104 protein-coding genes (2 of these 104 cut by a window edge) are annotated in these 115,343 nt (G+C 62.1%); 54 read left to right on the top strand and 50 right to left on the bottom strand.

The window, feature by feature from the left end; translation table 11 throughout:
* The 5 genes from nuoK to egtB form a co-directional block, all read left to right on the top strand.
* Nucleotides 1–204, top strand: the 3' portion of a protein-coding gene (gene nuoK, locus RVY79_RS01570; protein WP_040242694.1) for an NADH-quinone oxidoreductase subunit NuoK. Its footprint begins 102 nt before the window's first position; only the last 204 of its 306 coding nucleotides appear in the window; its start codon lies beyond the left edge, outside the window; it ends in the stop codon at nt 202–204.
* Complete coding sequence (locus tag RVY79_RS01565) at nt 204–2,090, top strand: NADH-quinone oxidoreductase subunit L (RefSeq protein WP_317462269.1); 1,887 nt, start codon at nt 204–206, stop codon at nt 2,088–2,090. The genes nuoK and RVY79_RS01565 overlap by 1 nt, the downstream gene beginning before the upstream one ends.
* Nucleotides 2,087–3,574, top strand: coding sequence for an NADH-quinone oxidoreductase subunit M (locus RVY79_RS01560; protein WP_317462268.1), 1,488 nt, complete (start codon nt 2,087–2,089; stop codon nt 3,572–3,574). Before RVY79_RS01565 ends, RVY79_RS01560 begins: the two co-directional genes overlap by 4 nt.
* Entirely contained in the window at nt 3,574–4,983 is a 1,410-nt protein-coding gene (locus RVY79_RS01555; protein ID WP_317462267.1) for an NADH-quinone oxidoreductase subunit N, read from the top strand. Before RVY79_RS01560 ends, RVY79_RS01555 begins: the two co-directional genes overlap by 1 nt.
* A gap of 63 nt (nt 4,984–5,046) precedes the next feature.
* Entirely contained in the window at nt 5,047–6,366 is a 1,320-nt protein-coding gene (gene egtB, locus RVY79_RS01550) for an ergothioneine biosynthesis protein EgtB (RefSeq protein ID WP_317462266.1), read from the top strand.
* A gap of 86 nt (nt 6,367–6,452) precedes the next feature.
* On the opposite strand, the gene argC is transcribed toward egtB, so the two are convergent.
* Complete coding sequence (gene argC / locus RVY79_RS01545) at nt 6,453–7,400, bottom strand: N-acetyl-gamma-glutamyl-phosphate reductase (RefSeq protein WP_317462265.1); 948 nt, start codon at nt 7,398–7,400, stop codon at nt 6,453–6,455.
* 200 nt (nt 7,401–7,600) lie between these two features.
* Here argC and RVY79_RS01540 point away from each other — a divergent pair, with 200 nt between their 5' ends.
* On the top strand, nt 7,601–8,281 hold the full coding sequence (locus tag RVY79_RS01540) for a haloacid dehalogenase type II (RefSeq protein WP_317462264.1): 681 nt from the start codon (nt 7,601–7,603) through the stop codon (nt 8,279–8,281).
* Between the two features lie 16 nt (nt 8,282–8,297).
* Here RVY79_RS01540 and RVY79_RS01535 read toward each other — a convergent pair whose 3' ends face one another.
* Nucleotides 8,298–10,439 (bottom strand): FAD-dependent oxidoreductase, encoded by a 2,142-nt coding sequence (locus RVY79_RS01535; RefSeq protein ID WP_317462263.1) that lies wholly within the window; start codon nt 10,437–10,439, stop codon nt 8,298–8,300.
* A 250-nt stretch (nt 10,440–10,689) separates the two neighbouring features.
* Nucleotides 10,690–11,247: a carboxymuconolactone decarboxylase family protein gene (locus RVY79_RS01530; RefSeq protein ID WP_163647949.1), complete on the bottom strand. Its 558-nt coding sequence runs from the start codon at nt 11,245–11,247 to the stop codon at nt 10,690–10,692.
* Between the two features lie 179 nt (nt 11,248–11,426).
* On the opposite strand from RVY79_RS01530, the gene RVY79_RS01525 reads away from it, so the two are divergent.
* The 3 genes from RVY79_RS01525 (at nt 11,427) to RVY79_RS01515 (ending at nt 13,058) form a co-directional block, all read left to right on the top strand.
* Complete coding sequence (locus RVY79_RS01525) at nt 11,427–12,116, top strand: haloacid dehalogenase type II (protein ID WP_317462262.1); 690 nt, start codon at nt 11,427–11,429, stop codon at nt 12,114–12,116.
* A 113-nt stretch (nt 12,117–12,229) separates the two neighbouring features.
* Nucleotides 12,230–12,673, top strand: coding sequence for a DUF6789 family protein (locus RVY79_RS01520; RefSeq protein ID WP_317462261.1), 444 nt, complete (start codon nt 12,230–12,232; stop codon nt 12,671–12,673).
* 82 nt (nt 12,674–12,755) lie between these two features.
* The gene (locus tag RVY79_RS01515) at nt 12,756–13,058 is read left to right on the top strand and encodes an EthD family reductase (RefSeq protein WP_317462260.1); all 303 of its coding nucleotides are present in this window, start codon (nt 12,756–12,758) and stop codon (nt 13,056–13,058) included.
* Here RVY79_RS01515 and RVY79_RS01510 read toward each other — a convergent pair.
* The 10 genes from RVY79_RS01510 to merR all read right to left on the bottom strand — a co-directional run bounded on the left by RVY79_RS01510 (nt 13,048) and on the right by merR (nt 19,449).
* Complete coding sequence (locus RVY79_RS01510; protein ID WP_317462259.1) at nt 13,048–13,959, bottom strand: AraC family transcriptional regulator; 912 nt, start codon at nt 13,957–13,959, stop codon at nt 13,048–13,050. The two genes, RVY79_RS01515 and RVY79_RS01510, sit on opposite strands and share 11 nt — an antisense overlap.
* Complete coding sequence (locus RVY79_RS01505) at nt 13,956–14,174, bottom strand: zf-HC2 domain-containing protein (protein WP_317462258.1); 219 nt, start codon at nt 14,172–14,174, stop codon at nt 13,956–13,958. Before RVY79_RS01505 ends, RVY79_RS01510 begins: the two co-directional genes overlap by 4 nt.
* Entirely contained in the window at nt 14,171–14,779 is a 609-nt protein-coding gene (locus RVY79_RS01500; RefSeq protein ID WP_317462257.1) for a sigma-70 family RNA polymerase sigma factor, read from the bottom strand. Before RVY79_RS01500 ends, RVY79_RS01505 begins: the two co-directional genes overlap by 4 nt.
* A gap of 77 nt (nt 14,780–14,856) precedes the next feature.
* Nucleotides 14,857–15,489 (bottom strand): TIGR04282 family arsenosugar biosynthesis glycosyltransferase, encoded by a 633-nt coding sequence (locus RVY79_RS01495; protein WP_317462256.1) that lies wholly within the window; start codon nt 15,487–15,489, stop codon nt 14,857–14,859.
* Nucleotides 15,479–16,183, bottom strand: a complete 705-nt coding sequence (locus tag RVY79_RS01490) for a TIGR04283 family arsenosugar biosynthesis glycosyltransferase (protein WP_317462255.1) — start codon at nt 16,181–16,183, stop codon at nt 15,479–15,481. Before RVY79_RS01490 ends, RVY79_RS01495 begins: the two co-directional genes overlap by 11 nt.
* Before the next feature lie 8 nt (nt 16,184–16,191).
* The gene (locus RVY79_RS01485; RefSeq protein ID WP_317462254.1) at nt 16,192–16,539 is read right to left on the bottom strand and encodes a glutaredoxin family protein; all 348 of its coding nucleotides are present in this window, start codon (nt 16,537–16,539) and stop codon (nt 16,192–16,194) included.
* An 18-nt stretch (nt 16,540–16,557) separates the two neighbouring features.
* Entirely contained in the window at nt 16,558–17,214 is a 657-nt protein-coding gene (locus RVY79_RS01480; RefSeq protein WP_317462253.1) for a DUF3047 domain-containing protein, read from the bottom strand.
* A gap of 298 nt (nt 17,215–17,512) precedes the next feature.
* A complete protein-coding gene (locus tag RVY79_RS01475) occupies nt 17,513–17,788 on the bottom strand; it encodes a hypothetical protein (protein WP_317462252.1) in 276 nt (91 codons plus the stop codon).
* Between the two features lie 158 nt (nt 17,789–17,946).
* Complete coding sequence (locus RVY79_RS01470; RefSeq protein ID WP_163647962.1) at nt 17,947–18,750, bottom strand: YiiX/YebB-like N1pC/P60 family cysteine hydrolase; 804 nt, start codon at nt 18,748–18,750, stop codon at nt 17,947–17,949.
* A 270-nt stretch (nt 18,751–19,020) separates the two neighbouring features.
* Nucleotides 19,021–19,449 carry an Hg(II)-responsive transcriptional regulator gene (merR, locus tag RVY79_RS01465; RefSeq protein ID WP_317462251.1) on the bottom strand — a complete coding sequence of 143 codons (429 nt, stop codon included), beginning with the start codon at nt 19,447–19,449 and terminating at the stop codon, nt 19,021–19,023.
* Between the two features lie 73 nt (nt 19,450–19,522).
* Between merR and merT the strand changes: the two genes are divergently transcribed.
* The 10 genes from merT to RVY79_RS01415 all read left to right on the top strand — a co-directional run bounded on the left by merT (nt 19,523) and on the right by RVY79_RS01415 (nt 28,139).
* Nucleotides 19,523–19,873, top strand: a complete 351-nt coding sequence (merT, locus tag RVY79_RS01460; RefSeq protein ID WP_317462250.1) for a mercuric ion transporter MerT — start codon at nt 19,523–19,525, stop codon at nt 19,871–19,873.
* A 13-nt stretch (nt 19,874–19,886) separates the two neighbouring features.
* Complete coding sequence (gene merP, locus RVY79_RS01455; RefSeq protein ID WP_317462249.1) at nt 19,887–20,183, top strand: mercury resistance system periplasmic binding protein MerP; 297 nt, start codon at nt 19,887–19,889, stop codon at nt 20,181–20,183.
* 2 nt (nt 20,184–20,185) lie between these two features.
* The gene (gene merF, locus RVY79_RS01450; RefSeq protein ID WP_317462248.1) at nt 20,186–20,443 is read left to right on the top strand and encodes a mercury resistance system transport protein MerF; all 258 of its coding nucleotides are present in this window, start codon (nt 20,186–20,188) and stop codon (nt 20,441–20,443) included.
* Nucleotides 20,436–21,845, top strand: a complete 1,410-nt coding sequence (merA, locus tag RVY79_RS01445) for a mercury(II) reductase (protein WP_163647965.1) — start codon at nt 20,436–20,438, stop codon at nt 21,843–21,845. The genes merF and merA overlap by 8 nt, the downstream gene beginning before the upstream one ends.
* A 78-nt stretch (nt 21,846–21,923) precedes the next feature.
* Complete coding sequence (locus RVY79_RS01440; protein ID WP_205596203.1) at nt 21,924–22,598, top strand: MerR family DNA-binding protein; 675 nt, start codon at nt 21,924–21,926, stop codon at nt 22,596–22,598.
* A gap of 3 nt (nt 22,599–22,601) precedes the next feature.
* Nucleotides 22,602–23,252, top strand: coding sequence for a cytochrome c biogenesis protein CcdA (locus tag RVY79_RS01435; RefSeq protein WP_163647966.1), 651 nt, complete (start codon nt 22,602–22,604; stop codon nt 23,250–23,252).
* Nucleotides 23,253–23,392: 140 nt separating this feature from the next.
* Nucleotides 23,393–25,819, top strand: coding sequence for a heavy metal translocating P-type ATPase (locus tag RVY79_RS01430; protein ID WP_163647967.1), 2,427 nt, complete (start codon nt 23,393–23,395; stop codon nt 25,817–25,819).
* 35 nt (nt 25,820–25,854) lie between these two features.
* Nucleotides 25,855–26,094 carry a hypothetical protein gene (locus RVY79_RS01425; protein WP_276207467.1) on the top strand — a complete coding sequence of 80 codons (240 nt, stop codon included), beginning with the start codon at nt 25,855–25,857 and terminating at the stop codon, nt 26,092–26,094.
* A gap of 182 nt (nt 26,095–26,276) precedes the next feature.
* Nucleotides 26,277–26,975, top strand: coding sequence for a TVP38/TMEM64 family protein (locus RVY79_RS01420; RefSeq protein WP_163647968.1), 699 nt, complete (start codon nt 26,277–26,279; stop codon nt 26,973–26,975).
* A 129-nt stretch (nt 26,976–27,104) separates the two neighbouring features.
* On the top strand, nt 27,105–28,139 hold the full coding sequence (locus tag RVY79_RS01415; RefSeq protein WP_240464660.1) for a L,D-transpeptidase family protein: 1,035 nt from the start codon (nt 27,105–27,107) through the stop codon (nt 28,137–28,139).
* 88 nt (nt 28,140–28,227) lie between these two features.
* Here RVY79_RS01415 and RVY79_RS01410 read toward each other — a convergent pair whose 3' ends face one another.
* The 3 genes from RVY79_RS01410 to RVY79_RS01400 are packed head-to-tail and all read right to left on the bottom strand — an operon-like array spanning nt 28,228 to nt 31,797.
* Nucleotides 28,228–28,866 carry an ATP-binding cassette domain-containing protein gene (locus RVY79_RS01410; protein ID WP_163647970.1) on the bottom strand — a complete coding sequence of 213 codons (639 nt, stop codon included), beginning with the start codon at nt 28,864–28,866 and terminating at the stop codon, nt 28,228–28,230.
* Between the two features lie 16 nt (nt 28,867–28,882).
* A complete protein-coding gene (locus tag RVY79_RS01405; RefSeq protein ID WP_163647971.1) occupies nt 28,883–30,595 on the bottom strand; it encodes an ABC transporter permease in 1,713 nt (570 codons plus the stop codon).
* Nucleotides 30,592–31,797, bottom strand: coding sequence for an ABC transporter substrate-binding protein (locus RVY79_RS01400; RefSeq protein ID WP_317462247.1), 1,206 nt, complete (start codon nt 31,795–31,797; stop codon nt 30,592–30,594). Before RVY79_RS01400 ends, RVY79_RS01405 begins: the two co-directional genes overlap by 4 nt.
* 197 nt (nt 31,798–31,994) lie before the next feature.
* Here RVY79_RS01400 and RVY79_RS01395 point away from each other — a divergent pair, with 197 nt between their 5' ends.
* The 6 genes from RVY79_RS01395 to RVY79_RS01370 all read left to right on the top strand — a co-directional run bounded on the left by RVY79_RS01395 (nt 31,995) and on the right by RVY79_RS01370 (nt 36,608).
* Complete coding sequence (locus tag RVY79_RS01395) at nt 31,995–34,316, top strand: hypothetical protein (RefSeq protein WP_317462246.1); 2,322 nt, start codon at nt 31,995–31,997, stop codon at nt 34,314–34,316.
* Between the two features lie 59 nt (nt 34,317–34,375).
* Nucleotides 34,376–34,804 (top strand): DoxX family protein, encoded by a 429-nt coding sequence (locus tag RVY79_RS01390; protein WP_317462245.1) that lies wholly within the window; start codon nt 34,376–34,378, stop codon nt 34,802–34,804.
* A 44-nt stretch (nt 34,805–34,848) separates the two neighbouring features.
* Nucleotides 34,849–35,136, top strand: a complete 288-nt coding sequence (locus RVY79_RS01385) for a hypothetical protein (RefSeq protein WP_317462244.1) — start codon at nt 34,849–34,851, stop codon at nt 35,134–35,136.
* Between the two features lie 70 nt (nt 35,137–35,206).
* Nucleotides 35,207–35,452 (top strand): hypothetical protein, encoded by a 246-nt coding sequence (locus tag RVY79_RS01380; protein WP_317462243.1) that lies wholly within the window; start codon nt 35,207–35,209, stop codon nt 35,450–35,452.
* A gap of 71 nt (nt 35,453–35,523) precedes the next feature.
* A complete protein-coding gene (locus RVY79_RS01375) occupies nt 35,524–36,078 on the top strand; it encodes a DinB family protein (protein ID WP_317462242.1) in 555 nt (184 codons plus the stop codon).
* Nucleotides 36,075–36,608: a DUF302 domain-containing protein gene (locus RVY79_RS01370; protein ID WP_317462241.1), complete on the top strand. Its 534-nt coding sequence runs from the start codon at nt 36,075–36,077 to the stop codon at nt 36,606–36,608. Before RVY79_RS01375 ends, RVY79_RS01370 begins: the two co-directional genes overlap by 4 nt.
* Before the next feature lie 19 nt (nt 36,609–36,627).
* Here the strand turns inward: RVY79_RS01370 and RVY79_RS01365 are convergent, their stop codons facing one another.
* Nucleotides 36,628–37,725, bottom strand: coding sequence for an aminoglycoside phosphotransferase family protein (locus RVY79_RS01365; protein WP_317462240.1), 1,098 nt, complete (start codon nt 37,723–37,725; stop codon nt 36,628–36,630).
* 254 nt (nt 37,726–37,979) lie between these two features.
* Here RVY79_RS01365 and RVY79_RS01360 point away from each other — a divergent pair, with 254 nt between their 5' ends.
* The gene (locus tag RVY79_RS01360) at nt 37,980–39,761 is read left to right on the top strand and encodes a DUF748 domain-containing protein (protein WP_317462239.1); all 1,782 of its coding nucleotides are present in this window, start codon (nt 37,980–37,982) and stop codon (nt 39,759–39,761) included.
* Nucleotides 39,762–39,765: 4 nt separating this feature from the next.
* Here RVY79_RS01360 and RVY79_RS01355 read toward each other — a convergent pair whose 3' ends face one another.
* The 15 genes from RVY79_RS01355 to RVY79_RS01285 all read right to left on the bottom strand — a co-directional run bounded on the left by RVY79_RS01355 (nt 39,766) and on the right by RVY79_RS01285 (nt 55,650).
* Complete coding sequence (locus RVY79_RS01355) at nt 39,766–40,539, bottom strand: zinc-dependent peptidase (protein ID WP_317462238.1); 774 nt, start codon at nt 40,537–40,539, stop codon at nt 39,766–39,768.
* Between the two features lie 39 nt (nt 40,540–40,578).
* Complete coding sequence (locus RVY79_RS01350) at nt 40,579–42,150, bottom strand: carbon-nitrogen hydrolase family protein (protein WP_317462237.1); 1,572 nt, start codon at nt 42,148–42,150, stop codon at nt 40,579–40,581.
* Between the two features lie 159 nt (nt 42,151–42,309).
* Nucleotides 42,310–43,749 carry a Na+/H+ antiporter NhaC gene (nhaC, locus tag RVY79_RS01345; protein WP_317462236.1) on the bottom strand — a complete coding sequence of 480 codons (1,440 nt, stop codon included), beginning with the start codon at nt 43,747–43,749 and terminating at the stop codon, nt 42,310–42,312.
* A 43-nt stretch (nt 43,750–43,792) separates the two neighbouring features.
* Nucleotides 43,793–45,115 (bottom strand): FAD-dependent oxidoreductase, encoded by a 1,323-nt coding sequence (locus RVY79_RS01340; protein WP_317462235.1) that lies wholly within the window; start codon nt 45,113–45,115, stop codon nt 43,793–43,795.
* A gap of 297 nt (nt 45,116–45,412) precedes the next feature.
* Nucleotides 45,413–46,084 carry a GntR family transcriptional regulator gene (locus tag RVY79_RS01335; protein WP_246920070.1) on the bottom strand — a complete coding sequence of 224 codons (672 nt, stop codon included), beginning with the start codon at nt 46,082–46,084 and terminating at the stop codon, nt 45,413–45,415.
* A gap of 221 nt (nt 46,085–46,305) precedes the next feature.
* On the bottom strand, nt 46,306–47,253 hold the full coding sequence (locus RVY79_RS01330) for a dihydrodipicolinate synthase family protein (RefSeq protein ID WP_317462234.1): 948 nt from the start codon (nt 47,251–47,253) through the stop codon (nt 46,306–46,308).
* A 94-nt stretch (nt 47,254–47,347) separates the two neighbouring features.
* Nucleotides 47,348–48,283 carry a 4-hydroxyproline epimerase gene (locus RVY79_RS01325; RefSeq protein WP_317462233.1) on the bottom strand — a complete coding sequence of 312 codons (936 nt, stop codon included), beginning with the start codon at nt 48,281–48,283 and terminating at the stop codon, nt 47,348–47,350.
* Between the two features lie 330 nt (nt 48,284–48,613).
* Complete coding sequence (locus RVY79_RS01320) at nt 48,614–48,880, bottom strand: DksA/TraR family C4-type zinc finger protein (protein ID WP_040242674.1); 267 nt, start codon at nt 48,878–48,880, stop codon at nt 48,614–48,616.
* 165 nt (nt 48,881–49,045) lie between these two features.
* On the bottom strand, nt 49,046–49,666 hold the full coding sequence (locus RVY79_RS01315) for a flavin reductase family protein (RefSeq protein WP_097022236.1): 621 nt from the start codon (nt 49,664–49,666) through the stop codon (nt 49,046–49,048).
* 110 nt (nt 49,667–49,776) lie between these two features.
* The gene (locus RVY79_RS01310) at nt 49,777–50,589 is read right to left on the bottom strand and encodes an ABC transporter ATP-binding protein (protein ID WP_245846350.1); all 813 of its coding nucleotides are present in this window, start codon (nt 50,587–50,589) and stop codon (nt 49,777–49,779) included.
* Nucleotides 50,590–50,645: 56 nt separating this feature from the next.
* Entirely contained in the window at nt 50,646–51,728 is a 1,083-nt protein-coding gene (locus tag RVY79_RS01305) for a FecCD family ABC transporter permease (RefSeq protein WP_261506651.1), read from the bottom strand.
* A gap of 49 nt (nt 51,729–51,777) precedes the next feature.
* Nucleotides 51,778–52,818 carry an iron ABC transporter permease gene (locus RVY79_RS01300; RefSeq protein WP_317462232.1) on the bottom strand — a complete coding sequence of 347 codons (1,041 nt, stop codon included), beginning with the start codon at nt 52,816–52,818 and terminating at the stop codon, nt 51,778–51,780.
* A 44-nt stretch (nt 52,819–52,862) separates the two neighbouring features.
* A complete protein-coding gene (locus RVY79_RS01295) occupies nt 52,863–53,780 on the bottom strand; it encodes an iron-siderophore ABC transporter substrate-binding protein (RefSeq protein WP_317462231.1) in 918 nt (305 codons plus the stop codon).
* A gap of 383 nt (nt 53,781–54,163) precedes the next feature.
* Nucleotides 54,164–54,847: a glutathione S-transferase family protein gene (locus RVY79_RS01290; RefSeq protein WP_261506654.1), complete on the bottom strand. Its 684-nt coding sequence runs from the start codon at nt 54,845–54,847 to the stop codon at nt 54,164–54,166.
* A gap of 92 nt (nt 54,848–54,939) precedes the next feature.
* Nucleotides 54,940–55,650: a dienelactone hydrolase family protein gene (locus tag RVY79_RS01285; RefSeq protein WP_246920094.1), complete on the bottom strand. Its 711-nt coding sequence runs from the start codon at nt 55,648–55,650 to the stop codon at nt 54,940–54,942.
* Nucleotides 55,651–55,876: 226 nt separating this feature from the next.
* Here RVY79_RS01285 and RVY79_RS01280 point away from each other — a divergent pair, with 226 nt between their 5' ends.
* Together RVY79_RS01280 and RVY79_RS01275 are read left to right on the top strand one after the other, a co-directional pair.
* Nucleotides 55,877–57,667, top strand: coding sequence for an assimilatory sulfite reductase (NADPH) flavoprotein subunit (locus RVY79_RS01280; RefSeq protein ID WP_317462230.1), 1,791 nt, complete (start codon nt 55,877–55,879; stop codon nt 57,665–57,667).
* A 10-nt stretch (nt 57,668–57,677) separates the two neighbouring features.
* Nucleotides 57,678–59,408, top strand: a complete 1,731-nt coding sequence (locus tag RVY79_RS01275) for an NADPH-dependent assimilatory sulfite reductase hemoprotein subunit (protein WP_317462229.1) — start codon at nt 57,678–57,680, stop codon at nt 59,406–59,408.
* 82 nt (nt 59,409–59,490) lie between these two features.
* On the opposite strand, the gene RVY79_RS01270 is transcribed toward RVY79_RS01275, so the two are convergent.
* The 9 genes from RVY79_RS01270 to RVY79_RS01230 all read right to left on the bottom strand — a co-directional run bounded on the left by RVY79_RS01270 (nt 59,491) and on the right by RVY79_RS01230 (nt 72,106).
* On the bottom strand, nt 59,491–60,426 hold the full coding sequence (locus RVY79_RS01270; protein ID WP_317462228.1) for a diiron oxygenase: 936 nt from the start codon (nt 60,424–60,426) through the stop codon (nt 59,491–59,493).
* Nucleotides 60,427–60,451: 25 nt separating this feature from the next.
* Complete coding sequence (locus RVY79_RS01265; RefSeq protein ID WP_246920104.1) at nt 60,452–61,072, bottom strand: anthranilate synthase component II; 621 nt, start codon at nt 61,070–61,072, stop codon at nt 60,452–60,454.
* Complete coding sequence (gene pabB, locus RVY79_RS01260; protein WP_317462227.1) at nt 61,056–62,945, bottom strand: aminodeoxychorismate synthase component I; 1,890 nt, start codon at nt 62,943–62,945, stop codon at nt 61,056–61,058. Before pabB ends, RVY79_RS01265 begins: the two co-directional genes overlap by 17 nt.
* Before the next feature lie 321 nt (nt 62,946–63,266).
* On the bottom strand, nt 63,267–65,618 hold the full coding sequence (locus RVY79_RS01255) for an FdhF/YdeP family oxidoreductase (RefSeq protein ID WP_317462226.1): 2,352 nt from the start codon (nt 65,616–65,618) through the stop codon (nt 63,267–63,269).
* Between the two features lie 181 nt (nt 65,619–65,799).
* Complete coding sequence (locus RVY79_RS01250; protein WP_317462225.1) at nt 65,800–66,201, bottom strand: GlcG/HbpS family heme-binding protein; 402 nt, start codon at nt 66,199–66,201, stop codon at nt 65,800–65,802.
* 59 nt (nt 66,202–66,260) lie between these two features.
* A complete protein-coding gene (glcF, locus tag RVY79_RS01245) occupies nt 66,261–67,529 on the bottom strand; it encodes a glycolate oxidase subunit GlcF (RefSeq protein WP_317462224.1) in 1,269 nt (422 codons plus the stop codon).
* A 2-nt stretch (nt 67,530–67,531) separates the two neighbouring features.
* Nucleotides 67,532–68,656 (bottom strand): glycolate oxidase subunit GlcE, encoded by a 1,125-nt coding sequence (gene glcE / locus RVY79_RS01240; protein WP_317462223.1) that lies wholly within the window; start codon nt 68,654–68,656, stop codon nt 67,532–67,534.
* Nucleotides 68,657–68,681: 25 nt separating this feature from the next.
* Complete coding sequence (gene glcD / locus RVY79_RS01235) at nt 68,682–70,181, bottom strand: glycolate oxidase subunit GlcD (RefSeq protein WP_317462222.1); 1,500 nt, start codon at nt 70,179–70,181, stop codon at nt 68,682–68,684.
* Nucleotides 70,182–70,411: 230 nt separating this feature from the next.
* On the bottom strand, nt 70,412–72,106 hold the full coding sequence (locus RVY79_RS01230) for an L-lactate permease (protein WP_317462221.1): 1,695 nt from the start codon (nt 72,104–72,106) through the stop codon (nt 70,412–70,414).
* 389 nt (nt 72,107–72,495) lie between these two features.
* On the opposite strand from RVY79_RS01230, the gene RVY79_RS01225 reads away from it, so the two are divergent.
* A complete protein-coding gene (locus tag RVY79_RS01225; RefSeq protein WP_317462220.1) occupies nt 72,496–73,206 on the top strand; it encodes a glutathione S-transferase N-terminal domain-containing protein in 711 nt (236 codons plus the stop codon).
* A 53-nt stretch (nt 73,207–73,259) separates the two neighbouring features.
* Nucleotides 73,260–74,018, top strand: a complete 759-nt coding sequence (locus tag RVY79_RS01220; RefSeq protein ID WP_317462219.1) for an SDR family NAD(P)-dependent oxidoreductase — start codon at nt 73,260–73,262, stop codon at nt 74,016–74,018.
* A 1-nt stretch (nt 74,019) separates the two neighbouring features.
* Here RVY79_RS01220 and RVY79_RS01215 read toward each other — a convergent pair whose 3' ends face one another.
* The 5 genes from RVY79_RS01215 to RVY79_RS01195 form a co-directional block, all read right to left on the bottom strand.
* Nucleotides 74,020–74,439 carry a GNAT family acetyltransferase gene (locus RVY79_RS01215; RefSeq protein WP_317462218.1) on the bottom strand — a complete coding sequence of 140 codons (420 nt, stop codon included), beginning with the start codon at nt 74,437–74,439 and terminating at the stop codon, nt 74,020–74,022.
* Between the two features lie 27 nt (nt 74,440–74,466).
* Nucleotides 74,467–76,515: an FUSC family protein gene (locus tag RVY79_RS01210; protein WP_317462217.1), complete on the bottom strand. Its 2,049-nt coding sequence runs from the start codon at nt 76,513–76,515 to the stop codon at nt 74,467–74,469.
* 7 nt (nt 76,516–76,522) lie between these two features.
* Entirely contained in the window at nt 76,523–77,392 is an 870-nt protein-coding gene (locus RVY79_RS01205) for an HlyD family secretion protein (RefSeq protein WP_317462216.1), read from the bottom strand.
* Entirely contained in the window at nt 77,393–77,611 is a 219-nt protein-coding gene (locus RVY79_RS01200) for a DUF1656 domain-containing protein (RefSeq protein ID WP_317462215.1), read from the bottom strand.
* 174 nt (nt 77,612–77,785) lie between these two features.
* Nucleotides 77,786–78,724, bottom strand: a complete 939-nt coding sequence (locus RVY79_RS01195; RefSeq protein ID WP_317462214.1) for a LysR family transcriptional regulator — start codon at nt 78,722–78,724, stop codon at nt 77,786–77,788.
* A gap of 248 nt (nt 78,725–78,972) precedes the next feature.
* Here RVY79_RS01195 and RVY79_RS01190 point away from each other — a divergent pair, with 248 nt between their 5' ends.
* The 4 genes from RVY79_RS01190 (at nt 78,973) to modC (ending at nt 83,710) form a co-directional block, all read left to right on the top strand.
* The gene (locus RVY79_RS01190) at nt 78,973–80,952 is read left to right on the top strand and encodes a ligand-gated channel protein (RefSeq protein ID WP_317462213.1); all 1,980 of its coding nucleotides are present in this window, start codon (nt 78,973–78,975) and stop codon (nt 80,950–80,952) included.
* Between the two features lie 175 nt (nt 80,953–81,127).
* On the top strand, nt 81,128–81,925 hold the full coding sequence (gene modA / locus RVY79_RS01185) for a molybdate ABC transporter substrate-binding protein (RefSeq protein WP_317462212.1): 798 nt from the start codon (nt 81,128–81,130) through the stop codon (nt 81,923–81,925).
* Nucleotides 81,925–82,620: a molybdate ABC transporter permease subunit gene (gene modB, locus RVY79_RS01180; protein ID WP_317462211.1), complete on the top strand. Its 696-nt coding sequence runs from the start codon at nt 81,925–81,927 to the stop codon at nt 82,618–82,620. Before modA ends, modB begins: the two co-directional genes overlap by 1 nt.
* On the top strand, nt 82,613–83,710 hold the full coding sequence (gene modC / locus RVY79_RS01175; RefSeq protein ID WP_317462210.1) for a molybdenum ABC transporter ATP-binding protein: 1,098 nt from the start codon (nt 82,613–82,615) through the stop codon (nt 83,708–83,710). Before modB ends, modC begins: the two co-directional genes overlap by 8 nt.
* A gap of 6 nt (nt 83,711–83,716) precedes the next feature.
* Here modC and RVY79_RS01170 read toward each other — a convergent pair whose 3' ends face one another.
* Complete coding sequence (locus RVY79_RS01170; RefSeq protein ID WP_317462209.1) at nt 83,717–84,580, bottom strand: DMT family transporter; 864 nt, start codon at nt 84,578–84,580, stop codon at nt 83,717–83,719.
* Between the two features lie 71 nt (nt 84,581–84,651).
* Here RVY79_RS01170 and RVY79_RS01165 point away from each other — a divergent pair, with 71 nt between their 5' ends.
* The 10 genes from RVY79_RS01165 (at nt 84,652) to ilvD (ending at nt 99,669) form a co-directional block, all read left to right on the top strand.
* Nucleotides 84,652–85,137 (top strand): DUF192 domain-containing protein, encoded by a 486-nt coding sequence (locus tag RVY79_RS01165; protein ID WP_317462208.1) that lies wholly within the window; start codon nt 84,652–84,654, stop codon nt 85,135–85,137.
* Between the two features lie 50 nt (nt 85,138–85,187).
* Nucleotides 85,188–85,991: a sulfite exporter TauE/SafE family protein gene (locus RVY79_RS01160; RefSeq protein ID WP_317462207.1), complete on the top strand. Its 804-nt coding sequence runs from the start codon at nt 85,188–85,190 to the stop codon at nt 85,989–85,991.
* A 251-nt stretch (nt 85,992–86,242) separates the two neighbouring features.
* Entirely contained in the window at nt 86,243–87,220 is a 978-nt protein-coding gene (locus tag RVY79_RS01155) for a TAXI family TRAP transporter solute-binding subunit (RefSeq protein WP_317462206.1), read from the top strand.
* Between the two features lie 160 nt (nt 87,221–87,380).
* Nucleotides 87,381–89,978 (top strand): TRAP transporter permease, encoded by a 2,598-nt coding sequence (locus RVY79_RS01150; protein WP_317462205.1) that lies wholly within the window; start codon nt 87,381–87,383, stop codon nt 89,976–89,978.
* A gap of 202 nt (nt 89,979–90,180) precedes the next feature.
* Nucleotides 90,181–90,972: an MOSC domain-containing protein gene (locus tag RVY79_RS01145; RefSeq protein ID WP_317462204.1), complete on the top strand. Its 792-nt coding sequence runs from the start codon at nt 90,181–90,183 to the stop codon at nt 90,970–90,972.
* 122 nt (nt 90,973–91,094) lie between these two features.
* Nucleotides 91,095–91,634 (top strand): oxidoreductase, encoded by a 540-nt coding sequence (locus tag RVY79_RS01140; RefSeq protein ID WP_317462203.1) that lies wholly within the window; start codon nt 91,095–91,097, stop codon nt 91,632–91,634.
* 2 nt (nt 91,635–91,636) lie between these two features.
* Nucleotides 91,637–93,844: an ATP-binding protein gene (locus RVY79_RS01135; RefSeq protein ID WP_317462202.1), complete on the top strand. Its 2,208-nt coding sequence runs from the start codon at nt 91,637–91,639 to the stop codon at nt 93,842–93,844.
* 40 nt (nt 93,845–93,884) lie between these two features.
* On the top strand, nt 93,885–95,111 hold the full coding sequence (locus RVY79_RS01130) for a DUF945 family protein (RefSeq protein ID WP_317462201.1): 1,227 nt from the start codon (nt 93,885–93,887) through the stop codon (nt 95,109–95,111).
* A gap of 91 nt (nt 95,112–95,202) precedes the next feature.
* Nucleotides 95,203–97,659 carry an endopeptidase La gene (lon, locus tag RVY79_RS01125; protein WP_317462200.1) on the top strand — a complete coding sequence of 819 codons (2,457 nt, stop codon included), beginning with the start codon at nt 95,203–95,205 and terminating at the stop codon, nt 97,657–97,659.
* Between the two features lie 297 nt (nt 97,660–97,956).
* Nucleotides 97,957–99,669, top strand: a complete 1,713-nt coding sequence (ilvD, locus tag RVY79_RS01120; RefSeq protein WP_317462199.1) for a dihydroxy-acid dehydratase — start codon at nt 97,957–97,959, stop codon at nt 99,667–99,669.
* Between the two features lie 63 nt (nt 99,670–99,732).
* On the opposite strand, the gene RVY79_RS01115 is transcribed toward ilvD, so the two are convergent.
* Complete coding sequence (locus RVY79_RS01115) at nt 99,733–101,676, bottom strand: aconitate hydratase (RefSeq protein ID WP_317462198.1); 1,944 nt, start codon at nt 101,674–101,676, stop codon at nt 99,733–99,735.
* A 436-nt stretch (nt 101,677–102,112) separates the two neighbouring features.
* Here RVY79_RS01115 and RVY79_RS01110 point away from each other — a divergent pair, with 436 nt between their 5' ends.
* Nucleotides 102,113–103,165 (top strand): oxidoreductase, encoded by a 1,053-nt coding sequence (locus RVY79_RS01110; protein WP_317462197.1) that lies wholly within the window; start codon nt 102,113–102,115, stop codon nt 103,163–103,165.
* 10 nt (nt 103,166–103,175) lie between these two features.
* Here RVY79_RS01110 and nudE read toward each other — a convergent pair whose 3' ends face one another.
* Nucleotides 103,176–103,808, bottom strand: coding sequence for an ADP compounds hydrolase NudE (gene nudE, locus RVY79_RS01105; RefSeq protein WP_317462196.1), 633 nt, complete (start codon nt 103,806–103,808; stop codon nt 103,176–103,178).
* A gap of 81 nt (nt 103,809–103,889) precedes the next feature.
* Here nudE and yrfG point away from each other — a divergent pair, with 81 nt between their 5' ends.
* The 9 genes from yrfG to rsd all read left to right on the top strand — a co-directional run bounded on the left by yrfG (nt 103,890) and on the right by rsd (nt 113,787).
* Nucleotides 103,890–104,564, top strand: a complete 675-nt coding sequence (yrfG, locus tag RVY79_RS01100; protein ID WP_317462195.1) for a GMP/IMP nucleotidase — start codon at nt 103,890–103,892, stop codon at nt 104,562–104,564.
* 102 nt (nt 104,565–104,666) lie between these two features.
* On the top strand, nt 104,667–105,059 hold the full coding sequence (locus RVY79_RS01095; RefSeq protein WP_317462194.1) for an RNA-binding S4 domain-containing protein: 393 nt from the start codon (nt 104,667–104,669) through the stop codon (nt 105,057–105,059).
* A gap of 49 nt (nt 105,060–105,108) precedes the next feature.
* Nucleotides 105,109–105,984 carry an Hsp33 family molecular chaperone HslO gene (gene hslO / locus RVY79_RS01090; RefSeq protein ID WP_317462193.1) on the top strand — a complete coding sequence of 292 codons (876 nt, stop codon included), beginning with the start codon at nt 105,109–105,111 and terminating at the stop codon, nt 105,982–105,984.
* 195 nt (nt 105,985–106,179) lie between these two features.
* Entirely contained in the window at nt 106,180–107,763 is a 1,584-nt protein-coding gene (locus RVY79_RS01085; RefSeq protein WP_317462192.1) for a phosphoenolpyruvate carboxykinase, read from the top strand.
* An 87-nt stretch (nt 107,764–107,850) separates the two neighbouring features.
* Nucleotides 107,851–108,348, top strand: a complete 498-nt coding sequence (msrB, locus tag RVY79_RS01080) for a peptide-methionine (R)-S-oxide reductase MsrB (RefSeq protein ID WP_317462191.1) — start codon at nt 107,851–107,853, stop codon at nt 108,346–108,348.
* 79 nt (nt 108,349–108,427) lie between these two features.
* Nucleotides 108,428–110,755, top strand: a complete 2,328-nt coding sequence (locus RVY79_RS01075; protein ID WP_317462190.1) for a Tex family protein — start codon at nt 108,428–108,430, stop codon at nt 110,753–110,755.
* Nucleotides 110,756–111,006: 251 nt separating this feature from the next.
* A complete protein-coding gene (gene gshA, locus RVY79_RS01070; RefSeq protein ID WP_317462653.1) occupies nt 111,007–112,569 on the top strand; it encodes a glutamate--cysteine ligase in 1,563 nt (520 codons plus the stop codon).
* 110 nt (nt 112,570–112,679) lie between these two features.
* The gene (locus tag RVY79_RS01065; RefSeq protein ID WP_317462189.1) at nt 112,680–113,198 is read left to right on the top strand and encodes a disulfide bond formation protein B; all 519 of its coding nucleotides are present in this window, start codon (nt 112,680–112,682) and stop codon (nt 113,196–113,198) included.
* Nucleotides 113,199–113,277: 79 nt separating this feature from the next.
* Complete coding sequence (gene rsd, locus RVY79_RS01060; protein WP_317462188.1) at nt 113,278–113,787, top strand: sigma D regulator; 510 nt, start codon at nt 113,278–113,280, stop codon at nt 113,785–113,787.
* Nucleotides 113,788–113,833: 46 nt separating this feature from the next.
* Here rsd and RVY79_RS01055 read toward each other — a convergent pair whose 3' ends face one another.
* A protein-coding gene (locus tag RVY79_RS01055; protein ID WP_317462187.1) for an alkaline phosphatase family protein crosses the window boundary here: on the bottom strand, nt 113,834–115,343 show its 3' portion. The gene runs 419 nt beyond the window's last position; the window shows 1,510 of its 1,929 coding nt (coding positions 420–1,929); its start codon lies beyond the right edge, outside the window — the gene reads right to left on this strand; its stop codon occupies nt 113,834–113,836.

The raw sequence follows: 115,343 nt of genomic DNA, 5'->3' as shown, positions 1-115,343 counted from the left end.
GAGCTGATCCTCAACGGTGTCATGCTGGCGGCGGTGGCGTTCTGGGCCTTCAGCGGGGCCGGGGCGCCGGAAGGGCAACTGCTGACGATCATCGTCATGGCCGTGATGGCCATCGAGATGGCGATGGGATTTGCCCTGGTGGTCGCGGTCTTCCGCGGTAAGCAAGCCGACATGACCGAAGCGCTGACCGGGCTGAAGCACTGATGCTGTGGTTCGTTCCTCTCTTGCCCTTGCTGGCCGCCCCCGTCATCTACGGGTTCGGCAAGTGTCGGCTAGGCGACGACAGGGGCCGTGCCGCGCTGGCGCTGGCAGGGGTGGCGATCATGGTCGCTACCTTGTTGCTCGCGAGCGGCGCGGTCACGGCGGACTGGGGCGGCACCTATCGCTGGAGTTCCCGAATCGTCCTGTCGATCGGGATGACGCCCGCGAGCGCCGTGTTCGCCATCATCGTGCCACTGATCGCCACGCCGATCATCGTCTACAGCGCCTACCATGAAGCATCGTCTGTCAGTACCGGGGGGACGGCGCGCCCGCCTGTCGGATTGGTGGCGCTGCTGACGGCGTTCGTCGGGGCGATGGAGCTGCTCGTTCTGGCCGAAGATTTCGTCACCTTGCTGATCGCCTGGGAGCTGGTGGGGGCATGTTCGTGGGCGCTGATCGCCCATGAATGGCAGAAGACCGGCAACCTGCGGGATGCCGCCTGGGCATTCCTGGTCACCCGCTTCGGGGATCTGGGGTTGTATATCGCCGCGGCGGCGGTGTTTGCCGGCACGGGGTCGTTTGCCTTTGCAGACCTGGCCCAACTCGATGGGTGGCTGCTGGACGTGTTCGTTGCCGGCGCCGTACTGGCCGCCGCCGCGAAATCCGCCCAGGTGCCGTTCTCTCCCTGGCTGTTTGCCGCCATGTCCGGGCCGACACCGGTGTCGGCATTGCTCCATGCGGCGACCATGGTCGCGGCGGGGATCTACCTGGTGATTCGGCTGCATGCGGAGTTGTCCGCTGTCGCCTGGTTCGGACCGCTTGCTATCACGCTGGGGCTGGCCACTGCCCTGGCAGGGGGCGTCGTGGCCTGTCTTCAGGGCCATGCCAAGAAGCTATTGGCCGCCTCGACGTCGGCCCAGTATGGCCTGATGTGGCTGGCGGCAGGGGCGGGCTTTCCCGGTGTCGCTCTGGTGCACTTCGTCACGCATGCGTTCACGAAAGCGGCTTTGTTTCTGGCGGCCGGCATCGCCGAACGCCATGTCGGCAGCTACTCGCTGAATGCGATGCGCCTGGGCCGACTGCTGCCGGGCGTCGCGGCAGCCGCCATGGTGGCCAGCCTGGCGCTGGCGGGCGTTGTTCCGCTGAGTGCGGCGTGGAGCAAGGAGAAGATCATCACGGCCGCCGGCCATCAGGCGTCCTGGCTGGCCGTGATCGCCGCCGTGGCGGGAGGGCTCAGTGCGCTGTACGCCACGCGTTTTCAACTGCTGGCGTTCGGACGAGGGCGGCATGACCGCATGAGCGAGGCTGTCTCCCGGCCCGGCCACTCCCGGGCGGAGGCCGTCGCGTTCTACCTGCTGGCGGCAGGCACATTGGCGCTGTCGTTACTCTGGTGGCCCGGTGTCGGAAATGGCCTCGCTGATTTGCTGTCTGTGCACTTTCCCAAGACCAAGCTGTGGGAACTAATCGTATCGCTACTGTTGGTGGCGCTGGGCGTGGGCCTCGGCATCTGGGCGGTGCGTCGTGAGGTGTCGAGTCAGCAGAGCGAAACGCGTACCGCTATGGCGGACTGGCTTGGCCTGCCGGCGCTGTCAGCACGTGGCGCGAATGCTGTGATGATGTTCAGCTATGGCCTGGCACGCTTCGACGATCGCGCCGTGGATGCCGGGATCCGTGGCAGTGCCCGCTTCGGTGCGTGGCTGGCCAGGCTGGGAGAGCGGCGTGGCGAAGGCGTGTTCGATGGCGCCACGAGCCAGCTCGCGAAGGGTGTCGACTGGGCGGGGCAAGTGGCACGCCGGGCGCACACCGGGCAGATGCATCATTACTACACCGGTATCGCGGCAGGACTCGCCGCTATCCTGATCATCCTGAGCATAGGAGCGCTCCTTTGATTTTGACTGCAGCCTTGGGGCTTCCCATGCTGGGGGCCCTCGCACTCGCCGTTTCAAGCCGTTGGACCGAGACCACGGCTCGCCGGTGTGCCATCGCGGTTTCGGTGTTGCCGGTGCTGTTGCTGATCTGGGCGTGGCGACAGTTCGATCCGCAAGGCGCGCTATTCCAGTTCGTCGAGGAAGTGCCCTGGGTACCCAGCCTGGGCATGGGCTACAGGCTGGGCGTGGATGGCATTGCCCTGGCTGTCGCGACGATGAGTGCCCTGGTCTTCTCGGCCAGCATCGCCTATCCCGTGGACACGAAGCATCAGCCTCGCCAGTACTACGCCTGGATGCTCTTTCTGCAGTCCGTGTCGCTGGGTGTCTTCCTGGCGCTGGACCTGCTGCTCTTCTATGTCTTTTTCGACCTGAGCCTGGTGGGGATGTTCTTCCTGATCGGCCGCTGGGGACATGGTCAGGCTCAGCTCGCCGCGTTCAAGTTCTTTCTGTACACCTTCTGCGGCTCGCTGTTGCTGCTGCTGGCGATCATCGGGCTCTATCTGTCGGTCGAGCCGCATACCTTCGACATGCGCGTGCTCATCGAGCAGCAACCGCTGGCGGGTGCGGGCATGACGGCCGCACTGGTGTTTCTCGCCCTCATGCTCGGCTTCGCCATCAAGACCCCGATGGTGCCCGTGCATACCTGGCTGCCCCAGGCGCATGTCGATGCCCCGGGGCCGGTCTCGGCGATTCTCGCCGGGGTGCTGCTCAAGATGGGCACCTACGGGATCATCCGCATTCCGTTCGCCATGATGGCGGAGACGTTCTCTCGTCATGCCCTGGTCATTGCGCTGTTCGCGGTCGCATCGATTCTCTACGGGGCCTTCGTGGCGCTCGGCCAGCGCAACCTGAAGCGGCGCATCGCCTACACGTCGATCAATCACATGGGCTACACGGTGCTGGGGATCGCGGTGGCCGGCGCCCTGATCCAGGACACCGAATATGCCCGCGAGCTGGCCCTGGTGGGGGCCACGGTGGAAATGGTGGCGCACGGCCTGATTACCGGGGTGCTGTTCCTCATCTGCGGCTCGTTCTGGCAGCGTACCGAGGAGTATGACCTGGACAGCTACGGTGGTCTGCTTCGTCAGGCCCCGTGGCTGACCGCCTTCGCCGTGCTCGCCTCCTTTGCCAGCCTGGGCCTGCCCGGCCTGGCCGGTTTCGTGGCGGAGTTCCATATCTTTGCCGGCACCTTCGGTGTCTATCCATGGCTCGCCGTCATCGGTGTGCTGGGCATCCTGGTGACGGCGGCGCTGTTTCTGCAGATGCTTCAGAAGGTGTTCTTCGGGGCGATGCCGGAACGCTGGGCGCAGTTCGAGGATCTGCGTCCCATCGAGTGGGGCGTGCTCGCGGTGTTGTCGGCAGGCTTCGTGATCATCGGCGTGGCGCCGGCGTTTCTGCTGACCCTGGTCGAGGCCTCGGCGACGCTGCTGGTAGGAGGCCGCTGATGCCTATCGGTGACGTACTGCCGGAAATCAGCCTGACGCTGGGCGCCGTGGCGATCGTGCTGTTCGCCAGCTTCGTCCGTCAGCAGCAGCATCACTGGGCAGCCGTGCTGGCCCTGCTCGCGATCGGTCTCGGTGCGGGGCTGACCATCGTGCAATGGGGCGGGGCACCGCGGCTGACGTTTTCCGGTGTCTGGGCCCTGGATGGCGTGGCGCTCGCCAGCAAGTTGGTCGTGCTGGTTGCCGGTGCGCTGGTCGTCGCGATGTCGCCTGAATGGATGCGGACCGATCGCCGCCATGGCGAGTACTACGCGCTGGTGCTGTTCGCTCTGCTGGGCGTCATCATGATGGCATCGGCCAACGATACCATGGAGTTGGTGTTGGGCGTGCTGCTGTCTTCGGTGGCGAGTTACCCGCTGGCCGCCTATCACCGTGGCTGGGCGCCCGCGCTGGAAGCCGGCATGAAGTATTTCCTGATCGGCGCCTTGACCAATACGTTGTTGACGATCGGAGTGGTGGTGCTGTTCGGCCTGACCGGCAGTACCGGGTATCCGGACATCGCCCAGGCGCTTGCCACTGACAGCGACCGCCTGGCGCTGACCATCGCCACGGCCTGCGTCGTGCTGGGCCTGACCTTCAAGCTGGCGGCGTTTCCGGCTCACGCCTGGATGCCGGACGTGGCGCAGGGCTCACCGGTACCGGCGGCGGCCTTTCTGACCGTCATCCCCAAGGTCGGCGCCGCGGTGGCGCTGGCCCGTTTCGTCTCTCTGCTGCCGCCGGATGTCGCCTGGCGGGCGATCGTGGCCTCGATCTCCGTCGCCACCATGACGCTGGGTAACGTGGCGGCGTTGCGACAGACGGACGTGCGCCGCCTGCTGGGCTGGTCATCGGTTTCCCAGTCCGGGTATGCCCTGATGGCCATCGTGGTGCTGGGCGTCAGCGATCAGGCCCTGCCGGCACTCGTGTTCTTTCTGGCGAGCTATGCCATTGCCAACCTGGCCGCTTTCGCCGTGGTCACGCACCTGCGGGGACGGACCGCACTGGACGATTATCGGGGGCTGGCCCGGCACGCACCGATCGCGGCCACGATACTGATCGTGTCGCTGTTATCCCTGGTGGGTATCCCGCCGCTGGTCGGCTTCTTCGGGAAGCTGATGCTGTTTCGCGTCACCATCGAGGGCGGATACGCCTGGTTGGCGCTCGTGGCGGTGATCAACACCGTCGTCTCGCTGTTCTATTACCTGCGCATCGTCGCGCCGATGATGTTCGGCAGTGGCCAGTCCGCCGTGCATGTGCTGTCGGGCCAGTGGGCGCGCTCCGCGATGGCCGTGGCGGGCGTGCTGCTGATCGTCGGAGGGCTCGGCGCGGAAGCGCTCTCGTTATTCACAGGTTCGATACGCTTGGCCCCGTAGGCCCCGGCGGACCTGGGCTGCCGGATCCACGTCAATGGAATGATACCGAGGAAGGAGTCGCCCATGTCACCTGCTCAAGGTTCGACGATCGAAACGCCAGACAACCTGCATACCAAGGAATGGCTGCGCGCGTACCAGCGGGTTCGTGCCGCGACCGAGGCCATCTGCGCGCCTCTGCACAAGGAAGACTACATGGTGCAGAGCATGCCGGACGTCAGCCCGCCGAAATGGCACATCGCCCATGTCAGCTGGTTCTTCGAAGCCTTCATCCTGAAACCGTTTCATTCCGCCTACCAGCCCCTCGATCCCGCGTACGATCATCTCTTCAATTCCTATTACGTGACCCACGGCACGCCGTTCCCCCGGCCCGAGCGCGGCATGATCTCGCGGCCGACCGTGGACGATGTCTATCGCTATCGCGCTCACGTCGACCGGGCCATGGAAGCGCTGCTCAGCGATCCACCGCAGGAACATCTCCAAGAGATTCTCCGGCGTCTCGAGCTGGGCCTGCCGCACGAACAGCAGCATCAGGAGCTGCTGCTGATGGATATCAAGCACATCCTGGCCCAGAACCCCTTGTGCCCGGTCTACCGGGACGACCTGGCGTCGCTCCCTGAGCATGACGTCGCTGCGCTCGGCTGGCATGCCTACCCGGCCGGCGTTCGCTGCATCGGCCATGACGGCACCGAGGAGGGGTTCGCCTACGACAACGAGATGGGGCGCCACCGCCAGTTCGTCGAGGCTTTCCAGATCGCCGAGCGCCCGGTGACCAATGGCGAGTTTCTCGAATTCATGCGGGCGGGCGGATACGTCAAGCCCGATCACTGGCTGTCGGACGGCTGGGCCACGGTCAAGGCCGAAGGCTGGCAGGCGCCGCTCTACTGGGTCGAGCGTGACGGTGTCTGGCACCACTACACTCTGGGTGGCCTGGTACCGGTCGACATGCATGCGCCGGTTTGCCATGTCAGCTTCTATGAAGCCGATGCCTATGCGCAGTGGGTCGGTGCCCGCCTACCCACCGAGGCCGAGTGGGAGACGGTGGCCCATGATGCCGCCATTCAGGGCAACGTCGGGCAGGGGAACTTCGTCGAGCAGGACCATCTGCAGCCGGTCGCCGCCGCCGGGGCCACCGGCGCGCCGGGACAGATGCTCGGCGATGTCTGGGAGTGGACGGGCAGCGCCTATCTCCCTTATCCGGGGTTTCGCAAGTTGCCGGGCAGCCTGGGGGAGTACAACGGCAAGTTCATGTCCGGCCAGATGGTGTTGCGCGGCGGCTGTTGTGCGACGCCGGCCGATCACATCCGCGTCACTTATCGCAACTTCTTCCCGCCTCATGCCCGCTGGGCATTTTCCGGCTTCCGTCTTGCCAAGGAGAGCCTCTGATTCACGTCGTGACCCCGGCCACACCGTTCGCTAACGGCAAGCGGCTCCCATTGAGGCATGATCGGTCATGGGGTGAGCTCCGGCGCTCACGCCGAGAGGCCGCTGGCCTCGTCCACGCCGAGATGCAGGTTCATGCTCTGTACGGCGGCACCGGCGGCTCCCTTGCCTAGATTGTCCAGCCGAGCGACGAGTGAAACCTGCTCATGGTTGCCGAACACGAACAGGTCGACTCGGTTGGTGTCGTTGCAGCCCTGCACCTCGAAGAAGCCGCCATCGAGATTGGTTGGGTCCTCGAGGGGCATGACACGGACGAAGGTCTCGCCCGCGTAGTGATCGGCGTAAGCCTTGCGCAGCGCCTCCGCCGTGGTGCCGGGGCTAAGTTGGTCGACATGCAGGGGAATCGTCACCGAAAGCCCCTTGAGGAAGGGGCCGACGATCGGCTGGAAAACCGGGATGCGCTCGAGCCCGCCGTGCACGCGCATCTCCGGCAGGTGCTTGTGGGTCAGCCCCATGGCGTAGGGACGAGGGGCGGCCAGGCGACCGTCGTGCTCGGCCTCGTACTCGGCGATCAGCTTCTTGCCGCCGCCGCTATAACCGGTGATCGAATGCGCTGCCAGTGGTGTGTTTGCGGGCAGTAGGCCGGCGTCGACCAGTGGCCGTGTGAGCATGATGAAGGCGCTGGCATGGCAGCCTGGATTGGCGATGCGCTTGCTGGCGCGAATGGCGTCACGCTGGTCCGGCACCAGCTCGGGTAGGCCGTAGGTCCACTCGGCATCGGTGCGAAAAGCCGTGCTGGCATCGATCAGGCAAGTGTCGGGATTGTCGAGTAGCGCGGCTGCCTCGCGAGAAGCGGCATCGGGCAGGCACAGAAAGGCTACATCGGCGGCATTGAGCAGGCGTGCGCGTTCAGTGGCATCCTTGCGCTTGTCGCTGTCGATGCGCAGCAGTTCGATATCCTCGCGTGCCTCGAGATAGTCCAGCAGTCGCAGTCCAGTGGTGCCTTCCTGACCGTCTACGTATACCTTGAATGCCATGGGAAATTCGTCGCCTCATTGACCGGGTTCGTGCATGCCGGCAGCGCCTGCCAGCGTATCGCCTTCCATTGTGCGGGGCTGCAGCCGCGCTGTCATGTTTCCGAGCGTCAATCCGCTTGTCGTGATCCGTAAAAACGACCAGTCTGAGAGGGCTTGGGACTTCGCAACACCCACTGAGACAAGCATGATAAGGACGAAAAATGAACAAGTGTGTATTGGCTTTCGATGTCTACGGCACCTTGATCGATACCCACGGTGTGGTGGAAGCATTGAGCAAGGAACTTGGCGATGCTGAAAAGGCATTGGCTTTCTCGCAGCGTTGGCGAGACAAGCAACTTGAGTTTGCCTTCCGTCGCTCGCTGATGGGCGCCTATGCGAGCTTCGCTGATTGCACGCGCGATGCGTTGGAATTCACCGACCGCGCTATGGGCAGCCAACTTTCGGAGGTCGCCAAGGATCGGCTGATGGCCCTTTACGGGCGGCTGCCGGCGTTTTCCGATGTCGCCGAAGGGCTGGCACGCTTGAGCGATGCCGGCATGCGCTGCGTGGCATTTTCCAACGGTACCCAGGAAGCGGTGACGGGATTACTCGCCCAGGCGGGGATCCGCGAGCGGTTCGACGCCATCGTCAGTGTCGACGACATCAAGCGTTTCAAGCCCGATCCCGCCGTGTACGCCTATCTGCGTCAATGCACCGAGTCGAGCGCCGCCAATACCTGGCTGATTTCCAGCAATCCCTTTGACATCATCGGGGCCAAGTATGCTGGCTTGCATGCGGCCTGGGTGCGTCGCAGCGCTGAGGCACCCTTCGACCCTTGGGGCGACGAGCCGGACATGACGGTGAGCGATCTCGATGAGCTGGCCGAGCGTCTGGTGAGATGAGCGCGGCGAGATATGCTCAGCCGCCACGCCGCCATCGGAAATAACGTGCCAGCCAGCCGAGCAGGCGCTCGGGCTTGTGGGCGTTCTTCCACACGCCGGCGGTGCCTTTGACGGCTTCCGAAAGGGTCGGGTAGGGGTGAATCGTGCCGAGCAACTTGTTGAGCCCGATGTTGTGTTTCATGGCCAACGTCACCTCCGCCAGCCATTCGCCGGCGTTTTCACCGACCAGGGTGGCGCCGAGGATGCGATCCTTGCCGGGGACGGTGAGAATCTTGACGAAACCAGCGGTGGCGCGCTCGGCGATCGCCCGGTCGCTCTCGGCCATGTCATAGCGGGTGACTTCATAAGCGATGCCCTGGGCCTTGGCCTCGCGCTCGTTGAGTCCCACGCGTGCCACTTCGGGTTGCAAGTATGTCACCGCAGGCATGATGCGGTAGTCGACCTTGAAGTGCTTGAACTCGCCGAACAAGGCGTTGACGGCGACGTGCCAGGCTTGGTGTGCGGCGGCGTGGGTCAACTGGTAAGGGCCGGCGACGTCGCCGCAGGCCCAGATATTGGGCAGTTTGGTCTGTAGCTGCTCGTTGACCTCCAGGGTCCCGTTGTCGCGGGTGGCGATTCCCAGCGCTTCCAGTCCGAGCCCTTCGACGTTGGCCTGACGACCGACGCTGACCAGCAGGCGGTCGAAGGGGATGCGCGTCTGACGACCGTCGGCCGCCTCGACGAGGAGCTGGCTCTCGCCATTCTCGACCGTCACCGACAGCGCCCGGGTGCCGGTCATGACCTCGAGGCCTTCCTCGGCGAGCAGGCCGGCGACGAGTTCGCCGACGTCGTCATCCTCGCGCCCCAGCAGCTGCTCGGCGCCCTCGACCAGCGTGACCTGGCTACCCAGGCGGGCGAAGCTCTGGCCGAGCTCGCAGCCGATTGCGCCACCGCCCAGCACCACCAGGCGGCGCGGCTGCTCGGTCAGCGTCCACAGGTTCTCGGAAGTCAGTACGTCAACCTGCTCGATGCCCGGAATCGGCGGCACCTTGGGCGTGGCCCCGGTGGCGATGACGATATGCCGAGCCGTCAGCGGCTGGCCGTCGACATCCACCGTCCACGGTGACAGCAGTCGCGCCGTGCCGCGTTTCACCTCGACGCCCAGTCCGGTATAGCGTTCCTCGCTGTCATGGGGTGCCACTTCCTCGATGACACGCCGCACATGGCCCATGACCTCGCCGAAGTCGATACGCGGCGCCCCTGCGTGCACACCCAGCTGCTCGGCGTCACGCACGTTCTGGGCGGCCCGCGCGGCGCGAATCAGCGCCTTGGAGGGCACGCAGCCGGTATTGAGACAGTCGCCCCCCATGGCGTCGCGTTCGACGAGCGCGACCTTGGCCCGCACCGCACTGGCGATGTAGCTGGTCACGAGTCCCGCCGAGCCGCCGCCGATCACCAGGATGTCGACATCGAAGTGCCGCGGCTTGGTATACCCCCGATAGCGCTTGCGGCGTTGCAGCCCGTCGACGACCCAACGTGCGATCAGCGGGAAGACGCCCAGCAGGGCGAAGGAGAACAGCAGCGACGGCGACACGACGCCACCCAGCGATTGCAGCTCGCCGAGTTGCTGGCCGGCGTTCACGTAGACCAGCGTGCCCGGAATCATGCCGATCTGGCTGGCGACATAGAACACCGAGGTACGCAGTCGGGTCAGACCCATCACCAGATTGATGACGAAAAACGGGAAAACCGGCACCAGTCGCAGGCTGAATAGATACAGCGCGCCATCACGCTCGATACCTTTATTGATCGTGTCCAGATATCGAGAAAAGCGACGCTCCACGGTTTCCCTGAACAGCGTACGGGAGACTAGAAACGCCAGAGTGGCGCCGATCGTGCTGGCGAAGGAGATGATCAAGAACCCCCAGCCCAGGCCGAACAGGGCACCACCCAGGAGCGTCAGAAACGCGGCGCCGGGCAGCGAGAGCGCGGCGATCAGCACGTAGACGAGAAAGAAGCCACCGGCGACCAGCCAGGGAGACTCGGCGAACCATTGATCGAACCGACCTTGTAGCGACTTGATGGACTCGAGCGTCAGGTAATCGTCGAAGCCCCCCGCGAAGAAGGCAATGATTGCCACCAGGACTACGCCCAGAATTACCACGCGATAATGTTTCAATCCATCCCCCTTGTTTCTACGGTGATCGGCAGGTATCGACGTTACCGGTGACACGATACCCGCGCGCCGGCTCGCCAGCTCCATGCAGTGGCCCAGCGTGGCGACGCGTTCAGGGATTGAGTCGTGCCCGCCCCCTGATCCTTACACGTGGTTGCCATTATCGCCATGAAAAAGGCGATATACCGGTTCCGGTATATCGCCCGCTTTTTCTTACACAACCGCTAACATCGTGCGTTCACGTTCACATCCCTCAGGTACGCGGATCCTGCCATTCCAGCGACTTCAACTCGTCGTTAAGCGGTGTGCCGGCGATATGATTGGTGTAGTTGGACAGCGTCTTGAGACTGACGGCGAGGACCAGTTCGAGTACCTGCTGTTTTTCGAATCCGGCCTCCAGAAACGCCTTCACCTCGGCGTCCTCGGCCCAGCCCCGTGCCTCGACGAGATGCTTGGCGAAGCGCGACACGGCGTTGAGTTTCGGGTCATCGGGGTTTTGCAGGTCGCGCAGCTTCTCGATGTCGCTCTCCGGCACCTTGGCGGCTTTTGCGCCGCCGGTATGGGCGGCCACGCAGAAACTGCAACCGTTGACGGAACTGATGGCGAGTAGCGCAACCTGCTGCTGAGCCGCCGTCAGACTGGTCCGTGAGTAGATGCCATCCAGTGTCTGATAGGCCTCCAGAAGTGCCGGAGCCTCCGCCATCTTGGCGAACAGGTTGGGCAAAAACCCCATCTGTTTTTGCGTGCTTTCCAGGCGATCCTTGGCTTCTTGGGGTGCACTGTCGACCGTATGCAGTGTGAAGTCCGTCATGTAGCTCATCCTCGTGATGATGTATGTCAGCCACTAGGGTAGTCCCCCTCGGGCACAAAGAATGCTACGCCACGTCTCCAATTCATGTCGCAGCGTACATCATCAAGCCGAAATCGCTGCGAATCACGGCCATGCATGCTTGAGTGATGGGGTCCTTTACCTGACAGCGGAAAATACACATGATCCTGGTATTCGATATCAATGAGACGCTGCTCGATACCGCAGCATTGACGCCGCTTTTCGAGAAGATATTTGGCAATGCGGCCGTGCGCGGCGAGTGGTTCCTGACCCTGGAAGAGGCATGGATGACGACCACCCTTGCCGGTCGCTACCTTCCCTTCGGGCTGCTCGCGAAAAGTGCCTTGCGACAAACCGGTTTGCGTCATGGTGTCGACATTAGCGACGACCATCAGCGTCAGCTCCTCGACATACTGATCACCTTGCCGCCACATCCCGATGCGGCGCCTGCCCTCACCAAGCTTCGCGCTGCAGGCTATCAATTGACCGCTCTGACTAACGGCACCCTCGACGCCGTGCAGTGTCAGTTGGAAAACGCCGGATTGCGAGACCTTTTCGACGTCGTGCTAAGTGTCGATTCCGTAGAGACCTACAAGCCAAGCCCAAGCGCATACCAATATGTTGCCGATCACTGGCAAGTATCACCGCGTGAGCTGGTCATGATCGCGGCTCATGGCTGGGACCTTATCGGCGCCGCCAGCGCGGGATATAGGACCGGGTTCATCGCTCGCCCCGGAAAAGTGATCGACACACAACTCTTCGAACCGGACTGGCAAGCTGACTCACTCATAGCACTGGGCCGGCAACTCATAGCAGAGGTTTCACCAACCCCCGGGCATAACGGCTTGTAAGGTTTAGAGCCAGGTTTCGACTAACCAGACGAGACGACATGAATAGGCTGAAACTCGCCTTTCAATGCTCCAATTCGTTGAGAAACTTTAGCAACCCGGGTAAGGAGCTTACCATGAACCGTTTCACAAGCGGCATGATAGCTGGCTTTGTCGCCACTATCGTCCTGTCGCTCATCATGCTGATCAAGGCCAGCATGGGAATCATGCCCCAGCTGAATGTCATCCAGATGCTGGCGCAGATGCTGCATGCCAGAATGGGGCTGCCCCCCTCCCCCTTAGTGGGTTGGCTGATGCACTTCATCATCGGCACGGTGCTCTGGGGGCTGCTATTTTCCTTGCTCGTCGACTCCCTGCCGGGCATGAAACCAATTGCCAAAGGCATGCTGTTCAGTACAGGAGCCTGGCTTGTAATGATGGTGATTGCCATGCCTATGGCAGGCGCCGGCTTCTTTGGCATGAACATAGGCCCGATGGCGCCGGTCATGACGCTGATCTTGCACTGGATCTGGGGCACCGTACTTGGCGCAACATTCAAGAAACTAGCCCGACCTTCATAACAGGCATAAGGGCAGCGGGCGCCTCACGTGGCGTCCGTCGCCCCCTTAAACTCTTCCATTACTTAACTATCTGGAGACGACAATGATCGACGTCATGGTAGCGTATCCCAACCAGAATGATCTTATCTTCGATGATCAGTACTACCTGGAAAAACATGTTTCTCTTGTCGAGGAAAAACTAGGCGAACACGGCCTGCGTTATGCGAGGATTCATCGCGGTACCGATGCCGCGTCTCCCTACCACTTAATTGCTCATCTGGGATTCGATTCGGCGGAGGCCTTCGAGTCGGCTTTTGATGCCGTTGGCCAAACACTCATGGACGATGTTCCCCACTTCACCAATGTGGAACCGGTGTTGCAGGTCAGCGAGGTGGTCACTCCGTAGCGTGCGTTTTGAGACGTGAGGGCGGCACGCCCCTGATCCGCTTGTAGGCCTTGCGAAAGGTGGATTCCGAGCGATAGCCGCTGGCCAGCATGGCCCCTACGATGCTCTCGCCGTTGGTGAGGGCCTGGTCCGCCAATATCATGCGCAGTCGTCCTTGATAGCGCACCACGGTCATCCCCACGACGCGATGGAAACGTTCACTGAAACTCGAACGGGAAAGCCCCACGGCACGGGCCAGTTCTTGCAGCGTCCAGTCGCGTCGCGGGTCTTCATGCAACAGCTTGAGTGCCCGGCTAACCGGTGTGTCCAGAAACGCCATCAAATGACGCTGATCGAGCAGCCGCGTCTCCAGACAGTGGCGCAGCATCAAGATCAACAGGGCATTGGCCAAGGCATTCGTCACTGGGGCGTGTCCGGGCGCATCACCGTTGGACAGCTCTTCGGCAAAGGCCTCGACCGCATGCTGAAACACCCGCCCACGCGCCTTCCGGGGAATACGCACGATACGCGGCAACGCACCGAACCAGGCCGGAGGAACATCGTGCACGAAGCGAAAATGTCCACAGATCAACCCCACGCCGGGTCGCGAACTGCGTAGCGGTACTACCTGCATCGGCGTGTCGGTAGACACGCCCTTGGGTGTCAGTTGGTGCGGCGCATCACCAGGGAAAAACGCCAGATCGTCAGCCTGCAAATGCTCTTCGCCCCCGTCATGCCAGGTAAGACGACACTGCCCCTCGGTCACCAGATGAAAGCTCGGGGCGACGGCATGTTCATGCGACAGCAGCCAATCACCGCATTGCTTGGCGACATGGTAAAAATCGCTCCCCATGAAGATGGGTTTCAAGAGTGCGGTCAGGGGATCCCGGGCAACGTCTTCTCGTGTTTCGTGGTGTGTCATCGAGAATCGCCACCCAGATCGAATGGCAGGGCCGTGGTCTGATGTTCCAAGACGCGTCCTGCATCGTGAATCAATTGAAACTGCTTATTGCATTGTTTGCAGGCCCCACACATGGCCAGGTGAAATTTCAGCGTCATTTTTTCCTGAATGCCCAAAGGCACATCCAGACGCTTCGACATGAGGCACGTGGCCTCCCGGCACATCAGCATTTTCATGAGTCGGCCTCCGTCAGCCAGCCTTTTTCCAGACACGCGCGCAACAACAGGCGACCGCGATGCAGGATGACCCAGCAGTTGTTTTCCTTGATACCGGCCTCCTCGCAGATCTGGCGAGTGGAAAGCCCCATGAGTTCGCGCATGGTGAAGATTCGGGCGATATTCTCGGGCAACGCGATCATGCAACTATCGAATACCTGCCAGAACCGCTCGCTGGCAAGCGTGCTCTCGGGATCGCCCCAGGAGCTGGGGCGCGCCAACTCCTGCCATCTCCCCGTTGCCTGAAACTGATTTTCCACGGCCGCCTCGACGCCGTCATCTTCCCAGGGCTGCCATCTTCCGCGACGCTTCTGGGCACGCAGGGCGTCGAGAATCTTGTTTTTCAGAATGCCGAAGACCCAGGTCTCGTAGCCGGACTTGCCTGCAAAGTGTGCATCCTTCTCGACGGCGGTGATCAAGGCTTCCTGCACGACATCGTCTGCCTCGGAGGCATCACGCAATTGCATACGCGCGAAGGCAAGTAGTCGCGGCCTTACCGCCGCCAGGCGACGTTGACGCGCATCGAGAGATTCCGCGTCATGTGCTGAGTCGGGGCTTGCTGACATGGTGTTTCTTCCCAATCGATGACCATCGCTCAGCATGGCAACAAAACACGCCGGTCTCCACTCGATAAGACCAGTATTCATGTCGCGGCGTCCAACATTTGCCAGCGCTCGAGATCACGCGGGGTGTCGAGGTCCCATACCGTACCGGGGCAGGCCACGCGAAGGCCCAGCTCCCGTGCCCGGGCGAGAGCCTGCGCCGCCACCTCGCTGCCACCCCAGGCCATGTCCGTGAACAGCTCTGCGGGGAGCCGATGGCCCCCGATCAATGCATAACCGCCGTCCTCGGCGGGCAGCATCACCAGATCGTGGGCGTCCAGCGCCCGCGCACAGCGCGCCAATAGCACCGGCGTCAGCACGGGACAGTCGCTGCCGATCAGCAGCGCCGGGCCGCGCTGGGTGGACAAGGCGGTGTGCATCCGCTGCCCGAGATCGCCCGACGGCTGGGCACGCAGCGCGATGCCGTGTCGCGCCGCCAGCGCTTCAAGCAACGGATGACTCGGCGCCAGCCCCGCCCACAGCTGTACCCGTGCGGCAGGAAAGGTCTGGCAAGCCGCCTCGAGCGTGCGCTCGAGCAGCGCGACATGCACATCGCGCGCCTGCTCGGCATCGAGTGCCGGCATCAGCCGGGTCTTGACCTTGCCGGGGATCGGCGCCTTGGCGAACACCAGCAGCGTCACCTCGGCGCTGGAGATCATCGCGTCAGCGGACATCGGTGTACTCCCCCGCCAGGGCCCAGGGCGATACACCGCACCAGTAGCGCAGGCGCAGCCACCACATCGTGACGATGGTGCGTAACGGGACCTGCTGCTGCCAGCGCCGCGCGGACGTGGTCACCCGCGGGGCGAGGCAAGCCGGCGCGGACAGGCGACGCAGGCGCCGGCTGATTTCGATGTCTTCCATCAGCGGCTGGTCGGGGAAACCGCCGACGATCCCGAACGCTTCGCGTGTCATGAAGATCGCCTGGTCGCCCGTGGTGATGCCGGTGAGGCGCGAGCGCCGGTTCATGCTCCAGCCCACCAACCCCGCCAGCGCGAATCCGCGCTCGATCTCGACGTCGAAGCGCCCCCAGCACGCCGGGCCCTTCAGTGCCCAGTCGATCAGCAGATCGGCGCGACGCGGCAGGCGCGTATCGGCATGCACGAAGACCAGGCAGTCGCCACGACTCTCCCGACCGCCGTGATTCATCTGCCGGGCCCGGCCGCGTTCACTGACCAAGACCCGATTCGCCAGAGGACGCGCCAGGGCGACGGTGTCGTCGTCGCTACCGCCGTCGACGACCACGATTTCGACACCGCAGACCCATAACGGCAACAAGGCGGTCAGGCAGGCCTGGATCGTCTCGGCTTCATTCAACACCGGCACGACCACGCTCAACCATGGCGTTGCCGGGCTTTCTTGTGCCATGACCTCGCTCATGCGGACGGTGACACGGCAAATCGATTCTTCAAATGCTCGACGATATCGCTGGACTCATAAAGCCAGGTCGTCGTCCCGCCTTCGTCGATCCGCAGGCACGGTACGGTCTGTTTGCCACCGCCGGCCACCAATTGCGCTCTGGCAGCGGGATCCTTGTGGATGTCATGCATCGTGATATCGACACGCAACTTGGTCAGGGCACGCCTGACCTTCCAGCAGAACGGGCATCCCTCGAAATGGTAGAGGGCCAGCTTGCGTGCTTCGCGATCGGCCTCTTCCTGGGCTTGTGGAGACCGCTCAGGCATGTCTTTATCCCCCAACAACCGCCGTATCATTGTCAGCATGCTGCTCTCTCCTCTGGTTCACCCTGGGCAATTCGGGGGCGTCGGCGAGTCGGAGAAGCCGACGCCGTAATACCAGGCGGTGGCGTCGCCGCCCGTGTTGTCGCCATCGCTCATCAGCGCCACGCCGTCGATCTCGCTCACGTCCTCGCCGAACAGCGCCTGGTAATCGGCGCTCACATCGCGCACTTCCGCCCGCCATTCACCGACCGGTGACTGCTCGCCCTGAAGGGCCAGCAGCATCGCCCGGTCGGTGAAGGCATTCGGCCAGCGTGCTCCGACGGCCTGATTGGAAGACCATACGTAGTTCACCGATTGCACCTGCCACGGCAGCAGGCCCGTCTTGCGCGCCACGTAGAGCCGGGCGGGATAGTCGTCGCCGGCCTGGGTGCGCTCGTCGAGCCCCGCATAACGAGCATCCACCTTCCAGCACCAGTGCAGATAAGGGGTCTCGCTCAGATCGACCTCGCGCTCCAGGTACTTGGCGGAAGCCTGGCCCCGCGCGTTCGCCTCGAGCACCTCGGCGCCATTGTCGCGGACCACCGTGTAACGCGTCTCGCCTTCGAAGGAGCGCGTCTCCCAGGCGGCCATTTCCTGGGCGGAAAACGCGATGTCGGCGGCCCAGGTGTTCTGCGCACCGATGAGCAGGCCCCAGGCCACCATCAGCTTCCCTGTCATGTTTATCCTCATCTCAGGCCATCCTCCCTGTTGCAAGAATTCGTCCACGCTACACGACCTGTCGGATATAGGCTTGGAAGGCGGCGATAGAAGGCACCGCACAACCTCATGAACACACCCTTTGTCGGACATCGACGTGAACCCTTACAGGAGCCCTGCATCCGCCACCTCAGACCTTCCGAGGGCCTTGGGCAGGGCGGATGACTACGCGGTTATAAAAAAAGAGAGTGGCGGACTCCACTCTCTAAAATGCAATGAGCAATGAATGTTTCATATCAACTCGCTGCACATTGCAGCCTTACTTATCGACAGCATGAACTCTGCTTTCAACGTTGCGACGCAGGCCATCGTGATTGCCCATGTCGACTTTCTTTAGGCCTTCATGCTGACTGTGGCCATTGACTTCCGTCACCATTTTTGGACTAGAAGTGCCACCCCCTTCACGACCTATGTTCAAGGGCGCTTGATTTTGTGATTGGAACCGCTCTACTGCCACACTGTCCATGGCGAGTGACGGAAACGAGGCCAGTGAGATGGCCGCGATAGCGATGGACTTTGATAGTAAGGATCTCATGGCAATGCCCTCCTGATGAGGTGTCTTTGTGGTCTCATCTATTTGTCGCCATACGACGTGATTACTTACTCTCTTTTTATTACCATCTAGCTATTTTTGACTATCACATCGGGATATCCCCAAGAATTTTTCAATGGCCTTGGGAGGTATTAACAACCTCATTGGAGGCTTTCAGAGTTTCGAGGAGACGATGTTTTCACTGCCCCCATGGAGTCCCATGGCAGGTTGCGATAGTCGAAGCTATTGAACATGTTGGGTTTTATGATGGCGAAGTAGGGAGAGACATCGAAGTCCCGTGGTGCGAACAGGCTATGGTGACGAATGTGCCATTGCTCTCGGACGCAGCCGACACAATCGCGGGAAAGGCCCGGCAGCAATTCGATCACCGGCAAAATCGGAAAGCGCACGGATTGGAAAGCTTCCGCGATCAACGAGGAACAAATCGCGCGAGTAGGATCGCCGCTGCCGAGCGCCAGCATGCGTCGCCGCCATGCGGTGGGCACCGGCGGGGTGGGAAGCAGGTAACGGACGAGATCGAAGATATTCTTGAGGTCATAGCGGTTGCCGATACGTGCGCAAACGTGATCCACCACCCGCGTGGCGTCTTCTTCGGTCAGACCTATGGGCCGGCATAGACGCAACTGCAAGCCTGCGAAGCTATCGAGCCCCACGACGTGAACACCATTTTCGACATCTGCTTCGACGAACGCAGGCTGATCGAAGCCTCCTCCCGTCAACGGCAGGCGGCCGATGTATATCGCGGCATGCGACCAGGTCGATTGCGTCAGATACTTGATCGCCGTGCTGATACGACGATCGCCGTCCACCAATAAGATATCGGCGGGCTTTAGCAGCTCGCCCAACACCGTGACATCAGCCGGCGGCTGAGAATAATGCCTATGTATAGGTTGATTGAGGTAAGCCGCCAACAAGCGTCCCAATCCATATAGCAGGCTGTTCATCGACTCACCTCCGGCGGGCGACGCGGCATAGCAAGCATAAAAATCTCATCCGGAGCAGACTGAGACTACGGCCACCTTAAATTGCGTCGCGAAAAATACCGATAACTATCGCGGCGATTGTGGGTGTAGACAATGTTGTGAGAGCTTTCATGGCTAGGTCGTTTCTCGGAAAAGAAAACTTACAGCAAGATAAATAATTTACCGCCAGCGATGGCCCCAGGGTTATCAATTGGGGAAGCGAGATGCTTTTAGAAGCGTCATGAAAGGCATTCATCGCGAATCGTTTGACTCGAATCCCTCATGCAATGAGGCGATGAGCGGACAGCAGATGTCCCCTTGATGGGCATGACAGCGAGTGACCAAGTCGTTCAGTACCTTCTCGATTCGTGCCAGCCCGTCGATCTTTTCACGCACGTCACGCAACTTGTGTTCTGCGAGCGTGCTGGCTTCTTGACAGTGAGCGCCATCATCCAGTCGCAGAAGGTCGCCGATTTCGTCGAGACTAAAGCCAAACTGCTGCGCCGTTTTCACGAACGTCAACCGGTCGATATCGGCATCGCCATAGCGCCGGATACCACCCGGGGGACGTTCGGGTTCCGGTAATAACCCTTGCCGCTGGTAATAGCGGATCGTCTCAATATGAACGTTGGCTGCCCTGGCCAGGCCACCGATGGTGAGTGAATCTGCGTTATCCGACATCTGCCTTGACTCCGTAGCTGACTACGGAAGTAACCTTATCCCATCGAACAGAATCATAAAAGGTGTAGGCGTTATGTCGAATTCCAGATCGGGGCGCGGGCCCCTGGCTGCCGGGGGTATCGCGGCGCTTCTTGCCTCAGCCTGCTGCCTCGGGCCGCTGGTACTGATCACCCTGGGCGTTTCCGGTGCCTGGATTGGTAACCTCACGGCTCTCGAACCCTATCGTCCGGTTTTCATCGGCCTCGCACTGGTGGCCATGTTCTTCGCCTGGCGCCGGATCTATCGGCCAGTAGAACAATGCCGGCCGGGAGAGATATGTGCCGTACCCCAGGTGGAAAAGACCTACAAGGTAATCTTCTGGGGGATATCAGTACTGGTGCTGATCGCTCTAGTGTTCCCTTATGCTCTTCCTCTTTTCTACTGATAGGAGATTTTCCATGAAAATGCGTTTTGTCCTCACATTGGTCACCGCCCTGCTCAGCATGCCTGCCCTGGCTGCTATGCAAACCGTGACACTCTCGGTACCGGGTATGAATTGCGCTGCTTGCCCGATCACCGTCAAGTTGGCTTTAAATAAGGTAGACGGTGTTTCACAAGTCGACGTGAACTACCCGGATCGTGAGGCTGTGGTCTCCTTCGACGATAAACTAACATCCGTCGAAGCCTTAACCCAGGCCACGGGCGGTGCCGGCTATCCATCCACACTGAAGCCCTCGGAAGCGGACCGGGAGTGACCATGAAGAACCCAAAAACCCTGCTGCGTGCGAGCGTGATTGGTACCGTCCTGGTGGCGTTGTGCTGCTTCACGCCGATCCTGGTGATTCTGCTGAGCACTGTGGGTCTGGCAGCCCTGACCGGTTATCTCGACTACGTGCTGCTTCCAGCCCTGGCCTTATTCATTGGTCTGACCGCCTATGCCGTATGGCGCAAAAAGCAATACGACGCTTACTGTGAGAAAGCCTCTACAGATTCAAGGAGTTCCCCGAATGAGTAATGACAACAACCTGCATATCGCCGTCATTGGCAGCGGCGGCGCAGCCATGGCGGCCGCCCTGAAAGCGGTCGAGCGCGGCGCCCGCATTACCCTGATCGAACGCGGCACTATCGGCGGCACCTGCGTTAACACCGGCTGTGTCCCTTCGAAGATCATGATCCGCGCTGCCCATATCGCGCATCTGCGCAAGGAAAGTCCCTTTGACGAGGGGGTAAGCGCGCAGCAGGCTCCAAAGGTGGACCGGGCGAAACTGGTTCAGCAACAGCAGGCACGTGTCGAGGAACTGCGCGACAACAAGTACGAAAGCATACTGCGCGACCACACAGCCATCACCGTCCTGAAAGGTGAGGCCCGGTTTGTCGATGGTCATAATCTGACGGTCAGGCTGAACGACGGCGGTGAGCAGACTGTTCACTTCGACCGCGCCTTTATTGGCACTGGCGCCCGCCCAGCAGAGCCGCCGATACCGGGGCTGGCCGATACGCCGTACCGGACCTCCACCAGTGCATTAGTACTGGATACAGTACCCGAACGGCTGATTGTGATCGGTGCCGGTTTCGTTGCCCTAGAGTTAGCCCAGGCCTTCGCCAGGCTGGGTAGCGAGGTCACCGTGCTGGCCCGCAGCCGGATGCTTTCCAGTGAGGACCCCGCCATCGGTGACGCCATAGAGGCAGCGTTCAAGCGAGAGGGTATCAAGGTTCTCAGGCAGACCCAGGCTAGCCGCGTGGACTATAGCGACAATGAGTTCACCGTCGACACCAATTCGGGCTCATTGCGAGCGGATCAACTGCTGGTGGCCACCGGCCGGACACCCAATACCGAAGCTCTGAACCTGGCGGGCATCGGCGTGGAAACCTCCCGTGGCGCAGTCCAGGTGGATGAGCATCTGCAAACCACGGTTCCCGGTGTCTATGCCGCCGGTGACTGTACCGATCAGCCGCAATTTGTCTATGTCGCCGCTGCCGGGGGCAGTCGGGCGGCCGTGAACATGACAGGAGGCGAGGCCACCCTGGATCTCAGTGCCATGCCGGGGGTGATGTTTACTGACCCACAGGTTGCCACCGCTGGCCTGACGGAAGCCGAGGCGCTTGAGCAAGGTTTCAACGTGGATACCCGTGTGCTGGAACTTGAGAACGTGCCGCGTGCGCTGGTCAATTTCGACACCCATGGCTTTATCAAAATAGTGGCCGAACGCGAGACGGGACGGTTGCTGGGCGTACAGGCCGTGGCAGGTGAGGCCGGTGAGCTGATTCAAACAGCGGTGATGGCGCTACGGGCAGGCATGACAGTGCAGGACATCGGCGACGAGTTGTTTCCTTACCTGACCATGGTCGAAGGCCTCAAGCTTTGTGCACAGACCTTTACCAAGGATGTAAGACAATTGTCCTGCTGCGCAGGTTGAGAAACGCATGGGGAGAACCTTGACCCCGTACCACAGTACGGGAGTTAATCTGAGCTCAGGAATCGCGAAGGTGCCGCCATGACTGACATGACGATTGGTAAAGTGGCTGACGTGGTGGGCGTCGGGGTTGAGACGATTCGGTTTTACGAACGGCGCAAACTCATTGAACAGCCACCACGCCCCGGGGAAGGTGGTTACCGCATTTACTCAGGGGCGACGGTGCGGCGGCTGCACTTTATTCGCCGCGCACAAGAGTTGGGTTTTTCCCTGCGTGAGATCGCTGAGCTGCTTGCGCTGCGTGATGCCGGCAGCGACCAGGCTGGTGCAGGTGATGTACGGCAACGGGCGATGACAAAACTGCACGATGTAGACCAGAAAATTGACCAGTTACGGCGAATCCGCCAGGGCCTCGCGGCACTTGTGGACCGTTGTCCCGGGCAGGGTCCGTTGCAGTGCTGTTCCATATTTGATGCGCTGGAGCAGAACGCAGGGCCTGCCAGCAGACCGACAATGAGTGAGGAGATAAGCATGCAGACAGTCAGGCTTTCAATCGGTGGTATGCACTGCAATGGGTGCGAGGAAATTGTCCGTCATGTTCTCGAGCAGCAAACAGGGGTCAAGGGGTGTTCCGTCTCCCATGAAAGCGGTGAAGCGAGGGTGGCGGTTGACGAATCACGGATTTCGGACGAGCAACTTGCATTGGCCGTGCGCGGTGCGGGCTATTCTGCAAACATCGTGAAGACAACAGAGTAAACCTTGGAATTTTCAGTTGCCTTGCCTCTGGCCGCCGGCCTTGGGTTACTGGCCTTCATTGAGCCCTGTTCCGTGGGCAGTCACTTGTTGTTCATCCGCTACCTCGAAGACTTGTCACAGCGGATGAAGGTTGCTCACACACTGCTTTTTGCCCTGATGCGGGCCTCTTTAATGGCCGTGCTTGGCGTGGTTGCCGTCTTCGTTGGCGCCGCCTTCACCGGGTTGCAGCAAAGCCTCTGGGTTCTGCTCGGGAGTATTTATGTGGTGGTTGGGGTGCTTTACCTGGGGGGTGGCACCTCCTGGTTTATTGAACTGGTGAACCGTTTTCTGCCACGCATCAACCGCATTCCCGGTGGTCCCGGTTTAGGCGTGGTGTTTGGCTTGAATGTTCCCGCCTGTGCCGCTCCTCTGCTTGCGGTGCTGCTCGGCGACGCCGCTGCCCGGGGTGCAACGGATGGTGCAGTTATCTTTGGCGCGTCGACCCTGATGGTGTTCGGGCTGGCATTTTCCGCACCTCTGTTGTTCATTGTTTTTACCGCCCGCGGCCATCGCTGGCTGGAACACCTCACGCGGCTCGCGGGGCGGATGCCCCGCTTGACCGGCGCCATAATGGTCGTGCTGGGCCTCTGGACCTTCTGGCTGGCGCTGGCTTAGGCCCAAAGACGAGGTACGTCCTCCCTGATTTAGCGCCCTTCCCGACGTGATCCGTTTGATATTTCTCGGCCACTTGACTCCGTATCTTGGTACGGGGCCTACCCTTGAAACATGACCTCATTTTATCAAGGGGATGCGTCATGAATACGGCAGCCACGACAGCCGACGAAGACACCCGGCCCTGGAGTCTGGAATCCACGGGGGACCCCGACATTCAGCGGGTCAAGGCTCATATCGGTGGACTGCACTGCTCGCTGTGTACGGGCACGATTGAAAGCGCGCTGGGCAAGAAATCCGGCGTGCGTCGGGTCGCGGTGAGCCTGACCCACGAACAGGCACTGGTGGAGTTCGACGCCCGGGAGAACAGCGCCGAGGCCCTGATGGGTACCTTGCAGCAGGTTGGCTATACCCTGAGCGACCCGCGCAAGGTGGAACCGTTCGAGCGCCAGGAACGGGCGCTGGCTGTCGAGCGCAATCGGTTTGTTGTCGCCCTGGCCATGAGCCTGGCAGCGGTCGGATTGATTGTCGATTTTACCTCTGCCTGGACCCTGGGGCTTTCCGCGCTGGTTTACGTCAGCCTGGTCCTGTTTGGCTTTGCGGTGCTGCGCGGCCAGGGCATGACCGCCGCGCTCACTAGCAGTGGCTTATTGGCGGCGGGTGGCTTGGGGTTTCTCGCACTGCGCACCGGCGACGTGCTGGCTGGCTATGAACCACTGGTGGTTGGCGCACTGGCGCTGATTATGGTGTTTGGTGTGGCACGGCAAATGCTGAACATGGCCTTCCAGGCATTGCGCCGTGGTATCCTCAACCAGCACGTACTGGTGGAAATCGGCGCCTTCGCCGGGCTGACCGGCGGTGCCATCGGTCTGATCGCATCTCCCGAAAGCTACCCCACTGCGGCGTTTTTCGCCGTCTCGGTCATGGTGCTGACCTATCACCTGTTCTCTGAATGGTTATCGCTGATCGTCAAGACTCGCAGTTCGCAGTCGGTCAAGCGTTTGCTTGACTTGCAGCCGGAGACGGCGCGTGTCGTTACCGAGGACGGTGAGCGCGACATGCTTGCGGACCAGGTTGAGGTTGGCATGCGGGTACGGATTCGGCCCGGAGAACGCATCCCCCTGGACGGCGAGGTGGTCGAAGGCGGCTCGGCCGTGGATGAATCCCTGATCACGGGCGAGCCGTTGCCGGTGGAGAAGGCGACCGGGGATACCTTCGTGGGTGGCGCCATCAATGGCTCCGGCACCCTTCTTGTACGCGTAACGGCAATCGGCAACGAAAGCTTTCTCCAGCAAGTGATCAGCAGCATCGAGGACGCACGCGCACTCAAGCCGGGGTTGCTGCACCTGGTAGATCGTGTGTTGCGGATCTACACGCCGGCCGTGTTGATCATATCGGCCCTCGCCTTTGGCTTCTGGTCTGTCGGCCCGCTCCTGATCGGAGGCGAGCCGGCACTGGAGCGGGCCGTGTTCGCCGCCTTGACCGTGCTGGTCATGGGTTACCCCTGCGCGGTAGGCATCTCCGCACCTCTGTCCATCGTGCGTGGTGCCGGGGAAGCCGCGGACCAGGGCGTACTGATGCGCACCGGCGAGGCGTTTCAGGCCCTGCGCAAAGTGAACAAGGTGGTATTCGACAAGACCGGCACCCTTACCGAGGGGCGCCCCGCTGTACGCTCTCTGTACAGCGTGGATGGCAACGACGATGCGCTGCTGGCGCTGGCTGCAGCCGTCGAAGTGGCCTCCGAGCACCCATTGGGGCGGGCCGTTGTTGAAACGGCACTTGAACGGAATATAGACTTCCCCGAGATCGCCGATTTTCAGGCCGAATCCGGCCGTGGTGTCACCGCGCAGGTGGATGGCAAACAGGTACTGGTGGGCAGCCCCCGTTTTGCTGAAGCGGCCGGCGTGGAAATGACATCCGTTGGCGATGCCGTGGAATCGGACGAAGCCCAGGGCCATACGGTGATTGTTGTGGCCCGCGACGGATCTTTGTTGGGCACCATCGCACTCGGTGACGCCCTGCGCCCCGACGCCGCCGACACGGTGGCCAGGTTACAGTCGATGGGTATCCGCACCGCCCTGTTGACTGGCGATAACGAGCGCACCGCCCACCATATCGCCCAACAGGCCGGTATCGATGAAGTACATGCCGGCGTGTTGCCCGAACAGAAGGCGGACCGACTGCGTACGATGCAGCGAAGCCAGCGGGTCGCCATGGTCGGCGACGGCATCAACGATGCCCCCGCCCTGATGCAGGCGGACGTGGGTATTGCCATGGGTGGCGGCACCGACATTGCCATTGACGCCGCCGACATTATCATTCTCAACAGCCGGGTGGACGCCGTGGTGACGGCAATAGACATCAGCCGTTGGGGCTATCGCAAAATGCTGCAGAACGTGGGACTCGCATTTTTATTCAATGGCATCGGCATCCCGCTGGCCGCTACTGGCCTGATCTATCCTGTCTGGGCGATGGTCGCCATGGCCACCAGCGTAACCGCGATTTTCGTCAACTCGCTCTGGCAGCGGCCGACAATATTCTTCGATGCGGTGGCGGGTGTGGGCCGTTAACCTGTAACGGTCGAACCTATGCGCCACTTGCTCGGGTGGGAATGCTCGAATTGGAGGCCAAGGCGGCAGGCTATGACGTGCGTGTCAATTACACCGATACCGGCGGCTGGTATTACAACCTGCGTGTTGGCAAGTACTGTGCAGCGGTCAAGATCCTCATCGACAATCAATCTAATGAGATATTGGGTGCCCATATGCTCGTTTCCGAATACGCTGAGTTGATTAACATGTTCGGGCGGGCGATCAAGCTGGGCCTGAAGGCAGCTAGTCTGTAGTCTGAAGGCCATGGTGCCCGCCTATCCAACGGTCAGCTTGGACCTTGGCTCGTTACTCTAATGATGCGCCTTGCCTAGCAGAATGCAGTGAGACATGCACATCGGTACAATAAAAAATGGAGATGTGTGAAGCACCACTCTCATTGACTGACCGAGGCCTCGATATACGACATGAGACGAATATGGCAAGCAAGCCTGATATGACGTTCAGATTGATACGGGGCATTGCTATTCTGAGCGGCCTGATCGTAATTTATTTGTTGCTGATGGAGTTCGGAATACTGTCCATCATAACCAATAAGCAGGCGTTGCGTGAGTGGGTTGTTCAACTGGGCCACTGGGGGCCCATCATCATTATTGGCTTGATGATGGTCGCTATTGTCATGAGCCCGATCCCCAGTGGTCCTATTGCCATGGTGGCTGGCGCAACTTACGGCTCTATCTGGGGGACAATTTATATCGTCATCGGTGCCGAGCTTGGTGCCTTGATTGCTTTTTGTGTTGCACGTCAACTGGGGTATGAGGTGCTTCAAGGCTGGCCGCGTATACGCCCTCTAATGAGCTGGTTGGGAAAGGAGCGCTCCCAAGCTGGATTGATGTTCATCGTTTTTGCATCGCGTTTGATACCGTTTCTTTCATTTGACGCCATCAGCTACGCAGCAGGGCTTACGCCGCTTGCGTTCTGGCGCTTTCTGTTGGCCACCTTGGCTGGTGTGGTACCAACGGCATATTTAATCACCATGTTCGGAGAAGTCTTGATCACCACAGGCTCTAGAGGAGGGATGGTTGCGATAGCTTTGATCAGTAGTATTACGCTGCTGCCGATCTTGTTGAGGTTGCTATGGATCTGGCTTCGCAAGCGGTGGAATGAAAAGTTTTGAATGATATATTAAAGCCAATCTGAATTTTTATGAGCCCGCTAACTTGAATTGTGTTTCCCGGTAATCGTTCAATACGTTGTGTACCCCATGGAGATAATATCGATGCGAATGAGACCGCGAGTAGGGCGGATGATGCTAATACTGATGGTGTTGGCACTGCCCGGCTGGGCACAGGCTCAGGAAACGTCTGGTAGTCGGTCGCAGGGACTTTATCGGCTCCCCGCATCGAGCGATATCATCGGCCGCGTCAAGATCGTCGAAGCCGCTGCCAAGGATACGTTGATCGATATCGGATTGCGCCACGGCGTCGGCTTCGAAGCCATGCAACGGGCCAACCCCAATGTCGATGCCTGGGTGCCCGGTAAAGGCACCGAGGTGAGGGTTCCCACTCGTTTCATTCTCCCCCCGGGGCCTCATAAGGGGATCGTGATCAATCTTGCCGAGTTACGGCTGTATTACTATCCACCCGTGGAAGAGGGCGAAATACCCCGTGTCGAGACCTTTCCCATCGGGATTGGCCGTCAGGGATGGCAAACCCCGCTGGGCAAGACGACCGTCACCATGACGATCAAGAACCCCGCCTGGTATCCACCGGAAAGCATCATCAAAGAGCGTGCTGAAGACGGTAAGAAGCTACCGCGTGTCGTGCCACCCGGCCCTGACAATCCCTTGGGTGAATACGCCATGATGCTCGATATCCCCGGTTATCTGATTCATGGCACCAATCAGCCACGAGGCGTCGGGATGCGTGTCTCTCACGGTTGTATTCGTATGCTGCCAAGAGATATAGAGTACCTTGCCACACGCGTGCCTAACGGCACTCAGGTGCGCATCATCGACGAGCCAGTTAAATTCGGCCGGGATGCGGCAGGGACGCTTTTTGCTCAGTTGTACCCTGTCAAGCATGGTGGTGAGGAGTCTGTCGATATTCCCAGCCGTTCCCATGCCTTGAAACGGCTCCACGACACGGTGACACAACCGCCCCGCTTTTTGATCGATTTCGCGCGTCTCGAGGCATTGCGTACAGATCCCGACGGTATACCGACATCATTACTGTTGACCGGGCTGCCTTTCCCGATGCCTGAACCACCGCAGACATTTTTCACGCGGACGCATCTTTCGAAGACGTTCTACAACCGGATCGATGTGCATCTCCAAGACTGAAGGTTAAGTAATTCCAAAATACTGAGAAGAAATCTGCATCCTCGCCCGGCGCTTCATTCGCTGGGCGATTTCTTTTTCAATTGTAGCTTCACTGCTCGGCATCGAGGGTGATGATGCGTCCTCCCGCCGCCTGGGCGTCGGCCTCGTCGTGGGTCACCATCAGCGTGGGCAGGCGGTGTTCGCGCACGCGCTCGAAGACCCAATGGCGGATCTCACCGCGCCGCTCGGCATCCAGCTTGGAGAACGGCTCGTCGAGCAGGATCGCGCGCGGCTGCGACAACAGCACCCGCAGCAGGGCGACCCGCGCCTTCTGACCGCCGGAGAGCGTCGCCGGATCGCGTCCCGCGAATGCCTCCAGCCCCACCGACGCTAGGGCCTCATGAATGCGCTCACGGCGTTGCCGACGCGTGCCTTCACGCACCATGCCGAAGGCTAGGTTGCCGGCCACGTCGAGATGCGGAAACAACAGCGGATCCTGAAAGAGAAGCCCCACATGACGTTGCTCGGCGGGCAGCGTATCGATACGCGTCTCATCGAGCAGCACGCGCCCTTGCGCCTGGAAAGTCGGGCTCAAAAAACCCGCAATGAACGCCAGCAAGGTGGACTTGCCGACGCCGGAGGGCCCCATGACGGTGAGCACCTCACCGGGGGCGACCGTGGTGTCCAGGCTCAGCAGGCGGTGCTGGCCCTGGTGAATGACGATGTCGTCGAGCCTCAATGACGCCATGGCATGCATCCTTTCATCAGTCGGTGCCTGGCAGCAGATCGCGCCGCCGTCGAAACACATAACGCGGCACCAGCATCGCCAGCATGAAACCAATCGCCGGCAGCAACAGTTGCAGCAGTGCGTAAATGGCCGTCAGCCGACGGTCTCCCCCGCTCGCCAGGCTCACCGCCTCGGTGGTCACCGTGACCACGCGCCCGGCGCCCAGCAGAATGGTGGGCAGGTACTGGCCAACGCTCACCGCGAAGCCCACCGCCGCCGCGGTCAGCACTGGCGTCAGCAACAACGGCAGGCGCACATGCCAGAAGACCCGCCAGGGACCGGCGCCGAGGCTACGTGCCTGCTGGCTCCAGCGCGGGTCCAGGCGTCGATGGCTTTCCGCCAGCGACAAGAAAACGTAAGGCAGCACGAACACCGCATGCCCGATGATGACCGCGCCCAGACCGGGCCGAACACCGACTTGCGCCTGCATCATGACCAGCCCGAACAGAAACGCCACCGAGGGCACCAGCAGCGGGAGGTAAAGAATCAGTTGCGCCCAGGGCCGCATCGGCCGGCGGCGCTGGGTCTCCGCCTCCAACGCGCCCAGTACCAGCACCACGGACACCAGAGTCGCGGCGAGCGCGACGCCGAGCGTTTGCCACACCGGGGCGACCAGATCATCGGCCGCGTTCAACCAGTTGTGCGCGGTCGGCGGCCACGGCAGGAACGCCGGGAACGGCCAATACCCGGCCACCGACCACAGCGCCAGCCCGGCCAAAGCGGCCATCATCAGGCCCAGCACGGTGCGCATGGCCAGCCAGGCGATGCCGGCCAGCCAGCGGTCGCCGCATTGGCGCCGCCCGTCCCGGCACCAGCCCCGGCTGACGCGCGCCACCAACCGTTCCAGCGTCCACCAGATCAACAACGCCGTCAGCGTCAGCAGCAGTTGCAGCATCGCCCCCGCCGAAGCCATGAAGCGCATCGACAGAGCGGGATCGTTGAGCCAGCCGACCACCGACACCGCAAGCGGTGGCGGTGTCGTGGGCCCCAGGATCATGGCCACGTCCACCGTCGAGGTGGCAAAGGCGACCACCGCGTAGAGGGGCAACCGCAACAAGGGGTAGAGCCCGGGCATGACACCCTTGAGAAAGGCCGTCAGCGGACGATACCCCAGGGTTCGCGCCACGGTCAGGCGCTCGCGAGCCTGGCACTGCACCAGGGCGGCCAGGCTCATCAGCAGCAGGAAGGGCACTTCCTTGATGACCAGGCCCAAAATGAGCGACAGCCCCCAGGCGTCACCGGGAAACGCAAAATCCGGAGGATATTGCCAACCGGTCACCCATGGGGACAGGCCTCGTGCCACCCACCCCGACGGGGCCAGCAGGAACGCCAGGCCGATCGCCGCCGCCGCGTGGGGTACCGCCAGCAGCGGCGACAACCAGCGCTGAACGCGACGATACAGCGGCGTGTGCAGGAAACTGCCCAGAAACAGCACCACCAGACCCAGCGACAGCGCCGCACTGGCCAACCCCGTCACCAGGCTGAGTCGTGCCATGTCGACGAGGCCCGGCACCGCGAAGAGCTGCCGCCAGGGCACCAGGGTCAGGCGTTCTCCACCGAGTACCGGCAGCCAGCCGAAGGCCGGCGCCAGCGCGCCCAGCACGCCGGCGACCACCGGCACGCTGAGCAAGGCAATGGTCAGCCAGGGCAGGACACCGACGACGAGCCGATAGGCAACGGCCGTGCTCATTGCGCGCCGTAACGCTGCCGCCAGGCCTTCTCGAGCGGCTCGATCCAGGTGGGATGAGGTTCGCGCAGCGTCTCGCCCAGGGAGGGCGGCGGCAGACTCTCGGCGGCCCGGCCATCGCGTACGAACGCCTCACGCTGCTCGGGGCTCAGGCGCGACATGTCCAGCACCGTGGCATCGCCCCACAACGAGAGATCCTGCTTGCGGGCCTGGGCCTCGGGCGAGAGCAGGAAGTTGGCAATCGTCAATGCGCCGGCCTTGTGCTGGGCGTTGAAGGGAATGGCGACGAAATGCACGTTGCCCAGTGTGCCGCCGTCGAGGATGTAACTGCGCGTGGTCGGTGGCAGTTGATAATCGAGCACCCCAGCGGCCGGGGCGGAGGGGGTAAAGGTGAACGCCAGACTCAACGCCCCGTCGCCCATCAGCTGACGCATCTGAGGCCCGCCTGTGGGGAAGCGCTCACCCTCGCGCCACAGATAAGGGTGCAAGCGGTCCAGGTAGTCCCACAGCGGCGCGGTGACGGACTCGAAATCGGCCTCGCCGACCGGCGAGTAAAGCGCCTCGCGATCATCGGTCAAGGCCAGCAGCGCCTGCTTGAGGAAGGTCGTGCCCAGAAAGGCCGGTGGCTGCGGATACGTGAAGCGCCCCGGGTGCGCCTGGGCCCAGTCGAGAAGCGCAGGAATGCTGCGCGGCGGCGCGTCGACACGCGCGCTGTCATAATAGAAGGTGATCTGTGCACGTCCCCAGGGCGCTTCGTAGCCCTCGACCGGCAGGGTGAAGTCCTCGCGCACCTCGGGGTTCTGCTCGGGCGCGGTCAGCGAGAAATTGGGTAGTTGCTCGGCCCAGGGGCCATAGAGCAGGTCATTTTCCTTCATGGTGGCGAAGTTCTCGCCATTGAGCCAGATCAGGTCGACCGCGCCCTGGTCCTCGTTACCCGCCGCCTTCTCGGCCACCACGCGGGTTACCGCTTCGGCGGTATCGCTGACCTTGACGTGCTCGAGATCGATGCCATAACGCTCGCCGACCTGCTCGGCCACCCAGTCGATATAGGCGTTGGTACGCGGATCGCCGCCCCAGGCATTCCAGTACACGGCCTGCCCTCGGGCGGCCGCGGCCACCGAGTCCCAGTCGGACAGCTCGTATGCCTGCCCCATCGTCGGCAACAGCGACAACGCCGCCACCAGCAAGCCTCGCGAAAACGTCATGTCTCTCTCCCTCGATTGATCACCGCCTTGGTCGTGGGACGGCGATATTCCTTACACAGCACGCCGCCGATTCTCCAGCCGACGCGCGGTCTGCGTCCAACGACGCACCTTTCGCCGATACGTTGCGTGAATTCTGTAAGGATATCCGCCCACGCTCGACTCAAGGGGTATGACAACATCAATACGGGGACAGGGACATGACCAATCTATCGTCTCAAGCGCGTCGCTACTGGCTGGGAGGCAAGCGCGCCGACGAGCAGGACCGTTTCTTCCGCGAGGCACTCGAAGCGCGCGGCTGGCGAGCAGGCAGTGCCGAAGACTGGCAAGCAGGCTGGTTCACCGGCACCCCCGAGATGGCGCAGTTTCGCAAGCTGACGCCGAGGCACAGGCTCAATCATCTGCCCGGCAACAATGCGCTGACGCTGAAAAGCCGGCTGTATCAATCGCTGGCGACACTACGTGAGCGAATGGGCGAGCGCTTCGGCCCGCATGCGTCACAGGTCGCGCGACTCGACTTCTTCCCGCGCGCCTATCTGATGCCCGACGATTATCATGCCTTGCAGGAAGCCGCCCTGGCCAATCCGGCCCAGCGCTGGATCCTCAAGCCTTCCAATGCCTCCAAGGGCAAGGGCATCCGTCTGCTCGATGATGCCGCCGACGCGCCTCGGCAAGCCAACTGGCTGGTTCAGGAGTATCTCGGCGAGCCGCACACCATCCGCGGCCACAAATACGTCCTGCGCCTTTACGTCCTGCTGGCATCGCTCGACCCCCTGCGTCTCTATGTGTATCGGCAGGGCTTCGCCAAGCTCGCGTCAGCCCCCTACGATCACGACGATACCGGCAACCTCTACAGCCATCTCACCAACCCCGACATCAATGCCCACAACACCGAGGCCGAGGTCCCCGTCGAGTTCATCGACCTGGATCGTTATCGGGACTGGTTGCGTCAACAGGGCCACGACGACGACGCGCTCTTCGAACGTCTCCACGATCAGTTGACGCTCACCGCGATCGCGGCTCTGGACAGTTTTCGCCAGCGCTGCGCCGAGGACGATATCGATAGTCGCGGCGGCTACGAGTTGCTGGGCGTGGACTGTCTGATCGACGCCGACCTCAAGCCCTGGGTTCTGGAATGCAACCTGAGCCCCTCGTTGGGCGTTTGCGCCGGCCCCGACAGCGGCGGACCGCTGGAGGAAGCCATAAAGCGGCGCCTGGTCGAGGACATGGTCGAACTGGTGGATATCGACGCTCAGGAGACACCGGCCAACGACGAATCCCCCCAGACCTTGCGCGACGATGCCCAACGCGAACTGTCACGCGCCGGTGACTTCCTGCGCCTCTATCCGAGCGCCGAGCCTATGAGTCATCTGGCGTTCTTCACCCTGCCCAGCCGCCGGGATTGGCAACTGGCCGGCGCGCTCGATGCACGAGTGCCGGCCGAGCCCCAACTGCAGCGCGGCGATGTCTGCGAATTGATCGATAACGACAGCCTGGCACTCTATGACACGCAGCACGGTCATCTGCTGTCGCTCAACGACAGTGCCGCCCTGATCTGGCTGCTGGCCAGCGAAGGCGAGACACCGAGCACTATCACCGATCATCTGTATCACGCCAGCCAGGTTGGCCACACACCGCCCGACCGCGACGCCCTGGAACGCCACGTCTGGCAGTGCCTGGAGAATTGGTGCTGCCAGGGACTTCTGCAACAAGCACCGGCATACCAGGGCACGACGTCACTACACGCCGTCCGGGCTCACGCGACTGCCACGACCGGGACACCGGCCTGCTTTTCCGTGGCAGGGCACGCCTGGGCCTTGCATACCGATAGTGCACCGGCACTGGCCCGTCTAGCGGGCGCGCTCACGTTACCGGAACCCGCCGAGAACCGGGCGTTGACGCGCATCGAACTGATCCAGGAGGCCTGTGGCTACGGCATCATGATCGGCACGGAGCGGGTAGCTTCTCATCTCGGCCTCGCCGAGCTCGGCCCCCGCCTGGTCGACGCGCTCGGCCGACGCGCACTCACCGAGAATCAGGTGCTGATTGACACCGCGCTCCTGGTTCATCCCGATACGCCCGATGCGGCTGTTCTCGTGGCCATGGCCGGTGACGACTGGCAACCACTGCACGCTCTGGTCGAACCGCTCGGCTACCGCCTGATGCGTGGTCTGGCCTGGCACCGTCAGGCAGGCGACCAGGTCCGCATGCTGGCACTTCCCTTGGCCGCCCCGGGGGGACGACTCATCGCTCCCTCGCCTAGCCCGTCGATCGAGCTGCACATCGTCGGGGCTGCGCTCTGCAATGACGACGCGCCCGAACCGACGCCACTGACGCTTCTCGCAACGCTGCTGCCGGCATCTCGGTATGCCGACAAACGTTCTCCCGACGGGCACGACGTCAGCGCCTTGCTCGACTGGCTTGCGGCGCTGCCGAGGTTCTCGTTGCCCAGCGACGCGCCAGAACTGGCGAGAGAACGTCTAGAAGACGCCACACCGCATGCCCTAACGACCGGATCGTGAAGCTCACGCCGGTGCTCCGCGCCCGGCGTTACCTCATCGTCCACCAGGAGAACCGACACATGATGACGTCAGCACTGAAAGCCTCCGCCTCTCTACCCCGCGCCTCATGGGCGCACTGGCTGCTGCGTGCAGCGATGGCAAGTGTCTTCCTGTACACCGGCGTCGACAAATTCGCGGGCGCCGGCATCGAGGGCTTTGCCCAGATCATGGCGCTGCCCTGGGTCATCGCCCTGGCCGTCGCCCTGGGCGAGATCGCCGCCGGGGCGCTGATTCTGCTCGGCGGGCTGGTCACCGGGCCCGTAGGCGATGCCGCCACCCGCGTCGGCGCTCTGTTTGCAGTGCCGATTCTGCTGGGCGCGATCTTCATGGAGCACTGGGGCCAGTGGCACTTCATGGCCACCGCCAGCCACCCGCTGGGCGGCATGATGTTTCAGGTCACGCTGATACTGATCGCCCTGTTTCTGATGGCCAGGGGCAATCACACCTGACCCCGATCATCACCATCCTGGCGACTCACCACGGAGAATATCTCATGACCCAGCATTCACGTCGCACCCTGCTCGATACCCTGTCACGCGGCATCGCCTACAGCGCGCCCGTCATTGCGGTTGTGGTCGGCGCATCCGCCATCAACGCCATCTATTCCGACCTGACCTCACCCTCGGGCTACTACATGTTCGCCTCGGCCGAGGCCGGCCCCGAGGCGGAAGCAGGCCCCGAAGCAGAGGCAGGCGCTGAAGCCGAAGCAGAGGCAGGCGCTGAAGCCGAAGCAGAGGAAAACCCCGAAGCCGAAGCCGAAGCGAGTTCCGAGGCCGGTTGACGACGCGTCAAGGCCTCTTAGACGGCGGTGCCTTGCACCGTCAACCACTGCAGGAAAAAGGAGTGCAATCATGACACTACATGAAAGCAAGCGTCACACCCTGATGGGGCGACTGAGCCGGCAGGTGCTCTATACGACACCCATGCTACTGCTGATGTCCGCTCCGCTCGCCGCTCAGGCCGTCGCTGACGATGCCGTGGGTGCCAGCGGCTACACATCGCTGCAAGGCGGTGCCCCGCTCATGGCGAACGCCGAGGGCGAGGCAGAAGGCGAAGGAGAGGGGGAAGGAGAAGCCGAGGGCGAAGGTAGCGCCTGACATCCCCCACCACGGGGCGCGAGGTCGTCCACGGCCTCGCGCCCTGACTTGCCCCAAAGGGAGTATGCGTCATGTCCACCCCTGCGTTGAACGCCTTGCTGGAGGAAGCCGCCGATACCCTGCGCCAGTTGGCAACATTCGTGGCAACGCTGCCGGCGGCTCAGTACACTGCGCCACATGGCGCGGATGCCAGGCACTCCATCGGCAAGCATGTCCGGCATATCCTGGATCACTACGAAGCGCTATTGGCCGGGCGATACGATGCTCAGGCCTTCACCATCGATTACGAGCATCGCCGACGTGACCCTGATCTCGAGCGGCACCCGGACGTCGCGCTCGAGCATCTAGGTCACCTGCGCGAGCGCGTGACCCGACTCGGGCAACGCGATACGGCCACGCACCGTCTCCAACTGGCATATCGAGCCGGCGACCACGTATTGCCCTTGAACACCAGCGTCGAGCGCGAACTGGCCTTCTTGACCAGTCACGCCATTCATCACATGGCGATCATCGCCTTGCTCGCCGACACTCAAGGTATCGAGGTCGTCGAGACGTTCGGCGTACACCCCTCGACACAGCGTCATTGGCAAAAAAGCCGCCCATCACACCATGAGGTGACATCATGAGATACCCGTTTCCAACGTCCCTTTGCCTCGCCCTGGCGCTCACGCTCGCAGCCTGGGTATCGCCCGCCATGGCCGACACCCACTGGCCGCAGAAGGACTGGCACGTGATACCCACCGAACAGGGTTACAGCGCGCTGCTCGAGCATCTCAAGCAGGCCGTCGACGCCAATGAGATGGGCGTGGTCACCGAGGCCGGACCGACTCAGGCAGCCGCCCAGCGCGGTGTGGAGATTCCCGGTAACCGGGTGGTGGGCGTGTTTCGAAACGACTTCGCGGTCGATATTCTGCGCTTGAGCGTACCGGCGATGATCGAGGCACCGATCCGCTTTTACGTGACCGAAAACGAAGACGGTACCGGGACATTGTCGTGGAAGAAGCCCAGTGCGATCTTCGCGCCTTATGTCGCCGATCTCGATGACGACGAGCGAGCCGCTGCGCTCGCCGACAAGGCAAGTGAACTCGATGCCATCTTCGAGAAGATCGCTGATGAATCCATAGCGGGGACGCCCTCGCAACCTGCGACTGAATGACACGAATCTCCATAGACGACTATTTCGTTCGGGCCAGTTCGCGAGCAAGCCTGTGGTTGTCGTGGCTGATGTAATCAACAACAGGCGAGGATAGATAGTGCCGCGCCCGATCTTCCACATGGGCGATCAAACGATCTTCGCTGAGAGCGTCGGACCAGTCCTCGCCTTGTGCCTGCAGATCGCGTTCTTGGTGGTGAAGTGTCAGCCATTTGGCACACCAAGTAGTCGACCACAGCCACATGGCTCGCCTCGTGGCCACCAAGGCCTCGACATCCATCACTTCATTGGTGGTGTGCCGAACCGCCCACCAGTGGCGATAAAAGTCCACCACGGTGGCGGTATCCAAGACGGCGTAGCTCGCCGGATCCCAGGTCGTGGAGGTATACAGCGACGCATGGGCAAGATCCAGCCCGGGGTGGCCGTAACGGCACTTTTCCAGATCGACTAGTACCGCCTTTCCCTCCGGGGTGATCAGGAAGTTACCTGGATGCGCATCGAAACTGATCAGGCAGCGTTGGGCATCGATACGCTCGGCCAATTCACGATCATCGTTGAAGAGTGTTAGCTCGCTGTCGAGCCGCCGCCTTGTCGCCTCATCAATCGGCGCGTCATCGAGATAGGTAGCCTGGGCCAAAACCTCATCGCGCATGGCGGTCCAGGGCGAATGCGGACTTTCCAGCGGTGGGCGCGCAGCGACCGGGGGCACAGCGATCTCATGCAGGTGTGCCAGCGCCTCACCGATTGCCGGCAAGTCGTGGGGCAACCTTGCTGGCCGCCCCTCGATGGCACTAACTAACAAGCCCCCTCGGGGGAAGTCGGCACTGATTGGCAGGATGGCGTGGAGGTCCGGTGTATGGCCGCTCTTCGCGGCGCGCCGAAAACAGGTCGCTTGATAGTCTAGATTGGTCTTCGGATCAAGCTGCATCTGACTCTGTTTGGGCAGTCGGGCCACCCGATCATGCCCGTTGTTGCGAGATAGCCAGACATGATCGTGCGCCAGACCGCTGTCGGGCATCGCGGTGAGATGAACGACCGTGTTGTCGATGGCGATCAAAGCCTTGTGCAATTGAGACAGACGTTCGGCAGAGAACAAGGGTGAGGGCGTAAAATCGACCACGAAAGCAACACTCCTAGGAAATGGGTTAGCTACTATTACTATTCGACATAGTGCCAAAATGGCTGACATATCATGTTAGTCGCAGAAATGGTCAATACCTTTCTGGTTTCTAGCAATGCTCGAGCTACCTCCCGGACTTTAATCATTAACGGCAAGCCGGCGTAGCCGCTAGCCTGGCCTGCTACTGGCGGTTACACGCTGACGATGTCACGCTGATGAGTATTCGTTCATGCTCTGACAACACGGAAATTGACATGCCGCATTCCCATCGCAGCATGGCGCGACCAGCGCGCAAGCGTCGCCTCGGCATGGGGCTGAGTGTGCTGGCGGCGCTGGTGGTGCTCTTTCTGGTCGCTTGGCTGTGGGCGTTGCCGGCGTATATCGACCAGCGCCTCAGCCAGACGCTGGCCGAGCGTAGCGGCCGCCAGGTGACCATCGATGACGTCACCCTCACCCCGTGGCGTCACCAGGTGACCCTCGACGGATTACGTATCGCCGGTCAGGCCGACACACCGGTTTTCTCGAGCCAACGGGTGGTGGCGACCTTCGACTGGCACTCGCTATTTGAATCGGGCTGGCGCTTTAAGCGAATCGATCTAAAGGCGCCGCAGCTGCAATTGATCTGGCGCTCCGGGGGCGCGTGGAACCTGGCCCAACTCTTCGGCGGTGACAGCGAGGGCGGTGAATCGGCACCACTGCGTATCGCCCAACTCAACGTCAGTGACGGTCAGTTGGATTGGATCAACCGGCGCCCCGACGAGCCGTTGACGCTGAGCCTGAAAAGTCTCGACCTCGAGGCGCGGCATTATGACAACAGCAATGATCGCCCCTTCTCTCTTAAAGGTCAGGCGGACTGGAGTGGCGGCATGCTGAAGGGAGAGGGCGAAATGGGCTTCTCGCCCTGGACGGTGGATATCGATCTCGACGCGGATCAGGTACCGCTGACCGTGCTATCGGGCTATCTGGCCCACGTCATGCGCGCCGAACCGTCTTCAGGTGCGTTGAGCGCACGGATTCGGTTACGTGCGGGCCGCGCCAGCGATGCCGGCACGAAGGTCAATGGTCAAGGTGAGGTCGAAGGACTCGAGATGCGTGATCCTGATCAGGATAAGTCCATCGCCCGCGCTGAGCGCCTCGCCGTTGAGGGGCTGACGTTCGCCAGCGCGCAGCCGGAGCTGACCGCCGAGCGGGTATCGCTTACGGCACCCTGGCTCGATGTCACGATCGACGAACAACTCGACACCAATCTCGCCGCCTGGCGCCCGCCGTCATCGAGCAGTGGTTCTGAGGATGGTAGCTCCGAGGGCGGCGGCATGCGCTACGCGGTCGGTGCCCTGGCCATCGAGCGTGGCGCGGTGGCCTTCAGCGACCGTCACCTGCCGCGCCCGTTCGAGCTCGATTTCTCGGCACTGAATGGTGAGTGGCGACAGCTCAACTCCGACCAGCCGGGTGACGGCCAGTTGTCGCTCGAGGGACAACTGGCCGATGGCTCGTCGCTGAGCATCGAAGGCGCCTTCGATCCGCTTGGCGACGCCCTGAACGGCAACCTGAACTTGCACTTCGAGCGCCTCGATCTCAAGACCTTGGCGCCCTACCTGCGTGAGTTCGGGGGCTATGCCGTCGAGCGAGGCCAGGCGACGCTGGATCTCGACTACCGGCTCGATCAGGGCCGCCTGCAGGCGCAGAATCATCTCGTGCTGCATCGGCTGAAGCTTGGCGAGGAGGTAGACGCCTCGGCCACCGACTTGCCGCTCAAGACGTTGGTCGGTGTCTTGAAGAGCGATGACGGCACCATTGAGCTCGACATCCCCATGCGCTTGCCGCTCGACGATCCAGGAGCAGTGGATTTCGGCAGTGTGGCCGGCCAGGCGATCCGCGAAGCGCTCGAGAATCTGGTGTCGTCGCCGCTGGAAACTCTTTCTGAGGTGGTCGGTGACGATGGTGAGCGTCCCTCGAACGGTGCTGAGCCGGCCGTCGACGATGAGAGCGGTGGAGATAATCCGGCGCTTTACGAGCGCGCCCGCACCCGCCAGTGAGCGCTCAGTGCGGCGGGCAACGCCGCAATGGGTCCTGCCGGAAGTAGCGAGCAAGCAGTGCATATAGCTCAGGATAGGCGGCGTCGAGGGCATCCGGGGCGGTGAAGAAATATTCGCAGCAGACCGCGAAGCATTCGCCGGGGTGTGTGGCGGCGTAGTCATCTATGGGCGGCTCCTCGCCGCGCGCTAGATGGGCTTGAAGGTCGTCCCACACGTCGGTGAAGACGCGGTGCCAGTCACGAGGGTCGATAGCGCGCGGCAGGGGCGGAAAGCCGTCGGCGTCCAGCGAGTTGCCCATGTCCAGCTTGTGGGCGAACTCGTGGATGACGACGTTGAAGCCACCCCAGTCGCCGCTTTCCTGAATATCCGACAAGGCAAGGACGATAGGGCCCTGGTGCCAGGTCTCGCCGACGCGCTCGTCTTCATATTCATGCACTACGCCAGCCTCGTCCATCTCCTCGACCTTGCGGCGGAAGGCCCCTGGCAGTACGAGAATCTCATGGACGTTGGCGAAGGCCTCGCGGGCGTCGCCCTCCGACCAGTAGAGCGTCATCAGGCAAGCCTGGGCGATTAGCGCCAACCGTGCGGGAAGGTCGAACAACTCGTCATCGAATAATGAAAGCCGCTTGCGGCGAAGGAAGGCCCAGGCGCGCTCGCCGAGGCGGCGTGCGTCCTCATCGGGTAATGTCATCAATAGCGGTACCCGCGCAAGGCCCTCAGCCCAGGCCTCGGCAGGGAAGGGATGGCGCTCACCGCGCCAGGCGTTCCACCATTTCATGACTGGGCTCCTTCTCGACGTCTCCCACGACGCATCGATTCAAGCGTCTTCCTGGCGCGAGCCCGACTTCCACGACCAGTCGCGCCAGCGCAGGTCGAACAGATCCTGGCGGCGGTCCTTCAGGTTGGTGACCGAGCCTTCGTTGCGCACTACTGTGAGACGGGTCAGGTCGAGATCCGAGAACATGATCATCTCGGTATTGGGCGTGGTTTCGGCCAGCACCGCATCGTGGGGGAAGGCGAAGTCCGAAGGCGAGAACACCGAGGACTGTGCGTACTGGATCTCCATGTTCTCGATCGAGGGCACGTTGCCGACACTACCGCAGAGCACCACGTAGCATTCGTTTTCGATGGCGCGTGCCTGAGAACAGTGGCGCACACGCAGGTAGCCGTTCTTGGTATCGGTCCAGAACGGCACGAAGAGGATGTCCATGTCCTGATCCGCGAGCAGGCGCGAGAGCTCCGGGAACTCGACGTCATAACAAATCAGGATGCCGATCCGGCCGGCATCGGTATCGAAGACCTTTAGATCATCGCCACCCTCGATGATCCAGTCGCGGCGCTCCTGGGGGGTGATATGCAGCTTGGCCTGCGCTTCGATGTCGCCGTCGCGGTGGAAGAGATAGGAGATGTTGTAGAGGTGCCCGTCGTCGTGCTCCTCGATCATCGAACCGGCGATGATGTTGATGTTGTAGGACACCGCCATGCGTGACAGCTCGGTCTTGAAGTGTTCGGTGAAGCCGGCCAGAAAGCGGATGGCAGCGATTTGATCCTGCTGAGCGGCGCGGTCCTGCAGGCCCATCAGCGGGGCGTTGAATAGCTCCGGGAAGATCGCGAAGTCGCTTTGGTAATCCGACAACGCATCGACGAAGTATTCGGCCTGTTGCAGCACCGCCTCCACCGAGGAGAATTCGCGCATCTGCCACTGCACCGCGCCCACCCGTACCTGCGTCTTGCGGGTATCGAGCACCGATTCGGCCGGTTCGAAGAGGATGTTGTTCCACTCCAGCAGGGTCGCGTAGCCCTGGGATTTTTCATCCTCCGGCAGATACTTGCGCAGCAGCCGCTTGACCTGGAAGTCGTTGGCCAACTGGAAGGAGAGGATGGGGTCGTGAATCTCCTTGCGCGAGACCTGATCCAGATACTCGGCCGGCGACATTTCGCTGGCGTGCTGGTGGTAGTTGGGAATTCGGCCGCCGGCAAGGATGGCGCGCATATTCAGTGATTTACACAGATCCTTGCGAGCTTCGTAGAGGCGTCTGCCGAGCCGGTAGCCACGATAGGCCGGATCGATCAGCACATCCAGGCCATACATGGCGTCGCCCTCGGGGGCGTTGAGGATGATCTCCCGCTGATCCATCAAATCGTCGTAGCGGTGCGGATTGGAAAATTCCTCGTAGTCGACGCGAGCGGTCAGCGCCACGCCGACCAGGGTCTGGTCATCCTCGATGACGATCTGACCGTCGGGGAATTCGCTGATCAGTCGCTCGATGGTGCGCTTGGGCCAGGCGCCGCCGATGTCGTGATAGACCCGGTCCATCAGCGTCTTGAGCTGCGGATAGTCCTCGGGCGTCAAGTTGCGAAGATTGAGGTGTAGATCGTCGAGGGACATGTGGGCGTCCTGCGTTGCGGATACGAAAGTGAGCGCTAGTGTATCACGCAGGGTGCGTGGCCCATGAGCCAACGATCGGGCAGTGGAAAGCCCCTCGCGACTGACAAGCCCTGCACGGGGCAGGGCTTGTCGGGTGATGAGAGAACTATCGGTGCCGTGCTATGAGGCTTGGAAGTTCTGTCGTGCGTTGGCGTTGTCTTGTACCTCGGACTTGGGCTGGGTCCGCCAGATGGCGATGTTGGCGTAGCCATAGAAGATCGAGATCACGATCACCAGCATGTGGTACCAAAGGAAGGGCAGGTAGGACATGGTCGAGACACCGAGGGTCGTTGCCATGAACACACCGCCGTCGGTCCAGGGCACCATTGGAGTCGTGATGGTGCCGCCCGCTTCGGCATTACGCGAGAGCACCCGCCGATCAACGCCTTGGTCGTCGTAATTCTTCCCGGTGATGGTACTGGCGGTGATCAGCGACACGTAGGCTGCGCCACCGAAGAAGTTACCGAAGAACCCGCCTAGCATGGTCGACACCGTCAAGCGGCCCGGGTTGTTGGCCCAGCGCAAAAAGCCATTGCTGATCGTCTTGAGGATACCCACTTGGCTCATCAGACCACCGAGGCCCAAGGCGAATAGGATCAACGCCACGACACTGAGCATGGACTCGATGCCGCCACGGTTGAGCAGCGTGTTTAGAAACTCCACGTCGGATTGCATGTCGTTGCCCACATAGGCGATGCGGATGGCATCGATGGGGCCGACACCCTGTGCCCACCAGGCGCAGATACTGCCCAGGACGGCGCCGAAGGTGATGACCGGAATGGCCGGATAGCGGCGGGTCAGCAGCCCGATCACGATCACTGCCGGCAGCAGTAACCACGGGCTGATGGTGAAGTTGGTTTCTAGTGCTTGCATAGCGACAGTGGCGCGTGAAGTGTCCACATCACCGCTCACATAGAAGAAGCCGACGACCAGGAACAGAATCGATGCGACCGGAATGGCGAGGGCGCTGACCGTCATCATGGAACGGATGTGGTCGATCAGGTTGACCTTGCACAGCGATGCGGTCATCACCGTGGTGTCGGACAGCGGCGACATCTTGTCGCCGACGTAAGCGCCTGAGATGACCGCGCCGGCTACCAGTGGGAGCGGAATGCCGAAGCTGTGACCGATGCCCATCATGGCGACGCCGGCGGTGCCCGCAGTCCCGAAGGAGGTGCCGGTGGATAGCGAGGTCAGGGCACAGATCACGAACGCGGCGAACAGGAAGATCTGTGGGTTCATCACCGTCAGCCCGTAGTAGATGATGCTGGGCACGATGCCCCCGGCGATCCAGGTGCCGATCAGCGCGCCGACGGTGGTGAGAACCAGCACTGCCTCCATGCCATTGTGGATGCCGTCGATGAGGCCTTCCTGCATGGCGGCGTAGGACATCTTGAGCCTAAGGCCGAGTGCCATGACCAGGAACCAGGAAGCGAACAGCGCAAGCTGAATGGGCAGACCGAGCACGTTGATGCTGAGGAACATGATGGCGATAAAGCCCACCATGATGGTCAGCACTTCGGCCATGCTGGGTAGCCTGGGGGCGTTGGATGAGGACATGATGTCTCCTTTGATCTTGTTGTCTTGGATGAATGTATTGCGTTTAAAAACGATCGAGCCGATAGGGTGTCAGCTCGGGAAGTGCTCGGTCGTAGGCAGGGGGAGCGCACCGGGTTGCGCCAGAGCCCGCCGTTCCTTGCGTTGCCAGCTCGGCCACCAGTTCGGCCGTCACCGCGGCCTGGGTAAGCCCCAGATGGTGATGCCCGAACGCCAGCAGTACCCTGCCGTCTTGCGCGCTATCGATGACGGGCAGCGAATCAGGCAGAGAGGGACGAAAACCCATCCAGGGCGTTGCTTCAGTGGTATCGAGTGGCGTCTTGAAAAGGCCTTGGCTCAAACGATGTAGCTGCCAGGCCCTTTCCATGTTGGCCGGTCGTTTGAGACCCGCGAATTCGACGGTGCCCGCTAGGCGCAGACCTTCTGACATCGGTGTCATGATGAAACGGCGCTCCAGCGACGTGACCGCCGTGGGCAGACGCGACTGTTCGCCGGGTAGCATCAGGTGATAGCCGCGCTCGGTATCCAGCGGCACCCGGGTACCGGTGAGGCGGTCGGTGAGTAGGGCCGAGTGGGCTCCGCAGGCCACCAACACCTGGCGGCCGTGGAGCCGCCCCAGAGCGGTCGTCTCGAGCGTAACGCCATGGGAATGGACGTGGCCGGATACGACTTCGTCCTGGCGGAACTTGACGCCCTCGGCCTTGGCGGTGGCCACCAGGCGTTGCACGACCGAAAGCGGGTCGACGACATGCCCGGTCGAAGGGAAGAACAGGCCGCCGCGAATCGATCCGGAAAGTTGCGGCGCCACATCGCGGATGGCGTTTCCCGACCAGGATTCGATCGGCACCCCCTGCGCCGCCATGCTGGACTGCAGTGCCTGCAGGTTGGCCAATGAGCTTTCCTGCTCGTAGACCATGAAGGACCCGTCTTCCTTCAACAGGTGGGCGCCATCGACCGTGTCGAGGAGCCGACGCCAGGCGTCGAGGCTCGCCTCGTTGAGTGCACGAAGCCCACTCACGCTGGCCTGGTAAGGTGCTGGGCGTAGATTCGACAGTAGCCGGATAAACCAGGGCAGTGCCTTGGGAAGGTAACGCCAGTCTAGGCGTAGCGGTCCCGTGGGGTTCATCAACATGCCAGGCAGGTGTTTGAGGATCGAGGCATCGGCGATGGGAAAGACCTGCTCGGTGGCCATGTGCCCCGCATTGCCGAAAGAGGCCCCCATGCCTGGCGCCTGTTTGTCTACCACCATCACGTTCAAGCCTCTTCGGCCCAGCGCGAGGGCGCTGGCGATACCGATCACGCCGGCGCCGATGACGATGACATCGGCTTGATCGGCATTATCGTGGACAGCCTGATCCTGTGAGCCCATGGAGATTTCCTCGCGGGTGGTGCGTCTTGTATTTGTCGATTGTATAAAATATAAGATATGTCGATGCCGGCTTCAATAGTGCGTCGACCAAAGTCGTGACGCGATGCGTGAATACGACGCCGGCAGCGGGGAGGTGGCGTAACAGGCAGGCTGAAGCGTGTCTGGCCGCGTGGGGCGGATGGAGGCGAGGGGTATCAGAAAACGCAAGCATCGACGCGCCCGGTGGCGCATCGGCGGAAGGTCAAGGGTGGAGGCCTCTCGGGGGGCATGAACAAGAAAGTCGAAGGGAGAGGGGCGCTAGAGGGTTTCCATCTGCTTTGCTCGTTCGTCCAGCAGCGCGACGATGCCTTCGCAGGCCTCCTGTATATGCGTCTTCAACAACTCGCAGGCCTTGTCGGCATCGCGTTGGCGGGCCAGTTCGAGCAGGCCGTGGTGTTCTCGTTCGGCCTTCTCGATTTCCTGTGTGTAGACCAGTTGCATGCGAATGTAGCGATCTGACTTTGTGTTCAACTGGCTGATCAGCGAGAGCGTTTCAGGCAAATCTGCCGGTGCATACAGCGCTTGGTGGAAGGCGAAGTTGTACTCGCTCCAGTTATCGATATCGCCGCCGGAGTTCAGCGACTCATCGTACTTGAGAAGAATGTCTTCGGCTTTTTTCAGGTCCGCGTCGGTGAGGCCATTGATGGCGTGGCGCAGAACGTAGGTCTCGAGCAGGACGCGCAGATCGAACAGTTCGCGAATCTTGGCCACGGAAAGCTCGGTAGTAAAGGCACCTCGGTGGGCGTGAAACTCGACCAGACCTTCGGATTCCAGGGTCAGCAGGGCTTCGCGGACAGGGATACGGCTGACGTCATAGTCCTTGGCCAAGGCGTCCTGGCGAAGCTGGGTACCGCCCTTGAATTCCCCGCCCAGTATACGCTCGCGCAGGTCGTCCGCGACGAATTGCGCCCGTGTCTTGTAAGTCGCCATGGCCGGCCTCTGCCGAAGATTGGATTTCGCATACTGTATACAAACTGAAGTGAATGTCCAAGGTGGAGGCATGACGGCACCGACACCGCCCCATGCTTTCGAGAAGGAGCGGGCCCTGGCACCAGGAAAGGGAGCCGGGAGGTCACGGACCTCCCGGTATGGTAGTGCGCAATCTGCCAGCGTGCCGCTGGACAGCGCGTCGTGTCAGACTGGCCGTTGCATCAGGTATTGCCCAGGGTGGCGGACCAGTTCGCGTACCAGGTACGGAACAGCTCGTACTGGGTTTCGATATAGTGTCGCTGGGCGTCGCTGAGTGCATCGGTCTCGTTGAGATGCAGTGCGTACTCTTTTTCGCCGTTGAGGACCATCAGGTGCTTGTAATAAAGGACCAGGTCGGCCCCTTCGTCGAAAGAGGACAACACGCCGAGCGCTTCTTCGAGCTCCTTGGCCTGACGGCGCGCGACGACGTCTCCCTGGGCGGCTTTCCTGCTGAGCGTCACGAGATGTAGCACTTCGCGGGGCAAAGCGTTGCCGATGCCGGTGATGGCGCCGGTGGCGCCGCAGTTGACGAAGCCGTGATAGACGGTGGTGTCGACGCCGACCATCAGGGTGACGTCAGCGTCTTGGGAAGTGATGTGTTCCGCTGCGTAACGCAGGTCATCGGCGCCGCCGAACTCCTTGAAGCCGATCAGGTTCGGGTGTTGGGCGCGAAGCGCGAAGAACAGGTCGGCGCGGGTGGCGAAGCCGTAGTGAGGACTGTTGTAGATCACCGCTGGCAGGTCGGGCGCGGCGTCCAGAATGGCCGAGAAGTGAGCCTTCTGCGCGGTGGCGGACGTGCCGCGAGACAGCACGCGGGGAATGACCATCAGTCCATGAGCGCCGACCTTGGACGCATGCGCTGCATGGGAAACGGCCTCCCTGGAGTTGACCGCACCGGTGCCGACGATGGTCGGGATGCCCGACTCGACCAGCCGTGCGACGCCTTCCTGACGTTGTGCTTCGCTCAGCAGTGGCCAGTCGCCCATGGAGCCGCAGTACACCACGCCGCTCATACCCAGTTCGATCAGTTCACGGCCCTTGGTGACCAGGGCGTCGAAATCTGGCTGGCGGTCGGCGGTGCAGGGCGTCATCAGTGCGGGAATGCAGCCGGTAAAGATGGCATCGTTCATCGTTGTTCCTCGAAGGTTGGTCTATTGCATGCAAGATGCTCAGCGCAGCGGTATGGTCGTGGTGACCGGCGCTGAGTCGTCGAAATGACAGGCGTCACTGGCCTGCGATCCCCCAGGCGAAGGGATCCTGCTCATCGATCAGCAACGTGGCGTCGGCGCTAAGATGGGCACGCCCCTTGATCGAAGGACGAATGCAATCGCCCTCCCACTCATAGGAGGCCTCGAAGCGGCTTCCGCAGATGCTTGCCTGTGTCCATGTCTGCCCCGGTGCCAGCCTGCCATCGGCGGCGAGACAGGCGAGCTTGGCGCTGGTTCCGGTACCGCAGGGCGAGCGGTCATAGGCCTTGCCGGGGCACAGCACGAAGTTACGGCTGTCGGCTTCGCGGTCGTCGCAGAAGAGCTCAATGTGGTCGATGACACCGCCGTTTTCCCCGGTGATCGACTGGGCCTCCAGTGCCTGACGAATGGCCCAGGTGTAGTCGGTGAGAGCCTCGACGTTGCCGAGTTCGATGGTCATGCCGTGATCGCTGACCAGGAAGAACCAGTTGCCGCCCCAGGCGATGTCGCCGTGTACGGTGCCGTATCCCGGCACCTCGACGGGGACCTGGCGGCGATGACGGTAGGAGAGGACATTGCGCACGGTCACGGCGCCGTCGTCGTGAAGCGTGGCGTTGATGGGGCCCGCCAGCGTATCGATCTTGTGGCAGCCCGGCGTCATCTGCCCCAGATGATGGAGTGATGCCACCAGCCCGATGGTGCCGTGGCCGCACATGCCGAGATACCCGCTGTTGTTGAAGAAAATGACCCCGCAACTGGCATCGTGGGACTCGGGCGCGCAGTAAAGCGCGCCGACCAGTACGTCATGCCCACGCGGTTCCAGCATGATGGCCCGTCGCCATGCATCGTGATTATCGCGGAAGTCGTCGCATTTCTCGGCGATGGTGTGACCCGAAAGCGCCGGTAGGCCTTCCATGACCAGTCGTGTCGGCTCTCCCGCCGTGTGGGAGTCGATGACGTGAATGCGTTTCATGAGCCACCTTCATTCGATCTTGTTGGGTTTTATATTTTATACAATCTTCAAAGAGGTTTGTGAAGCCATGGTCGACGATAGTCTTCCCTGGAGGAGTCCGTCCGGGATACAGGTCGAGAGGTGAGTGGACTCGTACATGCTGCAACCAGCACGGATCGGCGAGGAAGGGGCCGTTTGAACGGATGGAAGCAGGAGAAATGTGATCGGCAAAGGGGAAGGAAAGCGGTGTGACCGCAACGGCCGAGCGCCCGATCAAGACGTGGTATATCACGCCTCGCGCGACGTCACACAGGTAGGTTCAGACGTGCAAGAAGGGGTGTCAGACAGGGACTAGCGCAGTTGGCTGTCCTTGCTGCCGCGTCGATTGTAGCCACTGACGGCGGTGCGCTGCTTGTCGCGCTCGCTCTGACATGCGATGCACAACCGCACGCCCTTTATCGCTTCACGTCGTGCCTGTGGAATCGGGTCGCCGCATTCTTCGCAGTATTCGAGGCTTTCCCCGCTGGGTAGCTCGCTACGCGCGCGTTCCAGGGCGTCCTCGATGGTGCTGTCGATCTGCTCCTGGACGGCGCCGTCTTTCGACCATCCGCCTGCCATGTTCTACCTCCTTCATGGTTAACGGTCGTTTCGGGAAGGTTGCCATCTGCGCCCCTTTGCGTCGCTCATGCAACGTCGGGGACGCTGACAGTATGGAACAACAAGCATGGGACAACACGGGCGGCGACACATACTCGCATTCAAGCGCCGATGCCGAGGGTGTCGTTATTTCGGTCGAGCCATCTTGAAGTTCTGCTCGGCGCTGATCTCGAAGTAGTCGGCGGGGCCGCCGCCACGCAGGATGGGATGGGCTGCGGCGGTTTGGTAGACGCCCTCGTGAAGCAGCTGCTTGTCGATATGCACGCCGACGACTTCGCCGAGCACCAGCCAGGTGTCGAGCGATGTCCCATCGGCAGCTTGCAGTCGGACCACCTGGCTCAGTCGGCACTCGAAGGTGACGCGCGCCTCGGCGACATGCGGAACGCCGACGACCTGGGAGGAACGTGGCGTCAGGCCGGCCAGCTCGAATTCGTCGACCTCGGGTGCCACGGCCGCGCAACTGGCGTTCATCTGCTCGGCGAGTGCTCGGGTCGCGAGGTGCCAGCAGAACTCGCCCGTAGCCTCGATGTTACGCACGCTGTCCTTGTAGCCGATGCTGGAGAATCCCACGATCGGTGGGGTGTAATTGAAGGCGTTGAAGAAGCTATAGGGCGCCAGGTTCAAGTGGCCGTCGCGATCTTGGGAGGAAACCCAACCGATGGGTCGCGGTCCGACGATGGCATTGAAGGGATCGTGAGGCAGCTCGTGTCCTTGGCGTGGCTCGTAGAAGTGAAACGTATCACGCATGGCGTTTTCCTTGCTGACGGCGAAAGGCGTGGCACCGGGCCTGTCGCCCGCTGCCGGATATGGCGTGATGGTAGCCAGAGACGTGCGTTGGCGATAGGGCGACCGGCCCGCTAGGTCGCACTGCCGTCGAGGGCGTCACGCGTGCGGCGAACGTTGGTGAGCAGCGGCGCGCCCGTGGCGGGGTCCGTGATCAGTGAGCATTCGACACCGTACAGACGCCTGACCAGTTCTGGTGTAACCGTCTCGCCGGGCAGCCCCTCGGCGATGACATGGCCTTGGTGCATGGCAATCAGGTGGTCGGCGTAGCGACACGCGCTGACCAGGTCGTGGATGACCATGACGATGGTCTTGCCCGAGGCGGCGAGTGATTGGATGAGCTCGTAGACTTCGACCTGGTGGCCGAGGTCAAGTGCCGAGGTGGGTTCGTCGAGCAGCAGCGTCGTGGTCTGTTGGGCGATGGCCATGGCGATCCACGCGCGTTGACGCTGGCCCCCGGAAAGCGCGTCGACGGGACGCTGGGCAAGCGGCGTGAGCCCTGTCATACCGAGTGCTTCATCGACGACACGTTTGTCCTCGGGGGACCATTGGCGCAGCCAGCTCTGATGCGGGTGCCGACCGAAGCGTATCAGTTCGGCGACGGTCAACGCCTCGGGGGCATGCGGCTGCTGCGGCAGCAGTGCCAGGCGCTTGGCCAGTTGGCGGGTCGGCAGGCGCTGAATGTCCGCGCCGTCGAGCAGCACCGTGCCGGCCCGCGGCTTGAGCAGCCGCGACAGCCCGGCCAGCAGTGTCGACTTGCCACAGCCATTGGGGCCAACGATGGCCGTGACCTGGCCAGCGGGCAGTTGCAGGTCGAGGTCCTCGATGACCGCGACCGAGCCGTACGCCAGCGACAAGCCCTGGGTCGCCATATCCGGCGCCGTCATATCCGGTGCGGTGTCAGACTTGGCAGTATCACGCTCGCAGGCGGTGGCATCGTGTTTCATGGCGCGGTCCTGGCGTTGGGGTTCAAGAGTATCCACAGCAGAAGTGGGCTACCGATCAAGGCGGTGACGATCCCCACCGGGATCTCGATGGGGGCGAGCAGCACGCGCCCAAGCAGGTCGGCGGCGACCATGACCACCGCCCCGGCGAGGGTCGCTCCGACCACGGGTACCGTGTTCTTGGCGCTGAGCTGACGCGCAAACTCCGGGCCGATCAACGCCACCATTCCCACCGGTCCAGCCACTGCCACGGCAAGCCCGGTGAGAATCACCGCGACGCTCAGGGCGGCCATCCGACAGCGTCCCGCCGCGATGCCTAAACTGATGGCGACGGCGTCGGAAAGCCGCAATACGGTGAGCGAGCGGGTCAGCCATATGCCAGCCAGCAACGCGGGCAGCAGGGCCAGCGACAGGCTCAGCACCGCGTGATCGGGGCGGGCATTGAGGCTGCCCACCGTCCATGGATAGGCCGCATTGGCGGCATCGATGGAGACCCGCGTCAGCATGAGTTGGGTGATGGCGCCAAAGACGGCACCGACGCCGATGCCGGCGACCAGAAAGCGATATCCGCGCACGCCGATGCGGCCCGTCAAACCGAAGGTGAGTGCCGCGGCGACGGCGGCGCCGGTCAGGGCCATGGCCGGTGGCGCCAGGCTGATGCCGGTGCCTACCACGGAGGCCACGGCGAAGGCAGTGGCGCCATTATCGAGGCCGACGATACCCGGTGTGGCCAGGCGGTTGCGCGCCACGGTCTGCATCAGGCAGCCGGCCAGGGCAAAGGCGCCACCGGTGACGACACCTGCAACGATGCGAGGCAAGCGCAATTCTTGAATCACGAAGGTGTCGAGGGGGCTGCCGTCGCCTAGCAAGGCGCGCAGTGTCGCCGGCAGTGACAGCGACGCGGCACTGCCGGTATTCAGTGCGACGCCTGCCAGCAGTATCAGGAGTCCCGACAGCAGCAGGTTGGCGAGCAGGTTGCGCTTGTCGACGATCACGCGCAGCGGGGGGCGCTGGCCCAACGGCAACGTGAGGTAGTACTTGTCCTGGCGCACTGCGTTCGGGGCGTCAACGGGGGACGTCATAGCGTGTCCCGTGGAAGGTGTCGTGGATACAGAGTCGGGCATAAACGGCCTAGAGCGTCGGCAGCCGGCGGCCACGCACCACGCCGATCAGCACGGGCGCGCCAATCAGCGCCGTGAGCACGCCCAGCGGGAGTTCGGAAGGCGGCACCACGAGTCGCGAGACGATATCTGCGCTGACGACGACGATAGGGCCCAGTGGCAAGCACAACCATAGCGTACGCCGGATGTCGGGGCCGGCCAGCGCGCGCGCGGCGAAGGGCACCACCAGCCCCACGAAGGCGATCGGGCCGGCCGCGGCGGTGGCACCACCCACCAGTAGGGCGACGACCACGATGACCAGCAGACGCACGACGCGAGGGTGATGCCCGAGCCCGATGGCGACGTGCTCACCGAGCGCCAGTGCTGCCAGTGGGCGCGCGAGGAGGATGGTCAGTAATGCGGCCACTCCCAGGCTGGGGAATAGTGGCACCAGGTCGTCGAGTTGGCGGCCAGCGAGGCTGCCCACCACCCAGAAGCGGATTTCGTCCGCCGTGTATTGATCGTAGAGCAGGATCAGCGACGACAGCGAATGCAAAAGACCCGACAGGATGGCCCCGGCCAGGATGAGGCGGACAGGGTCGTTGCCGATGCCTTGCAGGCGCGCGGCAGCAAGTACGCAGAGACAACCGCCCAGGGCGCCGAGTTGGGCGACCGAGACGCGTAGCGTGGCGGTATCGGCGCCCCACAGGATCGCCAGTGTCACGGCGAATGCAGCCCCTGCGCTGACGCCCAGCAAGCCGGGTTCTGCCAGCGGGTTGCGCGTCACGGCCTGTAGCAACGCTCCCGCGATGCCGAGTGCGACGCCCACCACCAGGCCGATCCACAGCCGGGGAGCGCGTAGCTCGGCGATCACGAAACGAGCCTCGCTATCGTATGAAGCGGCGGCGCCTAAGTCCTGCAGTGCCTGCCAGGCGCGTGAAGGGCCGACATCACCGGCCCCGTACAGCAAGCTCAACAGTGCAATGGCGATGAGCAGTCCGCTCAAGCCAAGCCACAGGCCGATCAATGAACGTGGCTTGCCGAATGACAGGCAATGAGTCAGGACACGCATGGGGGCATCGTCATTATCAAGTGCTTAGGCATCCGTGGACGCAATCATTGGGCCGCATCCATGGCGGAGGCGAGGTCATCGAGGATTGCCTTTGCCGCCATCGGCCCGGTAGCACTGGTCCACAACTGGCCATCGACGGTGACTACCTGATCGCGCTGGACGACATCGAGACGCTCGAAGGCCGGCGATTGCTTGGCCGCCTCGTAAGCCTCGTCACCTTCGGCGTTCAGCGTGGCCAGGAACAACCAGTCGTTATCGATCCGTGAGAGGTTTTCGAGACTTAGCGGATCGCTGTGCGGGCGTCCCTCTTTGACGGTGCCGCCGTCGTCGACCGCAAAACCGCTTTTGCTGAGCAGTGTGTTGGAGAAGATTTGCGGCGCCATCACGATTGCTCCTTGCGGCATCCAGCGAATCAAGCTGGCGGTCGGTGAATCGTTCTGACGTTCGCTCAGTGCCTCAGCCTTGGCATTGACCTCGGCGATGGCGTCATCGATGGCGTCGCTGCGCCCGAGTGCCTCGCCATAGACCCGTGCCTCCTTCTCCCAGCTATCCATTTGATAGGGCTCGACATCCGGCACCACGGTCGGCGCGATGCGCGATAGCAGTTCGTACTGGGCCTCGGGGAGTTGCGGAGAGGCCAGGATGACATCCGGCGTAAGCGCCGCCACGGCTTCGATGTTGGTCTCGCGCGGCGTGCCGACGATATCGATGTCCCCGGCCTTCTCGGTGAGGTAACGTGCCACGCCATCGCCGCCGCGGGTAGCGACCGCTCCCAATGGGGTCACGCCCGCCGTCAGTGCGGTATCCAACGCGTTGGTATAAAGCGTGACGACACGCGTGGGATCGTCATCGACCTCCACCGTTCCGAACGCGGTCTCCAGGGACTTGGCGTAGGCCGGAAGTGTCGCGGATAGCGCGGCGATGCCGGCCGCCGCCATGCAAAGGCGTCGTAGCGATGTCATGAGGGGCTCCTGATGGTGAATACCGTGCAGACCGATACCGAATGCAGGTGTCCTAGGTTCGAATGCGTGGGATAGTAAACGAGAACAAATGTAAATGAGAAGCCATCTCATGAGTTTGCCGGCCGTGTTCCGGTTCGCGGCGCCATGCCGAGCGGGCATGTCTTCATTGACCTCGTGTCCTACGAGGTAATGTTCGGGGTGGTTCGTAATTTATTAACTTGTTGTTTTTAAGTTAATATTTTGGAGTGGGGAGGAGCGAAGCAAGCGTGTCCGAGGCGGTGGCGATAACACCGGTGTTCTAGATGATGAAACAAGGTGTTCGTCGATCATCGAGCTGTGGTGGAAGAGCGCACCGCTCGGTGAGCGGTGCGGGAGCGTGGTGATTATGCGCGGCGATCTGCAAGGACGCGCCGGCCGCGTAGGCAGTCCTGCTCATGGGGCTCGTCGACCCAGGGCTCGGCGATGCCCTGAGATATCCAGTCAGCGACGCTGGGGTGCTCGAGTAGGCGTTGCGCATAGGCTAGCGCTGTTTCTCCGAGCGGCAGGTCATAGCCGTGAATGCGCACTGCCACTGGGGCGAAGAAAGCATCGACGGCCGTAAAACGTTCGCCTGCCAGCCACGGGCCGCCGAAACGTTTCAAGCCTTCGCACCATAGGGTCTCCAGGCGATCCAAGTCCCGTTGCAGTCCCTCGCTCGGCGTGCCCAGTTCAATACGCAACGCACAGTTCATGGAGCATTCGTCACGCAAGGCCGGGAAGCCGGAATGCATCTCGGCGGTGGCGCAACGTGCCCAAGATCGGGCAGCTCGTGATTGAGGCCAGAGGTCCGGGTGGGCTTCGGCGACATACTCGATGATCGCCAACGAGTCCCAGACCACGTTGTAGCCCTCATGCAGACACGGCACCTTGGCGGTGGGCGAGAACGATGTAAAAGCCGTTTGAAGGCTGGCCCCCTCGAATGGTGTCAGTACCTCTTCAAAGGGGATATCAAGCGCTTTGAGTGCCACCCATGCGCGCATGGACCAGGACGAGTAGTTCTTATTGGCGATAAAGAGGCGATATGACATGCGGGACTCCATGGAAAACGCCGGGGCGTCCGTTCGTTGGTGACGAGAAACCCTCAGGCGAGGGTTTCTCGGGATCGTGGACCTCGCCGAGTTCAGTCCTGGCCTTCGAGGAAGACCAGGGTGCGACCATGGGAAAGCGCAGCCGCGTGACGGTGGTAGGCGCTACGTGCCCAGCAGTTGAAACCGTGATCGGCACCGTCGTAGACGTTGATTGTGACGTCGTCGCGGTCGGCGAAGGTGGTGCGGACTTGGTCGACGGTCTCGGCGGGGATATGCCCGTCGTTGCCAGCGAAATGGAACTGCACCGGTACGTCGAGACGCGATGCCTTGTCCAGATGCTTGTGGATGCCGCCGGGGTAGAAGCTCGCCGCACGATCGACGCCGGCCTCGATGGCCGCCAGATAGGCAAGGATGCCGCCCATGCAGTAGCCGATGGCGGTGACGTCGCCTTCGCATTCGGCTCGCTGGCGCAATGCCTGGGTCGTGCTGGCGAGATCCTTGACGGCCACCGTGAAGTCGATGTCGCCGACGAGCTTGAAGGCCTTGTCCATGTCGGCGCCTTCATAGGTGAGCTCCACGCCCGGCTCCTGACGCCAGAAGACATCCGGCGCGAGCACTACGTAGCCGTCCTGGGCGTATTGTTCGGCAACACTGCGGATGTGGGCATTGACGCCGAAGATCTCCTGAATCAGCACGATACCGGGGCCCTTGCCGGCAGGTGGTAGGGCTAGATAGCCCTTGAAGGTCTGACCGTCGTGGGAAGTGATATCGATCCACTGGGGGGTGACGGCGGCATCGCTCATGGTGTCTCCTTGGATGGATGAAGCGTTCAAGATATGGGCCTAGTCTAGAGAGCTGACACCATGAAGGCTAGGCGGTTCGCAGGCGAACGATGGCCTAGGCGAGCGGCTGGGTGTTTTAGTCCTTTAAAGAATATGAGGATCGCGTTTTAGAATTTTTCATTCTTTTCAGAATTGCTAGTCTAGAGGTCTTCGTTTTCCGAGCATTTACGCAACGATGAGAGGTCCAATGTCGCAAGGACGTTTGTCCGAATCGAACAGCCCCCTCAGCGCCGAACAGGCGCGGCGGCTCAATGACGCGTTGGCCGATCTCGACGCCCGACAGCGTGCCTGGCTGCAAGGGTATCTGGCCGGTCTTGATGCGCATGACGCGCCGGCGGTCTCTGAATCGCCGGCCTCGACGCCCGGTGAGCCGCTGACCGTGCTGTTCGGCAGCCAGACCGGCAACGCTGAAGGCGTGGCCGAGCAGGCGGCTGAGCGCGCACGCGCCTGGGGGCTCGACGTCGAGCTGAAGGATATGGCGTCCTTCGGCAAGCAAGACCTCAAGCAGGCCACTCGACTGATGGCGGTGGTCAGTACTCAGGGCGATGGCGACCCGCCGGATAGCGCCTTGGGCTTTTACGAGTTGCTGGCGGGTCGCAAGGCGCCACGTTTGAGTGACGACCACCGCTTCGCCGTCTTTGGACTCGGCGATGCCAGCTACGAATATTTCTGTGAGTCCGGCAAGGTGCTTGATTCGCGGCTTGAGGCCCTGGGCGCGCAGCGCCTGTGTGCGCGGGTCGACGCTGATGTCGACTACGAAGAGGCTGCCACGCAATGGATCGACGCGACGCTCGAGGCTTTCGCCGCGCTCTCGGGGAGTGCTGCGCCGGGGCCGGCGTCGGGTGCGTCCGGTGGCGCAGCCGCGACCTACTCGCGTTCGCATCCCTTCCAGGCGGAAGTGCTGGAGGTGCAGCCGCTCAATACTCAGGATTCCGACAAGCAGACCCTGCATGTCGAGCTGTCTCTGGAAGAATCTGGCCTAGAATATCAGCCGGGCGATGCGGTGGGCATCGTGCCGCAGAACGATCCTTCCTATGTCGATGAACTGTTGGCTGCCTTGCGGTTGGATGGCGAGGCACCGTTCGAGGAAGGGCGCCAACTGCGCGATGCCTTGCTCAACGATTTCGAGGTGACCACTCTGACGCGTCCCTTCCTCAATCACTGGGCCGAGATCAGCGATGATGCCGAACTGCGCCGCCTGCTCGATGAAGAGTCGCGCGACGAGCTGCGCGAGTGGCTGCAGGGGCGGCATATCATCGATGTGCTGGAGCATTTTCCGGTCGAGGGGTTGGAGGCGGACACTTTCATTCGCGCGCTGCGCAAGCTGCCGCCGCGCTTGTACTCGATTGCCTCGAGCCAGGCCGCGGCCCCTGACGAAGTGCATCTCACGGTGGCCGTGGTGCGCTATGAAACCCACGGTCGCGCTCGCGGCGGTGTGGCGACGACCTATCTCGCCGACCGCGTGCAGCCCGGCGATTCAGTGCCGATCTACATCGACCACAACAAGCACTTCAAGCTGCCCGACGATGACGCGGCGCCCATCGTGATGGTTGGCCCCGGCACTGGTGTGGCGCCGTTCCGCGCCTTTTTGCAGGAGCGTGAAGCGCGTGGCGCGAGCGGTGACAACTGGCTGTTCTTCGGCGACCGGCGGCGGCGTAGCGACTTTCTGTATCAGGCCGAATGGTTGCAATGGCGCAAGACAGGGCTTCTATCGCGATTGGACGTGGCGTTTTCCCGCGACCAACAAGACAAGGTTTATGTGCAGGACCGCCTGCGCGAACAGGCCGCCACCCTCTATGATTGGCTACAGGCCGGGGCCTATGTCTTCGTGTGCGGCGATGCCGAGCGCATGGCGCCGGACGTCCACCAGGCCTTGCTCGATGTGATTCGCGAGCAGGGTGGATACGACGAGGAAGCCGCTGCCGAGTACCTGCGTGATCTGCAGCAGCAAAAGCGCTATCAGCGCGACGTCTATTGAGGAGACCGACATGGATATCATCGCCAAGATGCGTGACGTGTCGCTCGACGAGCTGCACCCCAACGAACGGCTCAAGGTCGAGAGCCACTATCTTTATGGCACCCTGGAGGAGAGCCTGGCCGACCGGGCCACCGGCGCGGTCAATGAAGCGGATACCCAACTGACCAAATTTCACGGCTTCTATCAGCAGGATGACCGCGATGTGCGCGACGACCGTCGCCATCGCAAGCTGGAGCCGCTGTATTCGTTCATGGTGCGCCTGCGCTTGCCCGGCGGGCAGGTATCGCCCGAGCAATGGCTGACGCTGGACGACAACGCCAGGCGTTATGCCAACGGCACGCTGCGCATCACTACGCGTCAGACCTTTCAGTATCACGGGGTGTTCAAGGAAAACCTGCGCGGCCACTTGCAGGCGCTGGATAAAGCGATGATGGACACCATCGCCGCCTGTGGCGACGTCAATCGCAACGTGATCTGCACCGCCAATCCGCACCGCTCGCCGGTGCACCGTCAGGTCTACGACCTCGCGCACGAGATCAGCGCTCATCTATTGCCGAGCACTCGGGCCTATCATGAGATCTTCCTCGGTGAGGAGCGCGTGGCGGGTGGGCCTCAGGAAAGCGGCGACGAGGTCGAGCCGCTCTATACACGGCATTATCTGCCGCGCAAGTTCAAGGTCGCGCTGGCGATTCCGCCTGAGAACGATGTCGATGTGTTCGCTCACGATGTCGGCTTCATCGCCGACGTACAGGGGGGCGAACTCAAGGGCTTCAATGTTTGCATCGGGGGCGGCATGGGCATGACGCACGGTGAGACCGCGACCTTTCCGCGGCTTTCCGACATCGTCGGCTACTGTACGCCGGATCGCGCGGCAGCCGTGTCGGAAGCGATCATGCTCGTGCAGCGTGATAACGGCAATCGCCACGACCGCAAGCAGGCGCGTCTCAAGTACACCGTCGAGGCGCTGGGCGTCGACGGCTTCCGCGAGCGCGTCGAGGAGTATCTGGGCGAGTCGCTGGCGCCGCCAATCGAGCTGCCGCTCACCCATAACGGTGATCGGCTTGGTTGGTATCAGGGTGAGGATGGTCTCTGGCACTACGGCTTGTTCGTTCAAAATGGCCGCCTGGCGGATATCGACGGAGGCGCGCAGCTACTGACGGGCATGCGCGAGATCGCCAAGGCGCATGAAGGCGATATCGTGTTGACCACCAACCAGAACCTGATCATCACCCAGGTGTCCGAGGCGCGCCGCGAGGCCATCGACACCCTGCTGGCGGATTACGCGATGACGTTCGAAACGACACCGCTGCGTCGTCACGCGATGGCCTGCGTGGCATTCCCTACTTGTGGCTTGGCGATGGCCGAAAGCGAGCGTTATCTGCCGTCACTCATCGACCGGCTCGAGGCGATCATGCATGACGCGGGGCTGGGCGGTGATGCCATCATCGTGCGTATGACGGGTTGCCCCAATGGTTGTGCGCGGCCCTATCTGGCGGAAATAGGCTTCGTGGGCAAGACCTTGGGACGCTACAACCTTTACCTGGGGGGCGGTTTCGCCGGCGAACGCCTCAATAAGCTCTACCGCGAGAACATCGACGAGGCGACCATTCTCGAGGAGCTCACGCCGCTGATTCAGCGCTACGCCGCCGAGCGCGAGGCGGGCGAGGCATTCGGCGACTTCGTGGTGCGCGCGGGCGTGATCGCGCCGACCCTGGCTGGCCGCGAATTCCACGCGCGCTGAGCCTGCTTCCCAACTTGCTTCCACCGTCCTTGGCGCCCGGGTGGGGCGCCAAGGCGTTGCGTCCGGTCGCGCGATGTCGTGTTTATTGAAAAACGAAGCCCGCCTCTTCGTGAATGCCGATCTGCTGCAACAGTTTGACCAGTGCGCCGTAATCGCGAAGTGAGCGTTTCGTGCGGCTCTTCGAGGTCAAGTCTTGCAGTATGCCCTCCCGTTCGGGAATCGCCAGATAGACGAGAATGGCGCGCCAGAATCCCACGTCGAGTTCGACGAAGTCGTCGATGGCGCGCAGCAGGTGGGCGCGAAAGATGGCTTGCTGTCCGGCACCGAGACGTTCGTAAACGGCGCGGGCGATTTCGCCGAAAATGGCGGCATGCGAGGCTTCGTCCTGGCGGTGGAGCTCGGTATTCAGACGGTTGAGTGGCTGGATGCTGCGGTCCTGCGAGAGACGTTTCAAGAACACGTTGATGGTCATCTCGGCCACGGTGGCATAGGCCATGCGGATCAAGGCGAACTCGCGCTCGTTGTCCGCCTTGGAAAGCGTTGCCTCCATGCGCTGCTCAAGCAGCGGCGTAGGGATGTGCAAGTCATGTAGCTGGTGCTGGCGGCGCGCGCAGTCGCAGACCTCCAGGCACATCAGGATGTGGAACTGCTCGTCCACCTGGGTCTGGGCGATGGCCTTTTTGGTCACGCTATCGCCGACGCCGGGCAGAGCATCGCGCAGCAGCAACGAGCACATGGGATTGATGACCTTGTCCTCGACGAAGATCGTCTTCTCGTTGTAGTTGATCCAGGCGCCGGCCAGCACACGGCGCTTGTCCGCTTCGTCGATGGCTTGGAAATGCGGGTCGTCCCAGAACGGCACCATCGACGGTGGAAAGTCCGGCGCTGTGGTGTCGTAATAGTCATTCAGGTCGAGCCGCGCCTTGCGCACCGCGACGCGTTGGTTCCAGTTCTCTGTGAGGCGCGCGAGTATCTCGTTTTCATGCGCCGTCGTGGGGCTTTCGGTGCCGGTGTACATGTGGATCTTTCCCTAAAATATCTACCTAGAAGCCGGCCGCTTTTCCTAGCGATGGGCGATGTTGATCGAGTCTGCGGAGAAAGTTCGCCAGCATGAGGTGGCCATGCTCGGTGAGGATGGACTCGGGATGAAACTGCACGCCCTCGATGTCCAGGTCGCGATGCCGAATGCCCATGACGTCCTCGATATTGCCCTGTGCGTCACAGGTCCAGGCGCTGATCTCGAAATCCGCGGGCATGCGTTGGCGGGTGACGATTAGCGAGTGGTAACGGGTTACGCGCACCGGTTGGCTGACGCCGGTGAATACGCCACGTCCGTCGTGGTGAACGTGCGATACCTTGCCGTGCATGACCTCGCGAGCGTGCTCGATATACCCACCGAAGGCCTCGGCGATCGCTTCGTGACCCAGGCAGATGCCCAGAATCGGGACCTTTCCCGCGTAGGCCTTGATAACCTCGAGCGTAATGCCGGACTGCGATGGCGTGCAGGGCCCCGGCGAGATCAAGATGCCCTCGATATCGTGGCTCGCCAGTTGGTCAAGCGTCATCGCGTCGTTCTTGACGATCCAGGGCTGGACGCCGAGTTGGTTGAGGTAGGACACGATGTTGTAGGTGAACGAATCGTAGTTATCAATGAGACACAGCATAGGTAGCCTCCTGGCCCGCCCAGGCGGTGAGGGTTTGTATGGCCTGATCGCTGAGCGTGACCGGTATGACGCCACGCACGGCGTTGGTCAGCCATATGGCGTCGGCGTCGAGTAGATCCCGCGGCGTGATCGGGCGTTCGCAACAGCGCTCGCAACTCGCTTCGATGAGCGTGTCACGGGCGATGCCGGGAAGTACGCCTTCGTCGAGCGGCGGCGTCAGCAGCATGCCGTCCTTCTCGATGAACAGGTTATGGCGACTGGCCTCGGTGACCCGGCCTTCGTGGTTGAGGAAGGCGACGTCGTAGTCGCCTTGAGCCTGGTGTCGTCGATATTCGCTGTCGTAGATATCGCGTGCAGTGGTCTTGTACTGCAGCAAGAAGGCGTGCTGGTCGATTGGGTGGTCGCTGATGCCCAGCCGCGCTGTAGACGGCGCTTCGTGCTCGGGCCCCAGCAACGTGGTGGTGATCTCGAATTGGCCATCGTGAGCCAAGGACAGGCGCACCCGTGTGTCGTGATCGAGCCCATCGATGACCTCGGCGAGGGCCTGTTGGACGCTGGCGGCCTCGTAGGCGAAGTGTAGATCGCGTGCCGCCCGTGACAGCCGTTGCAGGTGTTTCTCGAGGTTCTGGATGTGGGCGCCATCCGCTCGGTAGCGCATGGTTTCGATGAGTTGCAGGTCTTGATTGAGTCCGCTCAAGAAACGCGCCTTGAGTAGGCATTCCGCGTACTCGGCCTCGGGGTCGGACTCATGGAGCACGCCGCCGCCGATGCCCATCTCCGCATGGCCGTCGGCATGCGCGATGCAGGTGCGGATGGGCACGTTGAAACAGAAATCGTTGTGAGGCGTCAGGTAGCCGATCGCGCCGGTATAGACACCGCGCGGCTCGCGCTCCAGCTCTTCGATGATCTGCATCGTGCGTATCTTGGGGGCACCGGTGATCGAACCGCAGGGGAATAGCTCGCGAAATACCTGCTCGATCCTGGCATTGGCGTCGATCTTGCCGGTTACCGTGGAAATCATCTGATGCAGCGTCTCGAAGGTCTGTATCTCGAACAGGTTCTTGACCGCCACGGAGCCCGGCGAGGCGACGCGGCTGACGTCGTTGCGCAGCAAATCGACGATCATCACGTTCTCGGAACGGGTCTTCGTGTCGCGGCGCATCGTATCGAGAATATCGGCATCTTCCTCGGCCGACGCCCCACGCGGGAAGGTGCCCTTCATGGGTTTGGATTCCAGCGCCGTCCCTTGCTTGCGCAGGAAGAGTTCCGGCGATAACGACAGCACCGCATACTCCGGAAAATTGAGTAATCCCCCGAACTCGACTTTCTGGCGACTTCGGAGCTTGCGATACAGGGTGACGGGCGGGCCTTGATATTCGAAGTGATATTTTAGTGTGTAGTTGACTTGATAAGTATCCCCTTCACGAATATAGGATTTTATCTTGTCGATATTGTCGAGATACTCTTCGCGTCGCGCGTTGAGCGCCAAGTGGCGAATGGCCGCGGGTGTCGTGTCGGGCGTGCGCGCTTCGAGAAATCGGCTGGCTTGATGCTGCGATAAACGGCGCACATCGCGAAACGCATAGAAATGCACGAGTGGGGCCTCGCTCTTGGCGCGTTTGCAAAACTTGAAATCCGGCTTGTCGGCAAGCGCGTAGCCCGCCTCGTAGGCGAGGTAGCCGCAGACATAATAGCCTTTATCACGCAACTCATCGAGCTCGCGCAACGCGCCACGCAAGGCATCGTTGCGGTAACAAATCACTTCGTATTCAGGGTTTTCGAATAACAACGAAGCGCGATGATCGCTCGAGCAACGGGTGTTCTCGAGCAATATGAAAACATTGTCTATTTGTTTTTTATTAAAACTGCGCATCGCCCTCGCTCCCTGGTATTAATTATGTCTTTATTTAAGAGTGCGCGAGTGTTCATGTCAATAATGATAATATTGGTGTTATTGTTTCATGCGTTTAGTGAAAACAGGTTATTGCTTGTTTTAAAAGTTACCTTGAAAGAGGGGTGATGAATTTACACGATGTGTGGCAGAAAATTACTGTATGGCGATGAAAACCGTCATCCCGCCGTCGGTCGCAAGGCGGTTCACCGACGGCGAAACGGTTCACCGGCGGCGCAACGGCTCAAGGCAGCTGACTATCCTTGCTGCCCTGACGGTGGTGGCCACCAGCGCATCGCTGGCTCAACTCGTGGCGAGCATTCCCGTGGCGTTTTCGACCTCTTCGCTCGACATCAACGACAAGGTGACCGGTATCGACTTGCCGGCGATGGTATTGCTTTGGTAGTCCCGGTTGGTGACTGGAATCAAATCGTTGACCTCCGGGTAGTACGCGCCCAGGCAGTTCTCGGGTAAATCATAGGCGATGAGCTTGAAACCGGATACCTGGCGTTCGATGCCATCGTCGCTGACGGCGGTCAGGGTGACGCGATGTCCCGCCTTGAAGCCGTGTTTCTCCATGTCCGTGGGATTCATCATCACCACGCTGCGGGTGCCGTAAATGTCACGATAGCGGTCGTCATAGGAATACACGGTGGTATTGAACTGATCGTGACCGCGAATGGAAAGTAGCTGGAAGTGCGTAGCGTCGGGGACGGAGTCGTCCTCGGTGAGCATGTCGCCAGGAAACAGGAAGTTGGCCTTGCCCGAGTCGGTATTCCAGACCCGATTACGCGCGGCGATATCGAGATGGAATACGCCCTCCGCGTCGAGCCGGCGGTTGTAATCGCGGAAGGTTTCGGGCTGCGTGGCTTCGATCTTGTCGCGGATGCGCGCGTAATCCTCGCTGAGCCATTCCCAGTCGACCTTGGGATTGGGCGTGAGCGTGGCGCGTGCCAGTCCGGCGACGATGGCGACCTCCGAGCGCAAATGCTTTGATGCCGGCTCCAGCGCGCCGGTCGAGCCCTGCACGTTGCACATGCCGTCCTCGATGGTGATGGTCTGTTCGACCCCGGCCTGGATATCTTTCTCGGTACGCGCCAGGGGCGGCAGTAAGTAAGCGGCCTTGCCGTGCAGCAGGTGGCTTCGATTGAGTTTGGTGGCGATCTGCACGGTCAGCGGAATATGTTTGACGCGTGCGGCGACGCGCGCCTGATCCGAAATCGCGCGGAAGAAGTTGCCGCCCATGCCGAGGAAAGCGTCGACCTCGTCGCGCAGGATGGCCTCGCAGCACAGCGCTACGTCGTGGCCATGCTCGCGCGGGCATTGGATGCCGAAGACCTCGTCCATCTTCGACAGGAACGCCTCACCGGACTTGTGGAAGATGCCCACGGTGCGGTCGCCCTGAACGTTGGAGTGGCCCCGCACCGGGCAGGCCCCGGCGCCGCGGCGGCCGATATGGCCGCCCATCAGCAGCAGGTTGAGAATCTGATGCACGTTGTCGCCGCCACGAATGTGTTGGGTGATGCCCATGCCCCAGCAGCAGATGACGCGCTCGGCGCGCATCCAGGCCTCGGCGGCCTCCTCCATGGCCGCGCGCTCGAGGCCACTGTGGCGTTCGAGACGTTCCCAAGGCAACGCCCGGCAGTGCGTGGCAAAGGCCTCGAAACCGGCGGTGTGCATACTGATGAACTCATGATCGATCACCCCCTGGCGGCCCTCGGCATGTGCCGCATCATCGACCTCGAGGATGCTTTTACACATGCCTTGAATGGCGGCGATATCGCCGCCGATACGCACCTGATGATATTGCGAACTGATCGGTACACCGTGGTTGGTGAGCATGTCCTTGGGCGTCTGTGGATTGGCGAACTTGACCAGCGCCCGCTCGCGAAGCGGATTGAAGGTGATGACCTCGGCGCCGCGCTGGCGCGCCTCGTGGAGCAGGCCCATCATGCGCGGGCTGTTGGTACCGGCGTTCTGGCCGAAGATGAAAATTGCGTCGGCGTGCTCGAAATCCTCCAGCGTGGTAGTGGCCTTGCCGACGCCGATGCTCTGGGGGAGCGCCACGGTGGTCGTCTCGTGACACATGTTGGAGCAGTCCGGGAAGTTGTGGGTGCCCAGCATTCGCCCATAAAGCTGCCACAGAAACGCCGCTTCGTTGGAGGTGCGCCCCGAGGTATAAAGCTCGACTTTCTGGGGGTCGTAGGTCTTGAGGCGCTCGCCGATCTCGCGAAAAGCGGTTTCCCAGTCGATGGGGTCGTACTTGTCGGTGGTGGCGTTGTAGCGCATCGGATGCGTCAGGCGGCCTTGTTTCTCGAGTGCGTGATCCGACCAGTCGAGAAGCTCGCTCAGCGTGTGCTTGGCGAAGAACTCCGGCGTGGTGCGTGCCGCCGTGGCCTCCCAGGCGACGGCCTTGGCGCCATTTTCACAGAATTCCGCCGGGCCGGGTTTTGCCGGATTGGGCCAGGCACAGCTTGGGCACTCGAACCCGCCATCCGGGTGGTTGATCTTGAGCATCAAGGCGTTGCCCTTGAAGGGCACCCTCTCGCGCAGAAAATGCGTCTCGGTGGCTAGGATCGACTGCCAGCCTCCGCCTGGGGCATCGTGCGCGCCTTGCTGGCCGTGTACTGCATCATCCGTGAGCGAACGTGCCATGCTGATTCCTCCCGCTGTCACCCATCTACGATAGAACACAATGCGTCGCGAGCTCATCGTATGATGGCTAGTAAATATGTGACTAGCGAGTATGGCAACGAACACGCGACCTTGCAGGGGAAGTGGGAAAAGGGGAGGGAAGCGGAGACACGCCCGGAGCGTGTCTCACGGCGAGCGAAGATCAGGTCAATGCGGCGACGGCGGCCTTGGCGACTTGCACGTCTTGATCGGGCTTGACGCCGGAAACGCCGACGCTGGCGATGACGTTGCCCTCGACGATCAGCGGCACGCCCCCGGCGAGCAAGGCCTGCATCGGCGCGCTGACGAAGGCGGTGCGGCCGTTATTGATCATGTCCTCGAAGACTTGGGTCTCCTTGCGGCCGATGGCGGCGTTGCGTGCCTTCTCGGTGGCGATGTCGGCGCTGAACGGTGCCGCGCCATCGAGGCGACGCAGGCCGAGCAGGTGGCCACCGGCATCGGCGACGGCGACGGTGATCGCCCAACCGTTGGCATCGGCTTCTTTCTGGGCGGCGTCGAGCAACTGGTTGACGTCACTAAGTTCAAGCACAGCGTGGGTCTTCATTTGTGTCTCCTTGGTAGATAATTGCTACGGGCTACGGGCTACGGGCTACGGGCTACGGGCTACGGGACGCTCGCAGCTCGAGGCGCGTCGTTCGTAGCCGGGGTCAGGGCCTCATCGACGATTTCGATCCAATGCCGAACCGGGGTGCGGCCTGCGCCTGCCAGATGGGTCTGGCAACCGATGTTGGCGGTGACGATTTCCTCGGGATGACCCGCTTCGAGCGCATCGAGTTTGTCGTCGCGCAAGCGTGTCGCCAAGGTCGGCTGGGTGATGGAGTAGGTCCCGGCCGACCCACAGCATAGATGGGGATCGCGCACTGGGGATAGCGTGAATCCCAGACGCGTCAAGACGCTTTCAACGGCGCCACCGAGTTTCTGGGCATGTTGCAGCGTGCACGGGCAATGGAAGGCGAGGCGCTTGTCGTGGCGGGGCGCCAGCGCCTCGAGGTCTTCGTCGCGAAGGATCTCCACCAGGTCCTTGGCGAGTGCGCTGATATGGCGTGCCTTTTCGGCGTAGCGTGGGTCGTCGGCGAGCATCTCGCCATATTCCTTGACGAAGGCGCCACAGCCGCTGGCGGTCTGCACGATGGCCTCGGTGCCTGATTCGACGTGTGGCCACCAGGCGTCGATGTTGGCCCGCATGCGCGCGCGTCCGTCCTGCTGGGCGTTGAGGTGATAGTCGATGGCGCCGCAACAGCCTGCTTCCGGGGCTGACCTCAGGGCGATCCCCAGACGGTCGAGAACGCGCGTCGCGGCGGCATTGGTGTTGGGCGCCAGCCCCGGCTGGACGCAACCCTCGAGCACCAGCATATGGCGGGCGTGGGCCGCGGGCGCGGCGCGTTCCACATTGACCGCGCGGGGCGGGATCTTGTCCTTGAGCGGCCCCGGTGCCAGCGGGCGAAAGGTTTGTCCCAACGCCAGCAATGCCTGAAAGCGACGCGGCTCGACCAGTGCCTTGCGCAAACCGTAACGCAAGGCGCGTTCCTTGTAGGAACGCCCGACGCGCCGCTCGACCTCGGCGCGCCCGATATCCAGCAGCTTGTGGTATTCGACACCGGAGGGGCAGGTGGTTTCGCAGTTGCGACAGCTCAGGCAGCGGTCGAGATGCGTCTGCGTTTCTTGCGTGACTTGGTCGTCATCGTCGCGGCTTTCCAGCAGCTCCTTCATCAGATAGATGCGTCCGCGTGGGCCATCGCGTTCGTCACCCAGTAGCTGATAGGTCGGGCAGGTGGCGTTGCAGAAGCCACAATGCACGCACGATCGCAGGACGCGGTCGGCCTCGCGAATGTGTGGCTGGCGTAGGGCTTCGTCGGTGAAATTCGTCTGCATGGCTATAGCCCCTCGTAGAGTCGCCCGGGGTTGAAGATGCCGTTTGGATCGAGCTCGGCCTTGAGTCGGCGGTGGTACTTGGCCAGCACCGGCGAGAGCGGCGTGAAAGGCATCTCGATGCCGTGGGCTCGGTCGAGGTCGATATGCGTCGCGTGCCCGCCGACATGGGCGGCATGTCGGCGTATCGTCTCGGCCGACGTATCGCTGCGCCACCAGCGTTGCGCGCCCGCCCAGTCGATGAGTTCGTCGCCGTCGAGCGGTACGGCGGGGGCGCGATGCGGCAGCGATAGCCGCCAGAGCGGACGGTTGTCGTGTCGACGCGAGAAGAATGTCAGCTCGAACTCGCGCAGTCGTCGCCAGAAGTCGGCATCGTCCGGCTCGCCGCCGAGGCGCGCTTGGGTATCGGCCACCGAGCTGGGGCCGCCTTCGAGACGAATGTGTAGCGCATCGCCGTCATGTGCGGCGCCAGTGATGGGCAGTGGCTCGCGCCCCCACTCGGCGAGGCGCGCCATGGCTGTGTCGCGGGACATTTCCAGGCGCAGCGTGGCGCTTGCGGCAGGGCGCGGCAGGACCTTGAACGAGACCTCGTCGATCACCCCCAGCGTGCCCTGGGCGCCGACCATCAGCCGCGAGAGATCGTAGCCGGCGACGTTCTTCATGACCTCGCCACCGAAGCGTAGCCGCTTGCCGTCGTGGGTAATGAGGCGTGTGCCGAGGACGAAGTCGCGCACGCTGCCCGCCCAGGGGCGGCGTGGACCGGAAAGTCCGCAGGCCACCATGCCGCCCACCGTGGCGGTATCGGCGAAATGCGGCGGCTCGAAAGCCAACTGCTGGCCCTCAAGAGCCAGCGCGGCTTGCAGGTCTTCCAGTCGGGTGCCGGCGCGAACCGTGACCACCAGCTCGACCGGGTCGTAGTGGACGATACCCGTGTGTGCGGTGAGCGAGAGCGTCTCGCCGCTTACAGGGCGGCCGTAAAAGCCCTTGCTGCCGCCACCGACCAGGCGCAAGGGCGTATTGTCTTGCGCCGCTTGGCGCACGCGTTCGAGCAGAACGTCGCTGTCATCGTGGTCGGCGACCGGCAGATTCCCCGGCGCGGGGGCCAAATGTTGATCCTGTGGATGCGTCATGTTCTCTCCTTCGCAGCGCATGCCGTTAGAAGCGTGGCAACTCGGGATGCGGCAGGTTGCCGTGATGTACATGCATGGCGCCGAATTCGGCGCAGCGTGCCAGCGTCGGAATATTCTTGCCGGGGTTGAGCAGTCCGCGCGGATCGAAGGCGGCTTTGACGGCATGGAAGATCGTGATTTCGTCGGGATTGAACTGGGCGCACATTTGGTTGATCTTCTCGCGACCCACGCCGTGTTCGCCGGTAATGCTGCCACCGACCTCGACGCAGAGTTCGAGGATCTTGCCGCCGACTTCCTCGGCCAGCGCCAGTTCGCCGGGGGCGTTGGCATCGAACAGGATCAGCGGGTGCATATTGCCGTCGCCGGCATGGAAGACGTTGGCCACGCGCAGGCCGTGGGTCGCCGAGAGCTCGGCGATGCCCTTGAGCACGCGCGGAAGTTCGCGACGGGGAATGGTGCCGTCCATGCAGTAGTAGTCGGGCGACATGCGACCCACGGCGGGGAAAGCGGCCTTGCGCCCGGCCCAGAACGTGGCCCGTTCGGCGCCGTCACGGGCGAGGCGGATATCGGTGGCGCCAGCCGCTTCGAGGACGCCACGCACCGTTTCGCAGTCATCGTGAACGTCGGCTTCCACACCATCCAGTTCGCACAGCAGGATGGCCTCGGCGCTGACCGGGTAGCCGGCTTTGACGAAGTCCTCGGCAGCCTGGATGGCTAGTTTGTCCATCATCTCCAGGCCGCCGGGGATGATCCCTGCGGCGATGATGTCACCCACTGCCTTGCCGGCCTTCTCGACGTCGTCGAAGCTGGCCATCAGCACCTTGGCGACCTCGGGTTTGGGCAGCAGCCTGACGGTGATCTCGGTGATCACACCGAGCATGCCCTCGGAGCCGGTGAACAGCGCCAGCAGGTCGAAACCCGGGGCATCCAGAGCCTCGCTGCCTAGCGTGATGTGCTCACCCTCGATGGTCAGGATGTTCACCGCGAGGACGTTATGCACGGTCAGCCCGTACTTGAGACAGTGCACGCCGCCGGCGTTTTCGGCGACGTTGCCGCCGATCGAGCAGGCGATCTGTGAGGAAGGGTCGGGCGCGTAATAGAGCCCATGAGGTGCCGCCGCTTCGGAGATCGCCAGGTTACGCACGCCGGGTTGTACGCGGGCGGTCCGGGCCTCGGGGTCGATGTCGAGAATGCGGCTGAAGCGGGACATGACCAACAGCACGCCTCTTTCCAGTGGTAGAGCGCCACCGGAGAGGCCGGTGCCCGCCCCCCGCGTGACCACTGGTACTCCCTGAGCGTGGCAGATGCCGAGTAGGGACTCCACTTGTCCCAGCGTTTCGGGAAGTGCCACCAGCATGGGGAGCACGCGATATGCGGAGAGCCCATCACATTCGAACGGGCGCAGGTCCTCCTCGCGATGCAGCAGCGTCATGCCGGGTACGTGGGCGTTCAGGTGATCGACAAGTGCGTCCTTGTCGATCACCGGCAGCGCGCCGTCCAGGCGTTCGTCAAAGAGGATGTTCATGCGGTCTCCTTGGGCGATGTCACCACACGCGGGCTGGGCATGTTTGGGTGCACGGCGCAGGACAAGGCCCTACCACTTATGGAAAGTTTTTCCATATTCTCGTATGTCGGATGGTCGTGCCTATTAGCCGAAAGCCTAATAACTGGGCAATTGGTAAGACCAATAACCGCCCCGCCTCGGTCATACCGAGGCGGGGCGGTTGGGGTGGGAAGCGTATGGCGCGGTGGCGGCTAGCCCATGAGTGGGTCGCTCACGCCGATCACGTAGAAGGCGATCAATCCGATGAGGCCGGTGAAAACCACATAATAAAGCGTGGGCAGGATCGTCTTGCGTAGCGTGGTGCCCTCGCGGCCCAGCAGCCCCACGGTAGCGGAGGCGGCGACCACGTTGTGAATGGCGATCATGTTACCGGCGGCGGCACCCACGGCTTGTAGAGCGACCATCATCGCAGTGGACACGCCCAAGGCCTCGGCGACGCTGAACTGAAAGTCCGAGAGCATCAGGTTGGAGACTGTGTTGGAGCCGGCGATGAAGGCACCCAATGCACCGACGGCAGGCGCGAAGAACGGGTAGACATGGCCCACGCCGTCGGCCACCAGTTGTGCCATGGCCACCGGCATTGACACCAGGTCGGCGCCGTTGACGCCGGAGTTGATCAGGATGCGCACCATGGGGATGGTGAACAACAGCACGAAACCGGCGCCTAGAAGCGTGCGGGTCGATTCGGAGAAAGCCTCTTTGATTTGCTGGCCGCGCATGCGGTGCAGCAATGCCGTGATCAATACCACGATGACGAGAATCCCGCCGGGTAGGTAGAGCGGCTCGAGGCTGCCGGCGATATCGCTCTCGCCGAGTATGCTGCGCCAGCCGAAGCTCAGTGACACCAGCGCTTCCTTGATCGGCTCGACGGTGCGCGAGATGACCAGCAGTACAGCTAGCAGTACGTAAGGTAGCCAGCCCATGAAGACCGACATCGGCGCGCGACCGGCCACGTCGTCGAATTTGATATCGAGGTTGCCGACCCACTCTTCTGGCCAGGATGAAGCCTCGGGGAAATCCCATGTCTTCTTGGGCAGCAAGAAGCCTTTCTTGGCGGCGGGTACGACAATGGCCAGCCCGATCATGGCGCCGATCATGGATGGAAACTCTGGTCCTAGTAGAATACCGGCCAGTGCATAGGGCACGACGAAGCTGATGCCCGCGAAGAGCGCAAAAGGTGCGACTTCCAGGCCGTCTCGCCAGGAGCGTCGCTCACCGAAGAAGCGTGCCATCACGGTCACCATGATCAATGGCATCAGCAGGCCCACGATGGCGTGGGTGATGGCGACTTCCGAGGTGACCAGTTGGAAGTAGGTTTCCCAGCTGGCGCCCCCCGCCGATAGCGTCTCACTGATGCCGGCTTTGTCGAGCCCGCCGCTGACGCCGACCACGATGGGGGTGCCCACGGCGCCGAAGGAGACCGGGGTGGATTGGATCATCATGCCCACCACCACGGCGGCCAGGGCGGGGAAGCCGAGCGCCACCATCAGCGGTGCGGCGACGGCAGCGGGAGTGCCGAACCCGGAGGCGCCCTCGATGAAGCAACCGAAGAGCCAGGCGACGATAATCGCTTGAACGCGTCGGTCGGGGCTGATATCCGAGAAGCCGTTACGAATAGCCGCGATGCCGCCCGAGCGTTTCAAGGTGTTGAGCAGCAGGATGGCGCCGAAGATGATCCACAGGATCGCCACGGTCAGTATCAGACCTTGAAAGGTCGATGCCAGTACCCGGGTGAAGGTCATGTCCCAGGCCAGCAGGGCGATCAGCGCGGTGACCACGAAAACCGCAGGCATGGCGGTCTTGGCCTGAACTCGGAAGCCAATCAGCAGGACGCCGGCCAGCACCAATGGCAGGAAGGCGAGTAGCGAGAGCAGCGTTTGATTCATGGGAATGCCCCTGATTGTGTTGTCGTGCAGCGCGCAACGAATGTCTGACGTATGGCGTTCGTCATCGAGCGAAAGATAAACGTGAAATGGCCTGAGGCCAATCGTTGGATAATTGGTATGACCAATAATGCAGGTGGTCTGGCGAGATTTAAACATCCCTTAAAATCAATTTCTTATACGCTTTCGTATGACCTTTGTCGGAGGCTCGGGACGCGCTTATAGAGGTGTTTCGTACGCCTTGAATTCGACTAATAGACGAGTCTTTTCAAGCACATCGCGGCCTGCGTATGTGCGTCGATAGGCGCGATTGCGTGGCATGTGGTAGCGTCGGAGAACCTGCATGTGGGGCGTTCCCACGGGAAGTCTATGGTTGAAAAAGGAGCAATGGCATGGCGTTGCAAATGTACGATTTGAGCGGGCGTGACGAGCGGCTGCGGTTTTCGCCTTACTGCTGGCGTGTGCGCTATGCACTGGCGCACAAGGGGCTGGAATGCGATTTCATTCCATGGCGCTTCACGCAGAAGGAAGCGATCGAGTTTTCGGGACAAGGCAAGGTGCCGGTGCTCGTCGACGGCGAGACCACGGTCACCGATAGCTACGAGATCTTCCGCTATCTGGATCGTGTGTATCCTGAAAATCCCTTGCTGGGCGACGATGTGGCGGCGTCACGGGCGCGTTTTTTCAAGTTCTACAGCGAGCGGGCGCTGGCGCCGGGAATTCTGCGCACCGTCATCATGGACTTGTTCAATGCCGTGCATCCCGACGATCAGGCATATTTTCGTGAAACGCGTGAAAAGGCGCTGGGCCGTAGCCTCGAGGAAATGCATGCGCCCAGCAAAGGGCTCTCGGCACTCGATGCGGCCCTCGAGCCGTTGCGTGGGCGTCTGGAAGAAGCTGATTTTCTCGACGGTGACGCGCCCGGTGGTGCCGATTACCTGGTATTCGGTCATTTCATGTGGGCACGGTGTGTCTCGACGGCGGATCTCGTCTCCAATGCCGACCCGGTCTACGCCTGGATCGAGCGCATGCTGGACCTGCATGGTGGCGTAGGGCGCAATGCCACGCGCATCGTCGACATCGAAGGCGGCTATCCCGGCTGATGACACCGTGAACGCGCATGGGCGGTAAGGTGCATGTGGATAAGGAGCAAAGTATGAGCGATATCGTATTGATTACCGGCGCGACCTCGGGCTTCGGGCGTGCTGCGGCGCGGCGTTTCGCCGAGGCTGGCTGGTCGTTGATTCTCACCGGTCGGCGCGCGGAGCGTCTCGAGAAGCTCGAGAAGGAGCTAAGCGACAAGGTGCCCGTGCATACCGCGGTGCTCGACGTGCGGGACGCCGACGCGGTCAAGGCTGTCGTTGCAGCGCTGCCGGACGGTTTCCGCGCGGTCAAGGCGTTGATCAACAACGCCGGTTTGGCCCTGGCGCCAGAGCCGGCGCCGAAGGCGGACCTGGCCGATTGGCATACCATGATCGATACCAATATCACCGGGTTGGTTAACGTGACGCATGCGCTACTGCCCACGCTGATCGAGACCGGGGCCGGGGCGAGCATCGTCAACCTAGGCTCGGTCGCCGGGCAGTGGCCGTACCCGGGAAGTCACGTCTACGGCGCGAGCAAGGCCTTCGTGCAGCAATTCACTTACAACCTACGTTGCGATCTGCAAGGTACCGGCGTGCGGGTGACTGACATTGCCCCGGGCATGGCCGAAACCGAGTTCACGCTGGTGCGCACCGGCGGCGATCAGGCGGCCTCCGACAAGCTGTACGGTGACACCACGCCGCTCGAGGCGGAGGACATCGCCGAGTTGATCTTCTACACGGTCTCGCTGCCGGCGCACGTCAACGTCAATCGCCTCGAAGTCATGCCGACACGCCAGGCGTGGTCGGCTTTCGCCGTCGACCGCGATTGAGTCAGTCGTCGGCGATCAAACGCTTGCCAAGGGTCACGAAGTCGCCATCGTCGTACCCTTGGCGGCGGTAGTAGTCGATCAGCGTTGGGTGCTCGTTGCGTACCATCAGCATTAGCTTCGGGCAACCCCGAGCCTGCAAGGCGCGCTCCACGGCGGCGAGTAGTTGACGGCCAAGACCCTGCAGCTGACGGTCGGGGCTGACCGCGAGATAGTGCACCCAGCCACGATGACCGTCGTAGCCGGCCATGGCGCTGGCGATCACGGTGTCCGCTTCGACTCCGACCAGGAACAGGCGGGGATCTTCCGCGAGCTTGCGCGCTATGTCGCGGCGTGGGTCGTTCCATGGGCGCGTCAATTCGCAGCGCTCCCAAAGCGCAATGACGCTCTCTTCATCGCTGGGCTGGAAAGGTCGAATCTGCATATTGTCTCTCTCGAGTGGCGTCGGCTGTCAGGCGATTCCGGGCGTGGCGGTGGCCGCTGCCGGACGTTCGGCCATGACCTCGGCCTGGCGTTCCAGCACCAGGACAAGACGCTCGATCAAGCCCTCTATGAGCTCGCGCGCGTCTTCCTCGAGGCCGCCGTGACGTGCAATGGCGTGATCCAGCGCCTGCCCGGCCTCGTTTATTCCCTGAGGTGAGCGGCCATGGGCACTGCCTTCGAAGCCATCCGCGAGTGTGGCTAGAAGATGTTGCATGGCGTCGCGCACTGGGGCCGGCGCGTCGTCCAGGCGGTGGCGCAGGCGCAGGCACGAGCGCCCCAGGTCGAGGCCGTTGAGGCCGATCATGAACAGGTGGCGATGATCCTCGGGCAGCATGTCGTCGTGCCGCGCGAGTTGCAGCAGGCGGTCGGCCATGCGGCCGCTGAAGCGGCTTTCGGCTTCATGCAAGGGCTGCTGGTCGATATGCCGCAAGTCGTGACTGATGGCGCCGATCAAACGTCGCCGACGGATCGGCGTTCCCAGGCCGGGGAACAGTCGGAAGCCCATCACCACGGCGCTGAGTCCGACGATGACGGCGATGGCGCGATTGGCGAAGCTGTCGAATGAAAAGTCCATCCCATTGCCGGGCATGGTCAGCAGAATATTGAAGATGGTGAAGGCCAGACAGTAGCCCATCAGGCGTGGGTTGGAGGCGCCAAGAAGCCCCAGGAAAAGCGGCGTGACGAAAAGCATGGCGAGCATGGGGAAGCCGTTGGCCTGGGAGAGCAGCACGTGGCCGAACAGGAAGGCGCTGGGCAATGCGGCCAGCATGCCCTTGAAGAACATCATGCAGATCGTCACGGGGTTATCGCGCGTGGCGAAAAACGCCGAGAACAGCGTGCCGAGCAGCATCGCGACCTGGCCGTTGCTCCAGTGCGTCTGCAACCAGAAGATGGCCAGGCACGCAAATACCAGCCCCGCGCGGCCGGCATTGAGCAACGCTACCAGATGATCGCGGTGCCAGGACAGCGAGCCGCCGCGTAGCTGCTTGCGTCCGGGATGGGCGATGGCCTCGCGTGCGTCGAGCATGATCATGGCATGACCGAGCACCTCGCGCAGTGCCAGAATGACACGGCGCTGCAAGGGGTCGAGCTGGGTGTCGGCGTAGGCATGCGCCTGCTTGCGCAGTTCCTGTAGCTGTTGGCGTGCCGCCGGTACGCCATTCACGTGCTCGGCGTTGCGAAAGCCATCGGCGATTTCGCTGGCCAACTGGTACAGGGGGGCGCTGATGCGCTCGCGATGGTCGTGTAGCAACTGATAAAGCGCACCCAGAGTGGCAAAGAAACGCAATGTGCGCCGGGTGAGTACGTGCGTGGCCCGGATGCGACCGGCGCCGTCGGGGCCCTCGTAGCGCGCCGCCTGGCTGTCGGTTTCGAGCATCGTCAATGGCTCGAGACTGGCGGTTAGCGATTGCTGCATGGCGTCCAGCTCGTCGCTAGCGTCGAGGCGCTGTCCGGCGTGGGTGAAGGCGTGGTTGATCACGTCGTCGGCCTGATTGGCGAGGTGGTCTTTGACGTGGGTGGGCCACAACAAGGCACTGACCAGGGTCGCGCAGAGGGCGCCGAGTCCCAGCTCGGAGAGGCGCGCGACGGCGATATCGAAGATGCCGCCGGGCTGACCGGCGGCGATGACCACGATCAGCATTGCCGTGACGGCGCCCATGATGCAGCCGTAGGAAAAATTGTTGCGCAACAGCGAGCTGCCGTAGGTGCAGAGCATGATCCACAGCGTCAGCACGACCAGGGCGGGGACGCGCGCCTGGGCGAAGAAGGCCATGATGACGATACCGACCAGTGCACCGATGAGCGTGCCGCCGATCTGACAGATGCCTTTTTCGACGACCATGCCGCTCATCGGCCGGATCTGCAGAAAGGCTGCCGAGATCAGGGCCCAGTAAGGCCGATCGAGGTCGCACCACAAGGCGATGTACAACGCCAGCAGCATCGCCAGGGTAGTTTTGGTGGCGAACTGCAAAGACGCCTTCGAGGGGGTGAGGTAGGTTTCCAGCCACGGCGACATGAGCGACTCAGTCCGTATCCGTCTCGTCGACGATATGGATGGTGGCGGTCATGCCCGCGCTGAGCAGCGTACCCTCAGGGATCTGGGCGAGCTCGATGCGCACGGGAATCCGCTGCGCCAGCCTGACCCAGTTGAAGGTGGGCTCTACCTGGGGGAGTAGCTGGCTGTTCAGCGAGGTGTTGGTGTTGGCAATGCCGCGCCCGATACCGGCGACACGGCCACGTAACTCGGTGTCGCCGCTCATCAACGTCACCTTGGCGGGATCACCCACCTCGATGCGCGAGATCTTGGTTTCTTCGAAATACCCGGTCACGTAATAGGAATCGTCTTTTACCAGGGCCATGACCGCATTGCCTGCCGTGACGTAATTGCCCTCGCTGAGATGCTGGTTGAGGATATGCCCATCGGCGGGGGCCTCGACCACGGTGCGTTTCAAATCGAGCTGAGCACTTGCCAGGTTGGCCTTGGCTTCTTCGAGATTGGCTTTTGCCACGCGGGTATTGATGCGCGCGATTTCCAAGTCTTCGTTGCTGATGGCCTGATTGCTCAGCCGGTTACGCCGTTGCTCCTCGTGTCGTTTGAGCTCCAGTTGTGCCTGATTCAATGCGACGACGGCCTTGGCCTTGTCGACGGCCGTCTGATAACGCGCCTGGTTGATCTTGAACAGCGTGTCACCTTTGTCGACGTGCTGTGTGTTGTTCACCGATAACTGGTGGACCCAGCCGGAGACATCGGGGGCGATCGTGATGACCTCGGCGCGAACGCGGCCGTCGCGGGTCCATGGCGTATATAGATAGTAATGCCAGAGCCAGACACCGGCAGCGACGGCCAGTGCCACGACGACGAGAGTGACCAGCATGCGTAGCGGTGTGCGCATTTAAACGATTCCAGCAGTGGACGAGAAGGCAAAGGCAACGGCGGCGGTAATGATGACGAACAAGGCGGCATCGAACCATGCTTCGAACCAGGGCGTATGCTGTCCGACGAGTCGGTGCAATACGGTACGCACGATGAGTGCGCCGATGAATCCTAACAAGGCATAGATAAGCAGCGGGCTGAGATAAATGCCGCCGACAGCGATTTCCTTGAGACCCATTCCCTCTCCTGTTCGCCAAGACAAGCGAATACATTAGCACGCTATCTAAATGCGCGACACCTGCACATCGCCATTTCGGATGAGCCGACTTCTATATGTGCTGACTTTTACATGCACCAGTCTTGTATATGAACCGGTCTTTTATAAAAAGTACAGCGTGCCACATTGAGGCTATCAGTCTAGCGTGGAAACGCGTTCGGGCGGGGTATGCGAGTGCAGGCGCCAGCTATCCGGCACGGTCTGGCGAATCTGTTCGAGAAGGGTGACGCTCTTGCGAGGTAAACGCCCGAACGGGTAGAGCAGAGTGATGGGAAGCGACGAGGGCGCCCATTCTTCGAGACAGGGGACCAGGCTGCCAGGATGGTGCTGGAGGCGTTTTTCGGCCATCCAGTGAGGAAGCAGGCCCAGGCCGCGTCCGCGCGCGATGGCGTCGATATGCAGGACGTATTGATCCACGTGCAGGCGTGATGGCGGCAGCGTGATCCGGGTTTCCCCTTCGCGGGCGTGATGCAACGTCACGCCTTGTTCGCTGGTGCCGAGCAGGTCGACCCAGGCGTGTTCGGTCAGTTCGCGGGGGTGCCGAGGCGTACCATGGTGCCGGAAATAGTCAGGATGCGCGTAGACCCCGCGACGCATGTAACCAAGCGTCTCCTGACGCAGGCCACAATCGGCGACATCGCCCAGCCACAGACACAGGGTTTCGTCCTCGGGGCCCGTGGGCGGTGTCAGGCGGGTATGCAGGTTCAGACGCATGCCCGGGTGACGTGCCACGAAATCTTCCATTTGCTGGCTGCACCATCCCCGCGCGAAGGCGTTATGCACCTCGACGGTCAATTCGCCGCTGACCTCTGCACGCAAGTCGTCGAGCGCCTGCTGGCCTTGCTCGGCGAGGTGCAGTATCTGCTGGCTGTAAGCGAGAAACAGCGTACCGGCCTCGGTGGGAAGCAGGCGGTTGGCTTGGCGTCGCAGCAGCGGCTGCCCCAGCCGTTCCTCCAACTGGCTGATGCGCCGACTGAGTGTCGACTTCGCTAGTCCCAGTTCGCGGGCGCTGGCAGTCAGGCTGCCGGACGCCATGACCGAGGCGAACGCAGTCAGTTCATCGAGATCGTGCATGCCATAGGCTCATCAGCGTGGTGCGTGAAGTGGGGCATCATTCTGGCATATCGTACGCCGGTTTTGAAAATCATTAACGCTTGTAACGATCTCTCGTTGCGTTGCGGATTGCGAAACGCCCTGTCCCGTGACCTGGCGCGCTCTCTATGAAAGAATCTAAATGATAAAAATTCGCATTAAATGTCAAGATATTATGCAAATGCTCCAGCCGGTTCTGGAGCAGGATTCATCAGGGAGAACAACGCACCATGTCTTATCACGTTCGTCCGTCGGCGCTGGCGCTCGCCGTTACTACGCTTGGCATGCCGCTGGCCTATGCCGCCGATGACGATGTCCAGCTAAACGATGTCGTCGTGACCGCCGCCGGTTACGCCCAGCAGGTACAAGATGCCCCGGCATCGATCAGCGTCATTTCGCGCGAGCAGCTCGAGAACAAGGCCTACCGCGATATCACCGACGCCTTGCGGGGCGTGCCGGGGGTCACCGTCACAGGTGGCGGAGGTGGCGATAATGGGGCCGACATCAGCATACGCGGCATGCCTGCTGAGTATACTTTGATACTCGTCGATGGTCGCCGTCAGTCGTCGCGCGAGTCGCGCCCCAATGGCAGTGCCGGGTTCGAACAGGACTGGTTGCCGCCACTGCAGGCCATTGAGCGTATCGAGGTCATTCGCGGGCCGATGTCGACACTCTATGGCTCGGATGCAATCGGCGGGGTCATCAACGTCATCACGCGTAAGGTGGCCGATGACTGGCACGGCAACGTGCGTGCCGAGGCGACACTTCAGGAAGACAGCGACTCGGGCAATGCCAACCAGGGCCAGATTTATGTCTCGGGGCCGCTGGCCGACGACCGGCTGGGCGTGCAGGTCTATGGCCAGTACCAGAAGCGTGAAGAAGACGATATCGAAGAAGGGTACGAAGACAAGGACCTGCAGAGTCTGACCGCCAAGTTTGCGCTGACCCCGAGCGAAAATCATGACTTTGGCTTGGAAGTGGGCAAGGAAACGCAGGATCGCGCGGCCCATGTCGGCAAGTCAGTCCCGACGGCGGGATGTCGCGGCGGCTGTACCGACAGTTATTCGGAGCATGAGCGTGAGCATTACGCGCTGACGCATACCGGGCGCTGGGGATTTGCCACCTCCGACAGTTATGTACAGCGCGAGTCCACCGACAACAAGTCCCGCGGTATAGAAATCACCAATACCGTGGCGAATACCCAGTGGGTGATCCCGTTGTCGCGTCATATCGTGACGCTCGGGGCTAACTACGAGAAAGAAGAGCTCAATGACCAAGATACGAACCAGATCTCCGACCGAACCCAGGTCAGCAACGATCAATGGGCGCTGTTCGCCGAGGATGAATGGTTACTGACACGAGATTTCTCGCTTACGGGCGGGGTGCGGCTAGATGACAATGAAAACTACGGTAGCCATATCAGCCCGCGCCTGTATGGCGTATGGCAGGCGGCGCCGCGCTGGACGCTCAAGGGCGGAGTTTCCACCGGGTATCGCGCCCCCGGGCTGCGTGAGGTGACGGCTGATTGGGGAGCTATCAGTCGTGGCGGCACCACCTACGGTAACCCTAATCTCGAGCCTGAAACATCGCTCAACAAGGAGCTTGCCTTGCTGTATAGCGCTCCGCGCGGCCTGAATGCCAGCGTGACGCTCTTCCACAACGACTTCGAAGACAAGATTACTCGGTTACGCTGTGGGTCGGCCACGGCATGTCCTCCGGTGACTCAGTACGATGTCGACGGTAACGGCAACCTTCTCACTAATACCCGCATCAATGTCGACGAAGCCGTGACGCAAGGCGTGGAGCTCTCGCTATCATCGCCGCTGACTGAGACGTTGTCCTTGTCCACGAGCTATACCTATACCGATTCCGAACAGAAAAGCGGTGAGTACGAAGGTAACCCGCTGGTCCAGCTACCCAAGCATCAATTCAGCGGTACGTTGGATTGGGCGCCGGTGGAGCGATTCAATGCCTGGGCACGTTTGACCTATCGTGGCAAGGAAAGTCAGCCCGTCGAAGGGCCTTCTTCCAATACTACCCGTGCGCCTTCCTATACCTTCGTGGATAGTGGCGGTGCATGGCAGCTCAACGAGCGGACCAAGCTCATGGTCGGCGTCTATAACATGTTCGACGAAGAGATCGGCTACGACGAATATGGTTATGTGAACGATGGACGCCGTTATTGGATGGGGGCGAGCCTCGATTTTTAAGCACCGAGTAAGGCGCCGAGCGGATGTTTGCATTGTGCAGGGAGGCTTCGGCCTCCCTTCTGCGTTCGGCACGGCCCTCTATCGGGCGTCTGGGTTGTTGCCATCGTGCGTGCTATTTTCGATAAGCTGCTTCACTCGTTATTGGTATCAAGGCCGCTGCTCGGCCTGGAGTTCTATGTTACGTCGTTCGTTGGTTCGTCTTTGTATCGTCCATGCCCTGGCGCTGTCGCTGGGCATGGCAAGTCTTTCGGCGTTGGCCGCCGAGCGCGTCCAGGTCTTTGCCGCGGCCTCGTTGACCGATGCTGTCGATGCGCTGGCCGAGGCCTACGGGCGCGATCACGATGTCGAGATCGTGCCCGTCTACGCTGCGTCGTCGACATTGGCTCGGCAGATCGCCAACGGTGCGCCAGCGGCGGTGTATCTCTCGGCCAACGAGCGCTGGATGGATTGGCTCGACTCGCAGAACGGTATCACGCTGTCGCATCGCCACGATGTGCTGGGCAATCGCCTGGCATTGATTGCACCTCAGGGTAGTGATCTCGACCGTTTTACACCGGATGAGACCACTCCGATTGCCGAACGGTTGGGAGAAGGCCGTCTGGCACTTGGCAATCCGGCGCATGTGCCCGCAGGTATCTATGCCAAGCAAGCCCTTCAGGGGATCGGTCAATGGCGGACACTACGCTCGCGTCTTGCGCCCGCTAATAATGTGCGCACCGCCTTGGCGTTGGTCGAGCGCGGCGAGGTGCCGCTGGGTATCGTCTATGCCAGCGATGCCCAGGCCAGCGACAAGGTCAAGACGCTGGGCACCTTCCCCGACGCTTCCCATGACCCGATCGTCTACCCCGTGGCCCTGGTGGGCGCGTCACCCAGCGAAGAGGCCGCGGCATGGGCCAAGTGGCTGGAAAGCGACGAAGCAAGCGCCATCTTCCAGCGTTTCGGCTTTGCCACGCTGGCCAACGGGGATAGGTGATGCTGACACCGCTGGAATGGGAGGCGCTGGCCCTGAGCCTGCGTGTCTCGGGTGTCGCGGTAGCCGCGATCCTGTTGCCGGGACTGGGAATGGCCTACGTGCTGGCGCGTTTCGACTTCCCGGGCAAGGCCCTTGTCGATGGCATCGTGCATTTGCCGTTGGTGTTGCCGCCTGTCGTGGTGGGGTATCTGCTGTTGGTGTCGCTGGGGCGACAAGGACCGCTGGGCCAATGGCTGCACGAAACGCTCGGGGTGAGTCTGCCCTTCACCTGGCAAGGGGCGGCACTCGCCGGGGCAGTGATGGCGTTTCCATTGCTGGTGCGTGCCGTGCGGTTGTCGCTGGAATCGGTCGATCGCAAGCTGGAGGAGGCCGCGCGTACGCTGGGCGCGAGCCGCTGGAGGACCTTCCTCACGGTGACCTTGCCGCTGACCCTGCCAGGGATCCTGACCGGCAGCGTTCTGGCCTTCGCCCGCTCGCTGTCCGAATTCGGCGCGACGATCACCTTTGCCGCCAACATCCCCGGGGAGACACGGACTCTGCCTCTGGCGCTCTACAGCCTGGTGCAGACGCCCGGTAAGGAGGCCGCCGCGGCGCGACTGTGCGTGATTTCGGTGATCGTGGCGTTGATCGCGCTGGTGGCTTCGGAATGGTTGGCGCGGCGCGCGCGCCGACGTCTGGAGGGCTGCCATGCTTGAGGCGCAAGTCTTTCAGCGGCTGGGGGATTTCACTCTCGATACTTCGCTTACGGTACCGGCAGAAGGCGTCACGGCCTTGTTCGGGCGCTCGGGGAGTGGCAAGAGCAGCCTGATTCGGCTGATCGCCGGATTAGGGATGCCGGAGGCAGGCACCATCCGGTTGGGCGATACATGGTTGGTGGATACCCATCGGCGTCGCTGGGTGCCGCCCCACCGGCGTCAGTTGGGTGTGGTATTTCAGGAAGCACGGCTGTTTCCGCATTATTCGGTGCATGGCAATCTGCGCTACGGCATGCCGCGCGCGGCGCGCAAGGACTTCGATGATCTTGTCGAGCTTTTGGGGATCGGCCATTTGTTGTCGCGCACGCCGGGGCGGCTCTCGGGAGGCGAGGCGCGGCGCGTGGCCATCGGTCGGGCGCTGTTGTCGCGTCCACGCATGCTGTTGATGGACGAGCCGCTCACCGGATTGGATGGGGCGCGCAAGCAGGAACTCCTGCGTTATATTCGGCGTTTGGCGCGCGACACGGGCGTGCCGATTCTCTTCGTCAGTCACGACACGCGTGAAATCGGGGCGCTGGCTGACCGCGTGGCATTGATTGAGGAAGGCCGTGTCATGGCCAGCGGGCCGGTGGACGAGATGTTCGCGCGCCTCGATCTTGGCCCGCGCACGGGGCGTTTCGAGGCGTCTTCGTTACTCGAAGCGCGTATCGTCGCGCATGATGAAGCGCTTTGCTTGACGCGTCTGGCGCTGCCGGGCATGGCCGAGGACGAGACGCTGAGCGTCGCGCGTCTCGACGGTGCGGTTGGGGATGCGGTGCGCTTGCGCCTTCGAGCGCGCGATGTGGGCGTCGCCTCCACGTGGACGCCGCCGCTGCCGGATGTCGCCTGCCTACCGGCGACGTTGCGGGAGATCGGTGACGAAGCCCATGGCCCCTTCGTCGAGGTGATGCTGGACGTTGGCGGGCAGGCGCTGCGGGCGCGTCTCACCCGTGAAGCCGTTGGCCAAATGGGGCTGCACGCGGGGCAAGCGTTGCAAGCGCGGCTGCGCAGCGTAACGATCTCCCGCCATGATGTGATCGTCGTGACGTAAACGTGTTCAGGACGCGGCGCGAGGATGTCGCCTTCCTGGCAGGTTGATCACCGCCAGTCCGGCGATGACCAGTGCCCCGCCGAACAGTTTGTGGCTGTCCATGCCATCGCCGAGCAGCCAGACACCGAGCAAGACGGCGATGACCGGCATCAGCAATGTCAGCGGCACGACTCGGTTGATCGGGTGGCGGCGCAGCAGTGCATACCACAAGCCATAGGCGATGATCGACGACATCACCGCCGTGTAAAATACCGCGCCCCAGCCGATCCATCCGGCATGGCGGAGCGCTTGCATGTGTTGAGTCTCGAAAAGCCAACTGCCCACTGCGACCTGGGGGATCGCGAACAGCGCGATCCATCCGGCCAGCGTCAGCGGCGAGATGGCCGGGGCGCGCTTGATGATCAGCGTCGACACCGCCCAGGCCAGGGCGCTGGTCAAGAGCGTCAATGTGGCCGTTACATTGGGCAGTGCTGGCCCACCGGCGAGCACCACGGCACCGGCGAACGCCAGCAACAAGCCGAGCAGGCGGCGCAGGTCGAGGCGTTCCTTGAGGAACACGGCGGCGAGTAAAGTGGCGAAGGGCGTGCCCATCTGCACCAGCAGGGCACCGGTGCCGGCCTCGGCTTGGCTCAGGCCCAGGAACAGCAATGGAAAGTGCAAACCACCGAAGGTGACCGACAGCACCAGCAGCCACGGCAGTTGCTGTCGTGTCACGCGGGTGAAGGGCACGACCAACGCCGCGACCAGCATGAAGCGTAGTGTCATCAGCATCAGCGGTGGCATGTCGTCCACGCCGACCTTGATGACGATGATGTTGAAGGCCCAGATGACGATGACCATAAGGCCGATCAGGAGGTCGCGAAGTGGCACGGGGGTGTCCTTGTAGGCGAATGGCGTTAGGCATTATTCGCACTGGCTGATAGAAGGCAAAAGGATAGCGCATGAAACGGACATTGTACGTGTCGGGCATGATGGCGTTGGGCATGTTGGTGCTGACGCTCGCAACGACGTTCGGCGAGGCGCACTCGAGGCTCGAGCGCGCCACCTTGCAGGTTGCCGACGAGACACTGTCGGTGGAGGTAGCCAGGCAAGCCGACGAGCGCGCGACGGGGCTGATGAATCGAGATACGCTTGCGCCGGATGCCGGCATGCTATTCGTCTATCCCCGCCAGCAACCTCCCGAGGCGGCGTTCTGGATGTATCGCACGCGAATTCCGCTGGATATCGCTTTTCTAGGCGCGGGCGGCGAGGTACGCGCCATCCGGCACATGCGGCCGTGCCAGGCTGAGTCCAGCGCCGAGTGTCCCAGTTATGCGGCCGGGGCGCCGTTTCGCGCGGCCTTGGAGGTCAATGCCGGTTACTTTCGTCGACACGGTATTGAGGTGGGCGATCGTCTCCCGATCGCGCCTTTGCTATCGCCGCGTTAGGCTGGCGGGTCGATTGTCGGCGCTGAAGGTTCGATGAAGGAGTAAGCGATTTGGATCCGATATGGTGGTTGGCCTATCTGGCCCTGGGCGGTGTGGTGGGAATCTTCGCCGGCCTGTTGGGGGTCGGCGGCGGCGGCATCATGGTGCCGATACTGACGTCGCTGTTTGCGCTGCAAGGCTTCCCGCATGACACCCTGGTGCATGTGGCGCTGGGGACCTCGATGGCCGCCATCGTGCCAACCTCGCTGGCAAGCCTGCGAGCGCATCATCGCCATGGTGGTGTGGCGTGGCCGGTGGTGCGTTTCATCACGCCGGGCATCTTGATCGGCACTTTCCTGGGGACCTTTCTCGCCTCGCACGTCCCGACCACGGGGTTGGCGATCTTTTTCGCGTGCTTCATGGCCTTCGTGTCGACGCAGATGCTGATCAACCTCAAGCCCCAGCCATCACGTACCTTGCCTGGCGCCTGGGGCGTCTCGGGCGTGGGGTTGGGCATCGGCGGTATCTCTGCCCTGGTCGCCATCGGGGGCGGTTCGCTGACGGTACCGTTTCTCACCTGGTGCAACGTGGCCTTGCGCCGTGCGATCGGTACGTCTGCGGCGGTGGGATTACCGATCGCACTGTCGGGAGCGATCGGCTACCTGATCAATGGCTGGGGCATTTCCGGACTTCCCGCAGGGGCCTTGGGCTTCGTCTATTGGCCGGCGGTGATCTTGATCTCGGCGGTGAGCTTCTTTACCGCGCCACTGGGCGCACGCCTTGCCCATCGTCTGCCGGTGGCCATGCTCAAACGCATCTTCGCGTTTGTCTTGATGGCACTGTCGGTGAAGATGCTGTTCACCGTGCTGACGTGATCGGGATTCAACGTCTTAGACGTTGGTCTAGTATGTCTCGAATATGAAAAACGTTTGTTCCGGTCAACGTAACGGACGGTTATCATGCGCGCCACTATCGGCATCGGGACATGTTGCCTAAGCTGATGGCAAGGGAGCCGAATGCGCTGGAGCGTGCCGCGTCAGCGGCCTCTTCCGGAGCGCTTCCTGTAACTTGCGCGGACTTTGGCTCCGCCGCTGGTTCGTCAAAATAATGTTAAAGAGGTGCATGCATGAAACGTTACGCCTTTACTGCTGCGTTGTTCTCTGGGGCTTTACTGGGTGCCGCCGCGTTGGCGACGCCGGCGATGGCCCAGGATCAGGAGCGCTTCGTCACCATCGGGACGGGGGGACAGACAGGTGTTTACTACGTGGTCGGTCAGTCGATCTGCCGCTTGGTTAACCGCAATGCCGACGAGACCAACATCCGCTGCAACGCGCCGTCCACCGGTGGCTCCGTGGCCAATATCAACGGCATCAAGTCCGGTGAGTTGAGCATGGGGGTGGCGCAGTCCGACGTGCAGTATCGCGCCTTCAATGGCGAAGGCGATTTCGAGAAGCCCATGGAAGATCTGCGTTCGGTCTTTTCCGTGCATGGTGAGCCGTTGACCGTCCTGGCGCGCAAGGATGCCGACATTCAAAGCATCGAAGATCTAAAGGGCAAGCGCGTCAATATCGGTAACCCGGGCTCCGGTCAGCGCGCCACCATGGAAGTGCTGATGGATGCCGAGGGCTGGACCACCGATGTATTCTCGTTGACCTCCGAACTGGGGGCCGCTGAAATGGCCTCGGCGCTTGCGGATAACAACATCGATGCCATGGCGTATGTGGTCGGCCATCCCAATGGTGCCATTCAGGAAGCCACCACCACCGTGGACGCCAACCTTGTCCCGCTGAACGACGACGCGGTGGATGGCTTGGTCAAGAAGTATCCCTACTATGCCAAGTCGGTGATTCCCGGCGGCATGTACAAGGGAAACCCGGACGATGTCGAAACCTTCGGCGTCAAGGCTACCTTCGTGACGTCCTCTAAAGTGCCTGAAGATGTCGTCTATCAGGTCGTCAAGGCGGTGTTCAACAACTTCGATCGCTTCAAGCGCCTGCATCCGGCATTTGCCGATCTGAAGCCGAGCGAGATGATCTCCGCCGGCCTCTCCGCGCCGCTGCATGAAGGTGCCAAGCGTTACTACCAAGAGCGTGGCTGGCTGTAAGCATCAGCACAATGTCGTATGACGATGCGCGGCCGCCTTGGCGCCGCGCATCGTTGGTTCTGGCCACGCGGCGCCGAGCAAGGGACCGATTCGTGATGTGTTTTTACGCCGACAAGCGTGCGCCATGTGCGACGACTGCCGGCATCACCGGGACAAATGTATGCAAGACGACAAGGCGACGGCACGCACTCGTGATGCCGAACTGGAGGAGTTGACCGCCAATGAGTCGGGCTCGCGGAAGCCCGACGGGCCGGTCGGCAAGATGTTGCTGTGCGTGGCGGCGATCTGGTCACTCTTCCAGCTGTGGATCGCCTCGCCCTTACCCTTCGTGGTCGGTTTTGGCATCTTCAGCGCCACGGAAGCGCGCTCTATCCATCTGGCGTTTGCCATCTTTCTGGCCTTCATGGCCTATCCGGCCTTCAAGCGCTCACCGCGTCATAGAGTGCCGTTGTTGGATTGGGGGTTGGCCTTGGTAGGTGCCTTCGCGGCGTCCTACATGTATTTCTTTTACGAGCAGCTCTCACAGCGCCCCGGTGCGCCGATTCTGCAGGACGTCATCATCGGTGTGATCGGTCTGGTGCTATTGCTCGAGGCCACGCGGCGTGCGCTAGGGCCACCGCTGATGATCGTGGCGATGGTGTTTATCGTCTACTCGCTGGCCGGGCCTTACATGCCGGGAATGCTGGCGCATCGCGGAGTGAGCCTCTACGGTCTGGTCAACCATCAGTGGCTGACGTCGCAAGGCGTGTTCGGCATCGCCCTGGGGGTATCGACCAGCTTCGTGTTCCTGTTCGTCTTGTTCGGTGCCTTGCTGGACAAGGCCGGAGCTGGCAACTATTTCATCAAGATGGCGTTTTCGATGCTGGGTCACTATCGTGGCGGCCCGGCCAAGGCGGCGGTCGTCGCCTCCGGCATGACCGGGCTCATCTCGGGCTCCTCGATTGCCAATACCGTGACGACCGGCACCTTCACCATTCCCATGATGAAACGCGTCGGGTTTAGCTCTACCAAGGCTGGCGCGGTCGAGGTGTCCTCATCGGTCAACGGGCAGATCATGCCGCCGGTGATGGGGGCGGCGGCGTTCTTGATGGTCGAGTATGTGGGCATTTCCTATGTCGAGGTCATCAAGCATGCCTTCCTGCCGGCGGTGATCTCGTATATCGCGTTGATCTATATCGTCCATCTCGAGGCACTCAAGGCCAACATGCGGGGGCTTCAAAGCAGCAACCCCGTGCGCCCGTGGCTGCAGAAAATCCTCGGTTTTCTGACCGGGCTGGTCGGGATCATGGCCTTGGCCTTGATCGTGTATTACGGCCTGGGGTGGCTCAAACCGGTGCTGGGCGAGGCCATGCCGTGGGTGGCTGCTGTGGGGCTGGCGGTGATCTACGTGGCGCTGCTCAAGCTGGGGTCGCGCTACCCCGAACTCGAGAAGGATGATGCGAGTACCGACATCACGGTATTGCCGCAAACGCGGCCCACGGTGATGGTGGGGCTCTATTTCCTGCTGCCCGTCGTGGTGCTGGTGTGGTGCCTGATGGTGGAGCGGCTGTCGCCAGGGCTTTCGGCGTTCTGGGCGACCGTACTCATGATTGCCATCATTCTCACTCAGCGTCCGCTGGAGGCCTTCTTCCGTGGGCGCGGCGCGCTAGGCAATGAAGTGAAGCGTGGTGTCGTCGACCTCTGGGAAGGCCTGATCGACGGCGCGCGCAACATGATCGGTATCGGCATCGCCACGGCGGCGGCGGGGATCATCGTCGGTGCCGTGTCACAAACCGGGGTGGGCCTGGTGCTGGCGGGCCTGGTCGAGACGCTCTCGATGGGCAACCTGTTGCTGATGCTCATGCTGACCGCGGTGCTGAGCCTGATTCTGGGCATGGGCTTGCCGACCACGGCCAACTACATCGTGGTTTCCGCGCTCTTGGCGCCGGTCATCGTCCAACTGGGCCAGCAGAATGGCTTGATCGTGCCATTGATCGCGGTGCATTTGTTCGTCTTCTATTTCGGCATCATGGCCGATGTGACGCCGCCAGTGGGGCTAGCGTCGTTCGCCGCTGCGGCGATCTCCGGAGCTGATCCCATTCGCACCGGTTTCCAGGCGTTTTATTACAGCCTGCGCACCGCGGCGCTACCGTTCCTGTTCATCTTCAACACCGATTTGCTGCTGATCGACGTGAACTGGTGGCACGGCATATTGATCTTCGTGGTGGCGACGGTGGCGATGCTGATCTTCGCGGCCGCCACGCAAGGTTATTTGCTGGTAAAAAGCCGCTGGTATGAAAGTCTGCTGCTCTTGTTGGTGGCCTTCACGCTATTTCGCCCAGGCTTCTGGATGGACACGATTCACGATCCGTATCGCGATATACCGCCTGCGCAGTTCGAGCAGGCGCTGGGCGCTATCGATCAGGACAGCAACCTGCGTGTCAGAATCGATGGCCTCAATGCGTACGGTGCGCCCACCAGTTTCGTGATCCTGGTGCCGGCGCCAGAGGGTGAAACGGGGGCCGAGCGCATGCAGAACCTGGGGCTGACGTTGATGCAGGAAGATGGCAAGACGCTGGTCGATATGACGGCCTTCGGTAGCCAGGCGAAAGAGCTGGGCTTTGAATTCGACCAAGAGATCGTGTCGATCCGTGCGCCTGTCGAGCGGTGGCCGAAGGAGTGGATGTGGATACCAGCATTGGGGGTGTTCGCCTTCGTCGTATGGCTGCAGCGCCGCAGACGACCGGCACCGAGCCGGCACGTCGCCGACACGGTGTAAACGAACGCATCGCGTTAACACTGCGCCCGCCTCGAAAGAGGCGGGCGTTTTTTATCCGGCGGTGCACGCGTTTTGAGCATGTCCGCGCACGAGTGCACCTCCGAAGGGCAATGACGTGCCACTAGCGAGGCGGTAGTCGGTATTTTTTGCGACAATGCTCAGAAATACCCACTCGATCCCCCAGACTCCCAATGAGGCTATCATGGCGACGCTGTCCGCGATTCACCTTTATCCCATCAAATCCACCGCGGGACGCATGCAGGAATCGGCCTGGGTCGGCATGGAGGGATTGCGAGGCGACCGGCGTTTCATGATTGCCAAGCCTGATGGCACCTTCCTGACCGCCCGCACGCATCCTCAGTTGCAGCGCGTGACCGCGACATTCGACGATCGGACGCTTAGCCTGTCGCACCCTGAATTGTCATCGCTGGAGATGGCAGTGAGGGAGTTCGAACTGGCGAGCTTCGCCACCACGGTATGGGCTGATGATTTCGATGCCTTGACCACGCATGCGCGCCTCGATGCCTGGTTCAGCGAGGCCGCGGGTGAGACCGCACGATTGTTGTGGCTGGGCGAGCATTCCCCGCGTTATCGCCGCTCCATCGAGCAGCGCGTCAGCTTCGCCGACGGATACCCGTTGCTATTGATTTCCGAGGCCTCGCTGACCGATCTCAACACGCGCACTGCCGAGCAGCACCGCATGGCGCAGTTTCGTCCCAATCTGGTGATCGCCGATACAACGGCGTATGCCGAGGATGAGTGGCGACGCATCCGTCTGGGCGAGGTCGTGTTCCGCGTCGACAAGCCTTGTTCTCGCTGCGCGATGGTGAGCGTTGATCCGGCCACGGGGACGTTCAAGGAGGGCCGCGAACCCTTGCGCACACTGGCGGGTTACCGGCGAGGCGAGGGCGGCAAGGTGTATTTTGGGCAGAATCTGATTGCCGAAAACGAAGGTCGTATCACGCGCCATGATCGCCTCGAGGTGCTGGAGTGAGGCGGATGGCCCAGCCACGACACTCGACAAGCGCGTATGGCATGCAAGCACCCCGTCGCGGTGGTAGGGTCATTGATAGCAGTATGACGTTTTTGCTGGCACGCGGATGGGGATGGTAAATCATGAGTGTCCTGATGACGCTGACGCAAAGCCTGGGACGCTGGGCTATGACCTCGGCCGGGATGGGCCTGCTCCTGGTCGCCGCCTCGGCGGTACATGCCCATCCATTACCGGCCCCCGAGGGGGACGTCATGTTGACCGTGGCGGGCGATATATCACGTACCAACGGTGACGGAGTGGCCCGCTTCGACCGTGCCATGCTCCAGAAACTGCCGCAGGACACCATCGTCACGCATACCCCCTGGACCGAGGGGGCATCGCGCTTCAAAGGCCCTTTGCTGGGCGCGATTTATGACGCGGTCGGCGCTCGCGGCGATTCGCTGCATGTCGTCGCGCTCAATGATTTTGCCGCCGATGTACCGCTGGCCGAGGCAAAAGAGTACGGGGTAATTCTGGCCATGCGGCGTGACGGCGAGCCGATGCCGGTGCGTGAGTACGGCCCGCTGTTCGTACTCTACCCCTTCGATGACCATCCTGAACTGCAGACCGAGGAAGTGCGCTTTCGCTCGGTCTGGCAGGTCGCGCGTATCGTCGTCGAATGATGATGGCTTGGCGTTCCCGCATTCACCTCGTGTCACGTTTGCCGTTGAGACTCAAGCTCGGGGCTTGCGCGGCGACCTTGTTTTTCGTCGCGGCGCTGGTGGTGGTCAGCCTGATCATCTGGCGACAAGAGGTCTTGGCCAAGAGCGTCGCCGGCGACGCGGTCTGGGCGGCCTACAAGCTGGATCGGGAAACCATCCAGATGCGCAACGCCGTTTTGCAGGCCGAACAGAGTCCGAGCGAACTCGATGACGTACGCATGCGCTTCGAGTTGTTGTATAGCCGCATCAATCTGCTGCGCGAGGGGGAGATCGCCGAGCTGTTCCAGTCATTGCCTGAAGCGCGTGCCTTGTTGCCGGAGATTCTGTCGCGCAGCGATGCAATCGATGCCACTCTGTCGCGGATGTCTACCGTATCTCCCGATCTGGCCCCCCTGGAAGAACGCCTGCAGGCGTTGAGCGGTCTCAGCGAACGCCTGGTCGTGGCAGTCAATGCCTACATTGCCGAGTCCAAGACGCGTGAACGCGAAGTTCAACTGGCGCTGTATGCCGCCTTGCTGGCGTTGATCCTGCTGATGTGCGTCGCCACCGTATTGGTGATCCGTTTCCTGTTTCAGGAGGCGGGAGAGAATATCGCGGCGCGACGAGCCTTGGAGCACCTGAGCCAGGAGCTCCAGGAAACCGCGCGTCATGCCGAGTCCGCCAACCAGGCCAAGTCGGATTTCCTTGCCACCGTCAGCCATGAGATACGCACGCCGCTCAACGGCGTGTTGGGCATGACCGAACTACTGCGCGAGCGTTCGCTGGATGACGCCTCGCATCAATATGTCGAAACCATTCATGACAGTGGTGTGCAACTGCTGGCATTGATCAACGATCTGCTGGACTTCTCCAAGATCGAAGCCGGGCATCTGGATGTCGAGTGCGAGACGTTTTCGCTTTCCGCGCTGGTCGACGCACTGATGCGGCTACTCGAACCACGTGCCACGCATGTCGAGTTCGCGAGTGTGGTCTCACCCTCGGTACCCGAGTACCTGGTGGGCGATGAGGGACGCTTGCGTCAGGTGTTGCTCAACTTGCTTTCCAACGCGCTCAAGTTTACGCGGCAAGGCAGCGTGACGCTGCTCATCAAGCCGATGCGCGGGGACTGGGTACATTTTGAGGTACGTGACACCGGCCGGGGTATCGACGATGTCGACCGTGAGCGCTTGTTCCAGCCTTTTTACCAGGGGGCCGCCACGCAGAATGGAACCGGCCTGGGACTGGCCATCAGCAAGCGTCTGGTGGAGGCCATGCAGGGACGCATCGGCGTCTCGAGTCCGGCCAACGGTGGCAGCCGCTTCTGGTTCGAACTGCCATTGCTGCGTGACGCCGAGAGCGGGGGTAAGCACATTCCATCAGGGGTAACATGGGACGCGGCGGCGGCACGCACGGCGCCCCTGCTGGTGGTCGAGGACAATCCCGTCAATCGGCAGGTGGCCGTCGCCATGCTCGAACGTCTCGGGCATACGGTTCATGTCGCCGATAGCGGCGAGACTGCCCTGGCGCTGACCGAGCACACGGCGTTCGCTTTGATTTTCCTGGATATTCGCATGCCGACGCTCGATGGCCCGGAGACGGCGCGGCAGATTCTCGCCCAGGACGGTCCCAACCAGACCACTCCCCTGGTCGCAATGACTGCGAGCGTCACCACGCAGGAACACCAACGGGCTCTTGCATCCGGCATGCTGGAGGTGTTGACGAAACCCATACGCCAGCAGGCGCTGGTCGACACGTTGGGGCGTTTCGGCGTGCGCGATCCGCAGGTAGCCGCTCCCCCTGACGAGGCACCCTCGTCTGCCGTGTCGGCGTCGACGGAAACGCTGCCGGCGCTCCTCGATCGCCAGGCATTTGCGACGCTCGCCGAGACGCTGGGGGTGGCGCAGCGTAGTGCGCTGGTGGCCGCCTGGCAGTATCAGTCGCGGGTGCTGGAAGAAGCGCTCGAGGCGGCCGTCGCCGACGCGGACATGACCCGCACGGCCGAGCTGGCACACCGCCTCAAGGGCGAGTCGTCGTCGTTGGCCCTGACGCGTGTGGTGTACGGCAGCGACTGCCTGGAGAAGGCGGCGCGTCAGGCGGACTCGGACGAGGCCGGTCGGCAATGGACCATGCTGCGTCCCACCATCACTGCATCGCGTCAGGCGCTGCGCATGGCCAATGACATGCCCGCGTGAAACGTCGTGAATGCGCCTCGCGTCATCTGGAGACATCATAATGCACAAGAAACGCTGGATCGGCGGAAGCGGCCTGCTGCTGTTGTTGGGCATCGGTTGGTGCGCGTCGCAGGCGTGGTCGAGCCATGTCGGTGAACAGGCGCTGGCGCGCCTGACCGCGCGACTAGACGCTCGTCAGGGCTGGCAGGCCGAGCGTCATGAGGTCGAACAAGGGTGGTGGCATTCTTCCGGTGTCCTGCACTTGGCAATCCCGGCGCCGGGAGGCAGCCCGCTACGCATATCGCTTCCTTACCGCGTCCGTCATGGCGTGCTGAGTAGCCACCTCAATGGCGAGGTAGACGTTACCCACGCGGGGAAAGCTTTATTGGCAGCGGATGCAGCTCCGACATGGCAGGCCACCTACCGAACGTTGTCGGGCGCTATGCAAGGGCGACTGGAATGGTCGGCGTTCACCTCACGCGGGGTGTTGCCGAAGCTGGCGTCACTGGAAGTCGGCGCCGGCGAGCTGGCGTTGCGTGGGCATGCCGGGGACGTGCGTTACCACTTGCGCTCGGCACCGTGGCGCGTATCGCTGGACGAGGCATCGCTCGAACTCGGGGCGCTCGACGTCGAGGGACGCCATCGGGGTACCCAGCGAACTTTTCATCACAGCATGGATTTTTCATTGGCGTCGCTGACCTGGCAGGGCGGTGCACCGTTTTCGCTGCATTTGCTGGACTACGCGGCCGATATGCGCCTCGGCGATGACACCTTTCGCTACCACGGCGAGGGCGGCGTTGAAGAAATTGCCGTGGCGGGACAGTCGGTGGCCACGGGGCGCGTGTCACTGGGACTGGAGCGAATCGATGCCGATGCCCTGCGTGCTCTGGTCAAACGTATGCACGAAAATAGCGTGAGTGGCGCGAAAGCCGCCGATGTCGCATCGCGGTGGGCGCGACTGACACCGCTGATCGTGGACGTGCTGCGCGATTCCCCGCGATTAACCCTGGAAACCTTGAAAGTGACCAGCCAGGCTTTCGGCGTCGATAGCCGCGCTTTTGGGGAATTGACGCTCGACGGCGACGATTCGGCCTCGTTGGCGGCCACGCCGGTGACCTCTCCTGCCTTCTGGCGCCACCTCCAACAACGCCTCCAGGGTCGCGTCACGCTTGTCGATGCGCCGGCGCTTCTGGCCTTGTATCTGGGGCTTGCGCCGGAGACGACGCGCCTGGTATTTCGCGTCGATGCCGGTCAGTGGCGCGTCAATGAGCAAGCGTTGCGCTGGTAAGCATCATCACGCGCAGGCTTGAAGTTCGCCGGTGACGCCCGCATTCCTTTGGCAAATGGGGCGATTTGCCCGACGACTTTCAAGGTGAATGATGAGCGAACGCGACCAGGATCAATCCCGGGATTTTTACGCCGAACTCGAAGAGGCACGACAAGATGCCGAAGAGGAACATTCCCCGACGCAGGACGACCAGGAATCGTCTTCCCATGGGCGCGCGATGGTGCCGACGCAGGCCTATCTGCCCGAGCGACTCTACCTGCTGCCGATTCACAATCGGCCGTTCTTCCCTGCGCAGGTGCAGCCGCTAGTCATCCATCGCGAGCGCTGGGAAGAAACCATGGAGCGGGTCGGCAACACGCCTCACCACAGTGTCGGTGTGGCGTTCGTCGGCGATTCCGGCGTCGATGAACTGGGGCCCGCTGACTTCCCGGAGATCGGCACGGCGGTGAAGGTTCATCGCTCGCAGACCGAAGAGCAACAGATCCAGTTCATTGCTCAGGGGATGCAGCGCTTTCGCATCGTTCGCTGGTTGTCGAAGACGCCGCCGTACCTGGTCGAGGTCACCTACCCTAAGGAACCCATCGAGTCCAGCGACGAGGAAGCACGTGCCTATGCCATGGCGTTGATCAACGGCATCAAGGAACTGTTGCCGATCAACCCGTTGTACGGCGAGGAGCTCAAGCATTACCTCAATCGCTTCAGCCCGCATGAACCCGGTCCGCTGACCGATTTCGCTGCGGCCATCACCTCGGCCAAGGGGCCAGAGCTGCAGGAAGTGCTCGAGACGTTGCCGGTGATGGCGCGCATGCAGAAGGTACTGCCGCTGCTGCGCAAGGAAATCGAGGTGGCGCAGCTGCAAAGCGAGATCAGCGAGCAGGTCAACGCGCAGATGCAGGACCGTCAGCGCGAGTTCTTCCTGCGCGAACAGCTCAAGGTCATCCAGCGTGAGTTGGGTATCTCCAAGGACGACCGTGAGAACGATGTCGATACGTTCCGCGAACGCCTCGAGAACCTAGAAGTGCCCGAGCGCGTCATGGAGCGCATCGAGGATGAACTGGGCAAGCTCTCGGTGCTCGAGACCGGCTCGCCGGAATATGGCACCACGCGCAACTATCTGGACTGGTTGACGTCGCTGCCGTGGGGCATCACCTCCGAGGACCAGCTCGACCTGCCTCGGGCGCGCAAGATTCTCGATCGTGACCATGATGGCCTGACGGACGTCAAAGAGCGGATCGTCGAGTTCCTCGCCGAAGGTACCTTCAAGGGGGATGTCGGCGGCTCCATTCTGTTGCTGGTCGGCCCGCCAGGCGTCGGCAAGACCTCGGTGGGGCGCTCCATCGCCGAAGCCCTGGGCCGCGAGTTCTATCGCTTCTCGGTGGGCGGCATGCGCGACGAGGCCGAGATCAAGGGCCACCGGCGCACCTATATCGGGGCGATGCCGGGCAAACTGGTGCAGGCGCTCAAGGAAGTCGAGGTCGAAAATCCGGTGATCATGCTCGACGAGGTCGACAAGATGGGCCAGTCGTTCCAGGGCGATCCGGCCTCGGCGTTGCTCGAAGTCCTCGATCCCGAGCAGAACGTCGACTTCCTCGATCATTATCTCGACGTGCGCATGGACCTTTCCAAGGTACTGTTCGTATGCACCGCCAACACCCTGGATTCGTTGCCGCCGGCGCTACTCGACCGCATGGAGCAGATCCGTCTGTCGGGTTACATCGCCGAGGAAAAAATGGCCATCGCCAAGCACCATCTGTGGCCCAAGCTGCTCGAGCGCGACCGCATTCCCAAGAAGCGCATCAATCTCACCGATGCCGCGCTCAGGAAGGTCATCGAGGGCTATGCGCGCGAAGCCGGAGTGCGACAGTTGGAAAAGCAATTGCATCGCATCGTGCGCAAGGCGGCGGTGACGATGCTCGAAAACGAGCAGGACACGGTCAAGATCTCGGTCAACAACCTCGAGGACTTTTTGGGGGCGCCGACGTTCCGCAAGGAAAAAGTGCTCAAGGGCGTCGGCGTGGTCACCGGACTGGCATGGACTTCGATGGGTGGGGCAACGCTGCCGGTCGAGGCGGCGCGCGTGCACGCGAAATCGCGCGGTCTCAAGCTCACCGGCCAGTTGGGCGACGTGATGCAGGAGTCGGCGAATATCGCCTATAGCTACACGGTGGCGCATCTCAAGGAATTCGGCGCCGACCCGACCTTCTTCGACGAGGCGCATGTGCACATGCACGTGCCCGAAGGCGCTACGCCCAAGGATGGTCCGTCGGCCGGCGTGACGATGACCACGGCATTGCTGTCGCTGGCCAAGGATCAGCCCCTGAATCGGCCCCTGGCGATGACTGGAGAGCTGACGCTGAGCGGTCAGGTCCTTCCGGTGGGGGGTATTCGCGAGAAGGTGATCGCCGCGCGGCGCAGCGATATCTTCGAGCTGATTCTGCCCGAGCCCAACCGGCGCGATTACGAGGAGCTGCCCGATTACCTCAAGAAGGGAGTGACCGTGCACTTCGCCAATCGCTACCGGGACGTGGCCAAGGTGGTTTTCGGCTAGCCGTGTCGTATTGGCCCTAAGGGCTACGTTCATGTGCTCACTATTGGGCGCGATCGGATGTCCGATCGCGCCCAACGTCGTTACAATGGGCTTACCCTTTCTGCGCGGGGCATGGCGAGTCGCTTTACCAAAGCCGCTTCACGAGAGCCGCCTTACCCAAGAAACACGAGGCCCGCGCAACGTCATCTGATCGTGACATTGGACGCACGTCGCTCGTCTTTATCGCTGCATCATCACAGCCGGCATGCGTCGCCCATAATTCGCCCTCGGGCCTACCAGACGAAACAGGAGCACTTGATGAGCCAGCAGGATTCCCCGGCCAACACCGATCACCGTCGCCGCCATTCCGCCAACGTGGTCGACGGCCCGGGCAAGGCCGCCAGCCGCGCGATGCTGCGTGCGGTCGGCTTCACCGACGCAGACTTCAAGAAGCCGCAGGTGGGTATCGCGTCGACCTGGAGCCGCGTGACGCCGTGCAACAGCCATATCAACGTGTTGGCGGATGCGGCCAGTGAGGGGGCTGACGCCGCCGGGGGCAAGGGCGTGGTGTTCAATACCATCACCATCTCCGACGGTATCGCCAACGGCACCGAGGGCATGAAGTACTCGATGGCCTCGCGGGAGATCATTGCCGACTCCATCGAAGCGGTTTCCGGCTGCGAAGGCTTCGACGGCGTGGTCGCCATCGGCGGCTGCGACAAGAACATGCCGGGCTGCATGATCGGGCTGGCGCGCCTCGATCGCCCCAGCATCTTCGTCTATGGCGGCACCATCCAGCCCGGCGCCGGCCATACCGATATCGTCTCGGTGTTCGAGGCGATGGGCGCCTATTCTCAGGGCAACATGTCGCTGATCGACGTCAAGCAAATCGAGGAGACGGCAATTCCGGGGCCGGGTTCCTGCGGCGGCATGTATACCGCCAACACCATGGCGTCGGCGATCGAGGCAATGGGCATGAGCCTGCCCAACTCCTCGGCGCAGGAAGCCGTCTCGCAGACCAAGAACGACGACTGCCGCGCCGCCGGCGAAGCCGTGCTCAAGCTGCTCGAGCTGGACCTCAAGCCGTCCGACATCATGACCCGCCAGGCGTTCGAGAACGCCATCACCGTTGTCATTGCTCTCGGTGGCTCCACCAACGCCGTACTGCACTTGCTGGCGATTGCCAACACCGTCGGCGTGGACTTGACGCTCGATGATTTCACCGAGATCGGCAAGCGCGTGCCAGTGTTGGCAGACGTCCGTCCCAGCGGCCACTATATGATGAGTGAACTGGTGGCGATCGGCGGTATCCAGCCGATGATGAAGATTCTGCTCGATGCGGGCCTGCTCCACGGCGACTGCATCACCGTCACAGGTAACACGTTGGCCGAGAACCTGGCCGATGTGACGCCGTACCCAATCGATCAGGAGATCATCAAGCCGCTGGACAAGCCAGTCAAAACTTCCAGCCACCTGCGTGTTCTCTACGGTAATCTGGCACCGGAAGGGGCAGTGGCCAAGATTACCGGCAAGGAAGGCACGCGCTTTACCGGTCGTGCGCGGGTCTTCAACTCCGAAGAGGAAGCGCAGGCGCGGATCAACGATCTGACCGTGGTCGCTGGCGACGTGGTCGTCATTCGCTATGAAGGCCCCAAGGGTGGTCCCGGCATGCGCGAGATGCTGACGCCGACTTCGGCGATCATGGGGCGTGGCCTGGGCGACAAGGTGGCACTGATCACCGACGGTCGCTTCTCCGGTGGTAGCCACGGTTTCGTGGTCGGCCATGTCACGCCAGAGGCTTTCGTCGGCGGTCCCATCGGGCTGATCGAAGATCATGACGAGATCACCATCGATGCCGAGAACGACGTCATGACACTACATATCAGCGACGATGAGATGAAACGGCGTCGCGCGGCCTGGAAGCGTCCGGCACCGCGTTACACGCGTGGTACGCTGGCCAAGTACGCCAAGACGGTCAGCTCCGCGTCGAAAGGGGCGGTCACCGACCTGCCCGAAGCGCTGGACGACTGAGACAGCGTTTGCCTGGCATCACTGGAGCGGCCCCTGCGGGGCCGCTTTTCGTCGGTGGGCTTGTCAGGCTGCCTTCTGGTCGCGCATCCAGGCGATCAGGCCACCGCTGAACAGGATCTCGACCTGGCGCGGAGTCAAGGCATGTTCGAGCGTCAGCGTTCGACCATCGGCCTGCGCCGTCACGGGGCCGCCGGCTTCCAGCGCTTCTCGTAGCTTGTCGAAGCCGATGCGAGTATCGATGTCGAGTGCCTCGTAATCGCCACCGTCGGAAAAGGTCAGCGGCAGCACGCCGAAATTGACCAGGTTCTGGTGGTGGATACGGGCAAAGCTCTTGGCGATAACGATACGCATTCCCAGGTAGCGTGGAGCGATGGCGGCATGCTCCCTGCTCGACCCTTGGCCGTAATTCTCGCCACCGATGACGATATGATCACCGGTCTCGCGGGCACGGTCGGCATAGCCGTCGACGACGCCGCGGAAGGAAAACTCGGCGATCTTGGGAATGTTGGAACGGTAGGGCAGCACCTCGCCGCCGGCCGGCATGATCTCGTCGGTGGAGACATCGTCGCCGGCCTTGACCAGAACCGGCAGGTCCAGTTGTGTCTCGAGCGGCTCGAAATCCGGCAGCGACTCGATGTTCGGGCCCTTGATCAGATGCACCTTGCGTGCTTTGGATGCCTCCATGGGAGCGATCAGGGTACGGGTGTTGATGATCGGGTCGTCGGGCTCCTGTATCTGAGGATAGGCCATGCCCAGGGTTCTAGGGTCGGTGATCACACCCTTTAGTGCTGAGGCCGCGGCGGTTTCCGGGCTGCACAGAAAGACGCGGTCTTCGCGCGTGCCCGAGCGGCCGGGGAAGTTGCGCGGTACCGTGCGCAGGCTGTTGGTATCGTTGGCCGGCGCCTGACCCATGCCGATGCAGCCATTGCAACCGGCCTGATGCAGGCGGGCGCCGGCGCCGAGCAAGCTCAACAGATGGCCGTCGCGAGTCAGCGTCTCGAGTATCGAGCGCGAGGTGGGGTTGATCTCCAGCGAAACGTTGGCGTCGATGATCTGATCCTTGAGCATCGCGGCGACGATGGCGAAATCGCGATAGCCGGGATTGGCCGAGGAGCCGACATACGCCTGCGACAACGGTTCGCCAGCCACTTCCCGCACGGGCACGACATTGCCGGGACTCGACGGGGTGGCAATCAAGGGCTCGAGTTGTGAAAGATCGATCGTCTCGTGGCGGTCGTAACTACAGCCATCGTCCGGCAGTAGTTCGTGCCAATCCTCGCTGCGCCCCTCGGCGGTGAGGAACGCCTTCACCGCTGCATCGGAGGGGAACACGCTGGTGGTGGCACCGAGTTCCGCGCCCATGTTGGCGATGACATGGCGGTCCATCGCGGAGAGATGCTCGAGGCCAGGGCCGTAGTATTCGATGATGCGTCCCACGCCGCCACTGACGCCATGGCGGCGCAGCATTTCGAGTATCACGTCCTTGGCGCTGACCCAGTCGGGCAGGCGACCCTCGAGGCGCACGCCCCAGACTTCCGGCATGCGTGTATGGAAGGGTTCGCCGGCCATCGCCATGGCGACATCGATGCCGCCGGCGCCGATTGCCAGCATGCCCAGAGAACCGGCGGCTGGCGTGTGGCTGTCGGAGCCCAGCAAGGTTTTGCCGGGCTTGCCGAAGCGTTGCTGATGCGTGGGATGGCTGACGCCGTTGCCCGGACGTGAAAACCACACGCCCAAACGTTCCGCCGAGGTCTGCAGAAAGCGGTGGTCGTCGGGGTTCTTGTTGTCTTCCTGGATCAGATTGTGGTCGACGTACTGGGCAGAGACCTCCGTCTTGACGCGGTCGAGCGCCATGGCTTCCAGCTCCAGCATCACCATGGTGCCGGTGGCGTCCTGGGTGAGAGTCTGATCGATCGTCAGGCCGATGGCCTCGCCCGGTGTCATGTCGCCGCTGACGAGGTGCGAGGCGATCAGCTTCTGGGTAACGTTACGGGGGGTGTGCCGCATGATGAGCTCCCGTGATAGTGAAGTCTGCTACTTAGTGTAGGACAGACATCGTCGGCTTCACGTAACACGTTCCTGGGGGCACCCGGCGTCATCGCACAAGGCCCGCGTCGGATGTCGGCGCGGGCCTTGCGGTAGCGGTCGTGGCACAGTCAAGCGGCGAGTTGCCAGGCATGGGCAGCATCGTCCATTATTAGCCACTGCTCGATGTCGTACCATAATGTATCCAGTAGCATTTCGAGACTCTCTTCCGAGCAGCACATAATGTCTCTCCAGATGTCGTGGCATGATGCATGAGGCCATTATTCAGTATGGCGCGTGTGGCGTAAGACACTGCGTTTTTTGGTGATGCTTTGTCATGATATGTGCTGGCGGCCATCATCAAGCTGATGGAGTGGTGTCGCGAGGCGGCCAACGTAGGAGTAGAAGGGATTTACGTATGACCGATGAGATCAAAGTGGGGCTGGTAGGTTATGGTTTTGCCAGCAAGACGTTTCATGCACCGTTGTTGATGGCGGATGAAGGCATGATCTTGAAGGCGATTTCCAGCAGCGATGCCACCAAGGTGACGGCCGATTGGCCGCAAGTCGATGTCGAGGCCAGTGCGTCTGCGCTATTCGCGCGCGATGACCTCGATCTGGTAGTGATCCCCACCCCCAACGATACACACTACGATCTAGCGAGCGCGGCCTTGGCTGCCGGCAAGCATGTGGTGATCGACAAGCCTTTCACGGTCACCCTTGACGAAGCCGAGTCGCTGACCCAGCAAGCCTCACGGGCGGGCAAGCTGCTTTCCGTTTTCCACAATCGGCGCTGGGATGCGGATTTCCTGACTGTCCGGGAGTTGCTCGAACGCGGTGACCTGGGGCGTATCGCGCATTTCGAATCACACTTCGACCGTTACCGTCCCGAGGTCAAGACGCGCTGGCGCGAATCCGGCGCACCGGGGGGCGGTATCTGGTACGACCTGGGGCCGCATCTGATCGACCAGGCGCTGGTACTGTTCGGGATGCCCGAAGAGATGTCTCTCGATCAGGCCTGCCAGCGCGATGGCGCGCAGGTCGACGATTACTTCCATGCCGTACTTCGTTATGGCCAGCAGCGCGTCATTCTGCACGCCGGTAGTTTGATGGCGGCGCCCGCGCCACGTTTCTCCGTGCATGGCACGCATGGTAGCTACGTCAAGCATGGGCTCGACCCGCAGGAAGACATGCTCAAGCGCGGCGAACGTCTACCCACGCCTGAGTGGGGCGAGGATCATCAGCATGGGCTGCATACCGTGGCCGATGTGCACGATGCCGGTGCGCGCCCTGAGTTGCGGGAAGTGCCTACGCGGGCAGGCAATTATCCGGCTTATTACGCGGGTATCCGCGATGCGATAGGGGGCCGGGGGGCGAACCCCGTACCGCCAGAGGACGCCTTGGCAGTGATGCGAGTGCTCGAGGCGGGTCGCCGCAGTGCGCAGAACGAGAGATTCGAACGGCTAGCGTGATCCGAGCAGCTTACCACCAAGCGTTGTCGACGTTTTCGCTACGCAAGCGGTCGCGCGCGATGAACAGGGCGGCGATGGCGCGTCCTTCGTGGAAATCCTCTCGCGCCAACAGGGAGGCGATATCCTCGAGCGGGTGACGTTCGACGATCAGGGGTTCCGGTTCATCGCCGGGCAAGCGCTTCTCGTACAGGTCGGTGGCGAGCATGACATGGATACGGTGGCTCATGTAGTTCGGCGCCAGGGAGAGCTCCACCAGTGGCTCGATGCGTTGCGCACCCATGCCGCATTCTTCCATCAACTCGCGATTGGCGGCACTGACGATATCCTCGCCGGGATCGACGAGCCCCTTGGGCAAGGTCAGGGCATAGTCGTCGAAGCCCGCGGCATATTCATGAATCAGCAATACATGCTCGGGATCTGGCATGGCGACAATCATCACGGCGCCACCGCCATGGCCATTGCCGCTGCCCGTGAGGCGTTCGAAGGTACGCTCGGCGCCGTTGGCGAAGCGTAGCTCTAGCTCCTCGATGGTGAACAGGCGGCTGCGGGCGATTTCGCGACGCTTCATGAGGCGAGGCTTGGAATGCCCCGCGCCGGTATCGTTGGGCGGCGTGCCGCCAGTGTGGTGGGAAGAAAAGGCCATGGTGTCTCCGTGCGGGTGGCTGTCATGCAGCGTACAATAAGAGAGCCCTTGGTTCGATATCCACCCTGGCGGGAGCCCATCATGGTTGACTGGAACGCCATCGACACTGTGCTGCTCGACATGGATGGCACATTGCTGGACTTGCACTTCGACAGCCATTTCTGGCTGGAACATTTGCCGCAGCGCTATGTGGAACTGCACAAGCTGGATGCCCATCATGCCGATACGCTGCGTTCGCGCATCATTGGTGAGCAGGGCACACTCAACTGGTACAGCCTGGCCTACTGGAGCCGTGAGCTTGGCGTCGATGTGGTCGCGCTCAAGCGCGAGGTGCAGCATCTGATTGGTTTGCGCGGCGATGCGCTGGATTTCCTCAAGTGGCTCAAGAAGGCGCATCCACGTGTCGTGCTGGCGACCAATGCCGATCGTGAAAGCCTGGCGCTCAAGCTCCCGCTGACCGGGCTTGAAGAGTATCTCGATGTCATCGTCTCATCGGCGGACGTGGGCATCGCCAAGGAGGCGCCGGAGTTCTGGTTCGCGTTGCAGGACATCGAACCCTTCGAGCCCGCGCGTACCTTGTTCATCGATGACAATCCTTCAGTGCTGGAAAGCGCGCGTGAATACGGCATTCGCTATCTGCTGGGTATCAAGCAGCCCGATAGTCAGCGTCCCGAACGCGAGCTGGAAGACTTCATTGCCCTCGAGCGTTTCGCTACGCTCTTGCCACAGGATATGCCGAGTGTATCGCGCCGCTGACCACTTCTCATCCCGCCTTGAAAAGTCGCCCTCCGGCGCCCACGTTACACGTCTCGTTCGTGGGGCGTTCTCGCGTATTGGGGCGGCGATGCAGGGAGAAATATGAGCGACACGATCCGTATCGACAAGTGGCTATGGGCGGCACGCTTCTTCAAAACGCGTGGCCTGGCCAAGAAAGCCATTGAAGGTGGCAAGGTCCACTACAATGGCGGGCGTGTAAAGACCAGCAAGGTGGTCGAACTCGGCGCCTTGCTCAAGGTGCCGCAAGGCTGGGACACCCTCGAAGTCGAAGTGACGGGGCTCTCCGGTCAACGCCGCGGCGCCGCCGAGGCTCGCGAGCTCTACCGCGAAACGTCGGCCAGCCAGGCGCGCCGCGAGCGCGAAGCTCAGAATCGCCGCCTGGCCAATCAAAGCATGCAAGGGCCACGTGGCCGCCCCGACAAGAAGCAACGCCGCGCGATTCAGGATTTCCAACGCCACGGCTTCGACGATTGAAGGCCGGACTGGCATCTCCTTCGGTTTCCCAACCTGACGACGAACCATCATGACCGACCAGATCCAACGTTTTCTTTTCGATGACACCAACGTGCGCGGCGAAATCGTCGGCCTGCAGCAGGCCTACGCCGAGGTACTCGACAAGCATGCCTATCCCGAGGCCGTGAGCCGTCAACTCGGCGAACTCCTGAGTGCCGTGGCTCTGCTCACCGAGACGGTCAAGCTCGATGGTACCGTGAGCCTCGAGGTGCGTGGCCAGGGCCCTGTGCGTCTGCTGATGGCGGAGTCCAACCCCGGGGGCGATTTGCGTGCCATCGCGCGTCTCGGAGACGACGCGGCGCTTCCCGAGGAAAACGCCTCGCTCACATCGCTGGTCGGCGAGGCGCAGATAGTGATCACGCTCGATCCCCGCGACGGACAGCGCTACCAGGGCATCGTCGCCGTCGAGGCCGATAGTCTGGCTGCTTGCCTGGAGGATTACTTCGCACGTTCCGAACAGTTGGCCACCCGCTTGTGGCTGGCGGCCGATGGCCGTCGTGCGGCGGGGATGCTTCTACAGCAACTGCCCGACGACGAGGCTAGTAGCGATCCTGATGCTTGGGAGCGCACCGTGCACCTGGCCACCACATTGAGCGATACGGAATTGCTCGATCTCGAGCAACACGAACTGCTTTACCGGCTCTTTCACGAAGAGCAGATTCGTGTCTTCGATCCCAAGACGCTACGCTTCGGCTGCACCTGTACCCGCGAGCGCATTGCCAACGCCCTGCATGGTCTGGGCGCTGAGGAGCTACGCAACATCGTGCACGAGCAGGGTGAAGTGGAAACGCAATGCCATTTCTGCCATAGCCATTATCGTTTCAGCGCTGCCGACATCGAGGCCCTCATCGAGTCCCCTGGGGCGGGGGCTGCGACCCTGCATTGACCTGACGCGCGTCATGCAAAGGGTGAGCTGTGCCATTACCGCACCAGCGACGTTTTCCGCGCAGCCCCTTTTTGCCATAATGTTTGCCCCTCAGTCTCACCTTGGCCGCACAAGAGGCAATCCATTGCCCGGGTGGCCCTGGCGAGTAAGCATCGGTAACGAGAGAGAATCGCCCTCCGGGCCCAGGACACGATAATGACCACGACCCAAGCCGCCTCCCCGGCAGCCCATGACGCACGCCCTGTGCAGACGCATAGCAATCTGAGCAGTGCCGCCCTGATCGAACATGCCATCGCGCGTGGTGAAGGACATCTTGCCGATAACGGCGCGTTCGTGGCGAACACCGGGCGACGGACCGGCCGTTCCCCGAAAGATCGTTTCATCGTCAAGGAGCCTTCCACGGCGGATCTAATCGAATGGGGCAGCGTCAATCAGCCATTCGACGCCGAAAAGTTCGACGCCTTGTGGGAGCGTGTCGAGGATTACCTGGCCGAGGGCGACAACTTCGTTTCCGAGCTGCATGTCGGCGCCGATCCCGAGCATTATCTGCCGATTCGGGTGACTACCGAAACCGCCTGGCACAACCTCTTCGGGCGGACCTTGTTTGTGCGTCCCGAGGGCTACAACCCCAAGGGCAAGAGCGAGTGGACCATCCTTAACGCGCCGTACTTCGAGTGTGTTCCCGAGCGTGACGGTACGCATTCCGATGGCGCGGTGATTCTCAATTTCGCCCGGCGCCGTGTGCTGATCGCCGGCATGCGCTACGCCGGCGAGATGAAGAAGGCCATGTTCTCGGTGCAGAACTTCTTGCTGCCCGAAAAGGACGTGTTGCCCATGCATTGCAGCGCCAATGTCGGCGAGGATGGCGAGACCACGCTGTTCTTTGGTCTCTCGGGCACCGGCAAGACCACGCTCTCCGCCGACCCCGAACGCTATCTTATCGGCGATGACGAGCATGGCTGGGGTGAGGGCACCGTGTTCAACCTGGAGGGTGGATGCTACGCCAAGTGCATCGACCTTTCAGAGAAGAGCGAGCCGCTTATCTGGAAGGCGATTCGTTTCGGCACGGTGCTCGAAAACGTGGTTCTCGACGAGTGCCGCCATCCCGATTACCGCGATGACAGCCTGACCCAGAATTCCCGCGCGGCCTATCCGCTCGAGCACATCGACAAGCGCGTACCCGAGAATTTGGCCGGCGAGCCCAGTGCGATCATCTTCCTGACCTGCGACATGAGCGGTGTGCTACCGCCGGTGTCATTGTTGTCCAAGGAGGCGGCCGCCTATCACTTCCTTTCCGGCTACACCGCCAAGGTCGGCTCCACCGAAATGGGGGCCTCCGCAGGGTTGGAGGCGACTTTCTCGACCTGCTTTGGCGCGCCATTCTTCCCGCGTCCGGCGCGTGAATACGCCGACCTGCTGATCAAGCGCGTCGAGGCCTTCGAATCGCGCGTGTACTTGGTCAATACCGGTTGGACCGGTGGCGCTTACGGCGAGGGTGGCTCGCGTTTCAGCATTCCCACCACGCGGGCGATCATCGCGGCGATCCAGAACGGTGATCTCAAGGATGTCGAGACGCGTCACATCGAGGGGTTGAACCTGGATGTGCCCGTGGCTGTGGACGGCGTCGATGCGACGCTGCTTGACCCACGCCAGGCGTGGCCGGACAGCGCCGACTACGAGCGCCACATGAAGGCATTGACGGATAAATTCATCGCCAACTTCGCCAAGTTCGACGGTGTCGATGAGGAGATCATCGCCGCCGGCCCAACGCGCGATTGACGGGACGAACGAATCTGCGAAATGTGTCTCTAACGGGGAGAGCCGGTGACCGGCTCTCCCCGTTATGCATTGCAAGGAGGGTACGTCATGCATCGCCGTCGTTTTCTGGGGTGGTTGGGCGTCGCGGGCCTGCTGGGTGCGGTGCCGAGCGTCGTGTTGGCGCGTCCCAAGTTGTCGCTGGAACGCAGTGCGGATATCCAGCCGCTCGAGTTGAGCGAGGCGCAGTGGCGCGAGCGCCTCAGTGAGGAGCGTTATCGTATCCTGCGCGAGGCCGAGACCGAGCCGGCCGGCAGCAGTCCGCTCAATCACGAGACGCGGGCAGGGGAATACCGCTGCGCCGGTTGCGACTTGCCGCTGTTCTCGTCACGTACCAAGTTCGATTCCGGCACCGGCTGGCCGAGCTTCTTCGATCACATCGAAGGCCACCTGCTGACCGAGCTGGACCTGGTGATGTTGATTCCGCGCACCGAGTACCACTGCGCGCGTTGCGGCGGCCACCAGGGCCATGTTTTCGAGGACGGTCCCGAGCCGACCGGTCTGCGCTGGTGCAACAATGGCCTGGCGCTGCGCTTCGTGCCGGCCTAGCCGCGTCTTGCGTCTCCCGATGCCGCCGGGCATGTGATACCTTGGCGCGAAGTTTTGTCGCTGCAACGTCAAGGATTCCATGGACGCCAATCTCAAGATCGTTTCTCGGCTCGCCGACGAACTCGCCGTTCGTACCCAGCAGATCAGTGCCGCTGTGGCGCTGCTCGACGACGGCGCCACCGTGCCCTTCATTTCTCGTTACCGCAAGGAAGCCACCGGCGGGCTGGATGACATTCAGCTACGCACGCTGGAAGAGCGTCTGCGCTATTTGCGTGAGCTGGAGGAGCGCCGTGGCGCGGTACTCGCGAGCATCGACGAACAGGGCAAATTGACCGACTCTCTAGCGGCGTCGATCCGGGCCGCCGATACCAAGCAGCGCCTCGAGGATCTGTACCTCCCCTATAAGAAGAAGCGCCGCACAAAGGCACAGATCGCCCGGGAAGCGGGGCTCGAGCCGTTGGCCGAGGCGCTGTTGGCTGATCCCGACCTCGAGCCCGAGACCCAGGCGGCAAACTATGTTCGCGCCGCCGAAGGCGATACCCCCGCCATCGAGGACGCCAAGGCCGCATTGGATGGCGCCAAGCAGATCCTCATGGAACAGTTCAGCGAAGACCCCGAGCTGGTTGGGCAACTCCGCGAACGGATGTGGAGCGAGGGGCAACTGGTCTCGCGCGTCATGAGCGGCAAGGAACAGGAAGGCGCGAAGTTCTCCGATTACTTCGAGCACGACGAGCCGTTTGCCAAGGCGCCTTCGCATCGGGCGTTGGCCATGTTCCGAGGGCGCAACGAGGGCGTGCTGTCGTTGGCGATTCGCCTGCCGGGCGAGGAGGACGCCGAGATTCATCCCGCTGAGGTCGCCATCGCCAAGCATGTCGGTGTGGCGCTCACCGCCACGCGGCCGGCCTCGCGCTGGCTCAAGGAAGTGGTGCGCTGGACTTGGCGGGTCAAGCTCTACACCCACCTCGAGACCGAGTTGATGAGCCGCCTGCGCGAACGCGCCGAGCGCGAAGCCATCGAGGTGTTCGCCGCCAACCTCAAGGACCTGCTGCTGGCGGCGCCGGCCGGCGCGAAGGCAACCCTGGCCATCGACCCGGGGCTGCGCACTGGCTGCAAGGTGGTGGTCGTCGACGCCACTGGCAAGTATCTGGAAGATACCGTTATCTATCCGCATGCGCCGCAGAAACGCTGGGATCAGTCCCTGTCCACGCTGGCGGGATTGGTCGACAAGCATGACGTGGCCTTGGTCGCGGTAGGCAATGGCACCGCCAGCCGCGAGACTGACAAACTTGCCGGGGAACTGGTCAAGCAGGCATCGCGGCCGCTTGCCAAGGTCATGGTCAGCGAGGCTGGCGCCTCGGTGTACTCGGCCTCCGAGCTTGCCTCGCGGGAATTCCCGCAGCTCGACGTCACCGTGCGCGGGGCGATATCCATCGCCCGGCGTCTGCAGGATCCGCTCGCCGAGCTGGTCAAGATCGAGCCTAAGTCCATCGGCGTCGGTCAGTATCAGCACGACGTTTCCCAGGTCCAGCTCTCGCGCAGTCTGGAGGCGGTAATCGAGGACTGCGTCAACGCCGTGGGTGTCGAGCTCAACACTGCGTCCGGTGCATTGCTGTCACGTGTTTCCGGTCTCAATCCGACGCTGGCCGAGAATATCGTCGCCCAGCGCGACGCCAAGGGACGCTTTGCGTCGCGTCGTGAGTTGCTGGATGTCAGCCGGCTGGGGCCCAAGACCTTCGAACAGTGCGCGGGCTTCTTGCGCATCGCGGACGGCGACAACCCGCTCGACGCCAGCGCTGTGCACCCCGAGGCTTATGCAGTGGTCAACCGCATCGCCCAGCGCCATGAGCGTGATCTAGCCGGTGTGGTCGGCGATAGTGGCTTCCTCAAGTCGCTCAATCCGGCCGATTACGTCGATGATACCTTCGGCGTGCCTACCATCAGCGATATTCTCAAGGAACTCGACAAGCCCGGCCGCGACCCGCGCCCGGAGTTCAAGGCCGCCGAGTTCCGCGAAGGTGTGGAAACTCTCAAGGATCTCGAGCCAGGGATGATCCTCGAGGGCAGCGTGACCAACGTCACGCACTTCGGGGCCTTCGTGGATATCGGCGTTCATCAGGATGGCCTGGTGCATATCTCCGCGCTCTCCGAGAAGTTCGTCGAAGACCCGCGCCAAGTGGTCAAGGCCGGCGATATCGTCAAGGTGAAGGTCATGCAGGTGGATCTCGAGCGTGCCCGGATCGGCTTGTCCATGCGTATGGGTGATGCGCCGGGCGAGTCCTCGCGCGGTGATGAATCGCGCCGCTCGCGCGGCCAACGAGGCGGGGGCGACAAGCGTGAGTCGAATCAGCCGAGCGCGGGGCTCGGTGCGCTCGGCGAGGCGTTGGCGAAGGCGCGTCGACAGTCGTGAAGCGTCACGAGAGCGCAGTTTGCCTTGAAAGGTGGCCGGCTGCCTCCATAATGGTTTTTTAATGCGGCGCGCTCAGGAGGCCGACGGTTCGCCGGGGCGTTCTCGGCAATGTTTCCGTTAGCCGCACACATGTGATCGGCCGGCGATGCCGGCAAGACACGATCCACCGGTGACACCAGGGAAAAGCCGTGCTTTTCCCAGACGTGAGGGAATTTATCTTGTCCGAACCACTCGCCACCGCCATTCAGCGCATGCACGGGCTGGCCCGCCAAGGGCGATTCGGCCGCTTGCGCCGCGGCATCGAGAAGGAAGGCTTGCGCGTCGATGGCGCCGGGCGTATCGCCCAGACGCCTCATCCCCATGCCCTGGGCTCCAAGCTCGCGCATCCCTATATCACCACCGATTACTCGGAAGCATTGCTCGAGTACATCACGCCGGTCTACTGTCGCCCCGACGATGCCATGGCGTTTCTCGGTGACCTGCTGCGCTACAGCTATCGGCAGCTCGGCGACGAGTTGATCTGGCCGGCAAGCATGCCGAGCCGCCTGGATGGGAATGACAGCGTGACCATCGCCGATTATGGCACTTCCAATGTCGGCACCATGAAGCACGTCTACCGCAAGGGGCTCGATGTGCGTTATGGGCGCATCATGCAGTCCATCGCCGGCGTCCACTACAACGTTTCGTTGCCCGAGAACCTGTGGCCGATGCTGCGTGAGCTCGAAGGCCGCGATGGCGAGGGCCTGGATGGCTATCGCTCGAGCCGCTATTTTGACCTGATCCGCAACTTCCGGCGCCACAGTTGGCTGCTGCTGTACCTGTTCGGTGCGTCGCCGGCAGTGGATCGCAGCTTCCTGACCGGCCCGGCGCCGGATCATCTCGAAGCAGTGGGCGAGCACACGCTGGCAGGGCGTTACGCCACCAGCCTGCGAATGTCCGATCTGGGCTACCAGAACAAGGTGCAGGAGCAGCTCAAGATCTGCTTCAATTCGTTGTCCAACTACGTGGGCACGCTACGCCATGCGATCAGTACGCCGTGGCCGGACTACCAGCGCTTCGGCGTCAATGTCGGTGGCGACTGGCGCCAGCTCAACGCCAATATCCTGCAGATCGAGAACGAGTACTACAGCGATATTCGCCCCAAGCGTGTGGCGCGTCACGACGAGACGCCTACCCAGGCGCTCGAGGCACGCGGTGTCGAATACATAGAAGTGCGCTGTCTGGATCTCGATCCGTTCACGCCGCTGGGCATCGACGAAACCCAGATGCGCTTTTTGGATACCTTCCTGATGTGGTGTCTGCTCTCCGAGAGCCCGTGGATTCCCGACGAGGAGTGCGACCGTCTCGACGACAATCGCCGCCTGGTAGTTGAGCGCGGCCGCGACCCGGAGCTCAAGCTGAGTGTCGGTGGCCGCCAGCGCTATTTGCGCGACTGGAGCCACGACATCTTCGCCGAGCTCGATGGGGTTGCCGAACTGCTCGATACCAATGAGGAGGGCACGCCGCATCGCGACGCCCTTGCGGCGCTCGCACCGCGCCTCGACGATCCCGAATTGACACCGTCCGGCCAGCTTTATTCTCAGTTGGTCAACGAAGGTGTCGAATACCTCGACCAGATGCGCGCCCTGGCCGAGCAACAGGCCGCCGAACTGCGCGAGGCGCCCATGGACCGCGCGCGGCAGGCATTGTTCGCGCAACTCGTCGAAACCTCGCATCAGCAGCAAGGCGATATCGAGCGCGCCGACCGCGAGGATTTCGCGACCTTCCTGGCGCATTATTTCGAGCGCGCGGGTAAACCTCTCAGCGTTGCGTGAGTCGAAGCGTTGTCCTAGGCCCGTGCCGCGCCTGCCGCACGGGCCTTTTTATGAGCGAAGCAAGGAAATCCAGCATGAGGCTGGTCGAGATTGTCTGAGGAGACGTGACGATGATTACCCGATTGGCCGCGATGAGTGTGCGCCGAGGCTGTTTGCTGGGCCTGGCGATGTGTGTGCTGATGATGGGTGTGGCTCTGGTGCTGCAATATGTCTATGGGTTGACGCCTTGTCCGCTGTGCATCGGGCAGCGCATCGCAGTGTTGCTTACAGCGCTCGTCTTCGTTGTGGGCGCGGTGCACAATCCTGCAGGACGTATCGGGCGCGGCGTCTATGCCGGCTTGGGCGCCCTGGCTGCGGCGCTGGGCGTGGCGGTTGCCGCGCGTCATGTGTGGTTGCAGTCGCTGCCATCGGAAAGCGTGCCTAGTTGCGGTCCGGGACTGGACTACATGATGGAAGTGCTGCCATTGTGGGGCGTAATCTCACGGGTGCTATCCGGCTCGGGAGAGTGCGCCGAGATACACGGCCTGCTGCTGGGCATGTCGATACCCCAGTGGACGTTGGTAGGGTTCGCCGTGCTGCTGCTGATTCCATTGGGCATGCTGGCCGGTATCGTCATTCGTCGCCGTTGAGGGGCGGGAAAGCGGCAGGAGAGCCGCTTTCCTCAATGTCAGGGAGTGGCCCGCACGGCCATGACAGGAGAGGTTCATCATGTTGGAAGATACCAAGACGGCCCTCGAGCGTTGGGGGGGTGTGCACACGCTCATCGATCGCTGGCTGCAACAGCGCTACGACATGCTGGTGACGCTGATGGAGCTGCGCGAGGCCTGCGACGCGGAACTGGAATCGGTTTCCAAGGCGCGCATCGACGCCTTTAGCGAAGCCCTGATGGACTACATCAGCGGTGGTCATTTCGAAGTCTATCCGCAGCTGCGCGACGAAGCGGTGGCGTTCGATGACCGAGACGCTCTGGCCCTGGCCGATCGTCTGCTCGAACGGCTTGAGATGTCCACGCAGTTGGTGCTGGAGTTCGACAACGACTACTCGACACCGACGCGTTGTCAGCATTACGTGACGCGTCTGCCGGCTTGGCTCGAGCGTCTGAGCAAGGCCCTGACCCAGCGCTTCGCGCTCGAGGATCAACTGATCGCACGCTTGCATGCCGCGCATGCGCCGTCTGCCGGCGTCGGCGATTCCCCCGCACCGCGCGCCTTGTCGTAAGCCGGGCCATTCTGGTTGATGCCGTTTGGCATCAGCCGCCGGGCACTCAATCGTCCGGAAGGAAGTATGTGGTGCTGCCGTCGGCGCCCAGTTGCGCGATGCTGGCGGGGCGGCCCTGTGCATCCAAAGTGACCAGTCCGATGCCGGCTTGATTCCACAGTCGCTCGCCGTGGCTGGCTCCTTGCGGGTAGCGCGGGCGAATGTGCATGGGGCGGCGCTTGGTGAACCAGTTAAGCGGCGACGCCGGCGCATACAGCCAGCGGTTGAGACGGTCGAAGACATCCAGCAGACGCACCGGGAACTCGTTCTTGAGCCCGCTGCTGGTAATCTGCCACAGGCGTGGGCCGTGTCGGCGGTGGCGAATCTCGATATCGTAGACAAAGGAATAGTGCACGTCGCCGGAGAGAATCACGTAATTGCCGGGCGTGCGGGTATGACGAAAGATATTGAGCATGACGCTGGCCGCGCCGCGATGAGCCATCCAGTTTTCTGCATCCACCAGCAGTGGTTTGCCCATCAGCGTGAATAGGCGCTGTATCCCCTCGATCAATTTCACCCCGAACATCGGCGCCGGCGAGACCACGATCACCGAATGCTGTCCGAGCAGTGTCTGCTGGAGTTCACTCAAGGCTTCCCAGTCCATCAACCCCGAAGGATGATAGCGGTGGTGCTCGCTGCGCCAGCGGTGTGTACGAGTGTCGAGCACCACCAGGCGTGGCGTGGAGGGCAGTTGATAATGCCAGCGGTCGAAAGTGTACAACTGTTCGATGAGGGCGTCCTGGGTCTGGCAGTCGAGGCGTCCCTTGATGTCGCGGTGTTCGAACAGTGCTCCCAGCCTGGGCCATAACGAACGGAAGGCATCGGGGTCGTTGCCCCATCCCTGGCACAGCAGATACCCCAACAAGGCGTTGCCGATGATGCGTCGCGAAAACGGATGACCGTAGGCGGTTTCTTCCCAGGCGGCTGACAGGTTCCAGTCGTCGGTGACGTCATGATCGTCGAAGATCATCAATGTCGGTAGATGTGCCATCACGCGTGCGGCGCGCGGCAGTCCCTCGCGGAAGGCCGCGATGATCGAGGCCTCGGTGTCGAAGGTCTCGGTCAGGGGTTCGTCGAGCGCCGGACGCGCGATCTCGATCAGTGACCAGGGCGTTGGCGACCACGCCAGTAGGTACATGGCCATGACCTCGGCCAGCGTGATCAGGTGATTGTACGCGTTGCTGGTGGTGAAGACGGGTTTACGGACACCGCCGAAGAAGCGCTCGCGGAGCTTATCGTTGGCCTTGAAATCAGGCAGCAAGCGGTCGCGGCGATAATAGGTGTCGGCGTGAGCGTAGAGGCCATCGGCGTCATCGACGACCGCGCCCTGTACGCACTCGCCGAACAGCCCCAGGCGTTCAATGAGCGCGTGGATGGCGCTCAGCATCGGTCCCGCGACATCGTCGGCGTAGATCTGGTCGCCCGTCATCAACAGCGCTGCCGGCATGCGGGTAGGGGTATCACGCAAAGCCTCGACATGCGCGTCGGCACGGACCAGGCCGTCGCCGGCGGGATGA

It is taken from the genome of Chromohalobacter sp. HP20-39 (assembly GCF_033052815.1).
Taxonomy (GTDB): domain Bacteria; phylum Pseudomonadota; class Gammaproteobacteria; order Pseudomonadales; family Halomonadaceae; genus Chromohalobacter.
The sequence above is the reverse complement of the archived record's forward strand: the minus strand, read 5'-3'. Positions and strand labels throughout refer to the sequence as shown.

Coding starts and splice junctions, on each gene's coding strand:
- RVY79_RS01565 (WP_317462269.1), top strand. CDS start 204: ATGCTGTGGTTCGTTCCTCTCTTGCCCTTGCTGGCCGCCCCCGTCATC.
- RVY79_RS01555 (WP_317462267.1), top strand. CDS start 3,574: ATGCCTATCGGTGACGTACTGCCGGAAATCAGCCTGACGCTGGGCGCC.
- egtB (WP_317462266.1), top strand. CDS start 5,047: ATGTCACCTGCTCAAGGTTCGACGATCGAAACGCCAGACAACCTGCAT.
- argC (WP_317462265.1), bottom strand. CDS start 7,400: ATGGCATTCAAGGTATACGTAGACGGTCAGGAAGGCACCACTGGACTG.
- RVY79_RS01540 (WP_317462264.1), top strand. CDS start 7,601: ATGAACAAGTGTGTATTGGCTTTCGATGTCTACGGCACCTTGATCGAT.
- RVY79_RS01530 (WP_163647949.1), bottom strand. CDS start 11,247: ATGACGGACTTCACACTGCATACGGTCGACAGTGCACCCCAAGAAGCC.
- RVY79_RS01525 (WP_317462262.1), top strand. CDS start 11,427: ATGATCCTGGTATTCGATATCAATGAGACGCTGCTCGATACCGCAGCA.
- RVY79_RS01520 (WP_317462261.1), top strand. CDS start 12,230: ATGAACCGTTTCACAAGCGGCATGATAGCTGGCTTTGTCGCCACTATC.
- RVY79_RS01515 (WP_317462260.1), top strand. CDS start 12,756: ATGATCGACGTCATGGTAGCGTATCCCAACCAGAATGATCTTATCTTC.
- RVY79_RS01510 (WP_317462259.1), bottom strand. CDS start 13,959: ATGACACACCACGAAACACGAGAAGACGTTGCCCGGGATCCCCTGACC.
- RVY79_RS01505 (WP_317462258.1), bottom strand. CDS start 14,174: ATGAAAATGCTGATGTGCCGGGAGGCCACGTGCCTCATGTCGAAGCGT.
- RVY79_RS01500 (WP_317462257.1), bottom strand. CDS start 14,779: ATGTCAGCAAGCCCCGACTCAGCACATGACGCGGAATCTCTCGATGCG.
- RVY79_RS01495 (WP_317462256.1), bottom strand. CDS start 15,489: ATGTCCGCTGACGCGATGATCTCCAGCGCCGAGGTGACGCTGCTGGTG.
- RVY79_RS01490 (WP_317462255.1), bottom strand. CDS start 16,183: ATGGCACAAGAAAGCCCGGCAACGCCATGGTTGAGCGTGGTCGTGCCG.
- RVY79_RS01485 (WP_317462254.1), bottom strand. CDS start 16,539: ATGCTGACAATGATACGGCGGTTGTTGGGGGATAAAGACATGCCTGAG.
- RVY79_RS01480 (WP_317462253.1), bottom strand. CDS start 17,214: ATGACAGGGAAGCTGATGGTGGCCTGGGGCCTGCTCATCGGTGCGCAG.
- RVY79_RS01475 (WP_317462252.1), bottom strand. CDS start 17,788: ATGAGATCCTTACTATCAAAGTCCATCGCTATCGCGGCCATCTCACTG.
- RVY79_RS01470 (WP_163647962.1), bottom strand. CDS start 18,750: ATGAACAGCCTGCTATATGGATTGGGACGCTTGTTGGCGGCTTACCTC.
- merR (WP_317462251.1), bottom strand. CDS start 19,449: ATGTCGGATAACGCAGATTCACTCACCATCGGTGGCCTGGCCAGGGCA.
- merT (WP_317462250.1), top strand. CDS start 19,523: ATGTCGAATTCCAGATCGGGGCGCGGGCCCCTGGCTGCCGGGGGTATC.
- merP (WP_317462249.1), top strand. CDS start 19,887: ATGAAAATGCGTTTTGTCCTCACATTGGTCACCGCCCTGCTCAGCATG.
- merF (WP_317462248.1), top strand. CDS start 20,186: ATGAAGAACCCAAAAACCCTGCTGCGTGCGAGCGTGATTGGTACCGTC.
- merA (WP_163647965.1), top strand. CDS start 20,436: ATGAGTAATGACAACAACCTGCATATCGCCGTCATTGGCAGCGGCGGC.
- RVY79_RS01440 (WP_205596203.1), top strand. CDS start 21,924: ATGACTGACATGACGATTGGTAAAGTGGCTGACGTGGTGGGCGTCGGG.
- RVY79_RS01430 (WP_163647967.1), top strand. CDS start 23,393: ATGAATACGGCAGCCACGACAGCCGACGAAGACACCCGGCCCTGGAGT.
- RVY79_RS01420 (WP_163647968.1), top strand. CDS start 26,277: ATGGCAAGCAAGCCTGATATGACGTTCAGATTGATACGGGGCATTGCT.
- RVY79_RS01415 (WP_240464660.1), top strand. CDS start 27,105: ATGATGCTAATACTGATGGTGTTGGCACTGCCCGGCTGGGCACAGGCT.
- RVY79_RS01410 (WP_163647970.1), bottom strand. CDS start 28,866: ATGGCGTCATTGAGGCTCGACGACATCGTCATTCACCAGGGCCAGCAC.
- RVY79_RS01405 (WP_163647971.1), bottom strand. CDS start 30,595: ATGAGCACGGCCGTTGCCTATCGGCTCGTCGTCGGTGTCCTGCCCTGG.
- RVY79_RS01400 (WP_317462247.1), bottom strand. CDS start 31,797: ATGACGTTTTCGCGAGGCTTGCTGGTGGCGGCGTTGTCGCTGTTGCCG.
- RVY79_RS01395 (WP_317462246.1), top strand. CDS start 31,995: ATGACCAATCTATCGTCTCAAGCGCGTCGCTACTGGCTGGGAGGCAAG.
- RVY79_RS01390 (WP_317462245.1), top strand. CDS start 34,376: ATGATGACGTCAGCACTGAAAGCCTCCGCCTCTCTACCCCGCGCCTCA.
- RVY79_RS01385 (WP_317462244.1), top strand. CDS start 34,849: ATGACCCAGCATTCACGTCGCACCCTGCTCGATACCCTGTCACGCGGC.
- RVY79_RS01380 (WP_317462243.1), top strand. CDS start 35,207: ATGACACTACATGAAAGCAAGCGTCACACCCTGATGGGGCGACTGAGC.
- RVY79_RS01375 (WP_317462242.1), top strand. CDS start 35,524: ATGTCCACCCCTGCGTTGAACGCCTTGCTGGAGGAAGCCGCCGATACC.
- RVY79_RS01370 (WP_317462241.1), top strand. CDS start 36,075: ATGAGATACCCGTTTCCAACGTCCCTTTGCCTCGCCCTGGCGCTCACG.
- RVY79_RS01360 (WP_317462239.1), top strand. CDS start 37,980: ATGCCGCATTCCCATCGCAGCATGGCGCGACCAGCGCGCAAGCGTCGC.
- RVY79_RS01355 (WP_317462238.1), bottom strand. CDS start 40,539: ATGAAATGGTGGAACGCCTGGCGCGGTGAGCGCCATCCCTTCCCTGCC.
- RVY79_RS01350 (WP_317462237.1), bottom strand. CDS start 42,150: ATGTCCCTCGACGATCTACACCTCAATCTTCGCAACTTGACGCCCGAG.
- nhaC (WP_317462236.1), bottom strand. CDS start 43,749: ATGTCCTCATCCAACGCCCCCAGGCTACCCAGCATGGCCGAAGTGCTG.
- RVY79_RS01340 (WP_317462235.1), bottom strand. CDS start 45,115: ATGGGCTCACAGGATCAGGCTGTCCACGATAATGCCGATCAAGCCGAT.
- RVY79_RS01335 (WP_246920070.1), bottom strand. CDS start 46,084: ATGGCGACTTACAAGACACGGGCGCAATTCGTCGCGGACGACCTGCGC.
- RVY79_RS01330 (WP_317462234.1), bottom strand. CDS start 47,253: ATGAACGATGCCATCTTTACCGGCTGCATTCCCGCACTGATGACGCCC.
- RVY79_RS01325 (WP_317462233.1), bottom strand. CDS start 48,283: ATGAAACGCATTCACGTCATCGACTCCCACACGGCGGGAGAGCCGACA.
- RVY79_RS01320 (WP_040242674.1), bottom strand. CDS start 48,880: ATGGCAGGCGGATGGTCGAAAGACGGCGCCGTCCAGGAGCAGATCGAC.
- RVY79_RS01315 (WP_097022236.1), bottom strand. CDS start 49,666: ATGCGTGATACGTTTCACTTCTACGAGCCACGCCAAGGACACGAGCTG.
- RVY79_RS01310 (WP_245846350.1), bottom strand. CDS start 50,589: ATGACGGCGCCGGATATGGCGACCCAGGGCTTGTCGCTGGCGTACGGC.
- RVY79_RS01305 (WP_261506651.1), bottom strand. CDS start 51,728: ATGACGTCCCCCGTTGACGCCCCGAACGCAGTGCGCCAGGACAAGTAC.
- RVY79_RS01300 (WP_317462232.1), bottom strand. CDS start 52,818: ATGCGTGTCCTGACTCATTGCCTGTCATTCGGCAAGCCACGTTCATTG.
- RVY79_RS01295 (WP_317462231.1), bottom strand. CDS start 53,780: ATGACATCGCTACGACGCCTTTGCATGGCGGCGGCCGGCATCGCCGCG.
- RVY79_RS01290 (WP_261506654.1), bottom strand. CDS start 54,847: ATGTCATATCGCCTCTTTATCGCCAATAAGAACTACTCGTCCTGGTCC.
- RVY79_RS01285 (WP_246920094.1), bottom strand. CDS start 55,650: ATGAGCGATGCCGCCGTCACCCCCCAGTGGATCGATATCACTTCCCAC.
- RVY79_RS01280 (WP_317462230.1), top strand. CDS start 55,877: ATGTCGCAAGGACGTTTGTCCGAATCGAACAGCCCCCTCAGCGCCGAA.
- RVY79_RS01275 (WP_317462229.1), top strand. CDS start 57,678: ATGGATATCATCGCCAAGATGCGTGACGTGTCGCTCGACGAGCTGCAC.
- RVY79_RS01270 (WP_317462228.1), bottom strand. CDS start 60,426: ATGTACACCGGCACCGAAAGCCCCACGACGGCGCATGAAAACGAGATA.
- RVY79_RS01265 (WP_246920104.1), bottom strand. CDS start 61,072: ATGCTGTGTCTCATTGATAACTACGATTCGTTCACCTACAACATCGTG.
- pabB (WP_317462227.1), bottom strand. CDS start 62,945: ATGCGCAGTTTTAATAAAAAACAAATAGACAATGTTTTCATATTGCTC.
- RVY79_RS01255 (WP_317462226.1), bottom strand. CDS start 65,618: ATGGCACGTTCGCTCACGGATGATGCAGTACACGGCCAGCAAGGCGCG.
- RVY79_RS01250 (WP_317462225.1), bottom strand. CDS start 66,201: ATGAAGACCCACGCTGTGCTTGAACTTAGTGACGTCAACCAGTTGCTC.
- glcF (WP_317462224.1), bottom strand. CDS start 67,529: ATGCAGACGAATTTCACCGACGAAGCCCTACGCCAGCCACACATTCGC.
- glcE (WP_317462223.1), bottom strand. CDS start 68,656: ATGACGCATCCACAGGATCAACATTTGGCCCCCGCGCCGGGGAATCTG.
- glcD (WP_317462222.1), bottom strand. CDS start 70,181: ATGAACATCCTCTTTGACGAACGCCTGGACGGCGCGCTGCCGGTGATC.
- RVY79_RS01230 (WP_317462221.1), bottom strand. CDS start 72,106: ATGAATCAAACGCTGCTCTCGCTACTCGCCTTCCTGCCATTGGTGCTG.
- RVY79_RS01225 (WP_317462220.1), top strand. CDS start 72,496: ATGGCGTTGCAAATGTACGATTTGAGCGGGCGTGACGAGCGGCTGCGG.
- RVY79_RS01220 (WP_317462219.1), top strand. CDS start 73,260: ATGAGCGATATCGTATTGATTACCGGCGCGACCTCGGGCTTCGGGCGT.
- RVY79_RS01215 (WP_317462218.1), bottom strand. CDS start 74,439: ATGCAGATTCGACCTTTCCAGCCCAGCGATGAAGAGAGCGTCATTGCG.
- RVY79_RS01210 (WP_317462217.1), bottom strand. CDS start 76,515: ATGTCGCCGTGGCTGGAAACCTACCTCACCCCCTCGAAGGCGTCTTTG.
- RVY79_RS01205 (WP_317462216.1), bottom strand. CDS start 77,392: ATGCGCACACCGCTACGCATGCTGGTCACTCTCGTCGTCGTGGCACTG.
- RVY79_RS01200 (WP_317462215.1), bottom strand. CDS start 77,611: ATGGGTCTCAAGGAAATCGCTGTCGGCGGCATTTATCTCAGCCCGCTG.
- RVY79_RS01195 (WP_317462214.1), bottom strand. CDS start 78,724: ATGCACGATCTCGATGAACTGACTGCGTTCGCCTCGGTCATGGCGTCC.
- RVY79_RS01190 (WP_317462213.1), top strand. CDS start 78,973: ATGTCTTATCACGTTCGTCCGTCGGCGCTGGCGCTCGCCGTTACTACG.
- modA (WP_317462212.1), top strand. CDS start 81,128: ATGTTACGTCGTTCGTTGGTTCGTCTTTGTATCGTCCATGCCCTGGCG.
- modB (WP_317462211.1), top strand. CDS start 81,925: ATGCTGACACCGCTGGAATGGGAGGCGCTGGCCCTGAGCCTGCGTGTC.
- modC (WP_317462210.1), top strand. CDS start 82,613: ATGCTTGAGGCGCAAGTCTTTCAGCGGCTGGGGGATTTCACTCTCGAT.
- RVY79_RS01165 (WP_317462208.1), top strand. CDS start 84,652: ATGAAACGGACATTGTACGTGTCGGGCATGATGGCGTTGGGCATGTTG.
- RVY79_RS01155 (WP_317462206.1), top strand. CDS start 86,243: ATGAAACGTTACGCCTTTACTGCTGCGTTGTTCTCTGGGGCTTTACTG.
- RVY79_RS01150 (WP_317462205.1), top strand. CDS start 87,381: ATGCAAGACGACAAGGCGACGGCACGCACTCGTGATGCCGAACTGGAG.
- RVY79_RS01145 (WP_317462204.1), top strand. CDS start 90,181: ATGGCGACGCTGTCCGCGATTCACCTTTATCCCATCAAATCCACCGCG.
- RVY79_RS01140 (WP_317462203.1), top strand. CDS start 91,095: ATGAGTGTCCTGATGACGCTGACGCAAAGCCTGGGACGCTGGGCTATG.
- RVY79_RS01135 (WP_317462202.1), top strand. CDS start 91,637: ATGGCTTGGCGTTCCCGCATTCACCTCGTGTCACGTTTGCCGTTGAGA.
- RVY79_RS01130 (WP_317462201.1), top strand. CDS start 93,885: ATGCACAAGAAACGCTGGATCGGCGGAAGCGGCCTGCTGCTGTTGTTG.
- lon (WP_317462200.1), top strand. CDS start 95,203: ATGAGCGAACGCGACCAGGATCAATCCCGGGATTTTTACGCCGAACTC.
- ilvD (WP_317462199.1), top strand. CDS start 97,957: ATGAGCCAGCAGGATTCCCCGGCCAACACCGATCACCGTCGCCGCCAT.
- RVY79_RS01115 (WP_317462198.1), bottom strand. CDS start 101,676: ATGCGGCACACCCCCCGTAACGTTACCCAGAAGCTGATCGCCTCGCAC.
- RVY79_RS01110 (WP_317462197.1), top strand. CDS start 102,113: ATGACCGATGAGATCAAAGTGGGGCTGGTAGGTTATGGTTTTGCCAGC.
- nudE (WP_317462196.1), bottom strand. CDS start 103,808: ATGGCCTTTTCTTCCCACCACACTGGCGGCACGCCGCCCAACGATACC.
- yrfG (WP_317462195.1), top strand. CDS start 103,890: ATGGTTGACTGGAACGCCATCGACACTGTGCTGCTCGACATGGATGGC.
- RVY79_RS01095 (WP_317462194.1), top strand. CDS start 104,667: ATGAGCGACACGATCCGTATCGACAAGTGGCTATGGGCGGCACGCTTC.
- hslO (WP_317462193.1), top strand. CDS start 105,109: ATGACCGACCAGATCCAACGTTTTCTTTTCGATGACACCAACGTGCGC.
- RVY79_RS01085 (WP_317462192.1), top strand. CDS start 106,180: ATGACCACGACCCAAGCCGCCTCCCCGGCAGCCCATGACGCACGCCCT.
- msrB (WP_317462191.1), top strand. CDS start 107,851: ATGCATCGCCGTCGTTTTCTGGGGTGGTTGGGCGTCGCGGGCCTGCTG.
- RVY79_RS01075 (WP_317462190.1), top strand. CDS start 108,428: ATGGACGCCAATCTCAAGATCGTTTCTCGGCTCGCCGACGAACTCGCC.
- gshA (WP_317462653.1), top strand. CDS start 111,007: ATGCACGGGCTGGCCCGCCAAGGGCGATTCGGCCGCTTGCGCCGCGGC.
- RVY79_RS01065 (WP_317462189.1), top strand. CDS start 112,680: ATGATTACCCGATTGGCCGCGATGAGTGTGCGCCGAGGCTGTTTGCTG.
- rsd (WP_317462188.1), top strand. CDS start 113,278: ATGTTGGAAGATACCAAGACGGCCCTCGAGCGTTGGGGGGGTGTGCAC.